The sequence below is a fragment of the Micromonospora sp. NPDC093243 genome (genome assembly GCF_044753725.1).
GTDB lineage: Bacteria > Actinomycetota > Actinomycetes > Mycobacteriales > Micromonosporaceae > Micromonospora.
Genome location: NZ_JBIVNT010000008.1, coordinates 112,394 through 225,167, shown reverse-complemented (window position 1 = coordinate 225,167; position 112,774 = coordinate 112,394). Strand labels below are relative to the sequence as shown.

The following is a 112,774-nucleotide window of genomic DNA, read 5'->3' as shown; positions in this document are numbered from 1 at the left end:
GCTGGTCTTGCCGGTGCCGCCCTTGCCGGTGACCACGTGCAGTCGGGCCGGCCATCCGGTAGAGGCCGGGTCGGTCGGCCGCTCAGCTGCTCGCACCCGTCGAGCCTATCCAGCCGTGGCGGTCAGGCGACCTCGCAGACCCACCAACCCGTCTTCTGCACCACAGTGAAGCGCAGCTCCTGGTCGGCCACCTTCTCGTCGGCGGTGGTCATGGTGACCTTGGTGGAGACGGTGGCCCGGTCGCCGGTCTGGTTGTCCACCTTCGGGGTGGTCCAGCGGAAACGGGGGCTCTTGTACTCGGAGACGTACTTCTCCACCTCGGCCACCTTCGTGGCGATCTTGTCGTCGTCCCGGGACGACGAGCAGACCAGGGCGGTCGCCTTCGCGGCGTCCCGCTCCCGGTAGACGGCGGTGAGGAACCGCTCCACCGCGACCGCCGGCTCCTTCGCGCCCTCGCCGGTCTCGACGTTGCGCAGGGTCAGGAACGCGGTCACGCCCCCGCCCACGCAGAGCACCAGGACCACCACCAGCGCGATCGCGGCGATGAGCAGCCCACGCTTCTTCTTCGGCGGGGCGGGCGCCCCGTACGGCGGGTAGCCGGCGGGGGGTGCCGGGATCGCCGCCGGGTCGGTCACCGGCGGATGCCCGGACGGTGCCGTACCGCCCGCGGTCGGGTCGCCGGGCTGGCCGGGGAAGGCCGGCGACCCGGGCTGGCCGGGGAAGGCCGGCGACCCGGGCTGCCCGGCGAGGGTCGGCGCGCCCGGCTGCCCGGGGGCCGGCTGCGCGGGGACGCCGGAGATGGGCTGCGTCGGGGTGCTCGGGCCGGCCGGCTGGGCGGGAATGCCCGGGGCGTCGGACTGTCCGGCGGCGCCGGGGTGGGCCGGCGGGACGGCCGGCGATCCGGTCGGGTCGCCGCTGGGTGGCTGGGTCATCTCTTCCCCCGGGGGTGCGGCGCTCGCCGCCAGCCGGCGACGAGCGTGAAGTCGAGCTCGCGGCGACGCCGTCGCGTGCCGTCCGACCGAGAGGGTAGCGGTCGATGACCCCGTCGGTGTCGCCCGTGGCGCCGAGCGGGGGTGGGAGCGCGACCAGTCGGCGGAGCGTACCCGGCATCTGTCACATATGCGACTGGCCGCCGGTCGGGCGCGCGCGTCCTATTGGCGGGACTTCGCCCCCGGCCTACGGTCGTGCCGTCGCGGGGGAAACCGGGTCGGGCGGAGCTCCGGACCGGAACAGCGGGGACTTGACCAGGTACGACGCCCGGAGGCAGTGCATGCGCGACACGGACAACATCCCTCGAGCCCAGTTCCCGGCCAACGACCGGTCGCGTCGGCCCGGGTCTGGCTCGGCCGAGGGTGAGGGGCCGGTCGGGAGCCTGCCGATCAACGAGCGGTCCTACCGCCGGATCTCCGAACCGGTGGAGGTGGTGCGGACGGTGAGCCGACCCACCGAGCCCGGCCGGGAGGACGAGGAGCCCGGTTATGTGATCCATCTGCCGATCCGGGTGCCCGACCTGGCCGCGGCCACCGTGCTCGCCAGCCGGATCGCGGTCTCCCTGGGCTTCCTGCCCGAGTTGGACGCCGGCGAGACCACGGTCTCCAACGCCGACGACCAGAACAACCGGCACCGGGTCTTCTGCGACCTGCTGCTGGCTGACCGCTCCCGCTGTCCCCAGCGCTACGAGCACGGCGGGCCGTGCGGCGAACTGCCGGCCGCGCCGGAGCAGCGTCCCGCGCCCCGGCCGTCAGCCGGACCGTAGGCTGTGCCTCGAAGATTCCGCGCACTCGAGGGAGCCCTGCACCGATGCAGAAGTGGGAGTACGCCACGGTCCCGCTGCTGGTCCACGCGACCAAGCAGATCTTGGACAACTGGGGAGAGGACGGGTGGGAGCTCGTCGCCGTGGTGCCCGGCCCGAATCCGGACCAGTTGGTCGCCTACCTGAAGCGGCCCAAGGCATGAGTGGGCGCGACGCCCGCATCGCTGGCCCGGGCAAGGTGACGGCATGAGCAACGGTCCGCACGCGAAGCTGGCCGAGCTGGGGCACGAGCTGCCCGAGGTGGTGCCTCCGGTGGCCAGCTACGTGCCGGCGGTGCAGACCGGCCAGCACGTCTACGTCTCCGGGCAGCTGCCCATGGCCGAGGGGAAGCTGCTCGCCACCGGCAAGGTGGGCGCCGGCATCTCCGCCGAGCAGGCCAAGGATCTCGCCCAGCGCTGTGCGCTCAACGCGCTGGCCGCGGTCGACTCGCTGGTCGGCCTGGAGAACGTGGTCAAGATCGTCAAGCTGACCGGCTTCGTCGCGTCGGCCCCGGGCTTCACCGGCCAGCCGGCGGTGATCAACGGCGCCTCCGACCTGTTCGGCGCCGTCTTCGGGGAGGCCGGCCGGCACGCGCGCAGCGCCGTCGGCGTGGCCGAGCTGCCGCTCGACGCCCCGGTCGAGATCGAGGTCATCGTCGAGGTCGGCTGACCGTTCCCGCCCGACTCTCCGCGATCTCGCGGGTCACCGCCCGGCGAATGCCGTGAACAGGCACAAACCCGGGGCGGTACCCGCAAGATCGCGGGGAGCGGTGGGCGGGGTCGTACGATCGCAGCCATGACGGGGCACGTGACCGCGCCGGCGGCGGCGCTCGCCGACCAACTGCCGGGCTGGGTGACGCTGCTACGCGCCCCGAACCCGGGGCCGATGACGCTCGACGGCACGAACACCTGGCTGCTCCGTGCCCCTGGCCAGGAGTTGGGCGTCGTGGTCGACCCGGGGCCGGCCGACGAGGGCCACCTGGCCGCGATCGCGGCGCGCGGACCGATCGGGCTGGTGTTGATCACTCACGGCCACCCGGACCACACCGAGGGCGCCGCCCGGCTCAGCGAACTGCTCGGCGGGGTGCCGGTGCTCGCCGCCGACCCGGCGCACACCCTCGGCGGGTCACCACTCGCCGCCGGCGCGTCGCCGGACGTCCCGGGGCTGACCGTGCGGCTCGTGCCGGCCCCCGGGCACACCGCCGACTCGGTCTGCTTCCTGGTCGAGCACGCCGCCGAGCGGGTGGTGCTCACCGGCGACACCATCCTCGGGCGGGGCACCACCGTGGTCGCCCACCCGGACGGGCATCTCGGGGACTACCTGGCCAGCCTGGAACTGCTCTCGACGTACCGCGGGATCCCGGCACTGCCGGGCCACGGGCCGGCGCTGGCCGACTGCGGTGCGGCGGCCGACTTCTACCTCGCCCACCGGCGGGCCCGGCTCGACCAGGTGCGGGCGGCAGTCGCCGCCGGCGCCGGCACCGCGGCCGAGGTGGTCGCGGCGGTCTACGCCGACGTGGACCGGTCGCTCTGGTGGGCCGCCGAGTGGTCGGTGCGCGCACAGTTGGAATACCTCGCGGTGCCGACCCGGGAATCCGGGGACGGGGGTACGGAGTTGGAGCAGCCGTGACCTGCCCGGTGTGCGGAACCGTCGCCGTGCCCGGCGCGCGGTTCTGCCACAACTGCGGCGCCGCGCTGCCGGCCGCTGCGACGCTGCCGGCCGCCGAGCGCCGGGTGGTCACCGTGCTCTTCGGTGACCTCTCCGACTTCACCTCCTGGTCCGAGGACCTCGACCCGGAGCGGGTCGGCGCGGTCACCGACCGGGTGCTCGCCGCGCTCGCGGGCGCGGTCAAGACCTTCGGCGGCCACGTCGACAAGCTGACCGGTGACGGGATCATGGCGGTCTTCGGCGCTCCGGTGGCGCACGAGGACGACGCCGAGCGGGCCGTCCGCGCCGCGCTCTCCATGCAGCGGGCGGTGCGCCGGGTCCTCGACGACGAGCGTGGCGGCGGCGCTCCCCTCGGCCTGCGGGTGGGGTTGAACACCGGCGACGTGATCGCCGGCATCCAGGCGGCCATCGAATACACGGTCATCGGCGACACGGTGAACACCGCCGCGCGGCTCGCCGACGCCGGGGCGGTCGGCGCGGTCTACGCCGGTGCCCGGACCGCCGCCGCGACCCGGCACGTGGCCTCCTGGCGAGCCCTGCGGCCGTTGCGGCTGAAGGGCAAGCGTGAGCCCGTCGAGGCGTACGAGCTGCTCGGCCTCCTGGACGCGCCGGGCACCCGCTCCGGCCTCGGCGACGAGGCGCCGTTCGTCGGCCGGGAGACCGAGATCGGTCGGGTCGCCGGCCGGCTCGCCGAGGTGATCGACCGGGGCGAGCCGCGGGTGCTGCTGATGACCGCCGAGGCGGGCATTGGCAAGTCCCGGTTCGCGGCCGAGGTCGAGCGCCTCGCCGCCGGTTACGACGTGGGCGCGGGCCGGTACGCCGCGCACACGGGCGCCCGGGTGCTCTCGGTGCGCTGCGCCGCCTTCGGCGAGCGACGTCGGCTGGCGCCACTGGCCGACCTGGTCCGCGCCGCGGTCGGCCTGCCCGGCGACGCGGCCACCGCGCTGACCCGCCCGGCGGTCGAGGAGCGCCTGCGCCGGCTCGGCCAGCGGCTCGCCCGCGCCGGCACCGAGCCGACGCCGATCCCCACCGACCAACTCCTCGCCCTGCTCGGCTACGCCGAGCTGCCCGCGCACGGCGGCACCGACAACGGCGAGTGGACCGGCGCCGGTGCGCTGTCGGCCGACGCCGAGGCGGTGCCGAACGCGGTCGCCGACCTGCTCAGCGCGCTCGCCGTGGAGGCGCCGCTGGTGGTGATCGTGGACGACCTGCACGACGCGACCCCGGAGACCATCCGGGCGCTGGGGATGGCGTTGTCCCGGCTCGCCGGCCCGGTGCTGGTGCTGCTGCTCGGTCGCCCCGAGCTGGTCCGGACGGCCGGTGCGCTGACCCGGGTGGCCGACGCCGAGGTGCACGCGCTGCCGCCGCTGCGCGGCGCCGACGCGGCCCGGCTGCTGACCAGCTACCTCAGCGGCGGGAAGCTGCCCCAGGCCGACGCCGACCGGCTGCTCGCCACCGCGCAGGGCAACCCGTTCTACCTGGCCGAGCTGGTGACCCTGCTCCTGGAGCGCGGTGCGCTGACCGCCGGGCCGGGCCGGGGCGCCAGCGTCGGCTGGCGACTCGCTCCCGGCTCGCTGGGCAGCCGGCTGCTCTCCCGGGATCTCGCCGCCGTGCTCGCGGCCCGCATCGACGCGTTGCCGCCGGACGCCCGGTCAGCGCTGCGGGACGCCGCGGTGGTCGGCGACACCGTGCCGGCCGGCGCCCTGGAGGCGCTGCGCGAACAGCACGCCGGGCGGGACGGTCGCCCCGCCGCGGTGGTCGCGGTCGAGCTGGAGCGGGCCGTCGAAGAGCTGCTGCAACGTCGCATGTTGCACCGCACCCGCACCGGTTACGCCTTTGCCACCCCGTTGATGCGCGAAGCCGTGTACGCGGGGGTGAGCAAGGCCGAGCTGGCCGAGCGGCACGCCGCGCTGGCCCGCTGGGCGGCGCCGGGCGGCGCCGGGAACGAGCCGGCGGCACCGAACCCGGCGGCCGCCTTCACCGACGCCGACCGGGACGAGTTCGTCGCCGCCCACGTCGAGCGGGCCGCCGCGCTCGCCGACGCGGTGAAGCTGCGCCCGGACGCGCCGGCCCGCGCGGTGGTCCCGCTCGGGGTCGCCGCGCTCGGCCGGGCCGCCCGCCGGTCGCTCACCGCCGGCGAGCCGGCGCTGGCCGTCGAGTACGCCGAGCGCGCCGCCGAGCTGGCCCCCGACGGTGTGCCGGCGACGGATCGGGTGGTGCACGCCCGCGCGCTGCTCCAGGTCGGCCGGGCGGCCGACGCGCTGGCCTCGGCCGAGAAGATCGCCGCCAACGCGGGCGAGGAGACCGTGCGGGCCAGCGCACTGCTCCTCGCCGGGCAGGCACACCAGACGTTGGGCGACCAGACCCGCGCGGTGGCCGCGTGGCAGGAGGCGTTGCAGGTGGCCACCGCGGGCGGCCTGGCCACGCAGCGCGCCTCGGCGATGCGCCGGCTGGGCATGGCCGACTTCGTGGCCGGGCGACTCAGCCAGGCGAGCAGCCGGTTGGCCGGCGCTTACCAGGTCAGCCTGGGCGCGAAGGACCGGCACGGGCAGGCCTGGTCGTTGCAGAACCTGGCCTGGGTCGCCACCACCCGGGGCGACTTCGCCGGTACGGACGCGGTGCTGGGCCGGGCCGCCCGGCTCTTCGCCGAGCTGAAGGACCCGTACGGTCGGGCCTGGCTGCGCGGCACCACCGCCTACGCCCGCCTGCTCGCCGGGCGGCTGCGCGAGGCCGACCGGTTGGCGCGGGTCTTCCTGCCCTTCGGCGAGCGGGTCGGTGAGGCGTGGGCGGTGGGCACGCTGCGCGCGGTCGAGGCGTTCGCCAGCGCCGAGCTGGGCGAGCTGGCCGAGGCGGACCGGGAGGCCCGTCGGGCGTACCGCGAGTTCGCCGCGGCCTCGGACGACTGGGGGCGCGGGTTCGCGCTGGTGGTGCGGGGGGTGGTGGCACGCGGGCTGGGCGAGCCGGAGCACGCCGCCGATCTGTTCACCGACGCGCTGTCCTACGCCGCGCGTACGGCGCACCCGCTGCTGACCGGGATGGCCGGCACGCTGCGCGGCTTCGTGGCGCTCGACATGGGTGACGGACCGGCGGCCGAGCGGGACGCCCGCGCGGTGCTGACCGCCGTCGAGCCGCACAACCCCCAGGCGCCGGCCCAGGTGGCGCCCCGGGTGCTGCTGGCCACCGCCCGGCTGGCCGCCGGTGACTCGGCGACCGCGGTGGGGCTGCTCGCCCCGCTGGCCACCACCGCCGCCGCGAACACCCCCGCGCTGCTCTTCGCCCGCCGCCAGACGATGGCCCGGTACGCCTCGGCGCTGCTCGCCCACGGGCAGCGGGACCAGGCGCTGGACTGGGCCCGGCGGGCGGCCGCCGCTCCGGCCGAGGACGTCCGCAGTCAGGTGATCGCGGCCGGCGTGTTGGCCGAGGCGTTGGCCGCCTGCGGCCGCCCGGCCGAGGCGCTGGCCAGCGCCGAGGAGGCGGTCCGCCTGGCGTACGCGACCGAGCAGCGCAGCGAGCGACCCGCCGCCGACGCCCTACGCGCCCGCCTCCTAACCTGACCCCCCTTCGGGGTTGCTCGCGTTGATCAAGAGGTTCGCGTCAGAGTCGATCTCCAACTTGACGCGGATCTCTTGATCGACGCGGGTGGTTGCGGACGGTCGGGCAGTGGTGGGACGGTTCTGCCGGTTTCGCCGATGGTGCCCCGGTCCGGCGGCGGTTAGCGTGTCGGCGTTGATGCGGCGGTCCACAGTGGCGGCCGCACCGGTACCTGGGAGGACCGAGATGAAACTGCCGCGTACCGCCGCGGGCTGGACGATTGCGGTCTTCGGCGTGTTGGCGCTGGTCATGGGCGCGGTCGGGCTGCTCTGGCCGGAGGCGATGCTGCGGTCGCTCGGTTTCGAGGTGCCGGCCAGCCGGGCCTCGGGCGACCACACCGGCACCTTCCTGCTCGCCTCCTCGATGGCTTCGTTCAACATGGGGGTCTACTACCTGCTGGCCACCGCCACCGAGTGGCGCGCCTTCTACCGCTTCACCGTGGTGTTCCGGCTGGTCACCTTCACCGTCTTCAGCATCGCGGTGCTGTCCGACATCGCGCCCGATCGGTTCTTCGGCGTGGCCGCCTGGGAGGGCGTCGGCGCGGTGGCGACCGCGGTCGGCCTGTGGTGGGACGCCCGCCGAGCGGCCTCGGCCGGTGGTGTCGCGGCGGGCGGAGACGCAGCGCCGACGGCGGCCGATCCGAGCGGCGGGGACGGGTCCGGGGCCGGTGGCTCGGCACCCGCCGTCGACGCGGTGCGCTGAGACGTCTGCCCGGTTGGGTATTTTCGAAGCTGTGACCGACACTCCGTCCGGCGGCCTACCGGTACCGATCGTGCCCGGTCTAACCGATTTGCGGGTATTTGCCCGGGGTGGTTACGCCACTGTCTACCGGGCCACCCAGATCTCCGTCGGCCGCGAGGTCGCGGTCAAGGTGGAGAATCGCACCCTGGACAGCGAGCGAGACCAGGCCCGGTTCCTGCGTGAGGCACGCGCGGCCGGCCGGATGTCGTCGCATCCGCACGTGGTCGACCTCTTCGACGTCGGGGTCACCGTCGACCAGCACCCCTACCTGATCATGGAGCTCTGCGACGGCTCCTATGCGGAGCGGATGCGTACCTCCCCGCTGGACGCCGCGGAGACGCGCGACCTCGGCATCAAGATCGCCGATGCGCTGGCCCACTCGCACGCCGCCGGTGTGCTGCATCGGGACGTGAAGCCGGCCAACATCCTCTACTCGCACTTCAACCCGGCGGTGCTGGCCGACTTCGGGCTGGCCGTGCTGGCCGAGGTACGCGACGCGTCGGTCACCCTGGAGGTGCTCACCCCGGCCTACGCGCCGCCGGAGATGTTCAGCCACAGCCCGCCGTCGCCCGCCGTCGACGTCTACGCGCTCTGCGCCACGCTCTACGCGGTGATGCACGGCCGGCCGCCCCGCTGGCAGACCGAGCGCAATCCGAGCCTGGTCACCGTGCTGGAGATGTTCAACCAGCCGATCCCCGGGCTGCCCGGCGTGCCGGACGAGCTGATCGACGTACTGCGCGCCGGAATGGCGAACGACCCGGACCATCGACCCACGGCGGTCGAGTTGCGCGCGATGCTCTCCGCGCTGCCGCTCGACCCGACCTCGGCGCCGGTCGGCGGCGCGGCGGCAGCGGGACCGCCGACCGGTCAGCGTTCCGCCGCCGGTCCGTACGCGGCCGGCCGCGGCGGCCAGCCACTGCCCCGCCCCGCGGTCGAGGACGACCACCCCACGCTGCCCGCCCCGGCCGGTGCCCGGCGGTGGCGGCGGCGCTGGTTCCTCGGTGGCGCCGGGGCGCTGGCGCTGGCCGGGTCGGCGACCGCCGGGGCCTGGATGGCCGATCGTCCGCCCGCGCCGGGTCCGTCCCCGTCGGTGAGCAGGGTGGCCGCGGACGCGGCCGACCGGATGCCACCGGGCTGCACCACCGACTCCGGTGCGGCGGCCGTGCTGCCCGGCGGCGCCCGCTGCCTGCCCGAGCTGGAGTGCTTCGGCCCGGTGCGGGTGCGCGGCGATCGGGCCGAGGCGGCCCGGGTGGCCTGCGACGGCCCGCACACCTGGGAGGCCTACGCCGAGGGTCTGCTGCCGGTGGCTCTGGTCGGCGCCGCCTACCCCGACGTGCGGGCCGATCCGACCGTCCAGAAGGTGTGCAGCACCAGCACCTTCCGGCTGACCACCGGGATCAGCTCCGTCACCGGCTGGCACCTGGAGGTGCTCCCGCCGGTCGAGGGCAACGTCGACCGGGTGTTCCGCTGCCTGGCCGGGCGCGGCGTCGACGCGCTGACCGCGCCGACCCTCACCGGTCGCTGAACCGGCCGGCGGGGTCGTCGAGCCAGCCGGAGCCACGCCGCCGGTCGCGTACCGCGCGCAACGCGTCGCGGCTGTCCAGCGCGTCGAGGGTGTCCGCGTCCACCGCCAGCGGGTCCACCAGGTGCTGCCCGGGTGCCGGCGCGCGCTCCGCCGCCGGCTCGTCGGCCTGCCGGGCGGCGGCCACCGACACCCCGGCGATCGTCGCGAGCAGGACGAAGAGCAGGGCCAATCCCACGCCGAGCAGGTCCTGCCGCCGCCAGACGACGAGCGTCACCAGCAGGGCGAGCGCGGCCAGCGCCGCGACGGCTGCCACCGTACGCGCATCGGGCCTGGTCAACCTCTTCACCTGTCCAGCATGTCGCCGTCGCCCCGGCTGTCAACCACTGAGCGGTGAGGACGTGTAGCGTCGGGCATGACGGAAACGTTACATCGGCACGTGGATTGTCTTTCTTGTAAGCGTTTCTCGGGCCACATTCATCGCCCACGATCTCTAGACTGACGGGGCTGACCGTCCGCTGAGGACCCCGGGGTGCGGCGGGCGATCGGGCGCCTGCCGCACCCCGGCTTCGCCCCCGAGGACGCCGCGCCGTGGCGACCACGAGAATGGCCCCCAGCCGCTACTCTCGGTGTCCCGCAGGCTGGACACGTCAGCGAGGTCGCCGATGAACGCACGCCCCCGCACCGGACTCCGCTCGGTCACGACCACGCTGGCGGTCGCGTTGACGCTGACGCTCGCCGCGGCGGCCGGCTGCGACAGCCGGCAGGAGCCGGATCTCCCGTCGGTGCAGGAAAAGCTCCGTGAGACGCACATCTACGGCCAGACGAAACTGCGCATCGGGGTCGCGACCAACGAGCCGATGATGGGCGAGCTGCGCAACGGCGTACACGTCGGCTTCGACGTGGAGATCGCCCGCTACATCGCCGCCTCCCTCGGCTACGAGGGCGACCAGCGGTTGGAGTTCGTGTCGGTCTCCACCGAGGACCGCATTCCCGCGCTCCAGGGCGGCACCGTCGACCTGGTGGTCTCCAGCTTCTCGATCACCGAGGAGCGCAAGAAGCTGGTGAGCTTCGCCGGGCCGTACTTCGTCACCACGCAGGAGGCGATGGTGCCGACTCGGCTCAAGGACAAGATCCGCACCATCGAGGACCTGCGCGACCCCAAGTACAAGGTCTGCACCAGCGGTGGCTCGACCACCGAGGCCGAGCTGGAGAAGCACCAGGTCCGGGCGCTCGTGGTGAAGGACGTCGGTGACTGCGTCGAGGGCATCCGGGCCGGCCGCTACGACGCGGTCAGCTCCGACGAGGCGATCCTGGCCGGCTTCCTGGCCCGGTTCCCGACCGAGTTCGAGATCGTCGACATGCCCTTCGGCACCAGCGAACTGCTCGGCGTGGGCGTGCCGATCGGTGACCCGGCACTGCGCGACCTGGTCGCGTTCTTCCTCGACAAGAGCTACCGGCAGGGGCGTGACGGGCAGGCCAGCCCCTGGCAGACCGCGTACAACCGGACGCTCGGGCCCTGGCTGCCCGCTGAGAAGCGGCAGCCGCAGCCGCTGGAGGTGCCGAAACTGGTCGACTTCGACGACAAGGCGCCGACACGATGAGCGCGTCGGCGACCACCGCCCCCGGCGGCCCGGACGCCGGCGGCTCGGGATCGGCGCTGCGTGACGACGCCCCGCCCGTCGCCGCCCAGACCGCCGTCGGCGCCGCACCGTCGTCCGCCGCACCCGAAACCAACTCGGCGGTGCCCGCTGCCGGGCGTTCCGGCGGGTCCGAGGCCAGCGCGGCGCGGGCGGCGCCACCGGAGCCGGCGGCCTGGTACGACCGCGCTCGACCGCTCGCCGACGGACGGGATCCGGCCGAGCGCCGGGCCCGGGCCAGCCAGTCGTTCTGGACCGCGCTGGTCGGCGTGCCGGCGATCTTCTCGGTGCTCCGGCTCGGGGTGGAGGCCGGCGGCGAACTGCAGACCACCCTGCTGCTGGTGGCGAACGTCGGCCCGGTCAACCTGCTCGCCGGGTTCCTCACCACGGCGGCCCGGCTGCTCTCCACCGGTCTGGTCGCCGTCTTCGCGTTCGGCGCGGTGCTCGGCGCCAGCGTCGACCGGCTGCCGCCCGGCACCCGTCGCCGCCCGCTCTTCGCCCGCTGGGCGGACATCACCCCGGTCTGGCTGGTGCTGGCGAGTTTCCTGCTCGCCCTGGTCACCTGGCCGCTGCTCTACCTGCCGCTGCTCATCCCGGCGTTCGTGGCCGCGCTCCAGCTGACCCCGGCGCACCTGCACGAGCGGGTCGGGGCTCGGGTGTTCCTGGTGCTGGCCCTGCTCGGCGGGTACGCCTGGCTGCTGCTGCCCACCCTGCTCGACGCCGGACGGCAGGGCGAACTGCTGCCCCTGGCGCTGCTCGCCGTGCCGCCGCTGCTCGCGCTCGGCATCTCCGGCCCGCTGCCCGGCGCGGTCATCCGACCGCTCGCCTCGGTCACCGAGGTCGCCGTGCTGGCCATGCTGGTCTGGGCGGCGCTGCCGGTGATCAGCACGCCGGTGCTGCCGCTGACCGTGACCACCGTCGGGGCGGAGACCGGCCCGACCGAGGACGTCCGCGGGCACGTGGTCACCACCGACGACGTCAACATGGTGATCCTCCAGGAGCAGGGCGGCGTCCGGTACGTGCCGGTCGGGCTCGTACGCGGGCAGGTGCTCTGCCCGAGCGAGGAGGAGCTGCCGCGCCACCAGCTGCGGATCCACGACTTTCACGTGGAGGACTCCCTGCTGGAGGGGCTGGGCCGCCGGGTACGCCCGGTGCACCGCATCGACGCCGCCTGCCGCTGAGTCCCGCGATCAGTAGGACTTCTCCTGCCCCAGCACGTGCTGGGCGACGAAGTTCAGGATCATCTCCCGGCTGACCGGGGCGATCCGCCCGGCCCGTACCGCGCCGAGCAGGGTGGCCACCCCGTACTCGGTGGTCATGCCGGCCCCGCCGTGCGCCTGCACGGCGGTGTCCACGGCCAGCGCGGCCGCCTCGCCGGACGCGTACTTGGCCATGTTGCCGGCCACCCCGGCCTCCAGGTCCCGGCCGGCGTCGTAGAGCGCGGCCGCCTTGTAGATCATCAGGCGGGCCAGCTCCACCTGCACCGCCGCGTGCGCCAGCGGGTGGGAGACCCCCTGGTGCGAGCCGATGCTCCGGCCGCCCCAGACCTTTCGGCCGGCGGCGTAGCTGGACGCGCGCTCGATCGCGTACCGGCCGGTGCCGGCGCCCATAGCGGCCACCGTGATCCGCTCCGGGTTGAGCCCGGCGAAGAGCGCCGGCAGCCCGGCTTCCACCGACTCCCCGACCAGCGCGTCGGCCGGCAGCCGGACGTCGTCGAGGTAGAGCAGGAACTGGTTCTCCGGGGAGAGGATCTCCATGTCCAGCTTGGACCGGGTGAGCCCGGGCGCGTCGGTCGGCACCACGAAGAGCGCCGGCTTGAGCCGCTGCCGTCCGCCCGGGCCGTCGTCGTCCACGGCGACCCGGGCCACCACCAGCACGTGGTCCGCCTCGTCGACGCCGGAGATGTAGCACTTGCGACCGGAGAGCAGCCAGCCGTCGCCGTCGCGGCGGGCCACCGTGCCGAGCCGGTGGAAGTTCGACCCGGCCTCCGGCTCGGTGATCGCGAAGACAACCTTCAGCGAGCCGTCGGCGAGGCCGGGCAGGAACCGCTTGCGCTGCGCCTCGGTGCCGTGCCGGTTTATCACGGTGGCGGCGATGGCGGCGGAGACCACGAGCAGCAGCAGCGGGCAACCGGCGGCGGCCAGCTCCTCGCAGACGATGGCCAGCTCGGTGATACCGCCACCGCCGCCGCCGTACTCGGTGGGGATGTTGACCCCGAGGTAGCCGAGCCCGCCGGCCTCCGCCCACAGCTCGGTGGTGTGCTCGCCGGCCTTCGCCTTGGCCACGAAGTACTCGTGACCGTAGCGCCGGCCCAGCGCCCGTACGGCGTCGCGAAGCTGCTCCTGCTCGTCGGTCAGGTCGACGTTCATCGCGGATCCTCCTCGGGATTGACCACGGCCAGCACGGCGCCGGTGTCGACCTGGCCGCCGGCCGGAACCGGCAGTTCGCCGACCACGCCGTCGATCGGAGCGAGCACCGGGTGCTCGAGCTTCATCGCCTCCAGGGTGAGCAGCAGGTCACCGGCGGCGACCCGCTGGCCGGGTTCGACGTGCAGCCGGGTGACCGTGCCGGGCAGCGGCGCCACCAGCGAGCCGGCGGCCAGCTCGGCGGTCGGCTCCGGGAAGCGCGGCAGCTCGGCGAGGCTCACCGACCCGTCCGGGCCGTCGACGAAGACCGCCGGCCCCACCTGGTGCACCCGGAACGGGTGCCGCACCCCGTCGACCGCCAGCACCACGCGGTCGGCAGCGGCCGACACCAGCGTCACCTCGGGCGGCCCGTCGGCTACGGCATGGGCCGGACCAGCGTCGGCGATCGCCGAACCGGCCGGGGCCGCGACAGACTCGCCGTCGGCCGGGTGCGTCGACCACTCGGTCAGGTTGCCCGCGCGGTCCAGGCGGTACCGGACCTCGACCTCGCCGGTCGGGCCGACGAAGCGTACGACCTGCGGAAACGCCGGTACGTTCCGCCAGCCGGACGGCAGCCCGGCGAGCACCGGGGCGGTCGCGCGGCGCCCGGCGGCCGAGGCCAGCGCGGCGGCGAGCGCGAACACCGGTACCCGCCCGGCCGGCACCAGCGGGGCGAACACCTCCGGGTGCCGCGCCAGGAAGCCGGTGTCGATCTCACCGGCGGCGAACTTGGGGCTGCGCAGCACCCGGACCAGCAGGTCCCGGTTGGTGGCCACCCCGTGCAGCTCGGCCCGGGCCAGCGCGCCGGCGAGGGTGCGGGCCGCCTCGGCGCGGCTGGGCGCCCAGGCGATCAGTTTGGCCAGCATCGAGTCGTAGTGGACGCCGACCACCGAGCCGTCCACCACGCCGGAGTCCAGCCGTAGCCCGGCTCGCGGAAGGTGCCCGAACTCGCGCTCCACGCCGGGGATGGCGAAGCGGTGCAGGACACCGGTCGCCGGGCGGAAGCCCTCGGCCGGCTCCTCCGCGCAGAGCCGCGCCTCGATCGCGTACCCACGGACGGACGGATACCGCCAGTGTTCCGGCAGCGGAGCGCCCTCGGCGACCAGCAGTTGCAGCCGGACCAGGTCCAGCCCGCCGACGGCGACGGTCAGCTCCGTCACCGGGTGCTCGACCTGGAGCCGGGTGTTCATCTCCAGGAAGTAGATCTCCCCGTCGGGCGCGAGCATGAACTCGACCGTGCCCGCGCCCACGTAGTCGACCGCCCGGCCGGCCGCCACCGCCGCCTCGCCCAGCCGCTCGCGCACCTCCGACGGGATCTCGCCGGGTGCCTCTTCGATGATCTTCTGGTGCCGGCGCTGGATCGAGCACTCCCGGACGCCGAGCGCGACCACCGTCCCGTGGGTGTCGCCGAAGATCTGCACCTCGACGTGCCGTCCGCGCTCGACGTACCGCTCGATGAAGACCGTGCCGTCGCCGAACGCCGCCGCCGCCTCGCGGCGCGCGGAGGCGACCGCGTCGGCGAGGCCAGCAGCGTCGCGGACCACCCGCATGCCCCGGCCGCCGCCGCCCGCGGACGCCTTGACCAGCACCGGGAAGTCGCTGATCTGCTCCGGCTCGGTCCAGGTCGGGAGCATCGGCACGCCCGCCTCGGCGAGCAGCGCCTTCGCCGTCATCTTGTCGCCCATCGCGGCGATCGCCTTGGCCGGCGGCCCGATCCAGGTCAGCCCGGCATCGGTCACCGCAGCGGCGAACTCGGCGTTCTCGGCCAGGAAGCCGTAGCCGGGATGGACGGCGTCCGCGCCGGAGCGGCGGGCGGCGTCCAGCATCAGCTCCGGCCGCAGGTACGTCTCGGCCGGCGCGTTGCCGGGCAGCCGGACCGCCTGGTCGGCCTCGGCTACGTACGGCGCGTCGGCGTCCGCGTCGGAGTGCACCGCCACCGTCTCGACGCCGAGCGCGCGGCAGGTGGCGAAGATCCGCCGGGCGATCTCGCCCCGGTTGGCCACGAGCAGTCGAGTGATCACGAGGACAACCCCCTACATCCGGAAGACGCCGAAGCCGTCGGCGCCCTTCACCGGTCCGTTGTGGATCGCCGACAGGCAGAGGCCGAGGACGGTACGGGTGTCCCGGGGATCGATCACCCCGTCGTCGTAGAGCCGGCCCGAGAGGAAGAGCGCGCCGGACTGGGACTCGATCTGCTGCTCGACCATCATCCGCATCGCGGCGTCGGACTCCTCGTCGTAGTCCCGGCCCCGGGCGGCGGCGGCCTGCCGGGCGACGATCGACAGCACCCCGGCCAGCTGCGCGGGCCCCATCACCGCCGACTTCGCGTTCGGCCAGGTGAAGAGGAAGCGCGGCTCGTACGCCCGCCCGCACATGCCGTAGTTGCCGGCGCCGTAGGAGGCGCCCAGGTTGACCGTCAGGTGCGGCACGGTCGAGTTCGACACCGCGTTGATCATCAGGGCGCCGTGCTTGATGATGCCGCGCTGTTCGTACTCGGTGCCGACCATGTAGCCGGTGGTGTTCTGCAGGAAGAGCAGCGGGGTGTCGGCGGCGTTGGCGAGCTGGATGAACTGCGCCGCCTTCTGCGCCTCCTCGCTGAACAGCACGCCCCGGGCGTTGGCCAGCACGCCGACCGGGTAGCCGTGCAGCTCGCCCCAGCCGGTCACCAGGGCGCTGCCGTAGCCGGGCTTGAACTCGTCGAACTCGCTGCCGTCGAGGATCCGGGCCAGCACCTCGCGCGGGTCGAACGGCACCTTCAGGTCGGCGCTGGCGATGCCGAGCAGCTCCTCCGGGTCGTACTTCGGCGGCTGCGGCACCGGATTGCGTGGCGACGGGCCCTGCTTGCGCCAGTTCAGCCGCCGTACGCACTGCCGGGCCAGCCGGATGCCGTCCCGCTCGTCGGAGGCGAGGAAGTCGGCGAGCCCGGACGTCGACGCGTGCATCGCGGCCCCGCCGAGCGACTCGTCGTCGGTGACCTCGCCGGTGGCCATCTTCACCAGCGGCGGGCCGGCCAGATAGACCTGCGACCGGTCCCGAATCATGATCACGTGGTCGGACATGCCCGGCACGTACGCGCCGCCCGCGGTCGCGTTGCCGAAGACCACGCTGACCGTGGGGATCTTCGCCGCGGAGAGCCGGGTCAGGTCGCGGAAGACCCGCCCGCCCGGGATGAAGATCTCCGCCTGGGTGGGCAGGTCGGCGCCGGCCGACTCGACCAGGTTGACCATGGGCAGCCGGTTCGCGAGGGCTATCTCGCCGGCCCGCCGGGTCTTCGCCAGCGACCACGGGTTCACCGCGCCGCCGCGTACCGTCGGGTCGTTCGCGACAATCAGGCACTCCACACCCTCGACCACGCCGATCCCGGTCACCACGCTCGCCCCGACCGGGAAGTCGGTGCCGTACCCGGCGACCGGCGACAGCTCCAGGAACGGGCTGTCCGCGTCGAGCAGCAGCTCGATCCGTTCCCGGGGAAGCAGCTTGCCCCGGGCGTGGTGGCGGCTCACGTACTTCTCGCCACCCCCGGCCCGGGCCTGGTCCAGCGCCGCGTCCAGCTCGGCCAACCGGTCCAGCAGCGCCGCCTGGTTCTGCGCGTGACCCGGCGCGGACACCTCGATCGCGCTGCTCAACGTGGTCACAGCCCGATTCCCTTCGCGATGATCTCGTTCATGATCTCCGTGGTGCCGCCGCCGATGCCGAGGATGCGGGCGTCCCGGTAGTGCCGCTCCACCTCCGCGTCGCGCAGGTAGCCGTAGCCGCCGTGCAACTGGAGCGCCTGGTCGACCACCTCGGCGCAGGCGGCCACCGCGACGTTCTTCGCCATCGCCACCTCGGCGACCACCGGCTCACCGGCGGCCACCCGAGCCGCCACCTCGTGCACGTACGCCCGGGCGGCCTCGGCGCGGGTGTGCATCTCGGCCAGCCGGTGGCGAATCAGCTGCCGGCTGGCCAGCGGACGACCGAACGTCGACCGGTCCCGGCACCAGCGCACCGCCAGCTCGACGCAGCGTTGCGCGGTCGCGTAGGCCTGCGTGGCCAGGGAGAGCCGCTCGGTGGCGAAGTGCTGCATGATCGCCAGGAAGCCGGTGTCCTCCGCGCCGATCCGGTTCGTCACCGGCACCCGCACGTCCACGAAGGACAGCTCGGCGGTGTCCGAGCAGTGCCAGCCGAGCTTCTCCAGCCGACGCCCCACGGTGAATCCGGGCGTGCCCTTGTCGATGACCAGCAGGGTGAGTTCCCCGCTGCCGGGAAAGTCGGTGCAGACGGCGGTGGTCACGAAGTCGGCCCGGACTCCGCTGGTGATGTAGGTCTTCGACCCGTTCACCACGTAGTGGTCGCCGTCCCGGCGGGCGGTCGTGCGGATCCCGGCGACGTCCGAGCCGCCGTCCGGTTCGGTGACCGCCAGCGCGCCGATCATCGTGCCGGCGAGCGTCGGGCGGACGTACCGGTCGACCAGGTCGTCATCGGTGCTCCGCTGCCCTCCGAGCCGGCCGCCGAGCGAGCCCCCGAGCCGGCCGCCGGCGGCGGCGACCATGTGCGGCAGCGCGATGCCGTGGGTGAAGAGCGCGGCCACCAGACCGGACGAACCACCTGAGCGGATGATCTCCTCGGTGACGATGATCGAGTCGAGCAGGTCACCGCCGCTGCCGCCGACCGACTCGGGGAAGCCGATGCCGAGCAGGCCGAGCTTCGCGGCGGTCGCGTGCAGCTCCCGGGGCACCTCGCCGGCGCGCTCCCAGTCGTCCAGGTGCGGCAGCACCTCGCGGGTGACGAAGGCCCGGGTCAGCTCGCGCAGCTGCCGCCGCTCCGGGGTGTCCACGATGGTCATCGCGCCACCTCGCTACGTGTCGACCGCTCGGGGGTGCCCGGCCCCGGCGTGAGGTCGGCGGGCAGGTCGACCATGCGGGACCGGAGCAGCTCGCCGAGAGCCTTCGCCTGTGGGTCGAACCTCGTCGAGCCGGCCACTCCCGGACCGAGCAGCCCTTCGATCACGAAGTTCACCGCCCGCAGGTTCGCCAGCTCGTACCGGCGCACGGTCAGCGACGCGGTCTCCGGCAGCAGTTCGGCCAGGCGCGGCACGGTCAGCCAGTCGCGCAGCCAGGCGTATCCGGCGTCGGTGCGGGCCCAGACCCCCAGGTTGGCGTCGCCGCCCTTGTCGCCGGAGCGGGCACCGACCAGCTCGCCGAGCGGCCCGCGCCGGCTCGGCCGGTCGGCCTCCCCGCTCGGCGGCGCCGGTTCGACGCGCTCGTCGGCGACCGGTGCCGTGACGGCCGGCGGCGCGATCTCCACGCGCTCGCCGGAGGGCAGCACCGCGACGTGCGGCACCGCGTCCTGCGGCACGGTGTCGACGGTGAACACCCCGTACGGGGTGGCATCGCCGGGCGGCGTGGTCAGCGTGCAGCCGGGGTACGAGGCCAGCGCCAGCTCCACCGCGGCCGCCGAGAACGCCCGCCCGGCCCGCGCCCGGTCACCGTCGCGCAGGTGTACGTGCAGCAGCGCGCTCGCCGTCTCGGTGTGGTCCGCGTCGGGATGGTCGGTGCGGGCCAAGGTGAACTCCAGCCCCTCCTTGCCGATCGCCTGCTCGAGCTGCCTCCGGACCAGCGCTGCCTTCGCCGGAATCTCCAGCCCGCAGAGGACGAAGGTCATCGAGTTGCGGAAGCCGCCGAGGTTGGTGAGCCCGACCTTGAGCGTCGCCGGCGGCGGGGTGCCCCGGACGCCGGAGACCCGGACCCGGTCCGGCCCGTCCTGGTGCAGCGTCGCCGTGTCCAGCCGGCTCACCACGTCCGGTCCCAGATATCCCGGCCCGCCGACCTCGTAGAGCAGCTGCGCGGTGAGCGTCTCCACGGTCACCGCGCCGCCGGTGCCGGGATGCTTGGTGATCGCGGCGGAGCCGTCGGGGTGCACCTCGGCGATCGGGAAGCCGGGCCGGTGACCGCCGTCGGGCAGCTCGGTGAAGAAGCTGTAGTTGCCGCCGGTCACCTGCGTGCCGCACTCGATCAGGTGGCCGGCGACTGTCGCGCCGGCGAGCGCGTCGAGGTGGTCGCGCTGCCAGCCGTACCGGGCGATCGCCGGGCCGACCACGAGAGAGGCGTCGGTGACCCGGCCGGTGACCACCACGTCCGCCCCGCCGTCCAGGCAGGCGGCGATCCCGAACGCGCCCAGGTAGGCGTTGGCGGTGAGCGCGTCCGGGCGGCCCAACGCGTCCCCCTCGACGTACCCGATCCGGGCGTCGAGGCCGAGCCGGTCGGCGAGCGTGCCGATCGCGGTGGCCAGCCCGGCCGGGTTCAACCCGCCGGCGTTGGTCACGATCCGTACGCCGCGGCCCAGGGCGGTGCCGAGAGTCTCCTCCAGTTGGCGGAGGAAGGTCTTCGCGTAGCCGAGGCCGGGGTCGCGCAGCCGGTCCCGACCGAGGATCAGCATGGTCAGCTCGGCCAGGTAGTCGCCGGTCAGCACGTCCAGTTCGCCGCCGTCGAGCATCTCCCGCCAGGCCGTGAAGCGGTCGCCGTAGAAGCCGGAGGCGTTGCCGATGCGGATCACGCCGGCACCCCGCTCGCCGGCCGGCCGGCGCCGGGCGGGCCGGCGAAGGCCTGCGCGACGTCGAGCCACTCGTCGGCCACCGGTCCGGCGGTGCTCAGCGCCAGGTCGGCGCGGTGCCGGCGCTGGGTGACCAGCAGGCAGAAGTCCCGCGCCGGGCCGGTCACCCGGTCCGCGGCGTCGGCCGGGCCCCAGCTCCAGGTGTCGCCGTCGGGCCCGGACAGCTCGACCCGCACCGGCGCCGCGGGCACGGCCCGGCCGTGGGCGGCGAAACCGTGCCCGAGGGTACGCACGCCGAGGTGCGCGACGTGCCGGAGCCGGTTGGTGGCCGCCCGGTGTACGCCGAGCGTGTCGGCCACGTCCTCGCCGTGCGCCCAGGTCTCCATGATCCGGGCGGTGGCCATCGAGGTGGCCGACATCCGGGTCCCGTACCAGGGCAGCTTCTCGCCGGCCGGGACGGCGGCGAGGGCGGCGGTGAGCGCCGCCCTACCGGCGCGCCAACGGGCGAGCAGCTGGTCCGGCGGGGAGAGGAAGTCCTCCGCGCCTTGGTCGACCAGCCGGGTCGGGTCCGGGGCGGAGCTGACCGAGGCGAAGAAGGCGTCGGCGTCGGTGGCGGCGAGCAGGGCCACGTGGTCGGTCCAGGCGAGGTGGGCGATCTGATGCCCGATGCTCCAGCCCGCCGCCGGGGTGGCGCGGGCCCACTCGGCTGGCGGCAGCGGGTGCACCAGTGAGTCCAGCTCAGCGGACTCCTCGGCCAGGTCCGCGAGCAGATCCGTCAGGTCGACCATGGTGCCTCCGGTCTCGGCGTGCCCCACCTGGGCGGGGCCGGTCAGGGCGTGAGGAGCGTGGAGAGCTGGCGCTTCCAGGTGGTGAGCAGGGCGCTGCGGCGGGACGAGTCGTCGGTGAGCAGGTTGGCCACGCCCAGCCCGCGGAGCAGGTCCAATGTGGCCTGCACCGCCTCCCGGACGCCGGGCCGCCGCTCGTCGACGCCGAGCAGCGAGACGGTGAGCCGGTGCATCTCCCGGCCCACCCGCGCCTCGAGCGGCACCAGGGCGGCGCGCAGCTCCGGGTCGGTGCGGGCGGCGACCCAGAGTTCGATCGCGGCGACGAAGAGCGGCCCGGTGAAGGCCGCGCCGAGCAGGTCGACGACCCGGTCGAGGCGCTGCGGACCGGCCGGCAGGGCCTCCGCCTCGGTGCGCAGCTCGGCGGCCCGGCGCTCGGCGAGGTGGTCGACGGCGGCGGTGACCAGCGCGGCCTTCGTCGGGTAGTGGTGCAGCTGGGCGCCGCGCGAGACGCCGGCCCGGGCGGCGACCAGCGTGGTCGTGGTGCCGGACCAGCCGTGCTCGATCAGGCAGTCGACGGTCGCCTCCAGCAGCCGGGCCTGGGTAGCCCGACTGCGCTCCTGTTGAGGGACGCGGATCGATGCGGCGGACACGGGGACAGCGTGCCGCCCTCGAAACAAACAGTCAAGCCTGACTTTTTTGGGTGAGGCCGGCCCGGTCGCGCGCCAAGTCGGGGGCCGACATCGCCTCACGGACGCTGTCGAACTGCTCCAGATATGGACCGGCCTGGCAGCAGTGCGCTGCCCCTGGGCCGGCCTCGGGGCGCTCATGTTGGCCGGCGGCCGGCGAAGAGCGACCGCGCCCTCCCCACGGCGGATCCGGCCAGGCGTCTCAAGCCTGGCCCACCGTCCGGGCTGCCTGCTCCTCGGGGCAGCACGACGCGGGTCCGCTCCCGCATGCCCTGGCCCGTCCGTTGGTCGTGCCCGGGCGCGCTCCCGTCACGGGGACCGGCGAGGCCGGCTCACCCCCTGGCCCGTCCGTTGGTCGTGCCCGGGCGCGCTCCCGTCACGGGGACCGGCGAGGCCGGCTCACCCCCTGGCCCGTCCCGTCGGGGCGGCCTGCTCCTCGGGCAGCACGGCTAAGGGCGCGCCCCGGCATGAGCCCGGCCTGCCCGGCCCGCACGCTGTTCATGATGTTCATATATGGAGCAGTTCGACAGCGTGTGAGGCAGCCGGGCCGGGTGGGCGGGGGGCCGGCCACGACCGCGGCGAACGATGGTCAGCGGCCGTCGCGGGGGGCGAAGACGGCCAGCGCGTCGGCGTCGCTGTGTCGGGAGCGCAGGTATTCGTCGGCGAAGCCGGCGGCGTCGGGGTAGGTCGACTCGGCGGCCACCCGGGCGCAGGCGGCGTCCACGTCGAAGTCGGTGCGCCGCAGCTGCACGCCCGGCCCGAGCAGGGCCCAGTAGGCGCCCGGACCGCCGTACGGCATGCCGATGCTGCCCGGGTTGACCACCAGCCGCCGGTCGACCAGCCGGGTGAACGGCATGTGGGTGTGCCCGCAGACCACCGTGCGCACCTCGGCCGGCAGGTCGGCGAAGACCTCCGTCCACCGGGCCATCCGGGTGTCGACCAGCACGACCTCCTCGTCGTCGCGGGGGGTGGCATGGCAGAAGAGCACCGGGCCGAGTCCGTCGATCTCCAGGGTGACCGTCAGCGGCAGCGCGGCCAGCCGCTCGAGCTGGTCGTCGCGGAGCTGGCCGGCCGCCCAGTTCGACACCTCGATCGGGGACGGGCGCCCGGCGCGGGCCTCGACCAGCTCGCGGTCGGCGTTGCCGCGCACCCAGCAGACCCGGTCGCCCAAGCCGGCGAGGAGGTCCAGCACCTGCACCGGCTGCGGGCCGGCCGCGATGTCGCCGGTGAGCACGATCAGGTCGGCGGCGGCCACGTCCGGCTCGGCCAGCACCGCCTCCAGGGCGGGCAGCACGCCGTGGATGTCCGAGAGAACGGCGACCCGGTTCAGCATCGCTCCACCCTCCCGCCGGCCCGCCGGTGAGTCCAGCACCTTCTGCCAGCAGCAGACGGCGGGCGGACACGGATCGGCCCGGACCGCCAGCGGCGGCCCGGGCCGGGGATGCTCCGGTGTCGGGACAGGCCCGACGGGGCGACTCAGACCCGCGCGCGGCGGGCCAGGCGCTCCGGGTCGAGAATGATGATGCTCTTGCCGTCGAGCCGCAGCCAGCCCCGCGAGGCGAAGTCGGCCAGCGCCTTGTTGACGGTCTCCCGGGAGGCGCCGACGAGCTGGGCGATCTCCTCCTGGGTCAGGTCGTGCGTCACCCGCAGCACGCCGCCGTCCCGGGTGCCGAACCGGCCGGCCATCTGGAGCAGGTTCTTCGCCACCCGGCCGGGCACGTCGGTGAAGATCAGGTCGGCCAGCGAGTCGTTCGTCCGGCGCAGCCGGCGGGCCAGCACCCGGAGCAGCTGCTCGGCGATCTCCGGCCGGTTGTTCAGCCACGGTCGCAGCGCCTGCTTGCGCAGCCGGACCAGGCGGGTGTCGGTCACCGCGGTGGCGGTCGCCGTACGCGGGCCGGGGTCGAAGAGCGACAACTCGCCGACCATGTCCGACGGGCCCATCACCGCGATCAGGTTCTGCCGGCCGTCCGCCGCCCGGCGACCGACCTTGATCTTGCCGGACAGCAGGATATAGAGACTGTCGCCGGGCTCGCCCTCGTTGAAGACGATCTCGCCCTTGCGGACCTCGATCGTCTCCATCTCCTTGGCGAGCGCCTCGGCAGCCTCCGGGTCGACACCCTGGAAGATCCCGCTGCGGGCCAGTACCTCGTCCATCGCGCACCTCCGGTTGCGCGCTGCCGTCCCTCGGCCGGGTCCGCCGTCCGCTGGTCCCTCGCGCGCCGCCAAGTCTAGGCGCACGTGAGCTGGAATCAGAGCTGCACCCCTGGAAACTTGATCGTTGGGCGTAACCCACGCGCTCCGATCCGCCAGTAAGATCGCCGGCCGCCCGCCCGTACCGCCGGCGCAGGTCGGGGGGCCGTAGGGTCAGCGGCGTGCTGACGGAGCCGCTGCTGACCACCCGCCGGGAGGGCGGGCTCGACGTGCCGATGCTGCTGTGGCGCTCCGCGACGCCACTGCGCGCGGTCAGCTCGGCGCCGCTCGGCGGCGGGATCGGCGTACGCCGGTGGGTGCTGAACGCGACCGTGCCGATGTCGTACGACCGGGACGACCCCGCGGAGCACCTGGCCGGACTGGCCCGCGGCCTCGGCCTCGGCGGGCCCGGGGTGGGCCTGCTGACCGGGGTCGACGTGGCGGAGGTGGTGGCCCGCACCGACACCGGCGTGCGGGCCTGGGCGACGGTCGGCCTCGGCACCCCGATCCCGGCCGCCGCGCCCGAGCCGGCCGCGCCCGGCCAGCGGGTCGGCACGGTCAACATCGTGGTGCACGTGCCGGCGCGGCTCGGCGACGCCGCTCTGGTCAACGCGGTGGCCACCGCCACCGAGGCGAAGGCGCAGGCGATCATGGAACTGGGGCTGGCGGCCACCGGCACCCCGACGGACGCGGTCACCGTGCTCTGCCCTGCCGACGGCCCGGAGTTCGCGTACGGCGGGCCGCGGTCGACCTGGGGCGCACCGCTGGCCCGGGCGGTGCACGCCGCCGTCCTCGCCGGCGGCGCCAGCGCCGTGGTGCCCTGGTCGGACCGGTTCACCGGCTGAATTTCCAGCCGATCGGCCCTCGTCGCGGCGTTTCCGCCCCGGTAGGGTCGCTCAACGATGTACGCTCCCGCCTTTGCCGCGTCGCGCCCGCGCCGCCGAGCCGCCCTCGCGCTCGGCGCGCTGCTCGCCGTGCTGCTGGCCGGCTGCGCCGAAAGCAGCGAGGCCCCGGTCTGGCAGCCGGGGGTCGGTGGCGGCGGCACCGGCGCGCCGATCGGCACGGCCGCTCCGTCGGCGAGCGGCAGCCCCGACGCGGGCGGCGAGGCGATCTCGCTCTCCGCGACCGGCGACATCATCATGGGCAACGCGCCGAACCGGCTGCCCGCCAACGGCGGCAAGGGCTTCTTCGACTCCGTCGAGCAGGCGCTCAAGGCCGACCTGGTGATGGGCAATCTGGAGGAGCCGCTGACGGTGGACACCGGCACCGGCAAGTGCGGGGCCAACTCCACCCGCTGCTTCCAGTTCCGGGCCCCGCCCGACTACGCCGCGCACCTGCGCGACGCCGGCTTCGACCTGCTCAACCAGGCCAACAACCACGGCTACGACTACGGCCCGAAGGGCTACCAGAACACCCAGAAGGCCCTGGAGAAGTACGACCTGGCGCACACCGGCGCTCCCGACCAGATCACGGTGGTCGAGGTGCAGGGCGTCAAGGTCGCGGTCGCCGGCTTCTCCTCGTACGTCTGGTCCAACAGCCTGGTCGACATCGCCGCGGCCAAGCAGGTGATCGCGAAGGCGGCCACCATGGCCGATCTGGTCGTGGTGCAGGTGCACATGGGCGGCGAGGGGTCCGACAAGACCCGGGTCCGGCCGGGCACCGAGATGTTCCTCGGCGAGAACCGGGGCGACCCGGTCAAGTTCTCGAAGGCGATGATCGACGCCGGGGCCGACCTGATCGTCGGGCACGGCCCGCACGTGCTGCGCGGAATGGAGTTCTACAAGGGCCGGCTCATCGCCTACAGCCTCGGGAACTTCGCCGGCGGGGGCAATTCGCTCAGCAACGCCGGCCGGCTGGGCTGGGGCGGGGTGCTCAAGGTGTCGCTGCGGCCGGACGGCAGTTGGGCCGGGGGCTCCTTCACCTCGACCTACATGAACGGCGCCGGCAAGCCGACGATGGATCAGGGCGACCGGGGTCTGGGGCTGGTCAAGCAGCTCAGCGGCACCGACTTCCCCAAGACCGCGGCCCGGTTCGACGGCGCCGGCAAGATCAGCCCGCCCGCGGCCGGTTGATCCGTCGCTCCGCCGACTCGGGAGCGAGACCCGAGGTGCGCGCAACGGTGAAGGCGTGGGCCGCCCAAGGGAGTCGGTCGGGCGACGTAGGCTGGCCGGCGTGACCAGTAGCTCTCCCGGCGCCACCGAGACCGACCTCGGACGCAAGCGCCGTGCCCGGCGGATCGGCCGGGCGCTGGCCGAGACCCACCCGGACGCGCACTGTGAACTGGACCACTCCAACGCCCTGGAGCTGGCCGTGGCGACGATCCTCTCCGCCCAGTGCACCGACAAGAAGGTCAACGAGGTCACCCCGAAGCTCTTCGTCCGCTACCCGAGCGCTGCCGACTACGCCGGCGCAGACCGGGGCGAGATGGAGGAGCTGATCCGGCCGACCGGCTTCTACCGGAACAAGACCGACTCGCTGATCAAGCTGGGCCGGGCGTTGGTCGAGCGCTACGACGGGCGGGTGCCCGGCAAGCTGGTCGACCTGGTGACGCTGCCCGGGATCGGTCGCAAGACAGCCAACGTGATTCTCGGCAACGCCTTCGACGTCCCCGGCATCACCGTCGACACCCACTTCCAGCGGCTGATGCACCGCTGGCGGCTGACCACCGAGACCGACCCGGTCAAGATCGAGCACGCGGTCGGGGCGCTCTACGAGAAGCGCGACTGGACGATGCTCTCGCACCGGGTGATCTTCCACGGCCGGCGGGTCTGCCACGCCCGCAAGCCGGCCTGCGGCGCCTGCACGCTGGCCAAGCTCTGCCCGTCGTACGGCACCGGGCCGACCGACCCGACCGTCGCGGTCAAGCTGCTCAAGGGGCCCCGCGCCCGCGACCTGGCGGTGGCCGCCGGGATCGACCCGGAGCTGGTGCCGGCCCAGGCGGTCGCCGCGGAGGTGCCGTGAACCGCAGGGCCGCCACGCTGCTCCTGCCGCTGCTGCTGGCGGTCGCCGGCTGCAACGCCACCACGCCGGAGGCGGCGGCACCGGGGCGTCCGACGCCCAGCCGGCCGTCGCCGTTCGCCGACTGCGCCACGCTGACCACCGCGCCGACGGCCGCAACGGCCACCCCGGCGTCCGCCCCGGGTGACCCGCTGCCGGAGCTGAGCCTCTCCTGCTTCACCGGCGGCGCGCCGGTGGCCCTGCGCGAGATCCCCGGCCCGGCGGTGGTCAACATCTGGGCCTCCTGGTGCGGCCCCTGCCGCAAGGAGCTGCCCGCCTTCCAGCGGCTCAGCCAGTCGACCGCCGGCCAGCTCCAGGTGATCGGGGTGAACAGCCGGGACAGCCGCGCCGCGGCCCAGTCCATCGGCGAGGACTTCGGCGTCCGCTTCCCGATGCTGGTCGACCAGGGCGAGGCGCTGCAACGGGCGCTGAACCGCAACGCCTTCCCGCTCACCCTCTTCGTCGACGGGCAGGGGCGGATCCGGCACACCGACACCTCCGGCGCGCTGGACGACGCCCGCCTCGCCGCGCTGGTGCGCGAACATCTCGGGGTGGCGGTGCCGGCGTGACCCCGAGACCGCCGGAGTGGATCGAGCCGTTGCTGGCTCGGCTCGGCACCGCCCGTGCCGAGGACTTCACCCGGCTGACCACTCCGGCGAGCGGTGGCCGGGAGAGCGCCGTGCTGGTGCTGCTCGGCGAGCAGCCCGACACCGGCCCGGACGTGCTGGTCCTGCAGCGGGCGGCGACCCTGCGCAACCACGCCGGCCAGCCGGCCTTCCCGGGCGGGGCGGCCGACCCGGAGGACGCCGACGCCCGGGCGACCGCGCTGCGCGAGGCGAACGAGGAGGTCGACCTCGACCCGCGCAGCGTCACCGTCCTGGCCGAGCTGCCGAAGCTCTGGATTCCGGTGAGCGACTTCGTGGTGACCCCGGTGCTCGCCTGGTGGCACGCGCCGCACCCGGTGCACCCGCGGGAGCCGGCCGAGGTGGCGCACGTGGCGCGGCTGCCGATCGCGGAGCTGGTCGACCCGGAGAACCGGATGCGGGTACGCCATCCCAGCGGCTGGATCGGTCCGGCGTTCTCCGCGCGCGGGATGGTGGTCTGGGGGTTCACCGCCGGGGTGCTCGCCACGCTGCTCGAGATGGGCGGCTGGGCCCGCCCGTGGTCGCCCGACCGGGTGGTGGAGCTGCCCCCCACCGGTGCGTCGCCGGCCCCCTCCGCGGGGACCGACGAGGTCGACGAGGCAGCCGTACGCTGACCGCGCGGTCACCCTTCCGCAAGCGATGGTCATCCGGCGAGCCCGCTGCCCGTACGCTTGACCCGTGTCCGCCGTGGATCTCGTCCTGCTGCTGCTCATGCTCGTGTTCGCGATCAGCGGATACCGTCAGGGCTTCGTCATCGGAATCCTGTCGTTCACCGGGTTCTTCCTGGGGGCCCTGATCGGCCTCCAGATCGGGCCGCTGCTCGCCCGACAGTTCGTGGACAGCGGCACCCGGGTGCTGATCTCGTTGGTGGCGGTCTTCGGGCTCGCGGTCGCCGGGCAGGCGCTCGCCGGCTGGCTCGGCTCCAGCCTGCGGGCCGCGATCACCGGCCCGGGCCTGCGCAAGGTCGACGACGTCGGCGGGGCGTTCGTCTCGCTGTTCGCCGTGCTCCTGGTGGCCTGGCTGGTCGCGGTGCCGCTCGGCTCGTCCTCGCTGCCCTGGCTGGCCGCGTCGGTCCGGAACAGCGCGCTGCTCACCGTGGTCGACCGGGTCCTGCCCGATCAGGCCCAGCAGCTCTCCACCGCGCTGCGGGACACCGTCGACACCAACGGTTTCCCGGACGTGTTCGGCGATCTCGCGCCCACCCGGGCCCGGCAGGTCTCACCGCCCGATCCGGCGCTCGCCGGCTCCCAGGTGGTGGTCAACGGCCAGCGCTCGGTGGTCAAGGTGCTCGGTTCGGCCCCCAGCTGCTCGCGCCGGATCGAGGGTTCCGGCTTCGTGTACGCCGACGACCGGGTGATGACCAACGCCCACGTGGTCGCCGGCACCCGTACCGTGGCGGTGGAGTTGGGCGGGGACCGCTACGACGGCGACGTGGTCGTCTACGACCCCGACCGCGATCTGGCCGTGCTACACGTGCCGGGGCTGCCCGGGCCGTCGATGCGGTTCGCCGCCGGCAACGCGGGCAGCGGCGCGGACGCGATCGTGCTCGGCTTCCCGCTCGACGGGCCGTACGACGCCCAGTCCGCCCGGGTCCGCGACGTGGACCGGATCACCGGGCCGGACATCTACTCGTCGGGCGACGTGACCCGGGAGATCTACACGATCCGGGCGTTGGTCCGCAGCGGCAACTCCGGCGGCCCGTTGGTCTCGTCCAACGGGCTGGTGCTGGGCGTGATCTTCGCGGCGGCGGCGGACGACCCGAACACCGGGTTCGCGGTCACCGCCGCGGAGGCCCGTCCGGTGGCCCTGGCCGGTGCCGAGCGCACCCGCGGCGTCGGCACCGGCGAGTGCACCTGACCACCGCGCGGCCGGAGTCCGCCACCTGACGGAACAGGCGGCGGTGGGCGGGGAACGGCACGCGCGGCTACGGGCGGGGTGTCGCGCCGTCGGCCTGGGCGCGGGCTCGGGCGACGCTCGGCAGCGCCGCCCGCCCCCAGCGAACGCCGCGGTCCAGAATCGACCGGGCCATGATGGCCACGCAGGCGCCGCCGTTGAGGAAGGACGCGACCACGTCGCTCGGGTGGTGCATGCCCCGGTACATCCGGGTCAGCGCCACACCGACCGGCACCAGCACGAGCAGTCCCCACCAGCTGACCTTGGCGGCGGTGCTGTGCGACCGCAGCGCGAGCAGCACCGCGATGCCCACGTAGAGCGCCACCGAGGCGGACGTGTGCCCGGACGGGAAGCTGGACGTGGGCGGGGAGACGTCCATGTGTTCGACGGCCGGCCGCTGCCGGTCGATGACCATCGTGGTCAGCAGGAACACCAGCGCCTGGGCGCTGACCGCGGCGCAGAGGAAGAGTGGCTCCCGCCAGCGGCGCAGCCACAGCCGCAGCGCCAGCGCGACCAGCGCGGTGACCAGCACGATCATCTGGGTGCTGGCGAGCGTGCTGAAGACCAGCGAGACGTCGTTCCAACCGGCGGTGCGATCGCCGGCGAGCTCCCGGTTGACCGCGTCCTCGACGGTGAACGGCCAGGACCGGGCGAGTACCCGGGTGACCAGCCCACCCAGCAGCAGCATGACGGCGAGCAGGAGAGCCACCGGCAGCACCACGCGGCGGGCGATCTGGAGCACGGTGTCGGGCATGGCCCGGCCAGTACCCGTCGGGTCTGCCCGCTACGCCTCGCCGCCGGGCCGGCCGCCGAGCGGTCCGTGACGCCGCCCGGCCGCCCCGCCGCCGGTCAGTCCTGTTCGGACCGCGACCTGGTCTCCGGCGCGACGCCCTCCCGGGCGACGTGGACCGGGCGTAGCCCCACCCGATGCCGCCAGGTGGTGAAGGCGGCGGCGGTGGCGGCCACCACGGCCGTACCGAGCAGCCAGCCGCCGACGATGTCGCTGGTGAAGTGCACCCCCAGGGCCACCCGGCTGACGCCGGTCAGCACGGCGAGCAGCAGCGCGGCGGCCCAGAGCGCCCAGCGCCCCGCCCGACCCCGCGCGTAGGGGAGGAAGACCACCAGCAGCACCCCGGCGGCCAGGGTCGCGTTGAGCGCGTGCCCGGACGGGAACGAGAAGCCCGCGGCCCGGGCCACCGGGTCCAGCAGGTCCGGCCGCTCCCGACCGACGAGCAGCTTGAGCAGCGGACCGAGCAGCCCGCCGGCCAGCATGGTGACCGCCACCCAGAGCGCCAGCCGGCGGGCGCCCCGGCTGACCAGCCAGATCACCACCACCAACGCGGCGACGCGCAGTGGCATCGGCGCGAACACGTCGGTCCACACGCTCATCAGCCGGACCCAGCCCGGGTGGGTCACCGCGTAGTCGTGCAGCGCGTCGGTGACCGTCGTGTCCAGCCGGTGCAGGGGCGCCCAGCTGCCGAGCACCAGCAGGGCGAGCAGCGCGAACGGCACGAGCACCAGGAAGGCGCCCACCGCGGCCAGGGTCAGTCGCAGGCCCAGCGAGTGCTCCCGGTCGAGCCGGCGACGTCGCCAGGACGATGGGGTGGCGGAATCCAGGGCGGGCGGACCGGACGTACTCATGGCGTCAGTTCTACCCAGCGCGACGGGCGGCGAGACGCGGGCCCGGCCGTCAGCGACCGTGCTGCCGGAACCGGCGGACCATCAGCGCCGCGCCGGTGACCAGCGCGACGAAGAGGGCCGCCCCGGTCCAGAGCCGTTCCGGCGCCGATTCCTCCTGGCTGCCGCCCGCCCGAGGGCTCCACCGGGTGTGCTGCCGGGGCGCGGTCAGGCTGAGCGGGTCGCTGCCCGCGCCGGCCACCGGCTCCTCCGGCCCGACGCCCGGCGCCGGCCCGAAGCCGACCACGCCCGGGGAGTCGTTGTCGTCGAGCGGGTTGCCGGTCACCGATGGCACGTCGGAGGTCAACGCGGCCACCGGATCCACCAGGCCGAAGCCGAAGCGGTCGTCCCGGCCGGTCGGGCCGATGTCCCGGGCGGTGGTGAGCAACCGGTTGACCACCTCGCCGGCCGACATCTGCGGGTAGCGCGAGCGGACCAGCGCCGCGGTGGCCGACACCAGCGGTGCCGCGAAGCTGGTGCCCTGCACCCGCCAGTACCCGTCGGGTGGGCGGGCGCCCACCAGGCCGGTGGCCGGCGCGCTGAGCACGGTGGCCCGCCCGGTGATCGAGCCGGACCAGAGGTTGTCGCTGCTGCGTTCGAGGCCGGCGACCGCGATCACGCCCGGCTCCCGGGCCGGGTACCAGACCCGGGTGCTGGTCGAGGTGGCCAGGTTGCCGGTGCAGGCGATCACCACCACGTCCCGGGCGAACGCGTAGTCGAGCGCGGCGGCCAGGGCCGGGCTGTCGCCGCTGCCGCCGAGCGACAGGTTGATCACCCGGGCGCCGTGGTCGACGGCCCAGCGCACCCCGCGCGCCACGATCATCGCGTCGTCGTAGCGGTTCTCGGCGTCCAGGACGCGTACCGGCAGGATCTTCGCGTCGGGCGCGAGGCCGGCCACTCCCCGTTTGTCGTCGTTGCGGCCGGCGATCAGGCCGGCCACCGTGGTGCCGTGGCCCACCGGGTCGGGTGGGCCGCCGGTGGGACTGACCAGATCCGTCCCGGGCAGCACCTGCCCGGCCAGGTCGGGATGGCTACCGTCCACTCCGGAGTCGATGACGGCGACGGTGACCCCGCGCCCGGTCGAGGTGCGCCAGGCCGTCTCGGCCTGCAACTCGTCGAGCTGCCACTGCTCGTCGCGGACCTGGTCCGGTCGGCTCGGCTCGGCGGGCGCGAACGCCACCGGCGAGCTGGCGACGCGGTGCGGGGCGGCCGTCGCGGCGCCGGCGGGCAGCACGGGACCGGCGACCACGACGACGGTCGCCGCGACGCCGAGCAGTGCCCGGCCGGCGGTCCGTCGCGCCGCTGCCGGACAGCTGTGCGGAACCCCAGTCACATCCTCAGCCATTCATCGGGACAGAACCACGACGATCGGAGATTACCGGTTCCCACCCCGATCCCGGGACGTTCCACGGACACCGGTCATGGTGGCGGCAGGTGAGCCAGCTGAACCAGGCGTACGCCCTCGCGCCTGGTGACCAGCCGACCACGCCCCGGTGGCAGCGGCCCGGGGCGGACCGGGCCGACCAACGCCCCCTCCTCGGGGCTGCCGGTCATCACCAGCCCGGCGGTCGAGAGCTCCCGTAGCCGCTGCACGATCGGCTCGTACTGGGCCCGGCCCGCGCCACCGGAGCGGCGGGCCAGCACCAGGTGCAGGCCGACGTCCCGGGCCTGGGGCAGGTACTCCTCCAGGGCGCGCAGCGGGTTGGCCGGCCCGGTGGCCACCAGGTCGTAGTCGTCGACCAGCACGAACAGCTCGGGGCCCGACCACCAGGAGCGATCGCGCAGCTGCCGCGGGGTGACCTCGGGACCGGCGAGCCGACCGGCGAGGTAGCCGGCGGCCGACTCGACCAGGTCGGCGGTGTGCGCGGCGGCGGTGCCGTAGCCGATCAGGTGCGCCGTCTCGATGGCGCCGAGCAGGCTGCGCCGGTAGTCGACCAGGATCACCCGGGCCTGCTCCGGGGTGAACCGGGTGGTGATGGTGGTGGCCAGTGCCCGCAGGAAGGAGGATTTGCCGCACTCGCCGTCGCCGAAGACCACGAAGTGCGGCTCGCTGGCGAAGTCCAGCACCACCGGGCGCAGGTCGGCCTCCGCGATCCCCACCGGCAACCGCAGCCCGGTCGTCGCGGTGAGGTCCAGCTCGGCGTAGGGGAGCACCGGCGGGAGCAGCCGTACCCGGGGCGCCGGTGGGCCGGCCCAGGCCTCGGCGACCCGCTTGACCAGGTCAGCGGTGTCCGCCGTGGCGCCGGCGAGCCCGGGCAGGGCGGTGAGGAAGTGCAGGCTCTCCGCCGTGACGCCCCGGCCGGGGGTCTTCTCCGGCACGTTCGCCGCCGCTCGGCGGGCCACCAGCGAGTCGGCCGGATCGCCCAGGCGCAGCTCCAGCCGGGAGCCGAACAGGTCCCGGATCGCCGGGCGGAAGTCCAGCCAGCGCAGCGCGGTCGTCACCACGTGCACCCCGTATGAGAGCCCGCGGGTGGCCAGGTCGGTGATCAGCGGTTCCAGGTCGTCGTACTCGGTGCGCAGGGTGGTCCAGCCGTCGACCACGAGGAACACGTCACCGAACGGGTCGACGCCGGGCTGGTTGGTGGTGGCCAGGGCGGCCCGCCGGCGGCGGTACGCCGCCATCGACTCCACGCCCAGCTCGGCGAAGCGGCGTTCCCGGTCGGCGAGCAGAGTGGCGACCTCTCCGACGGTGCGCCGGACCGCGGTCGGGTCGGCCCGACCGGTCACCCCGCCCACGTGCGGCAGCTCGCGTAGCGCGGCCAACCCGCCGCCGCCGAAGTCGAGGCAGTAGACCTGCACCTCCGCCGGCGTGTGGCTGAGCGCCAGCGCGCAGATCAGCGTCCGCAGCACCGTCGACTTTCCACTCTGCGGTGCGCCGACCACCGCGACGTGCCCGGCCGCTCCGTCCAGCGCCAGCCAGAGCAGGTCGCGGCGCTGCTCGAACGGCTTGTCCACCACGGCGACCGGCACGCCGAGCGCGCCGTGCAGCTCCGGGTTGCCGGTGCTGAGCCCGCGCGTCGGGTCGACCGTGACCGGGCCGAGCAGGTCGTCCAGCGCCGGCGGCTGGTCGAGCGGCGGCAGCCAGACCTGGTGCGCCGGCGGCCCCTGCCCGGCCAGCCGGTCCACCAGCAGGTCCAGCAGGCTTCCCCGGCTCTCCTCCTCCGCCGTCGCGGGCAGCGCCGGGGTGGCCGGCTCGCGCGCCGGCACGAGGTGGCTGGTGAAGGTGAGCAGGCGCGGTGCGCCGGTGCCGGGGCCGGCGGTCGGGCCGCGGCGGGGCAGTGCGCCGGAGACGTACGCGGCCCGGAACCGGACCAGTGGCTCGGTGCCGAAGCGCAGGTAGCCGTGGCCGGGGGTGCGGGGCAGCTCGTGGGCGTCCGGGACGCCGAGCACCGTGCGCGACTCCAGCGCCGAAAAGGTGCGCAGCCCGATCCGGTACGACAGGTGGGTGTCCAGCCCGCGCAGCCGCCCCTCGTCGAGTCGCTGGCTGGCGAGCAGCAGGTGCACGCCGAGCGACCGACCCAGCCGACCGATCTGCACGAAGAGGTCGATGAAGTCGGGCTTGGCGGAGAGCAGTTCGGAGAACTCGTCGCAGATCAGCAGCAGCGACGGCAGCGGGGCGAGGGGGCTGCCGGCCGCGCGGGCCCGTTCGTAGTCCCGCAGGCTGGCGAAGTTGCCGGCCCGCCGGAGCAGCTCCTGCCGGCGTACCAGCTCACCGTTGATCGCGTCGACCATCCGGTCGACCAGCGGCAGCGCGTCCGCCAGGTTGGTGATCACGGCGGCGGTGTGCGGCAGCCGGTCGAAGGACGCGAAGGTCGCGCCGCCCTTGAAGTCGATCAGGACGAAGTTGAGCTGCTCCGAGCTGTGCGTGGCGGCGAGCCCGAGCACCAGGGTTCGCAGCAGCTCGGACTTGCCCGAGCCGGTCGCCCCGATCAGCAGGCCGTGCGGGCCCATGCCGTCCTGCGCGGACTCCTTGAGGTCCAGCTCGATGGCGCCGCCGTCGGCGCCAACCCCGATCGGCACCCGCAGTCGCTCCCGGGTCGAGCGGGGCAGCCAGCCCTGCTCGACCGTGAAGCTCTGCGGATCGCCGAGGCCGAGCAGCTCCGGCAGGCCGAGTTCGGCGTGCAGGAGGGCGTCCGGGCCACGGGCGGTGCCGGCCAGCCGCAGCGGGGCCAGCCGCCGGGCGACCGCCTCGGCGTCGGCCGGATCGAGCCGGTCCGCGACGCCCACCTCGGCGTGACCGTCGGCCGCGTACGAGTGCAGCCGCCCGTCGCGCAGCTCGAGCCGGAGGGCGTACCGGTCGAGCAGCCGGGGCGGCGGGGTGTCCAGGTCGAGCACGGTCACCGCGTCGATGCCGCCGTCGCCGGTCAGGTCGGTGGCCCCGGTCAGGTCGCCGGAGTCGAGCACCACCACCACGTGTGGCCCGTCGGTCGCCGGCCCGGCCGGGCTGAACCGGGCGCGGTTGCCGAGCACCTCGTCGAGCAGCCGTTCCAACTCGACCGCGGAGCTGGTGAGCAGCCGCACCGGGCCGAGGGCGTCGGTGCGGGTGGGGTGGTGGGCGTGCGGCAGCCACTTGACCCACTCCCAGGCGGCCCGCCGTTCCGGGCCGGCGCAGACCGCGATCAGCAGCTCGTCGGGGGCGTGGAAGACCGCCAGCTGGGTGAGCATCGCCCGGACCAGCGCCCGGCCGGCCGCTCCGCGGGTCGGGCCGCCGTCGTCGGCCGGCCCGGTGTCGCCGCCCGGCTGCGCGAGTGTTCCGGCGGCACGGTCGCCGGCGTCGGCGACGAAGACCCGGGCGAAGCTGCGCAGCGAGAGCGCCACCGGCAGATCGGGCACCACCGAGTACGCGTCCAGGAACCGGCGCAGCGAGCCGGCGGTCATCGGCTCCAGCTCCTCCAGCGGCCGGGTGACCGGCGGGACCAGCGGGGTGGCCAGGGTCTGCGGCCCGACGGCGACCCGGACGACGGCGAAGTCGGGGTCGCCGGGGCGGCGTTCCCAGACGCGGTGGCTCGCCACCGTGGACCAGAGCCGGCCCGGATCGGGGTGCCGGTAGTAGAGCCCGGCCCGCTGCTGCCCGGCGGTCTGCCGGACCCGGCGGCGCAGGGCGGTCAGGTGCCGCAGGTACTCCCGCCGGGCGGCCATCATCTCCGACTTTCGGGGCGTGCCCCCGGCGCTGCCCCAGGAGGTCACCAGCATCGCCAGCGACGAGAGCCCGAACATCCCGCCCACCACGTACGCGTAGGCGCCGCCACCCCGGCCGAACATCATCGCCATCGCCACCGTGCCGCCCAGCATCGGCAACACCATCAGCAGCTGCTGCCAGCGCCCGCCGGTCACGGCGGGGATCTCCGGCGGCGGCTCGACCGGCAGCTCGCCGACCGGGATCTCCGGCGCCGGCCGGCGCGGCGGGCGCTTGATGACGACAGTGGACACTGACCCTCCCGGAACGCTCGGTAACCCGAAGCTGGCTCATCGTAGGTAAAGTCCTGTCGTCCGCGCAGCCGCCGAACCTGTTCGATATGGAGATGCTTCGATGACCACCGGGCTGGCCCGCGTCACGATCAGCGCCCCGCAGCGGCGGGTGGACGTCGCCCTGCCCGAGCAGGTGCCCCTGGCCGAGCTGCTGCCCGACGTGCTCCGGCACGCCGGCGAGGGGCTGGCCGACGACGGTGAGCGGCACGGCGGGTGGCTGCTGCGCCGCACCGACGGCGCGGTGCTGTCGACCGCCCAGGCGCTGCTGCCACAGGGGGTCCGCGACGGCGAGGTGCTGCACCTGGTCCCGGCCCGCGCGCACTGGCCGGAGCTGGAGTACGACGACGTGGTGGAGGCGATCGCCGACGGCGCCCGGCGTCGGGGCGGCGCCTGGTCGCCGGTGGCGACCCGGGTCGCCGTCCTGGCCGGCGTGAGCGTGCCCCTCGCCGTCGGGCTGCTCGCCCTGCTCGACGGCGGACCACGGCACGCGGCCGGCTGGGTGGCCGCCGCCGCGGTGGCGCTGCTGCTCACCCTCGCCGCCACCGTCGCCTCCCGGGCCCACGGCGACGCCGCGACCGCCGCGACCCTCGGCGGCTACGCGCTGCCGTACGCCGCAGCGGCCGGCGCCCTGGCGGTCGGCTCGGGCGACCCGGTCGGGCTGTTCGGGCCGCTGCGTTGGGTGGGCGCTCCCGAGCTGCTGGCCGGCGCGGCGGCCCTGCTGCTGATCTCGGTGCTCGGGCTGCTCGGCGTCGCCACCCGGCTGCGGGTGTTCGTGGCCGGCGCCACGGTCGGGCTGGTCGGCGTGCCGGCCGCCCTCGGCGGACTGCTGCTCGCCCCGGCGGGTGCCGCGGCGGTGCTGCTCTGCGCGCTGGTCTTCGCGGTCGGGGCGATCCCGCTGCTGGCCATCCGGCTCGGCAAGCTGCCGCTGCCGCCGATCACCCTGCCGACCCCGTCCGACGGCGGGGCGCCGGTGCGCGACCTGCCGGACCGCGGCCGGGTCTACGCGGCGGTGGCGCGTACCGAGGAGATGCTCACCGGGATGCTGCTCGGGCACGCGGTGCTGGCGACCGCCGCGATGGCGGTGCTCGCGGCGGCCGGCGGGGTCGCCGGGCTGGTGCTGGTGGCGGTCACCGCCGCGGTATTGCTGCTGCGGTCCCGGCTCTTCGTGGCGGTCCGGCACCGGGTGCCCCCGGTTGCCGCCGGGCTGGCCGGTTACGCCGTGTTCGGCGCCGTGCTCGCCGAGCGCGCGGGCGGCACCGGTCGGCTCCTGCTGGTCGCCGCGGGGGTGGCGCTGGCCCTGCTCGCCGTGACGGCGGGCACCACGTACGCCCGCCGGCCGGTCTCCCCGTACCTCGGCCGGGTCGCCGACCTGGCCGACACGGCGCTGGTGGTGGCCGTGGTGCCGGTCGCCTGCGCGGTCCTCGACCTCTACGAACGAGCCCGGGGGCTGCTCGGCTGAGCGGCCCCCGGGCCCGGTACGAATCGTGGCGGGTCAGTGCGTGGCTTCGCCGCGCTCCTCCGCCTCCTTGGCCCGCCGGTACGAGGCGTGGATCTCGGCCTCGGCCTCGGTCCGCCCCACCCAGGTCGCGCCCTCGACCGACTTGCCCGGTTCGAGGTCCTTGTAGACCTCGAAGAAGTGCTGGATCTCCAGCCGGTCGAACTCACCGAGGTGGTGGATGTCGCGCAGGTGCTCCTGGCGCGGGTCCTCGTAGGGGACGCAGAGGACCTTGTCGTCGCCACCCTTCTCGTCCGTCATCCGGAACATGCCGATGGTGCGGCACCGGATCAGGCAGCCCGGGAAGGTCGGTTCGGGGACCAGCACCAGCGCGTCCAGCGGATCGCCGTCCTCGCCCAGGGTCCCCTCGATGAACCCGTAGTCCGCCGGGTACTGCGTGGAGGTGAAGAGGGTCCGGTCGAGCCGGATCCGGCCGGTCGCGTGGTCGACCTCGTACTTGTTGCGGTGACCCTTGGGGATCTCAACCGTGACGTCGAAATCCATCTGCACGCTCCCTCGTTTGCCCACGCTGGCTAACGGAACCAGCGGCTGCCGCCCGGACAGGTGAAAGCCACCCACCGGTTCTGGCCGCCGCATAGTGTTCGGACCAAAGTAGTGTCACCCAAGCCGGATGTCGCAGGAGAGGAGGGGGTCGTGGGGAGGGAAGATTCACACTACCGCCCGGAGGCAGGCTCTGGACGCGAAACCGGACGACCTGCTTCTGGCGGTGCCACCGGGCGCGTACCGGTGCCCGACGCGCACCCCCGCCAACCCGCCGGAGCGGCCCCCGACGGCACCCCGCCGCCGGCCTGGCGGCCGCCGGCGGACCCCCGCGCCACCGGCCCGGGCCAGGGCCGCTTCCCCGTCCTGGGCGCCGAGCGCCCGATGACCCCGCCGACCTTTCCGACGGCGCACCCCTCCGGTTCCGCCCCGACCTCCGGGATCCCCACCAGCCCCGCGCCCGCCGGGCCGCGCCGCGACCACCACCCCGCGGATCCGGGGTACGCCCCGGCGGGTGCCGCCCCGCCGTCGGCGGCCGGCCGGGCGACGGTCGGCGGGGCCGGGCCGATCCCGCCCGCGGGGCCCGCCGGCACCGGCCCGGTGAACGCGCCGCCCGGCGCCTCGGGCCCGACGACCCCGGCGCCCCGGCGTCGACGCCGGCTGCCGGTGGTGCTCGCCGTCTTGCTCCTGCTCGTGCTGGTCGGGGCCGGCGTGGCGGTGGTACGCCCCGGCCCGGTCGCCGGCTGGCTCGGCAGCGAGGCCGACGACCCGCAGGCCGCCGCCGCGGCGCCCGAGCCGGCGCCGTCGGCCGTGCTCGCGGGCGCCGACCCGAACGCCCCGCTGCCCACCCCCGACGGGGTGCGCGCCGCACTCGACCCGTTGGTCGGGGTGGGCGCCCTCGGCGACCGGGTGAACGTGTCGGTGGCGGATGTGGCGACCGGGCAGTCGCTCTTCGCCCGCGGCGCCGACGACGGCACCGTGCCCGCCTCGGTGACCAAGCTGGTGACCGCGGTGACCGTGCTCTCCGCGCGCGGGCCGGCCTACCGGATCCCCACCCGGGCGGTCGCCGGGGCGAACCCCGGCGAGGTGGTCATCGTCGGCGGTGGCGATCCCACCCTGGCGGTCGACAAGAAGGGCTTCTACCCGGGCGCGGCCCGACTGGACGACCTGGCCGCGCAGGTCAAGCAGGCGCTCGGGGGCGTCGCGCCGACGAAGGTGATCGTCGACTCGTCGCTCTACTCCGGGCCGGTCTACGAGCCCGGCTGGGACGACGACATCCCCACCGGCGGCTACGGCGGGGCGATCACCGCCCTGATGACCGACGCCGGTCGCAGCGACGTACCGCAGGCGAAGAAGGACCACGACGCCGGCAACCACGGCGCCGAGCGGGTGTCCGAGCCCGACCTCGCCGCCGGCCGCTCGTTCGCCCGGCTGCTCGGCCTGCCGACGAGTGCGGTCAGCCGGGGCAAGGCTCCCGGCGAGGGCGCCACGGCAGGGGCGCCGGGCGGTGAGCTCGGCAAGGTGGAGTCCCTGCCGATGGTCCGGCTGGTCGACATCATGATCACCGACAGCGACAACATCATCGCCGAGGCGCTGGCCCGTCAGGTCGCGCTCGCGCGGGACAAGCCCGCGTCGTTCAGCGGGGCCGCCGCGGCGATGGACACCGTCGCCGGCGAGTTGGGTCTGCCCGCCGACGAGCTGGCCCTCGCCGACGGCAGCGGCCTGTCCCGCTCCGACCGGATCAGCCCCTCCCTGCTCACCGACCTGATCACGCTCGCCGGCAACGGCAAGCATCCGGAGCTGGCCGCGATCTTCGGTGGCCTGCCGGTCGGCGGCTGGTCCGGCACCCTGGGCGAGCGCTACGAGACGACCGGGACGAAGGCCGGCGCCGGGGTGGTGCGGGCCAAGACCGGGACGCTGACCGGCGTGCACGCCATCGCCGGGCTGGTCACCACCGCGGACGGGCGGCTGCTCACCTTCGCCGTGCTCACCGACCGGGCGCCGGCCGACGGAATGACGGCGGCCCGGGTGGCGCTGGACCGGATCGCCGCCACCCTGGCCGGCTGCGGCTGCCGCTGACCGGCGGGGCGAGACCAGCTTCGACCGCCACCGCGAGCCCGGGTCGGGGTGTTCCGGCGCGGGTACGGTGGGGTGCATGGCGCAGTTCGTGGACTGGGATCTGGCCGCCGCGACCGCGGGGGCCCTGGGCAAGTCGGGCCCCCGGGTGTCGTACGCCGAGGCCACCGAGGTGGTCGGCGAGCTGCGGCGGTTGACCGAGGAGGCGGCCGGGCACGTGGCCGACTACACCGGTCTGCGGGCGCAGGTGACCCACCCGCCGGTGCGGGTGGTCGACCGGCGGGACTGGGCCGCCACCAACATCGCCGGCCTGCGCGAGGTGATCAGCCCGCTGGTCGGCCGGCTCACCGGCGACAAGCAGCCCGGGGCGCTGACCGAGGCGATCGGCTCGCGGCTGACCGGCGTGCAGGCCGGCACCGTGCTCGCCTACCTCTCCGGCCGGGTGCTCGGCCAGTACGAGGTCTTCTCCGCCGACCCCGGGCAGCTGCTGCTGGTCGCGCCCAACATCGTCGAGGTGGAGCGGAAGCTCGGCGCCGACCCGCGTGACTTCCGGCTCTGGGTCTGCCTGCACGAGGTGACCCACCGGACCCAGTTCACCGCGGTGCCGTGGATGCGGGCCTACTTCCTCGGTGAGGTCCAGGCCTTCGTGGACGCCTCGTCCGGCAGCGAGCACGTGGTGGAGCGGCTACGCCGCGGGGTGGCCACCCTCTCCGACGTGATCCGCGACCCGGAGAGCCGGACCAGCGTGCTCGACCTCGTCCAGACGCCCGCCCAGCGAGCCGTGCTGGACCGGCTCACCGCGCTGATGACCTTGCTCGAAGGGCACGCCGAGTTCGTGATGGACGGCGTCGGCCCGCAGGTCATCCCGAGCGTCGACCGGATCCGGGCGGCGTTCAACCGCCGGCGCGCCGCCGGCAACCCGGTGGAGAAGGCGATCCGCCGGCTGCTCGGCGTGGACGTCAAGATGCGCCAGTACGCCGAGGGCCGCACGTTCGTGCACGGGGTGGTGGAGCGGGTCGGCATGGACGGCTTCAACAAGATCTTCGGCTCGCCACTGACCCTGCCCCGCCTTGACGAGATCAGCGACCCGGGTGCCTGGGTGGCCCGGGTGCACGGGCCGGCCGGCTCGGTGCCGGCCGCCGGCTGACCGCACGCCGGTGGCCGTACTCGCCCCGCCGGTGGCCGCGATCCGGCTGGCGGTCCGTCACGCGCTGACCGGTCTGGCCGGTGACGGGCCGGTGCTGGTCGCCTGCTCCGGTGGGGCCGACTCGCTCGCGCTGGCCGCCGCGACCGCCTTCGTCGCCCCACGGCTCGGCCGGCCCGCCGGCCTGGTGACGGTCGACCACGGCCTCCAGGAGGGCTCCGCAGACCGGGCCGCCGAGGTGGTGGCCTGGGCCGCCGACGTCGGCCTGACCCCCGTCGAGTCGGTCCGGGTCGAACCGGCCGGGCGGCCGGGCGGGCCTGAGGCGGCGGCCCGCGAGGCGCGCTACGAGGCGCTGGTGGCGGCGGCCGGGCGGCACCGGGCGGCGGCGGTGCTGACCGGGCACACCCGCGACGACCAGGCGGAGACGGTGCTGCTCGCGCTGGCCCGGGGCGCCGGCCCCCGGGGGTTGGCCGGGATGCCGGACCGGCGGGAACTGGCCGGGGTGCCGCTGCTGCGGCCGCTGCTGGCGGTGACCCGCGAGCAGACCCGGGCGGCGTGCGCGGCGCTCGGCCTCAAGCCCTGGCAGGACCCGCACAACGTCGATCCGTCGTACGCCCGGGCCCGGGTCCGGGCCGAGGTGCTGCCCGCGCTGGTCCGCGCGCTGGGGCCGGGGGTGCTCGACGGGCTGGCCCGCACCGCCCGGCTGGTCGCCGCGGACACCGCCGCCCTCGACGACCTGGCCGACGCGGCGCTCGCGACGGCCCGGCACCCCGACGGCGGGCTCGCCGTGCCGGAGCTGGCCGCCCTCGCCCCCGCGGTACGCGGCCGGGTGCTGCACGCCTGGGCGCGCGAGCTGGGCGCCCCGCCGGGCGCTCTGTCCCACCGGCACGTGGCCGCGCTGGAGGCGCTGGTCGTCGAGTGGCACGGCCAGGGCGCCGCGCACCTGCCCGGCGGTTTCCAGGTGCTCCGTCGCGCCGGTCGGCTGCTCGCCGCCGACCCGGGCTGATCCCGGTCCGGGGGCGGCGGGGGTCCCGAGCGGCTCGGTGATCGGCGCGGCGGCGCTCAGGCCGGTGTCTGGCTGCGGTCGCGGAAGGTCGTCCGGTAGCTGTGCGGGGTGGCGCCGACCCGACGGGTGAAGTGGTGGCGCAGGGCCGCCGCGTCGCCGAAGCCGGCCTGGTCGGCGACCGCCTCCACGCTCAGCCGGGTCTCCTCCAGCAGCCGCCGGGCCAGCAGCACCCGCTGGTTGGTCATCCAGTCGTGCGGGGTGGTGCCGGTCTCGGCACGGAACCGGCGGGCGAAGGTACGCGGCGCCATGCCGGCCCGGGCGGCCAGCTCGTCCACCGTCACCGTGCGGTCCAGATGCCCCATCAGCCACTCCAGCACCGGCTCCAGGGTCGGCGCCTCCGGCGCCCTCGGGATGGGCGCCTCGATGTACTGCGACTGGCCACCGTCGCGGTGCGGCGGAACCACCATCCGGCGGGCCAGCCGGGTGGCCGTCGCCGAGCCGTGCTCCTGGCGGATCAGGTGCAGGCAGGCGTCGATGCCGGCGGCCGTGCCGGCGCTGGTGAGCAGCCGCCCGTCGGCGACGTAGAGCGAGTTGCAGCGGACCCGCGCCTTCGGGTGCAGACGTTGCAGCTCGTCGACGTAGCGCCAGTGGGTGGTGCACTCCCGGTCGTCGAGCAGGCCGGCCGCGCCGAGCAGGAAGGCCCCGGAGCAGACGCTGAGCAGGTGTGCCCCGCGGGCGTCGGCCCGTCGCAGCGCCTCCAGCACCGATGCGGGGACGGTAGTGCCCTGGGAGTGCGCGGGCACCGCGACCAGGTCGGCGTCCTCCAGCGGAGCGAGGTCGGCGTGCGGGACCAGTTGGAAGCCGGACGCGGTGCGCACCGGGGCGCCGTCCGGACTGCACACGTGGAAGCGGTAGCCGGGAAACCCGTCGGCCGTGCGGTCGGTGCCGAAGACCTCGGCGAGCACGCCGAGCTCGAAGGCGGCGACCTGGTCGAGGGCGAGGACGGCGACGGTGCGGAGCATGTGACGAGGGTAACCCCGCCGGTGGCAGGAAATCGAGGGCCATTGGCATTCCTGCCACTGTCGACCCAGAACGGGGCGGCGCAGACTGGGGTCAAGTCCGGTGCGCACCGGCGGCGAAACCGATAGCAATCGTGCGAAAGTGAGCGCCGCCATGGAGTTCCTGTTGTTCCTGCTGTTCCTCGTCCTGCTCGCCGTCGCCTCGGCGGCCGGCCTGACCGCCGACACCCGCGACTCCGCCGACTGGAAGCCGACCGACGAAGGTCACCGCTGGCAGTCCCGTACCTGCTGATGCCCTTGGTCCAGTTTTGCCGAGAAAATCCCGGGCGGGACCGCGCCAAAAGGGGCGGCCCCGCCGACGGAGGCCGGTGGGCGTACGGCAGGCTAGGAGTCATGGCTGACGGCTCCTGGTACGACGCCGACATCGACCACGTGATCATCTCGGAAGCGCAGATCCGCGAGAAGACGGCGGAGCTGGCCAAGCAGGTCTCGGCGGACTACGCCCACGTGAACGACGGGCTCCTGCTGGTCTGCGTGCTCAAGGGCGCGGTGATGTTCATGGCCGACTTCGCCCGGGCGCTCGGCCGGCAAGGGCCTCCCGCCGAGCTGGAGTTCATGGCCGTCTCCTCCTACGGCCAGGGCACCACCTCCTCGGGCGTGGTCCGCATCCTCAAGGACCTGGACCGGGACATCGCCGGCCGGCACGTGGTGGTCGTCGAGGACATCGTCGACTCCGGTCTCACCCTCTCCTGGCTGCTGCGCTACCTGGAGTCCCGGTCCGCGGCGAGCGTCGAGGTGGTCGCGCTGTTCCGCAAGCCCGACGCGGTCAAGGTCCAGGTGCCGGTGAAGTACGTCGGCTTCGACATCCCGACCGAGTTCGTCGTCGGGTACGGGCTCGACTTCTCCGAGCGCTACCGCGAGCTGCCCTACGTCGGCGTGCTCAAGCCCGAGGTCTACGCCCGCTCCTGAGCGCCACTCGCATCGGCAGCTGTCAAGCCGACGTTCAGCGGACTCTCAGCTCTTCCGGCTACCGTGGAGCCCGGTGGCGCGGAGGCACCTTCGCGCTCGGCCCCTCGAACGCTTGACCGGGTGTTCGCTGGTGGCCGGGTCGGACTCCCCGCCACGCTGGTCCCGCCCGGTCCCGCCGTACGTCTCGGCGCGTGGCTGGCGGGCCCCGCCCACGGGGCGCTGCGTCGATGTCGACGAGTGTGCCGAGTGCGGGGCTCGCAAGCTCACTCCGTGCGCACACGGTGTACCGTCGAATGACCGCGGCGCGGCAGTTGTCGCGCTTCGGGGTCGAGGCCGGCCCGCACGGCGGCTCCGGCCGCCGCTAAAGGCGGCAACACCATCAGACGGTCAGGACGTCGATCAGGAGGATGCGGGCGCTCCGGCGCTCGACAACAGTATGGAACGTACGCGTTTCTTCCGCCGACCGGTGGTCTGGATCATCCTGGTCATCCTCGGCGCCGTTGTGCTCAGTCAGTTGTTCACCTCTGGTCCCAGTTACCACCGGGTGGACACTTCCGTTGCGCTTGACCAGCTCCACACCGCCAAGATCAATAAGGTCGTCTTCCAGGACAAGGAGCAGACGCTCCAGCTCGACCTGGCGCAGAAGACCAAGTTCGGCGACACCAACACCGACCGGATCGAGGCCCAGTTCCCCGCCGAGGTGGGTGACGAGGTCTGGAACGAGGTCCTCGCGGCCAAGGCGGCCAACCGGGTCACCGGCCCCGCCGACGCCAAGGTGTCGTCCGACAGCATCTGGGTGAGCCTGCTGGTCAACCTGCTCCCCATCGTGCTGCTCGTGCTCCTGCTGCTGTTCTTCATGTCGCAGATGCAGGGCGGCGGCTCGCGGGTGCTCAACTTCGGCAAGTCCAAGGCGAAGATGATCACCAAGGACACGCCGAAGACCACCTTCGCGGACGTCGCGGGCGCCGAGGAGGCGGTGGAGGAGCTCCACGAGATCAAGGACTTCCTCCAGAACCCGGCCAAGTACCAGGCACTGGGCGCGAAGATCCCGAAGGGCGTGCTGCTCTTCGGTCCGCCCGGTACCGGTAAGACGCTGTTGGCCCGCGCGGTCGCCGGCGAGGCCGGGGTGCCCTTCTACTCCATCTCCGGTTCCGACTTCGTCGAGATGTTCGTCGGTGTCGGCGCCAGCCGGGTCCGGGACCTGTTCGAGCAGGCCAAGGCGAACGCTCCGGCGATCGTCTTCGTCGACGAGATCGACGCCGTCGGCCGCCACCGTGGCGCCGGCATGGGCGGCGGTCACGACGAGCGCGAGCAGACCCTCAACCAGCTGCTCGTCGAGATGGACGGCTTCGACACCAAGGGCGGGGTCATCCTGATCGCCGCCACCAACCGGCCGGACATCCTCGACCCGGCGCTGCTGCGCCCGGGCCGGTTCGACCGGCAGATCCCGGTCGACGCCCCCGACATGGAGGGCCGCAAGGCCATCCTGCGGGTGCACGCCAAGGGCAAGCCGTTCACCCCCGACGTCGACCTCGACTCGGTGGCACGGCGTACCCCGGGGTTCAGCGGCGCCGACCTGGCCAACGTGATCAACGAGTCGGCCCTGCTCACCGCGCGTAAGGACCAGCGGGCGATCAGCAACGACTCCCTCGAGGAGTCGATCGACCGGGTCATCGCCGGTCCGCAGCGCCGGACCCGGGTGATGAGCGACCAGGAAAAGAAGATCACCGCGTACCACGAGGGTGGGCACGCGTTGGTCGCCTGGGCGCTGCCGCACGCCGCGCCGGTGCACAAGGTGACGATCCTGTCCCGTGGCCGCTCGCTGGGCCACACCCTGGTGCTGCCCACGGAGGACAAGTACACCCAGACCCGGGCCGAGATGATCGACACCCTGGCGTACGCGCTGGGCGGCCGGGCCGCTGAGGAACTGGTCTTCCACGAGCCCACCACCGGTGCCGGCAACGACATCGAGAAGGCCACCCAGTTGGCCCGCGCGATGATCACCCAGTACGGCATGAGCTCCAAGCTCGGTGCGATCAAGTACGGCACCAGCGGGGACGAACCGTTCCTCGGCCGCAACATGGGCCACGAGCGGGACTACTCCGACTCGGTGGCCGCCGAGATCGACGGCGAGATGCGGGCGCTGGTCGAGCTGGCGCACGACGAGGCCTGGGAGATCCTGGTGGAATACCGGGACGTCCTGGACAACATCGTGCTCGAGCTGATGGAGAAGGAGACTCTCTCCACCGCCGACATGGCGCGGATCTGCGCCCGGGTGGTCAAGCGTCCGCCGCTCGCGCCCTACAACGGGTTCGGCAAGCGTCAGCCCTCCACCGAGCCCCCCGTGCTCACCCCGGCGGAGAAGGACAAGCTCAAGGCGCAGGCCGAGGCCGACGGCGCGCAGGCGTCGGTCGGTGGCGGTACCTCGTCCAACAACTCGGACGGCACGCACTGAGTACGGACCCAGCGGCCAGCTCCCGGAACCGGGGGCTGGCCGCTTCCGCTACCGAGCCCGGCGACGACGGGCTGGACTACATCGCCGCCCGCCTGATCAACGGCAAGCTCGCGGGCGGGCCGGTCGAGGAGACCGTCGACCTGGCCCGGATCGAGAAGGCCGTACGCGAGATCCTGATCGCGGTCGGCGAGGATCCCGACCGCGACGGGCTCCAGGCGACCCCGGCCCGGGTGGCCCGGGCGTACGCCGAGCTCTTCGCCGGCCTGCGGGTCGACCCCGCCCAGGTGCTCAGCACCACCTTCGAGGCCAACCACCAGGAGCTGGTGCTCGTCCGGGACATCGACGTGATGAGCCTTTGCGAGCACCACCTGCTCCCGTTCCGGGGCAGCGCCCACATCGGCTACATCCCCGGCCCGGACGGCCGGATCACCGGGCTCTCCAAGCTGGCCCGGCTGGTCGAGGTCTTCGCCCGCCGCCCGCAGGTGCAGGAACGGCTCACCTCGCAGGTCGCCGACCTGCTCATGAGCAAGCTCGCGCCGAGCGGCGTGGTGGTCGTGCTGGAGTGCGAGCACATGTGCATGGCCATGCGCGGCATCCAGAAGTCCGGCGCGAAGACGATCACGTCGGCGGTGCGCGGCAGCCTGCAGACCGACGCGAAGTCGCGGGCCGAGGCGATGGCCCTGATCATGCCCCGCTGACCGACCTGAACGAGCTTGCGGCCGGCCGCCCGGGGAAACCGGGCGGTCGGCCGTTTTCTCAGCTCCGGAAGCGGTGGCAGCCGGGTCAGCCGGCGAGCATGGCAAGGAGCAGGCCGGCGGTGACCAGCACCGCCGGGACCAGGCAGACCAGGGCGCCGAACCGCGAGGTCCGGTCCAGCCGCTCGTTCGGACCGGGCCGGAACAGCCGCCCGCAACCGACCCAGCCGGCCACGAAGGCCACCGCCGGCATCGGCAGCCCGAAGATCAACGCGGCGACGCTCGCCGGGCCGGCACCGGTCGCCACGTACACCACCACCTGGATCAGCGGCACCAGCAGCGCCAAGGGCCCGTACACCAGCAGGTTCCGCGGTCGCGCGGACCAGCTCGCCGGCCGGAGCGGATGCCGCGCGACCAGCGCGGCGTCCGCGGCGTCGGCCCGGCCCCGCGCGGTACGCAGCGCGGCCAGCACGGTCGCCGGCCCGCCGGCCATCGACCGGGCGGACTCGGTCAGCTCCGGCGGGGAGGGCACCAGCGAGATCGGCGGTACGCCCCGCTCGTGCAGCCGGGTCTGCTGGGTGGCCAGCCGGGCCCGGACCTCGGTCAGCTCCTCCCGGGCCGCCTGCACCGACCGGGCCTGCTCACCGGCGGCGGCCGCCGCGCCCCGGCGCACGCCGTCCAGCTGACGGGCGGCCGCGAGGTAGTCGTGCCAGGCGTCGAGGGCGGCGTCCGGGCTCGGGGACTGCGGAATGGCCTCCCGCGTCCCGGCGGTGCGCTGCCGGCCCGGCCCGACCGGATCCCGTGGTTCCTGCCGGACGGTCCCGCCCGCCTTCCGGCCCGAGGCCCGGCTCCCGTTCCCGATCATCGCGGCGCCTCCTCCTCGGCGAACGGCACCAGGACCAACCCCTGCTCGTCCGGGCCGTCCCAGAGCACCGCCCGACCCGGGCGGGGTCGCCACTCCACCGGGCGGTGAAAGACCGCGGCGAGTTGGGCACCGGGCACGTCGACCGCGGCGACGGCGGCCAGCTTGTCCACCGCGCCCTCCGGTTCGAGCAGCGCGGCGAACGGCGGCACCACCCGCCACCAGCCGAGCAGGTGACGCCCGGCCGGCGGCCCGTCCCGCAGCAGCGCCCGCAGCCGCTCGACGGGCAGCTCTTCCGCGCCGGCCCGGTCCAGGCCGAAGACCACCAGGTAGGTCGGCTCGCCGTCGCCGGTCACGTCGAGCACGTCGGCGACGTCGACCATCCTCGCGGTCTGCCGGGCGGCCAACTCGGTGGTCAACGCCTCGGCCAACACCCGGCAGTTGGGGTCGGGGACGGCGACCACGAAGCGAGCGCTGCCGGGCGGATGGTGCGCGGCGGTGCTCCGGGCCGCCGTGACCAGCAGGCGGGCCGCCTCCGGGCCGGGACCCAGGACAGCCAGGTTGCGGCCGGCCGCCGGACCGAGCGGCACGGCCGACGTCGACCGGCCGACGTCGACCGTCCGGCCCAGCAGCGCGGCCGGCGCGTGTACCTGACCGGCGACCGCCGCCCGGTAGCGCGGGTCGTTGCGCAGCAGTGGGCGGGCGTAGCCGGCGAACACCACCGGCGGGGCGGAACCCTCCGGCCGGGCCGACCAGAGCTCGTGCCGCAGCCGCTCCACCACCTCCGGCGCGTCCTGCGGATCCGGATACCGGATCAGCCGCTCGTGCCCGCGGACCGCGCCACGCGGGCCGCCGAGACCACCGGCGGTGTTCACCACCGCGCTGCCCACGGGCAGGCCGGCGGCCGAGTCGTTGGTCGGTTCCAGCACGGCGCTGCCGCCCGGTAGCGCCACCCGGACCGGGAACTGGCCGAGCAGGGAATCCCGGTGCCCGCCGTCCGAGCGGCCGGCCAGCCCCAGCTCGCCGGCGCCCGCCAGCACCAGGTGGACGCCGTACGCCCGGCCGGCCCGGGCCAGCGCCTCCAGCCGCGCGGCGAGGTCGGCGGCGAGCCGGTCCCGCTCGGCGAAGAGCATCGGCACGTTGTCGACCACGCAGACGATCCGGGGAAGGGACCGGTGCTCGCGAAGCTCCGCGTAGCGCTGCCCGCCCGCCCGGCGGCCGGCCTCCTCGCGCTGGCGGACCTCCGTCGCCAGCCGGTCGAAGAGGTCCCGTACGTACTCCCGGTCGGCGGCCATCGCGGCGGCCCGGACCTGCGGGATCCACGACCGGTCCCGCTCGGTCTGCAGGAACTCCACGAAGGACTCGCCCTCGCCCAGGTCCACCAGGTAGAGCTCCAGCTCCGCCGGCCCGTACCGGGCGGCCAGACCGAGCAGGGCGGTGGTGAGGAACGCCGAGCGTCCGCCGTCGGCACGTCCGCTGACCAGCCAGTGCGGGGTCAGCTCGGTGAAGCCGAGCGGCACCGGCCGTCCGCCGGCGTCACCTACCGTGCTGCTCAGGCCGTCGACCGAGCTGGCCGTCCAGCGCTCCTCGTCGGTCGCAGGAAGCACGTCGGCCAGCGCCAGCCGAGAGCCCGCCTCCACCTGCCGGGCGAGCCGGCGACAGACCGCGCCGACCAGCTCCACCGGTGGATCGACCTCGACGAAGACCGGGGAGTTCAACCCACCCGGCGGATCCGCGCCCGGGCTGGTGAACGAGGCCTCCGGCGGGTCGCCGAGCAGCGCGTACGCGTTGCGCATGGCGAGCGTGGTGGCCCGGGGCAGCGGCGAACGGTTGGCGTACGGGCCGGGGGCCGCCCAGCCGGCGACGACCAGGTGCAGCCCCGCCGCGGGGCCCTGCTCGGCCAGCGCCTCGATCCGGGACAGGTCGGTCGGGCCGGTCAGCTCGGGCAGCGCGGCGACGACCAGCAGCAGCGTCCGGTCGTGTCGCCGCCGGCCACTGGACCCCGGGGCCACCCACTGTTCGGCCTCGGTCAGCACCGACCGCAGGCCGGCCACGTCGGCGGCCGGCGGCGGGAGCAGCCCGGCGTCGGCCAGCGCAGCGAACGGAGTGAGCGTCGTGCCCTCCGCGTCCACCGCGCGGACCAGCAGTGCGCCGGCCGGCGTCGCACCGAGCGAGCGCAGCAGGACGGCCCGGAGCAGACCGGCGACCCGCGGATCCCGAGCGTCGGTGTCGATGCTGAGGTGGCCGGTGCCGATCAGCGGCACCAGGGCAGGGAAACGGGCGTCGTCCAGCGGGGCTGCGGTGCCGACCCGGACGAACGGCGGCGGACCCTCACCGGGCGGCGCGTCGGCAGCGAGTGTCTCCAGGGGAGCGCCGGACCAGCCGGGCGCCACCAGTGCCGCCACCGTACGCAGCCGGTCGGCCAGCTCGTACTGGCGACGCTGGTCAGCGGGGACCGGCCGGGTCTCGTCGAGGATGTTGGCGGCGGCCGCCGCGGTGGCCGCCGCTTGGCGGTGCAGAGCAGCGGCGCGGTTCGTACGGGTCTTCGGACCGGCCACCGTGTCCACCCCCTCTGCCCGAGGTTGGCAACCTCCCCGAGCAGAGACGGTATCCCAGCTGAGGCCGCTTACCCGGGAGGTGCGGCGGCGGTGCGCGGTTGTTGTCGTGGATCTCACCGCATGGGAGCGGTCCGTCACGATCCGCGGCAACTGAGGCATTGGGTACGCGGCGTCCAGCCGATAGCCTCAGGAGGTGGAATCAGTGCAGCCCCCCGCCGGTTCCCAGGTCTCCCGCGTACCGGCGCAACGGCCCCCCGGCGAGCAGCTGCCACCGGCCCCGGTCGCCCCGGCGCCGGAGCGGCCACGCCGCCGCGTACGCACCGTGCTCACGGTCGTGGCCGGGGTCCTCGCGCTGCTCTGCCTCGGCGGCGCCATCGCCGGCTACGTCCTGTACGACCGCGCCACCACACCGGATCGCAGCGCCCCCGACGTTGTTGTGGCCAGCTACATCCAGGCATTCCTCAACGAACGCAACGACACGAAGGCGAAGCAGTTCACTTGCCAGGACGGCGATGATCTTGGCGCCCTACGCAGCCTTCGGAGCGAGTTGGAGCAGCGTGAGGCTGAGTTCGACGTCGTGGTCCGAGTGCGCTGGGGACCTTTGACGCAGATGAAGGACGCGAACGGCGAGTCAGTGACGACGACTTTGACCATCTCCAGCTCGGCGAACGGTCAGCCGCGGAGCAGTCGCCGCGAGGATTGGCGTTTCCAAGTCGTGGACAAGGATGGCTGGCGCGTCTGCGGCGGCCACAAGCTCTAATGACCAGCTATTCGAGCCATAGCAGGTGGACCGGTACCTCCAGGGTCGTGGGCGCCTGACCTCGCCATGCCCACCGATACCACTCGTCCTCCGGGGTGACCCGGACGCAGATGTCGCCCTCCGCACCTGAGTAGGTCTCGGTGACGGCGCGGAGGTCGCGCCGCTCCGTCGAGTCGATGACGTGCACGACGCGGCGCCCGACGACGGAGTCCGCGTCGATCACCGCTGTCGGGGCTCGGTGGCTCGGGAAGTCGAGGGACACCAGTCGGATCGGCCCCTCCTGGGACGGGGGGCCGGAACCGCGGCGGGCGCCGACGGTCTCGACCCACACCCGTTCCACCGGAATCAGTGGGGCGAAGACCTCGACCTGCTCGGCCTCAGCGCGGTACCACTCGTGCTCCGGGATCACCGGGACGTAGGTGCGGCTGTTCTGGACGACGCGGTCGTCCGCCCGGAGGTCGCCGCGCCAGCCCAGACCGGGAAGTCCCACCTGTACTCGCCGCCCGCGCAACTCGACCCAACCGGTGGCCGGCACTATGTCGATCGGTCGCGGTGGCCGGGGCGCCCAGTCGGGATGGTCCGCGAACGGATCGGGCAGTGGCTCGTTCATGGCAGTCGCTGTCTCATCCCGCGTTCTTGAGCAGCGCGCCTCGCGAGCGCATGAACGGCACGGGATCGATTGCTCCGCGGCTGCTGCGGTCCCCGTCCTGGTGCACCTCGAAGTGCAGGTGCGGGCCGGAGGAGTTGCCGCTGCTGCCGACCTCGCCGATGACGTCACCGGCCTGGACCCTTTGCCCTACTTCGACGGACGGCTTGGTCACCATGTGGCAGTAACGGGTGACCATGCCACCGGCGTGCAGGATGTCGACGAACCAGCCGCAGCCGCCCTTGCCCGGGTATCCATCGACGTTGCAACTCAGTCGGCCACCGTTGTCAGGATCGCACCTTGACACCAACACCCGGCCGGCGGCGGCGGCGTGGATCGGCGTGCCCTTCTTGGCGCCGATGTCCACCCCGTTGTGCCCCGGCCGGCTGGCGGTCCGGAACCCGGAGCCGACGCCGCCGACGATCGGGGCCGTCCAACCGGACGCCGCGATCTCCTTGCCCGAGGCCGCGTCGCAGACGTCTCGGCCGCCGACCAACGCCGTTCGAGCTGCTCCGCCAGCCAGCACGTCGACGATCTGTGCGGCCAGGGCCTCGTGCTTGGCGTACGCGTCCGGAAAGGCGCTGATCTGCACCTTCTGCGCGGCGAGCGTCAGCGGCAACCTTTCCCATCCGGGCACCTTGAGCAGCTTCTCGTAGAACTTCTGGGCGGCATAACCCGGGGTCATCCGCTGCCGGACGGTGCCCCACGAGGCGCGCTGCTGGAAGAGGCCGACCGAGTCGTGATCTGCCCCCATACCCTCGTTGGGCAGGTTGTCGGATTCCTTGACCGTCCGATTCGCCAGGTTGAGCAACCTGGACTCCTGCATCGCGGTCGCCACGGCGACGACCCACCCGCGCGCGGGAACCTTCATCTCCTGTCCGACCTTGATGATCTTCGCCGCGTTGCGGAGCTGCTTGTCGCCGTAGTCGGCGAACCGGGGCATATCGCCGGTCACGTCTACCCGGAAGTCACCGGTGCACTCGGCGCTCATCGGCGTCATCTCCTCGGCCGAGTCACCACCCAGTTCGGTCAGGAAGAACGCAGCGCTGCCCCCGGTGCAACAGAGCAACGCCATCGTGATCGTGAGCGCGCCGGCGAGGGCGCCGACGCGCAACTTCCGACGGGGACGACCTTGGTCACTCATCCCTGCTCCCAGTCCACCGCGTCGACGAACCACTGCCCGTCCGGTGCCACCAGTTCCAGGCGGAGCCGCCCGGTGTCGAGCGGCACCAGTGCCTCGACGAAGCTCTCGGTGCGCGGTAGCAGCGTGGCCTTCTCGGTCACCTGGCCGGCCGGAACTCCGGTCGGGTCCGCCCCGGCCAGCTTCTCGACGAGATTAGGCGTGGACAGCGGACGCATGCCCTCGTGCCACTGCTCGGCGGTCATGCCCGGCCTGCCCAACCAGGCGGCGACGAACCGGTCGGCCGTCTGCTCTGGAGTGCGGGCACCGGGCCGGGTGGTCGGGCTGGCCGGTGTGTCGGAGCCGATCACCCCGTCGTCACCGGCGTCCGGCTCGACCGTGGTGATCGGCTGGCTCGGGCGATTGCTCAGGCCGAGCGCCGGATCACCGGAGCCGGCGACGAGCCGCGCCGCACCGATGATGCCGAACACGACGACCGCAAGGGCGATCGCGATTCCGAGCCGGGACCGCAGCACCCGGGTGAACAGGAACTCCAGGGCGCGTCGCACCGCCATCACCGCGCCTCGGAACGGATCCGTGGTGTCGGCCGGTCCGGTGTGCTCTCCACCGAGCCGGGGCGATAGACGACGAACGACGGCTTCTCGTCCGGTACGTCCGGCTCGGTCCAAGTGGCCGGCTGACGGCGACGGGGCCGGGGTGCCGCCGGCCGGGAAGCGGCGGAACGTTCCTCGGTCTTCGGCGTCTCGTTCACGCGTTCACGGCCGTCGGGTCGCTGGCGCTCGGTGCCACCGGGTGCGGTGTGTACGGGATCCTCGTGCCGCGCCTCCGGGCGAAGTCTGGTCTGTTCCGCCACCACCGCCCTGCGGCGGCCAATGGCCGGCTCCGCCGTTCCACCCGGTTCCACGACGTCCAGTCGAGCAGCGGCACGCATGTCGCGGAAGAACCGGCGGTGCCACGAGCCGGCCGAGCTGACCGCCTCGCTGTTGTCCTTGCCGCCGAGTTGGGTGATCCGTCGGTAGGGACGAAGTAGCAGCCAGCCGACGACCCCACAGAGCCAGACCAGCACCACCTGGAGCCAGCCCGGCAACGTGGCGGTGCTCATGATCAGGTCGACCGCGAACAGGTAGATCGCGGCGCCGGTCCCGAAGATGGCGATGTTGAAGACCGCGGCGACGACCGCGTTGGCCAGCCGGCGCAGCCCCGCACTGGCGGGGCGCATCAGGCCCACCGTGCCGAGGATCGGTGCCGCGATCACCGCCCACCGGAAGATCAGGAAGCCGAGCAGCACCAGCAGCGAGGCGGTCAGGTCGAACATCGCGAAGAGCAGCGACGCGAGCACGGCGATGAAACCGGCGCCGATGCGATCCATGTCCCGGATCCCTTGGAGGTACTCGTAGGCCTCCGGATCCTCCCGCTCGACCTGCGCGGCGACGGTCATCCATTGCTGCTGCTTAGCTTTGATGATCACAGGGCGAGTGGCGGGATTACTGCGGATGGACTCCGCTTCATCCCAGTTCAAGGATTTAGCGTCGTAAAGCGCCGGTCCATACTTCTTCGCCGTCTCGCTGTCCGCCGAGCCGAGGGCACCCCGGACCCAGTTCCGGTAGAGCATCGATTCGGTGGCCGTGTCGCTGGCTCGTACCGCCGGTGGTCGGTGGTCCTTGCATGCCTCGGGATTCGGATCGTCACATTGGTCCGGGGGAGTGTCTCGTGTTGCCGGCCCGACCGCATCGTGTACGACGCCCAGGGTGGTGATCAGTGTGCTGTCGGCGAGGTTGGCTGACTTGACCGGCCACGCGGCCAGGGCCGTCACCGCCACCATCACCAGCAGGGCCCAGCCAGCCGTGGTCATGGCGTTGCTCATGTCGGACTGGCGCGATCGCCAGAGCAGGTAGAGGCCGACCACGCAGAGCGTGATGATCCCGAAGACGCTGAACACCTTCTGGTAGACGGCCTTGGTCGCCTGGTCCACCAGCGGGTCGGCCCAGCTCCACATCGAGCGCGGGTCCCAGGCGCGCTCACGCAGCGCATTCGAAGCCCCGACGATCGCTGTGGCGACCATGAACTCGCCGTTGGCGACGGTATTGCTGAACTTGTAGTCGGGGTGCAGCACCGAGGACGCACAGCCGCCCTCGACCCGGTAGGTCGTGTAGCCGTAGCCGGCGTACCCGTAGTCGCTGTAGTAACCCTTCGGGCCGAGTTGCTTCGAGGACTCCGGTCGCGAGGCGAACCATCCGGCGAGCCCGGAATCCGGTGCGGTGGGAGTCGGCGGTTTCCAGCAGTTCGCCTCGGACTCGGCAACCTGCTGGAGTTTCTTGACGCAGGCGCGGAAGTCGGCTTGCCACTCCTGGGTCGTGCAGAGGTCGGCGGCCGCCTGGGTGGCGACCGGGGCGGCGGCCGCCGGGCTGGCTCCGATCAGCGGCCAGCCGATGGTGGCCCCGGCCAGTACGCCGAGCGCGAGCAGGAGCGCCGTGATCCTTGCCCGGGCCCTCGCCATGTCACGCCTCCAGATCCGGCAGGGGGAGGTTCGGCAGTACTCCGGCCGCCGAGGCGATCGCGGCGGGCGTGGTGTCGAGGTGGTCCAGCAGCCCGTCGACGTACGAGACGTCCACCCGGACCTTCTGCACGCGCCCGTCGACGTCGCGCATGACGAACTCGCGGAAGCCGAGGCGGGCGGACGACGAGGCGTCGGCGGCGGAGAGCGAGGCCAGGGTGGCCTCGTAGCCGTCGTTGACCGGTACCCGGAGCAGTCGGAGCGCCTCGGAGGCGATCTCGCTGTCCTCGGCGATCCGGCCGACGAAGACGGTGGAGACGAGGTTCTGCACGTCGAGGCCGAGGATGTCGCGTGGGTTCTGGGAGGCGACCAGCGCGGCGAGGTTCCACTTGCGAGAGTCGCGGGCGAGCCGGACCAGGAAGGAGCGCCCGGAGCGCCAGCCTTCCATGAAGTGCGCCTCGTCCAGGCCGACCAGTTTGCGGGACGACATCGACCCGCCGTAGCAGCGGCGGACCGCGAGCCGGTGCGCGGTGTGCAGCATCGGCAGGGCGAGCGCCTCCTCGGCCGACCAGTACTCGCGCTCGATCTTCAGGTCGGGCAGCCGTAGCCCGGCCATGGTGATCACGGTGAGCGCCGCGTCCGGGCCGAGCAGGCCCTCCGGTGGCCGGCCGAAGAAGAGCATCGCCAGGGGCATCTCGGCGGTGTCGAGCAGCAGGTTCGCCAGTTCCTTGCCGGCGTCGTCGTCGAGCTGGCCCAGGCAGGTCACCACGTCGTCCAGCGTGGACGTCTCCTCGGCCGGCACCTGGCGTACGGCGTGCCGGAACAGGGTCGCGGTGGACGCCTCCCGGGCGACCTGCGGTGGCACGAGCATCATGCAGATGTCCTGTACCAGCATCCGTCGCTCGGCCCGGGCGTTGGAGACCGCGATCTCGAACTCCCGGTCGCCGGCGGCGCCGACCGTGAACTCGCTGCGCAGTGGCGTCGGGATCAGCGCGTACGGTGCGAGAGTGCCGTGCTCGGAGCCGGTCAGGTTGAGCACCCGGGAGTAGGGCCGCAGCTCGGGCATGGCGCAGAGCCGGGCCAGCGGGCCGGACGGGTCGAGCAGGGTGACCTGGACGCCCCGCCGGGCGGCCAGGTAGCCGAGCGCGCCGAGCAGGGTCGACTTGCCGCCGCCGGGCTCGGCCACGAAGACCGCGAGCCCGGAGCGTTCGCGTACCTCCATCGGGTAGTGCAGGTCGAGGAAGACCGGCCGACGGCAGGTGCCGGCGGTCCGGCCGATCAGGTCGCCGCGCCGGTCGCCGACGGTGGAGGCGGCCTGCGGTAGCGCCGCGGCCAGCAGCGGGACCGGCATCCGCCGCACGTAGCCGGTGTTGGCGATCGGCTCGCCGGGGATGAACTCCCGCGCGAGCCAGTCCTGGTTCTTCGGGTGTTGCAGCGAGATGCGCAGCTCGCGGGAGTAGAGCTGGATCAGCCGCCGGGCCCGCTCCATGCACTCCTCGCGGGTCCGGCCGCCGACCGCGATCCGGTGCCAGCCGTGCGCCCGCGCCGAGTCGACCGGCAGGCCGGTGGTCATCTCGTCGCCGATCACCAGTGCCCGCTTGGCCAGCCGCTCCAGTTCCGGCGGGGCGTCGATGCCGTGCTCGGCGTAGTCGAGCTGCTGGGACCGGATCATGCGGAGCCGGTGCTCGAGGTTCCGGAAGGAGTCGCCGGAGCCGAGGATGTCGACCCGGGTGGAGATCTCCATCGGCCAGGGCAGTCGCTCGTGGAAGTGCAGCCAGGGCTCGTGCCGCTCGGGGATTTCCAGCGGCTCCATCCGGCCCACGGCCAGCACGGCCACGTGCCGTTCCTCGCCGGTCATCCGGTTGACCAGCTTCACGGTGGAGCCGTAGGGGGTCCGGTAGCGCTCGACCTGCTCGGTGAGGGCGAGCAGGTCGCCCCGCTCCCAGCGCCCGTCGGTGACCGGTGACAGCGCGCCGGGCGGCGCCATGCAGAGCGCCACCGAGCGGTAGAGCAGCCACTCCAGTTCCTGGGCGGTGACCCGCCGCCCGCGCATGCCGAACGCGCCGAGCACCTCGTCGAACTGCTCGACCGTCCGGCCCAGTCGGCGGCGTTCACCCTCGGCGACCCCGCGGCCGAAGGCGCGCAGCACCCGCTCGCTGAGTGTGTCGCCGAGCGACCGGCGGGCGAAGGTGACCCCGAGGTAGGTCTGTCCCTCGGCGTGGTTGACCGACATCAGGTGGCGCTGCGCGGCGACCAGGTGGTCGGCCCAGCTCGTCGTGCCGGGCACGTCGGGCAGTGGGGCGGCGGTGTGCGCGTCGATGGTGCGGGCCCACTCGTCGGCCGGGAACGGGCGGGTGGTGCGGCGCAGGTGCAGCCGGAAGCCGGCGAGGCCGGCGTACTGCTCGGAGATCGCCGAGAGCAGTGCCTCGCGTTCGGCGTCCGGTCGGAAGGCCCACCGCACCTCGGGGAGCCAGTACCAGGCGGTGACCGTGTTGGGGGTGAAGGTGAGGTGGCCGGCGATCTCGGTGATCGCCAGCTCGACCGACGGGTCGCGATCCCCGAACTTGATTTTCGGGGCGCGGACCCGGGCCGGCTTGATCGGCTGGTTCCGCGCCGCCGAGCGCTGTCGGGGCGTGGCGACCTCACGTCCGTTCGCCGGCTTGGCCGGTCGACCGCGCTCCGGTCGGATCTCCGTCGACCGCCGGGACGCCGGCTCGGGCTCGGCGGGCGGAACCGGCGCGGCGGGAGCGAGCGGCGTGGGCCGGTTGGGCAGCGGTTCGGCGTCGACCGGCGGGCGTACCGCCGGTAGTCGGTCGCCCGCCTGGTGCGGCACTCGGGAGCGGGCCGGCGGCTCCGGCTCGGCGACCGGCGCGGCCGGGGCCCGGTAGGGCTGCCCGGTCGCCAACCGATCCGGCGGGGCGGCGGGCAGCCGTGGCGGCGGCGGTGGGACCGGGCCGGCGGCGGGTGCCGACTCGATCGCGGCCTGCTGCTGCGGTATCGGCGAGTGCTGGTGGCCGGTGCCGCCGTGCGGGGCGGCCGGGCGGCCCGGGCCGGGACGTGGCCCGCCGAAGAGGTCGAGGAACGGGGAGTCGATGTCCGGGCTCTCCCCGGTCGGCCCCGGCTCGGCGGCCGGAGCCCGGCGCGGGACCGGCCGGGGTGCCTGGAAGACACCGACCCCGTGCCCGGGCGAGGTGGCCAGCGCGGGATCGAGGGCAGCCTCGTCCAGCTCGGCGTCTGGGTAATCGAGCGAACGCGCACGGTGACTGTCCGGCACGGCCGGACGGCCGGCCGGGGAACCCGGCGTGGTAGAGCGACTCATGCGACCGCCTCACCCGCGTCGTGCGACCGTCCGAACGGTGTACGCCCGGTCATGCCAGTTCCTCCCGGATCCTGATCCCGCTGCCGACCAGGCGCGGATCGCGCTGCTCGGCGGCCGGCTCCCGGGTGCGTCGCCAGTCCGTCAGCGCGGTGCGGATGACCATCCGCGCCGGCCGGTCCGGGTCGACGTACCGGAAGATGAACGACGTGCTCACGATGGCGAGCGCGATCTCCCACGCGGGGAAGAGCTCCACCTGCAGCGTGAACAGCCAGTGGATGAACATGTAGAGGGGGACGAGCAGCATGAAGAGTCCGTACTGGGCGTACGGCAGGTGGACGGGAAGGGTGTAGCCGGGCGGCCCGAGGTAGACCAGGCGTGCCCGGTAGATGTCGTCGTCGGTGCGCAGCCGCATATCTGCCCGCGTCTACTCGAAGATCAGATCGATCAGGTAGTCACCGACGAAGAAGAGCGTGGCCGCGCCGGCGATGAAGGCCAACCCGACGATCGCGATGGCGGAGCTGGTCAGCACCTTGGAGATCTCGCCGCGGCTGGCTCGACCGATGAAGATGACGCCGAGGACGGCGAGCAGGATCGGCGCTACCTTGCTGGCGAAGAAGGTGACGACACCCTCGGTGTCGATGCCTTTCGGCGCCGGCTCGGCGAGTGGAGTCGACGCCAGGGTGGAGAGCGCGTGGGCGACGCCGGAGGACGCCGTCTCCATGAGCTCGATGGCGATCACTGAAACCTCCCCAAATCGCGGCCGGCGCAGCCGCGGCGGTGCAATAGGCAAGCCTGGCGGGAAATGTGCTCACTGGGCGCAGCGTGACTGACCCTGTGTTCGTTACTCACCACGGAGAGTGGCGAGGTTTGGCCGGATTCTTCCCGCTTCGGCCCTCCCTCCAAGCTTCGCCATCTCGATGCTGGGCAATTCCAAAGCGTACGGCCCGCCCCGGAATGCGACAAGCCGCGAAGAGGCTGCCCGATCCGACCCGGACGACCGATCGTACACCTGTTCCAATGCGCATGTCAGGGTCGGTGTGAGAGGTCGCCACCCGGCCCCCTGGGAACCCTGCGGCCGACCGGTACGGTCTAGTCGTGACCGATCTGGTACGGGCCCCGGCCCCGGTGGTGATGGGCGTCCTCAACGTCACGCCCGACTCCTTCTCCGACGGCGGACGGTACGCCGACCTCGACGCCGCCATCGGACACGGCGTCCGACTCCGCGACGACGGGGCGCAGCTGGTGGACGTGGGCGGAGAGTCCACCCGGCCGGGCGCCGACCGGATCGACGCCGAGACCGAGGCCGCCCGGGTGCTGCCGGTCATCCGCGAGCTCGCCGGTGCCGGGGTGGCGGTCAGCATCGACACCAGCCGGGCCCGGGTCGCCGAGGCGGCGCTCGCCGCCGGCGCGGTGGTGGTCAACGACGTCTCCGGTGGTCTGGCCGACCCGGACATGGCCCGGGTGGTGCGCGACGCGGGCTGCCCGTGGGTGCTGATGCACTGGCGCGGCCACTCGCGCGGCATGCGCGACCTGGCCACCTACGCCGACGTGGTCGCCGACGTCCGGACGGAGCTGGCGCAGCGGGTCGACGTGGCGCTGCGCGCCGGCGTCGCCGCCGAGAAGATCGTCCTCGATCCGGGGCTCGGGTTCGCCAAGACCGCCACGCACAACTGGCAGCTCACCGCCCGCCTGCCCGAGCTGCTCGACCTCGGCTATCCACTGCTCTTCGGGGCGAGCCGCAAGTCCTACCTGGGCGCGCTGCTGGCCGGCCCGGACGGCCGCCCACGGCCCACCGGCGAGCGGGAGGCGGCCACCGTGGCGACCAGCCTGCTCGCCGTGGCGGCCGGCGCCTGGGGGGTACGGGTGCACGACGTCCGCGCGACCGCGGACGCGCTCGCCGTCTGGCGGGCCAGCGGCAGTCCCCGTCTGCGGGTGACCGCCGGTGTCGGGTCCGCTGCGGCCGGTGCCCACGAGCAGGGGGAGCGATGACCGACCGGATCCAGCTCACCGGCCTGCGGGCGCGCGGCCGGCACGGGGTGTACGACTTCGAACGCGCCCAGGGGCAGGACTTCGTCGTCGACGCGGTGCTCGACCTCGATCTCGGCCCGGCCGCCCGCTCCGACGACGTGACGGACACCGTCCACTACGGCGAGCTGGCGGAGCGCCTGGTCGCCGTGGTGACCGGCGAGCCGGTCAACCTGATCGAGACGCTCGCCGACCGGCTGCTCACGGTCTGCCTGGCCGACCCGCGGGTGGCGAGCGCGACGATCACCGTGCACAAACCGGAGGCGCCGGTGCCGCACACCTTCACCGACGTGGCCGTCACGATGACCCGGGCGCGTGCCCGGTGAGCCGCGTGGTGCTCTCCCTCGGCAGCAACCTGGGTGATCGGCTGGCCCACCTGCGCGCCGCGGTCGCCGCGCTCGGCGACACCGTGCTGGTGGTCTCGGGGGTGTACGAGACTCCACCGTGGGGGGACCCGGACCAGCCCGCGTACCTCAACGCGGCGCTGCTCGCGCAGGACTCCACCGCGACCGCGCGCGACTGGCTGGAGCGGGCCCGGGCCGCGGAGCGCGCGGCCGGCCGGACCCGCGACCCGGAACGACCCTTCGGGCCGCGCACCCTCGACGTGGACGTCATCGCGGTGTGGGGCGACGACGACGAGCCGGTGCTCAGCGACGACCCCGAGCTGACCCTGCCGCACCCCCGGGCCCACCTGCGGGCGTTCGTGCTGCGGCCGTGGATCGACATCCAGCCGTACGGCCGGCTGCCCGGCCACGGTTGGCTCACCGACCTGCTCACCAACGGCCCGGCCGCCGCCGACGCGCCGGAACTGCGCCCTCGCCCGGATCTGGCGATAGAGTCGACGGCATGACCCAGCGGAGGCGGCCGGCATGACGCAGTCGCGGTCCCCGAGGCCCGGTGGGGGCGGCCCGGATCAGTTCCGGTTGGGCCCGACCCGGATCTCCACGCTGGTGGTGGCCGGTCTGGCCGCCGCCGCGGCGGCCTGGTTGCTGATCAGCAGCCTCTACTACAACGGGATCCCCCGGCTGCCCTGGTTGCCGGTGGTCACGCTCGCCGCGCTCGCCGTGCTCGAGGGGTACGCCGCGATCAACACCCGGGGCCGGATCGAGCAGCGGCCGGGCCGCGAGCCGGTCAACCCGCTGCTGGTCGCCCGGTTCGTGGTGCTGGCCAAGGCGTCCTCGCTGGTCGGTGCGATCTTCGCCGGCTTCTACGCCGGGCTGACCGGATGGCTCTTCGTCGAGTCGACCCGAGCCGCCATGGAGGACCGGGCGCCCGCCGGCGGTGGGCTGCTCGCCTCGCTGGCCCTGGTGGCGGCCGCGCTGTGGTTGGAGCGGTCCTGCCGGGTGCCGGAGCGCCCCGACGACGACCGCGAGCCCGACGACCGCGAGAGCCGCCCCGGCCAGCGCTGACCGGCCCGCGCGGGATCGGTGCTGGTCGAGGGGTTACGTCCGGCTCGCGGCGCGGGTAGCGTGCCTGCGACCGGAGAGCAACGGCCGCGCCGGTCCGCCCGCGCGTCGGACCAGGACGACCGGCCAAGGGAGGCGGCGTCAATGGGGTACGACGAACCGGGCCGCGACGGGTCGATCGAGCCCTCATCGGGGGTGCCCGCCGCGGTCCTGGAGAACGTCTTCGACGATCCCAGCCACGGCGAGCCCGGCCGGGACCGGGTGGGCGTCCACATCGGCTGGGAGATCGTGCTGCTGGTCGGGTTGGCCGTCGTCGCCTGGCTGCTCTGGCGGGAGGATCCGGACGTCCTGCGCGGCTCCGGGCTGCGCACCCTCCTGGTCGACGTGGTCGCCCTCGGCCTGCTGACCCTCGCCGCCGGGTTGAGCCTGCGGACCGCCGCCCCGAATCTGGCGGTCGGGCCGGTCGCGGTCGCGGCCGCATTGCACTTCGCCGAGCAGGGCGACCGGGGCGTGGCGGACGCGGTCGCGCCGGCCGCCGCGGTCGCCGCGGTGGCCGGGCTGCTGCTGGGGCTGGCGGTGGTGGTGCTGCACGTGCCGGGCTGGGCGGCGAGCCTCGCCGGCGCGGCGGGCGTCGTGGTCTACATCGAGCGCCGCTCCGCCCCGGTGCTGGTGCAGGGCGAGTACGACCCGCGCCGGCACGCGGTCTACCTCTTCGCCGGCTTCGCCGCGCTGGCCGTCCTCGGCGGGCTGTTCGGCGCGATCAGGGCGATCCGCCGGCTGGTCGGCCGGTCCCGTCCGGTCGCCGACCCGTCCCGGCGTCGGGGCGTGGTGGCCGCGGTGGTCACCACCGGCGCGCTGGTCTGTTCGACGGTGCTCGCGATGCTGGCCGGGGTGCTGATCGCGGCGAACGGCACCGCGCCGGTGGCCCCCACCGCCGGCCTGGACTGGACGGTGCTCGCGATCGGGGTGGCGCTGCTCGCCGGGACCAGCGCGTACGGCCGGCGCGGCGGGATCTTCGGCACCCTGTTCGCGGTCGGCCTGGTGTCGGCCTTCGTCGCGTACGCGCAGGCGCGGGGCTGGACGGTGAGCCGGTGGGCGCTCGGCGGTGCGGCGCTGGGCGTCGGGCTGCTGGTCACCCGCCTGGTCGAGCGGTTCGGGCGCCCCGGGCCGGTGATCGCGGACGCGCCTGAGCCGGTCAGCGACGGCGCGATCAGCTCGGGCTGGGCCATGCCCCGACCGCGAGCGGTCGACAACTGGCCGCCCGCCCTGCCCACCCCATCGGCGGAGAGCCCGGTGGACCCGTGGCGATCGCCCCGCTGGGAGGACGAGCCGCGCCGCTGGGACGACGACGAACGGTGAGCCCCGGTCCAACGGGCCGCAGGTGATCTCGGCGGTTAGGCTCGGCGACATGACCGAGACACCAGCGACCCCCACCGGCGGCCGTTCGTTCGCGGAGCTGGACGCGCTCCCCACCGAGGAGCTGCGGGAGCGGGCGTTCGCGCTCGCCCGGGAGCACCGTGACTTCGGATTCTTCTGGTCGGTGCTGCGGCGCCTGCCCAACGCGGACGAGGCCGCCGCGCTCGACGGCGCGCCCAACTCGGTCGGGCCGATCGTGGACGAGGCCAACGCGCTCTGGCGGGAGCTGACCGGGCACGGCTACGAGGAGCACGAGCCGTTGCTGCGGGCCGCCTTCATCGACTATCTGATGAAGCACTGACGGGCCGGCAGCTACGCATCTGCCCGCCTCGGCGGGCCGGAAAGTGACGGGATCATGGCGCTCACCAACCGGACCGGCGCGGTCAGCCGCTACGGCACGGCGGCCGGCACCGGCACACTCGCCGCGATCGTGCTCGTCGCCGTCACCGGCAGCCCGGCGTACGTCGGCTGGGCGCAGGGCCACACCGACCCGAACGCGGCCGGCGGGTGGTACCTGCGGCTGCTCGCCTGGCCGGCCTGGCTGGTCGACGGCAGTGACCAGGCCGGCGGCGTGCTCGCCGCCGACCTGCGGGCCATCCTGCTGGTGATCCTCACGGCGGCCCTGCTCTACCTGCTGCCGGCCACGCAGGTCGCCCGGGTGCCCGGGCCGCTGAGCCAGTTCTTCTCCGGCTGGGCGGCGTACGCGCTGGCCGGCGGGATCGCCGGCCTGCTCGGGGTGCTCCTCGGGCCCGGCGCCTCGATGCTCGGCGCGTTGCAGACCGCCGGCGCCGGCGCGAGCTACGGCTTCCTCACCGGCTGGATCATCGCCACCGCCAGCCTGGGAGGCCGGGCCTGACCACCCGGCCAGGCCCAGCTCGCATCACTCCGGTCGGCCCAGGTCGAGCACGCGCTGGCGGCCGAGCACGCCCACCGGCCGCCCCTCGTCGGTGACCACCACCCGGTCCGCCGCCGAGGTGAGCATCACCGCCAGCGCGTCGTACGCCGAACCGCGCAGCGGGACCGTCGGCGCGTCCGGCGGGCCGCCGGCGGGCAGCGGCTCCAGCGTCTCCCCGTCGAGTGGGGTGACCACCAGCCGGCGGATCCCCCGGTCGGCGCCCACGAACTCGTGGACGAACGGGGTGGCGGGGGCGCCGAGCAGGGCCGCCGGGGTGTCGTACTGCTCCAGGTGCCCGCCCTGGGAGAGCACCGCGATCCGGTCGCCGAGCCGTACCGCCTCGTCGAGGTCGTGGGTCACCAGCACGATCGTCTTGCGGACCTCGGCCTGCAACCGGAGGAACTCCTCCTGCAACCTGGTCCGGACGATCGGGTCGACGGCGGAGAACGGCTCGTCCATCAGCAGCACCACCGGGTCGGCGGCGAGCGCCCGGGCCACCCCGACCCGCTGCCGCTGGCCGCCGGAGAGTTCGTGCGGGTAGCGGCGGCCGAACTGGCTCGGGTCGAGGCCGACCAGGTCGAGCAGTTCGTCGACCCGACGTCGGCTGCGCTCCCGGGGCCAGCCGAGCAGCCGCGGGACGGTCGCCACGTTGGCCCGTACGGTCTGGTGGGGAAAGAGGCCGACGTTCTGGATGACGTAGCCGATCCGGCGGCGCAGCCGCACCGGGTCGACCCGGGTGACGTCCTCGTCGCCGAGCATGATCCGGCCGCCGGTGGGCTCGATCAACCGGTTGATCATCCGCAGCACGGTCGACTTGCCGCAGCCCGACGGGCCGATGAGCACCACCAGCTCGCCGGCCTTGACCTCGAGGCTCAGCTCGCGTACGGCCTCGGTCCCGTCCGGGTAGCGCTTGTGGATTCCCTCGAGGGTGATCGACGCCGCGCGTGCGGCGTCGGCCGTCGCGCGCCCGCCGGCGCCGGAGGTCTCCGGGGTAACGTCCACGTATGTCCTTCCGCCTGAGCTACCGGGCCGACCCGGGTAACCCGTGGTTCTCCTGGCAGTACGTGCGGGACAACTCTGACACGATCCTCGCCGCGCTGCGTGAGCACGCCTCGCTCACCGCCCGCGCGGTGTTGATCGCCGCGCTGATCGCCGTACCGCTGGCCGTGGCGGCGTACTGGTTCCGCGCACTGGCCGGCCCGATCCTGGCATTCACCGGGGTGCTCTACACCATCCCGTCGCTGGCCCTGTTCGCGTTCGTCGCGCCCTACCTGGGCATCGGCGTGGTGACCGTGCTGAGCGTGGTGGTGCTCTACGCGCTGCTGGTGATCGTCCGCAACACCGTCGCCGGGCTGAGCCAGGTACCACCCGAGGTCCGTGAGGCGGCCGAGGGCATGGGCTACGGCCGTTGGGGCAGGTTGTTCCGGGTCGACCTTCCGCTCGCCCTGCCCGGCATCCTCACCGGCCTGCGGCTGGCGACCGTCTCGACCGTGGCGTTGGTCACTGTCGGCGTGGTGGTGGGTCGGGGCGGGCTCGGGCAGCTGATCTTCGCCGGCTTCCAGAACAACTTCTTCAAGGCCCAGATCATGACCGGGACGCTGCTCTGCGTCCTGCTCGCCCTGGTGCTGGACCTGATCCTGGCCACCGTCGGCCGGTTCCTCACTCCGTGGCTGGCCCGGAGGTCTTCGTGAGCGTGATCGAGCAGGCGGTCGTCTGGCTGAACGACCCGTTGAACTGGACCAACCCCGGTGGTGTGCTGGACCGCCTCGGCGAGCATCTGTTCCTCTCCGCCGCCGCGGTGGCGCTCGGCTGCCTGGTGGCCTGGCCGATCGGGCTCTGGCTCGGGCACGCCGGGCGGGGTGGCGGCCTGGTGGTGCTGGTGTCCAACGTCAGCCTGGCCATCCCGACGCTCGCCCTGCTGACCATCCTCCCGCTGACCTTCCTCGGCTTCGGCCGCCCGTCGGTGATCGTCGCGCTGGCCGTCTTCGCGGTGCCGCCGCTGCTGGCCAACGCGTACACCGGGGTGCGTCAGGCCGACCCGGAGGCCCGGGACGCGGCGCGGGGGATGGGGCTCTCCGGCTGGCAGGTACTGCGGCGGGTGGAGCTGCCGCTGGCGGTGCCCTATCTGGCGGCCGGGTTCCGGACGGCCGCGGTGCAGGTGGTGGCTACCGCCGCGCTGGCCTCGTTCGTCAACGGCGGCGGGCTGGGCCAGATCATCCGGGCCGGATTCGGGCTGGACATCGCCGCGGGTGGCGGGCAGATCCTGGCTGGCGGGGTGCTGGTCGCCGGGCTCGCCGTGCTGGTGGAGCTGATCCTGGCGCTGGTCGAGCGGGTCGTCACGCCCCGCCCGCTGCGCGCCACCCGCCGGCGTGCCAACCGCCGGGCGGCGGACGCGGTCGCCGGCGGCTGAGTCGACCCGCGTCGCACCCGACCTGAGCCACCGGGCAGTCGAAACCGGCGCCGTGAGACCCGTGCCGGCGGTGGGATGCGCATTCCGGCCGACGGCCAGGTCACGGGTGTGACGATACGGTGACAAAGGTCGCCTCCGGTTGTCGTACCCGGGTGGAAGATGTTGGGTGATAGATCGCGGGTGACCCGACAGCAGGATCGCCCGTCGGACACGCGGCCGGCCCGGACGGGTCGCGCCGGGACACGGAAGGCGGGCATCATGCGCGCACGCACACGACTGGCCATCGGCGGGGCCGCGGCCCTGACCGTCGCCGGGCTGCTGACCGGCTGCGGTGGCGCCGGCTCCTCCGGCACCGACGCTCCCCAGCAGGAGGCGAGTGGGGCCGGTTGTGCCCCGGTGGCCGGCGACCAGCTGGTGGTCCTCGACGACGACAAGAAGCTCCAGAACAGTGACAACATCATCCCGGCGGTCAACGCCGACGCGGCGAACCCGCAGCTGATCGCCGCGCTGGACAAGGTCTCCGCCGCGCTGGACACGCCGAAGCTGATCCAGCTCAACAAGGCGGTCGACGTCGACCGGAAGACCCCGAAGGCGGCGGCCGAGGAGTTCGCCACGGCCAACAACCTGACCAACGGGATCGCCAAGGGACCGGGCGGCCAGATCGTGGTCGGCGCCGGCAACTTCAGCGAGAGCGAGACGCTCGGCGAGCTCTACCGGATCGTGCTCACCGCCGCCGGCTACCAGGTGCGGGTGCAGCAGATCGGTAACCGGGAGCTCTACGAGCCGGCCCTGGAGAAGGGCGAGATCCAGGTCGTCCCGGAGTACGCGGCGTCCATGGCCGAGTTCCTCAACACCAAGGCCAACGGGGCGAACGCCCAGCCGGTCTCGTCCCCCGATCTGGACAAGACCGTCACCGCGCTGAAGGCCAGCGGTGACAAGGTGGGCATCGTCTTCGGTGCGCCGTCGCAGGCGCAGGACCAGAACGCCTTCGCGGTCACCAAGGCGTTCGCCGACAAGTACGGCGTCAAGAACCTCTCCGAGCTGGCCAGCAAGTGCTCCGGCCAGGCGACGGTGCTCGCCGGTCCGCCGGAGTGCCCGCAGCGGCCGAAGTGCCAGGCCGGTCTGGTGCAGGTCTACAACTTCAACGCCGGTTCGTTCAGCTCGCTGGACGCCGGTGGGCCGCAGACCAAGAACGCGCTGAAGACCGGCGCCGCCAGCGTTGGCCTCGTCCTCTCCTCGGACGGGGCGCTGGCCGCCAGCTGACCCGTCCGGGCGCGGCAGCGCCCGACATCCCGACGCCGGCCGGTCGCCGGTGGCCCTGGTGGCCACCGACGGCCGGCCGCGTCCGTTGCGCCCCGAACGCCGAGTGAGGGCACGGGTGAACGGCGGGTGCACCCGGTCCGCACGGGCGGTTGCCGGCGTACGCCGCCGGTCGTGGGCCCGTTCCCACGGGCGGCAACTCTCGGTAGGCTGCACAGCCATGCCCGCCTCGGTCACCTCCGACGCCAAGCGCAGTCCGGCGCTGCTGACCGTCCTCTTCTGGATCGGCGTGGCGCTGGCCCCGGTGGCGGCGCTGATCCTGCTGGTCGCGGACGGCAACGGCCCGCTGCGCTTCGCCGCCGTGCTCGCCATCCTGGCCGTGGTGCTGATCGGCCTGTCGATCGCGCTGCGCGCCGACGGCGACGGCGGTCAGGCCCGCTCCGAGGAGCTGCTGGACGAGATGGAGCAGCTCCGCCGGGAGTTGCGTGGCGAGATCGTGGCCGCCGCCCAGCGCGGCAACCAGGCGCTCGACCAGGCTCAGCGGGCCCAGGAGGCGGTCGCCGCGGTGCACCGGCGGATGGAGGCCACCAGCGCCGCCCTCGCCGGGGGTGCGGAGCCGGCCGGCGCCGGTCGGGCCCGAGTGTCCGTCGCCGCCGAGCCGGCCGAGGAGGCCCCGTCCGGCCGAGGCCGGGCGGCCCAGGAGGACGCCGCACCCCGGTGGGGGCGGTCCGACTGGGAGGACGACGAGGAACCCCGGCGAGCGCAGCCCACCCGGCACGGCGCCGACCGGCCCGCCCCGGGTCAACACGGGGCTGAGCGCCCGCCCGCAGCCGTGTACGGCGAGCGTCCGGAGCCGGCCGGGGTCTACGGCGAGCGCCCGGAGTCCGCCGGGGCCTATGGCGAGCGCCCGGAGTCAGCCCGCGGATACGGCGAGCGCCCCGGCCCAGCCGGCGTCCACGGCGAGCGGCCCGGTTCCGCCGGGGTGTACGGCGGGGACCGTCCGGCCGCTGCCCAGCCCGGCGTCTACGGTGCCGCCGCGCGTCCCGCCGAGCACGACGGGCGGGCCGCCGCGGAGCCGCACCGCCCGGTCGGCATGGTCCGGCACACGGAGACGGTGCACGTCACCACCCGGCACACGATCGTGGACGGGGGATCGGCCGAGCCGGCGGGTGGCCGCTACGGCGGCGGATACGCCGGTGCCTGGTCGCCCCCGGCGGAGGAGCGGTCGTGGGGCGGGTCCCGCCCCGACGAGCATTCCTGGGCGGGCACCGGCCCCGAGGAGCGGTCCCGGCCCGGGTACGCCGCTCCCGACGAGCGTTCCCGCCCCGGCGACGATCGGCGATGGGCTGGGCAGCCCGACCTGCGCGACGAGTCGGGCTGGGAGGGGCACCGCGAGCGGGGCCGGGCCGACCGGTCCCGGTCGGCCCCGGAAGACCAGCGGGGCTGGTCCGAGCAGCCCGTGGCGGGCGAGCCGGGCTGGGGCGTCCCCGCCGAGCGGCCCGGCCCGGAGCGACCGGAGCAGCCCGACGACACCGGGCAGTACTGGGCGCAGTTGCGGGCCGGGGACCGGTGGGCGGCGGTGCGGGACGACGATCGTGGCCGGGAGTTGCGGGTCGGCGAGCGGCACGCCGAGGTGCACGCCGACGCCACCGGCACCGAGTACCGGGTGGCCGACCGGTGGGCCTCGGTCCGCCGCGAGGAGCCGCGTCGGGACGAGCCGCGCCGGGACGAGCCGCGCCGGGATTACGACCGGGGTGGTGACGAGGGCTGGCGGGGTGGCTGGGCCGAGCCGGAGGAGCGCCCGGGGCTACCCGCCGGCGGGGTGCCGGTGCCGGACGAGTGGCGTCCGCCGCGGCAGCGGGGCTACCAGCCGACCGACGTCGAGCCGGAGCGGGTGGGCCGACGTGCGCGGGGCGAGGAGGAGTACTACGGCTATCCGCCGCAGGACGACGTGCCCCGCGCCGGTGGGGCCCGCGCCGACCGCTGGCGCTGACCCGCCCGCCGGAGCAGCCCGAGCCCGCTACTTGTCGATGTCGCCGACCACGAAGAACATCGAGCCGAGGATGGCGATCAGGTCCGGCACCAGGCAGCCGGGGAGCAGGGTCGCCAACGCCTGCACGTTGGCGTACGACGCGGTGCGCAGCTTCAACCGCCACGGCGTCTTCTCCCCGCGCGACACCAGGTAGTAGCCGTTGATCCCGAGCGGGTTCTCGGTCCACGCGTAGGTGTGCCCCTCCGGCGCCTTGACCACCTTGGGCAGCCGGGTGTTCACCGGCCCGGTGAGCCGGTCGACCCGGTCGAGGCACTGCTCGGCGAGGTCGAGCGAGGCGTAGACCTGGTCGAGCAGCACCTCGAACCGGGCGTGACAGTCACCGGCGGTCTTGGTCACCACCGGCACGTCCAGCTCGTCGTACGCCAGGTAGGGGTCGTCGCGGCGCAGGTCCAGGTCGAGCCCGGAGGCGCGGGCGACCGGGCCGGACGCGCCGAACGCGGCGGCGTCGGCGGCGGAGAGCACGCCCACCCCGACGGTGCGGGCCATGAAGATCTCGTTGCGGCGGATGAGGTTGTCGAGGTCGGGCATCCGCCGGCGTACCTCGCCGATGGCGGCCCGGGCCCGGCCGGTCCAGCCCGCCGGCACCTCCTCCTTCAACCCGCCGACCCGGTTGAACATGTAGTGGATCCGGCCGCCGGAGACCTCCTCCATCACCGCCTGGAGGGTCTCCCGCTCGCGGAACGCGTAGAACACCGGGGTGATCGCGCCGATCTCCAGCGGGTACGAGCCGAGGAACATCAGGTGGTTGAGCACCCGGTTCAGCTCCGCGAGGGCCATCCGCAGCCAGGTCGCCCGCTCCGGCACCTCCAGGCCCATCAGCCGCTCGACGGCGAGCACGACGCCCAGCTCGTTGGCGAAGGCCGACAGCCAGTCGTGCCGGTTGGCCAGCACGATGATCTGCCGGTAGTCGCGTACCTCGAAGAGCTTCTCCGCCCCCCGGTGCATGTAACCGACGATCGGTTCGGCCGAGACCACCCGCTCGCCGTCGAGGACGAGCTTGAGCCGGAGCACGCCGTGCGTGGACGGGTGCTGCGGGCCGATGTTGAGCACCATGTCGGTGCCGAGCTGCTGCCCGCCGGTGCCCGCCACCAGGCCCGCTCCGGTACCGACGGTCAGCTCGCGGAGGTCCCCGGTCTCGGTGCTCATGCCCGTCATCGTGCCACGAGCGGGTCGAGCTCGACGCCGACCGGCTGCCGCAGCCACCAGTGCCCGCCGAGGCCGGCCGGGTCGGTCAGTTCGGCCACCGTGGACGCGGCGGCGAGCGCCCGCAGGTAGCCGGCCGGGTCGGTGCCGGCCAGCGCCAGCGGCGGTCGGCCACCGTCGGCCCCGAGCGCCCGCAGCGCCTCCCGCTGCGACCCCAGGGTGTACGCGCACCGGGCGACCCGCTCACCGCAGGAGGCGACCGAGTCCATGGCGACGTGCGCGGTGACGTCGCACGACCCGTCGGGCACCGGTGGCACCTGACGCCCGCCCCGGTACCCGGTCAGGCTGCCGTCGATCGGGCGGTCGCCACGCAGGTGTCCGTAGTCGACGGCCAGCGCCAGCCCCCGGTCGACGTGGCCCACGGCCCCGGCCCAGGCCTCGTCCCGGCTCCGCCCGATCTCGGCCCGCGCCCCGACTGCCGTGTCGGGCACCGGCCACCAGGTCGCCAGCCACTCGGCGTCCTCGGCGCCGACCGGGTCACCGACCGTCTCCGCGCCCGTTGCCGGATCGACCAGCAGATAGCGCCAGCCATCCGAGGCGTGCACGGCACGATCGAGCGGCATGTTGTCCAACCACTCGGTGGCCAGCAGCAGCCCCGTGATCCCGGAGGGGATCTCGGCCACCCAGTCGATGCCGTCCGGCAGGTCGTCAGGGCGCGGCGCGTGTTCGACGGCGGTGAGCCGCAGCCGCCCCGCGAGCGGCGGCCCCACGGCCTGGACCAACGCGCGCAGGAGTTCGCCACGACCAGCCCCGACGTCGACGACGTGCAGCCGCGCAGGGTGATCGAGCGCCGCGTCGACCTGATCGAGGAGGCGGAGCAGGGCAGCCGCGAAGGCTGGGGAGGCGTGCGCGCTGGTGCGGAAGTGCCCGGCCGGCCCGGGCCCGGAGACGAAGAAGCCACCCGGGCCGTAGAGCGCCCGGTCCATCGCGTCCCGCCAGCGGATCGGCATCAGTTCATCCCTCGTCCAGGGTCCGTGACCGTGCCGACCCTACGGGCCAGCCGGTGTGGGACGACTCCTCCTCCCCCGGCGCGTTGTCGTACCGCTGCTGCTGACCGGTTCGTCGACGCCGGCTTCCTGGCCGACCGCCGCTGACCTGCGGTAAGGGCCCCTGCCGGGCGGTGCTTCACCGGCGGGGTCCGACCCGCCGCCGGGGCCGCTCCCGGGCGGTGAAGGTTTTCACACACCCTTGTTCCCCCTGCGTGACTTCGGCGCATACTTGCCATCGACCGGTACCCCTTCTCGAGGACTGGATCGTCGACATGAGCGCACCGCTGCGCCCGCGTCCGGCCGCCCCCCGGCGGGCCGCCGCGACCGTGGGCAGCGCCCGACCGGGCGCCCCGGCTGCTGTCACCTTCCCCCGTACCCTCACCGTCGGCGTCGTCGGCGCCGGGCGGGTCGGCGCCGTGCTGGGCGCCGCGCTCGCCGCCGCCGGGCACCGGGTGGTGGCCGTCACCGGTGGGTCCGGTGCGAGCCGAGCCCGCACGGCGCTGCTGCTGCCCGCCGTCCCGCGTCGCGCCGCGACCGTGGTGGCCCGGGCCGCCACCGATCTGCTGCTGATCGCCGTGCCGGACGACTCGCTGGCCGGCGTCGTCGCCGCCCTGGCCGACAGCGGCGCGCTGCGCCCCGGCCAGCTGGTCGCGCACACCTCCGGCGCGCACGGTCTCGACGTGCTCGCCCCGGCGGTGGCGGTCGGCGCCCGCCCGCTGGCTCTGCACCCGGCGATGACCTTCACCGGTACGCCCGACGACCTCGGCCGGCTCGCCGGCATCTCGTACGGGGTGACCGCGCCGGCGGAGCTGCGCCCGCTGGCGGCCCGACTGGTCGCCGACCTCGGCGGTGTGCCGGAGTGGATCGGTGAGGCCGACCGGCCGCTCTACCACGCGGCCCTGGCGCACGGCGCCAACCACCTGGTGACCCTGGTCAACGAGGCGGCCGACCGGCTGCGCGACGCCGGCGTGGGTCAGCCGGAGAAGGTGCTCGCCCCGCTGCTGCGGGCCGCGCTGGAGAACGCGCTGCGCCTCGGCGACGACGCGCTCACCGGCCCGGTCTCCCGGGGCGACGCGGGCACCGTCGGGCGGCACCTGGCCCGGCTCGCGGCCACCGCCCCCGAGTCGGTCGCCCCCTACCTGGCGCTGGCCCGGCGCACCGCGGACCGGGCGATCGCGGCCGGTCGGCTGCGCCCGGCCGACGCCGCGCCGCTGCTCGGTGTGCTCGCCGACACTCAGCGGCAGGTGGCCGCGTGACCGGGCCGGGAATGGCCGCAGGTCCGTCGGCGCTGTGCACGGGGCGGGAGGTGGGAGCGTGACCGAGCTGGTGACGACCCGCGAGGAGCTGGCCAAGGCGCGGGCCGCGCTGACCGGCACGGTCGGCGTCGTGATGACGATGGGCGCGCTGCACGCGGGGCACGAGACGCTGCTGCGGGCGGCCCGGGAGCAGGCCGACCACGTGCTGGTGACGATCTTCGTGAACCCGCTGCAGTTCGGGCCGAACGAGGACTTCGACCGCTATCCGCGTACCCTCGCCGCCGACCTGGAGATCTGCCGGCGGGCCGGCGCGGACGTGGTCTTCGCGCCGGGCCGCGACGAGATCTATCCCGGCGGCGAGCCGACGGTCCGGGTCAATCCGGGCGCGCTGGGCGAGGAGTTGGAGGGGCAGAGCCGGCCGGGCTTCTTCCACGGGGTGCTCACCGTGGTGCTGAAGCTGTTCCAGCTCACCCGCCCGGATCTCGCCTTCTTCGGTGAGAAGGACTACCAGCAGCTGACCCTGATCCGTCGGATGGCCCGCGACTTCGACGTGCCGGTCCGGGTGGTCGGCGTGCCGACCGTGCGGGAGCCGGACGGGCTCGCCCTGTCCAGCCGTAACCGCTACCTCTCCGGGCCCGAGCGGGCCGCGGCGCTGAGCCTGTCGGCGGCGCTGCGGGCCGGCGCCGAGGCGGCCGAGCAGGGGCGCGACGCCGGCGAGGTGCTGGCCGCGGCGCACCAGGCGTTCGGCGCCGGTACGCCGGGCGCCCGGCTGGACTACCTGGTGCTCACCGACCCGGACCTGGAGCCGGGACCGGTCAGCGGGCCCGCCCGGCTGCTCGTCGCGGCCTGGGTCGGCGGCACCCGTCTGATCGACAACGCGGCGATCCCGCTCGCCCCCCGATCCTGAAACCCGGCCCGTTCCGCGAAAGGCGCACCCCGATGTTGCGAACCATGCTCAAGTCGAAGATCCACCGCGCCACGGTGACCCAGGCCGACCTGCACTACGTCGGCTCGGTGACGGTCGACGAGGAGCTGCTCGAAGCCGCCGACCTGCTCCCCGGCGAGCAGGTGGCGATCGTGGACATCACCAACGGCGCCCGGCTGGAGACGTACGTCATCCCGGGCGAGCGGGGCAGCGGGGTGATCGGCATCAACGGCGCCGCCGCGCACCTGGTGCACCCCGGCGACCTGGTCATCCTGATCTCGTACGGGCAGATGGACGACGCCGAGGCCCGCACCTACCGGCCTCGGGTGGTGCACGTCGACGGGGACAACCGGGTCGTCGAGCTGAACGCGGACCCGGCCACCGCCGCCGCCGGCACGGCCGGTGATCCGGTGCCCAATCCGTTCGCCGCGGTCTGACCGTACCCGCGTGGCCGATCGTCCCCTTTGTGTGGGATGACGGCGCCCGTGCGCGCTGACCCGCCCCGGGTGGCCTGCGCGGTCTGTCACCGGTAGGTCATTCCTGGTTACCCTTGTCACACCCGTCGCGGGGCGGGCGGTGGCTGGGGGAGGCCGCGATGCGCCGTTCGTTGACCGTCCTGCTCGCGCTCGCCAGCACGGCCGCCCTGCTGGTCGGCTGCGCCGGCGAGGGCGACGGCGATCTGACCGACGACTGGCCGGCCCTGCCGGTCGCGGCGGCGTTCACCCCGGCCGCCGGGGTGTGCCAGGCGGCTGACTTCACCGACGTGGTGACCCTCGCCGCCTACCAGCCGGTCGACTGCGCCGCGCCGCACCGGGTGGAGACCGTGCACGTGGGCGCCTTCCCGGTGGAGTGGGCGACGCCGCCGGCCGGCGGTTCGGCCCAACTGCGCGGCGCGTTCGCCGAATGCGACGCCCGGACCAGCGGCTACGTCGGCGCCGACTGGCGGGCGGGCCGGTTGCGCCTCTCCGTCGCGCTGCCCTCCGGCGCGGGCTGGTCGGCGGGCTCCCGTTGGTACCGCTGCGACGTGTCCGAGCTGACCACGGTCGAGGCCGCGGCGACCGTGGTCACCCGTACCGGCAGTCTGCGGGACGTGTTGAAGGGCCCCTCCCCGCTGCGGCTGGGCTGTCAGGAGGCCCGCACCGGTCGGGGCGGAGGCGGCGTGCAGACGCTGCTGCCGGTCGACTGCGCGTCCCGGCACGACGCCGAGTTCGTCGGGGTGTGGCCGGCGCCCGAGGGCGCCTACCCCACCCGGGACGCCGACTGGGCCCCGCTCTACGCCGGCTGCCGCACCGTGCTCGGCCGGTACGTCGGCGTGCCGGACGACAGCGACCTGCGCTACCGCAGCGGCGTGGTCGTCCGGCCGCCCGGCGCCGGCCGGTGGCGGGTCGGCGACCGGGGGGTGCGCTGCTACCTGTGGCTCAGCGACCGGACGGTGACCGGCTCGCTCAAGGGCGCCGGCCCGGCCGGCCTGCCGGTGCGCACCAGCTGACCGGGCCCGGGACGAGGTAGCCGAAACCACTCGTCCCGCCCCCGCCGCCTCTCGCGAGCGCGGTTCGCGGTTGACTGTCTGCATGGACCTTCCGACCGTCGACCTGCCGGCCCTGCCGAGTCTGCTGGCCGCGCCCGCGCCGGGTTGGGTGGAGACCACCGACGTGATCGTGGTCGGTTCGGGCGTGGCCGGGCTGACCGCCGCGCTGCACCTGCGCGAGGCGGGTCTGCACGTCACCGTCGTCACCAAGGTCAACATTGACGACGGGTCGACCCGCTGGGCGCAGGGCGGCATCGCCGCGGTGCTCGACCCGCGGGACACCCCGGCCGCGCACGCGTCGGACACCGAGGTCGCCGGGGTCGGGCTCTGCGACCCGGCGGCGGTCCGCGTCCTGGTGGAGGAGGGGCCGACCCGGCTTCGCGAGCTGATGCGGATCGGTGCCGAGTTCGACCGGAACCCGGACGGGTCTTTGATGCTCACCCGGGAGGGCGGGCACCGGGCGGACCGGATCGTGCATGCCGGTGGCGACGCCACCGGCGCCGAGGTGCAGCGTGCTCTGCACGACGCGGTTCGCCGCGACCCGTGGATCCGGCTGGTCGAGCATGCCCTGGTGCTGGACCTGATCCGGGCACCCGGCGACGGCCCTGGCGGGCTCGGCCCAGCCTGCGGTATCACCCTGCACGTGCTCGGCGAGGGCAGCGAGGACGGCGTCGGCGCGCTGCTGGCCCGGGCCGTGGTGCTGGCCACCGGCGGGATGGGGCAGATCTTCGCGGCCACCACCAACCCGGCCGTCTCGACCGGCGACGGGGTGGCGCTGGCGATCCGGGCCGGCGCCGCGGTGACCGACGTGGAGTTCGTCCAGTTCCACCCGACCGCGCTGATCGTGCCGGAGCACGCCCGGACGCCCGGTGCCCTGCGCGCCCAGCAGCCGCTGGTCTCCGAGGCGCTGCGCGGCGAGGGCGCCCACCTGGTGGACGCCGACGGCAAGCGGTTCATGGTCGGCCAGCACGAGCTGGCCGAACTGGCCCCGCGGGACGTGGTGGCCAAGGGCATCCACCGGGTGCTGCTCGCCACCGGCAGCGACCATGTCTTCCTCGACGCCCGGCACCTGGGCGGGGAGTTCCTGGCCGGGCGTTTCCCGACCATCGTGGCGTCCTGCCTGGCCATCGGGGTCGACCCGGCCACCGATCTGATCCCGGTGGCGCCGGCCGCCCACTACGCCTCCGGCGGTGTCCGCACGGACCTGCGTGGCCGCACCTCCATCCCCGGCCTGTACGCCTGCGGCGAGGTCGCCTGCACGGGGGTGCACGGCGCGAACCGGTTGGCCAGCAACTCGCTGCTGGAAGGGCTGGTCTTCTCCCGCCGGATCGCCGAGGACATCGCCGCCGGCCTGCCCGAGCAGGCCCGACCGGCGGAGACCGGGGCGTGGGTCGGCGGCACGGGCTGGGTCGTCCCGGCGGAGGGGACGCCGGCCCTGCAGCGGGCGATGACCCGGGGCGCCGGGGTGCTCCGCTCGGCGGCGACCCTCGCCGGAACCGCCGGGGTGCTCGCCGAGCTCGGTGCCGGGCGGGGCCGACCGCGGCTGGCCGACTGGGAGGCGACGAATCTGATCACCGTGGCGTCGACGCTGGTCGCCGCCGCGTACGCCCGGCAGGAGACCCGTGGGTGTCACTGGCGGGAGGACTTCCCGACGGCCGACGACCGGTGGCTGGGCCACCTGATCGAGGTGGTCGGTGCGCAGGGTCGGTTGACGCAGCAGTGGGAGGGAACGTCATGAGGAAGTCGACGGAGCAGGCGCTGCGGGCCGGCGGCCTGGATCCGGCCGAGGTGCGCCGCGTGATCGAGAATGCCCTCGCCGAGGACCTGGGTCCGGACTTCCTCGACGTCACCAGCGTCGCCACCATCCCGGCCGAGCAGGCCGACACCGCCGACCTGGTGGCTCGCGCCGACGGGGTGGTGGCCGGACTGGCGGTCGCCGTCGGGGTCTTCGAGCTGGTCGGCGAGGTGACCGCCGCCGAGGGCGCGGTATCGGTCTCCCTGGTCGCGGCCGACGGCGAGCGGGTGGCCCGCGGGGACGTGCTGGCGACGGTCACCGGCCCGACCCGGCTGCTGCTCAGCGCCGAGCGGACGGCGCTCAACCTGCTCTGCCGGATGTCCGGCGTGGCCACCCACACCCGTGCCTGGACCGACGCGCTGGCCGGTACGAAGGCGATGGTGCTGGACACCCGGAAGACCACCCCCGGCCTGCGCGCCCTGGAGAAGTACGCGGTGCGGGCCGGCGGCGGCACCAACAAGCGGCTCGGCCTCTACGACGTCGCGATGATCAAGGACAACCACAAGCTCGCCGCGGGCGGCATCACGGCGGCGTACCGCCGGGTCCGGCAGGCGTTCCCGGAGGTCCCGGTGCAGGTGGAGGTGACCACCGTCGCCGAGGCGGTGGAGGCGGTCGAGGCCGGCGCGAACTTCCTGCTCTGCGACAACATGACCCCGGAGGAGCTGGTCGAGGTGGTGGCCGCGGTCGGTGACCGGGCCGAGCTGGAGGCGACCGGTGGGCTGACCCTGGCGGTGGCCGCCGAGTACGCGGCGACCGGGGTGGACTTCCTCTCGGTGGGGGCGCTGACCCACTCCTCGCCGATCCTCGACATCGCCATGGACCTGCGTACCGAATGACCGGCTCGGGCCCGGTCGACCGACCGGGCCCGTACCGGGCGGGTCAGACCGTGGTGAGCGAGGTGCTGGCCAGGTTGAAGATGACCCGGTTCTCGGTGTCCTGCCGACTGTCGAGGCCGTACTTTGCCCGGAACAGTTCGAGCACCCGGTTGTAGACCTCCGGGGCCAGCTCGTCGGCCTCGCCGATGGCGAAGACCTCACCGTCCGCCTCCGGCCGGTCGAGCACCACGGTCAGCCCGGTCATGCCGTGCCGGGCCACGTTGCGGACCAGGTCGGCGCCGGCGATGTACCAGTCGCCGTCCGAGCGTACGTAGAGCGCCTCGCAGGTCTCCAGGTCGCGGCCGCCCTGACGCAGGCAGAGCCGCAGGCTGAGGCAGGCGGCCAGGTCCTGCGTCGGCGCGGTGTCCCAGAGTTCGGCGAAGCGGTCGTCGACGAACTCCCCGAGCGGCGTCGAGACGTACGCCTCGATCTGCTGGGTGTCGAAGGTGCTGCCCCGCACCGGGAAGAACGAGATGAACGCCTTGCTGTCCCAGCGGTACATCTGCACCGAGGGTGCCGCGCTGTAGATCCGCACCTGGAGCCGGGCCCGGGCCGACTCGGGCAGCTCCTCGTGCAGCCGGGCCAGGTGCCAGAGGTTGTTGAGGATCGCCACCGAGGCGTCGCGGCGGCGCAGCTCCTCGCCGCGCAGCCGGACCGCGGGGGAGTCCGGGTCGAGCAGCAGCATCCGTACCGTCGCGCCGTTGGCCAGCGAGGAGCGCAGCGCGGAGACGAATCGGCGGGCGTACGGGCCCTCCAGCATGCTGGTCCAGGTCTCCAGGATCGCGACCAGCTCGCGGCATCGGGCCACCCGCTCGATCAGCGCGTCCCGATCCAGCCGGGGATGCTCGATGATGCTCGCGGTCTGGAGCTCTCGGAAGAGCGGGTTGAGCACCACGTAGGTCAGCAACGTCATGATCAGCGCGGCGCCGATGTTGAGGTAGAGCTCGCCGGCGAAACTCCCGGTCTCCCGTCGGGACGCGTGCCAGGCCTGCACGACCATCCAGACGGCCCCACCCGCGAGGGCGATGAGCACGAGCACGTGGCGCCGGCGCCGGCGCAGGGTGTTGCGCCCGCGCGCCCACCACTTTCCCGACATGTCCGCTCCCCGTCCGGCCGCGCCGTGGATCGACCCATGTTCATGCCGCGATGGAACAAGGATACGGGGCGTCGGCCGGTCCGCGCCCGCCCGTACGGTCGTTGTCTAGGCTGCGGTCGTGCTGCTCTGCATCGACATCGGAAACACCAACACCGTGCTGGCGACCTTCGACGGCGACAAGCTGGTGCACTCCTGGCGGATCAAGACCGACGCCCGGTCCACCGCGGACGAGCTGGGCCTGATGTTCCGCGGCCTGCTCGCCGGGGACGCGGTCGAGATCACCGGGGTGGCCGCCTGCTCCACGGTGCCGGCGGCGCTGCGCTCGCTGCGCACCATGCTCGCCCGCTACTACGCCGACCTGCCGAGCGTGATCGTCGAGCCCGGCGTGCGGACCGGGGTGCAACTGGCGATCGACAACCCGAAGGAGGTCGGCGCCGACCGGGTGGTGAACACCCTCGCCGCGTACACCCTCTACGGCGGCCCGTCGATCGTGGTCGACTTCGGTACCACCACCAACTTCGACGTGATCAGCGACCGGGGCGAGTTCCTCGGCGGCGCCTTCGCCCCGGGCATCGAGATCTCCTTCGACGCGCTCGCCGCCCGCGCGGCCCAGCTGCGCAAGGTCGAGGCGACCCGGCCGCGGTCGGTGATCGGCAAGAACACCGTCGAGTGCCTCCAGTCCGGCCTGTACTTCGGCTTCGCCGGCCAGGTGGACCGGATCGTCGAGCGGATGACCGACGAGCTGGGCGAGGTGCGGGCGGTGATCGCCACCGGCGGACTCGCCTCGCTGGTGCTCAACGAGTGTCGGACTATCACCCACCACGAGCCGATGATCACGCTGATCGGCCTGCGGATGGTCTACGAGCGCAACGTCTGACCCCGGCCGCCGCCGGGGCCGGACGCCGCGCGGGGGTCACCGCCGCCGGGCCCGCAGCACGATCGTCCGGTACGGCAGCTCGACCGTCTCCCGCCCGGCCAGCTCCGGGTGGGTGGCGAGAAGCTCCCGTAGCTCCCGCTCCACCAGCTGCCGGGCCTCGGCCGGCGCGGTGAGCCAGTAGGAGCGGGTCCGGATCAGGGCGACCAGGTCGTCCAGCGTGAGCGTCGTGGCGTGGGCGAAGTGACCCACCTCGATCGGCTCGAACTCGGGGCCGAAGTCGGCGTACTTCTCGGTCACGTCCCCGGCGTTGTCGCCCAGGTGGGCGATCCGGCCCAGCTCCGCCACCCACTCGACCCGCTCGTCCCGGGTGTTCCAGATCGGCGCGAACGTGCCGCCGGGGCGGAGGACCCGCGCGATCTCGGCGTGCGCGCGCTCGCGGTCGAACCAGTGGTAGGCCTGGCCGACCAGCACCGCGTCCGCCGCGCCGTCGGCCAGCGGCACCGCCTCGGCGCTGCCTGCCAACGCCGTCGTGCCCGGGGTGGCGGTCGCCAGCTGCGCCCGCATCCCCGGATCGGGCTCCACGGGTACGACCCGGTGGCCCAGGGCCAGCACGGCGCGGCTGAGGATGCCGGTGCCGGCGGCGAGATCGACGACCCGGGCCGGCGCGTCCCCGCCGGTCATGTCGTCGAGCGCCCACCGTACGGCGGCTTCCGGATATCGGGGCCGAAAGCGGTCGTAATCGGCCGCGGCGGCACCGAACGAGAGAGCCTGAGTGTGATCGACCATGGCGGGCAGGTTATCCGGTAACAGCCCTCTGTGGGCTTGAGTACGCTCGGGCCTGACCCCCTGAATCTCCGTGACGAGGAAGCGTGCCGTGACCGAGCAGAACGCCCTGCCAGTGGACCCCGCCGACGACCTTCCCGAGCAGATGAAGGTCCGCCGGGAGAAGCGGGACCGGATGCTCGCCGACGGCGTCGAGCCGTACCCGGTCGGCTTTCCCCGTACCGCCACCCTCGCCGAGGTCCGCGCGCGTTACGGCGATCTGCCGACCGACACCGCCACCGGGGACCGGGTCTCCGTCACCGGACGGGTGATCTTCATCCGGAACACCGGCAAGCTCTGCTTCGCCACCCTGCGCGACGGCGACGGGACCGAACTTCAGGCGATGCTCTCGCTCGACCGGGTCGGCCCGGAGCGGCTGGAGGACTGGAAGCGCCTGGTGGACCTCGGTGACCACGTCGGGGTCACCGGCGAGGTGATCACCAGCCGTCGGGGTGAGTTGTCGGTGCTGGCCGAGGAGTGGGCGGTGACCGCGAAGGCGCTGCGGCCGCTGCCGGTGGCGCACAAGCCGCTCTCCGAGGAGGCCCGGGTCCGGCAGCGCTACGTCGACCTGATCGTCCGCCCGCAGGCCCGCCAGATGGTCCGCACCCGGGCGGCGACCGTCCGCAGTCTGCGCGACTCCCTGCACGGGCAGGGTTTCATCGAGGTCGAGACCCCGATGCTGCAGTTGCTGCACGGTGGTGCCGCCGCCCGCCCATTCGTGACCCACAGCAATGCGTTGAGTACCGATCTGTATCTGCGAATCGCGCCGGAACTGTTTCTGAAGCGGGCCGTGGTCGGTGGTGTCGACCGGGTCTTCGAGATCAACCGCAACTTCCGGAATGAGGGCGTCGACTCTTCGCACTCGCCGGAGTTCGCCATGCTGGAGACCTACCAGGCGTACGGCGACTACGACACGATGGCCGAGCTGACCCGGAATCTCGTGCAACAGGCGGCGATCGCGGTGAGTGGCTCGACGGTGGTCACCCACGCCGACGGGCAGGAGTTCGACCTGGGCGGCGAGTGGCGATCGGTGACCCTGTTCGGGGTGCTTTCCGAGGCGCTCGGCGAGGAGGTCACGGTCCGCACCGAACGCGCCCGCCTGGTGGAGTACGCCGACAAGGTGGGATTGGCCGTCGACCCGAAGTGGGGGCCGGGCAAGCTCGCCGAGGAACTGTTCGAGGAGTTGGTCGTCCCGGGCCTGCAGGCGCCGACCTTCGTCCGGGACTACCCGGAGGAGACCAGCCCGCTGACCCGGGCGCACCGCAGCGAGCCCGGGCTGGCCGAGAAGTGGGACCTCTACGTGCTCGGCTTCGAGCTCGGCACCGCCTACTCCGAGCTGGTCGATCCGGTGGTGCAGCGGGAACGGCTGGTGGCCCAGGCGCAGCTGGCCGCCCGCGGCGACGACGAGGCGATGCGGCTCGACGAGGACTTTCTCCGGGCGATGGAGTATGGAATGCCGCCCGCCGGCGGTATGGGAATGGGAATCGACCGGCTCTTGATGGCGCTGACCGGCCTGGGAATTCGGGAAACGATCCTGTTCCCGTTGGTCCGCCCCGAGTAGTCGCCGGCCCGGCCACCGGTGGTTATACCGCATCCTATTGACGCAACGAGCGCCGAACGGGTTATTGTGCTCTGAGTTAGCAGGAGCACCCTGCTCGAAAGGAATGTGGGACGTGGCCAAGCAGATCATTCACAAGCTGGTCGATGACCTGGACGGCGGGGACGCTGACGAGACGGTCAAGTTCGCGCTGGACGGAGTTCAGTACGAGATCGACCTGTCGAGTGCGAACGCCGAGAAATTGCGTGACGTATTCGCGCAGTACGTGGCGGCCGGCACCAAGGTCGGTCGCGGCGGCGTCGTGGTCGGCGGCCGGGCGGCGCGGGGCCGGGGCGGTGCCACCGCCGACCGGGAGCAGAACCGGGCGATCCGGGAGTGGGCCAAGAAGGCCGGGAAGGACATCTCCGACCGGGGCCGGATCCCGCAGGAGATCGTCGACGAGTTCCACGCCCGGCGCTGACCGAGCGGACAGTACGGGCGACCCGACGCCGGGCCGGAGCACCGCTTCGGGCCGGCGTCGCCGTATTCCCGCCCGCAGGCCCGATCGGTGCCGGACCACCCCCGCGGCCCGGGGCGGCCGGGTCGGTGCCGTACCACTCCCGAGGCCCGCGGCGGCCGGGAAGAAAGCCCCGCGAGCCGACGTTGTCCACAGGCGGTGGAGATTCTGTCCACAGCCTGTGGATGACTCCCGGGCGGCCCCCAACGGGCCGCGCCGACGCGGATTCGGCCCCTTCGGGGCCCGAACGGCCCGTCCACGGGCGGGGGCGAATTTCGCTCTGCGCGTAGCGCCGGAGGTGCCGGAACACCTTCTGAGCGCGCACGGTTGTGCAAAACGACGCGAACCCGGCTCCCCCCGGAGACACACGACCTCAGCTGAGTCGGTCCGCGGCGATAGAGTAATGAGGCACGGACGCCCGTCCCGGACGTTCGCGCACCGGCCCCGCCAAGATCTTGACCATCAAGGCGCACGGCACGTGAGGAGCACGAGGGCATGTTCGAGCGGTTCACCGACCGAGCGCGACGGGTTGTCGTCCTGGCCCAAGAAGAGGCCCGGATGCTCAACCACAACTACATCGGTACGGAACACATCCTGCTGGGCCTGATCCACGAAGGTGAAGGCGTCGCGGCTAAGGCCCTGGAGAGCCTCGGCATCTCCCTGGAGGGCGTCCGCCAGCAGGTCGAGGAGATCATCGGCCAGGGCCAGCAGGCGCCGAGCGGGCACATCCCGTTCACGCCGCGGGCCAAGAAGGTGCTGGAGCTGTCGCTGCGCGAGGCGCTGCAGCTCGGCCACAACTACATCGGCACGGAGCACATCCTGCTCGGTCTGATCCGGGAGGGTGAGGGCGTCGCCGCCCAGGTGCTGGTCAAGCTCGGCGCCGACCTCAACCGGGTCCGCCAGCAGGTGATCCAGCTGCTCTCCGGCTACCAGGGCAAGGAGCCGGCCGCGGCTGGCGCCGCGCCGGGCGAGGCCGCGCCGTCCACCAGCCTCGTGCTGGACCAGTTCGGCCGTAACCTGACCCAGGCCGCCCGCGAGGGCAAGCTCGACCCGGTCATCGGGCGCGAGAAGGAAATCGAGCGGGTCATGCAGGTGCTCTCCCGCCGTACCAAGAACAACCCGGTCCTGATCGGTGAGCCCGGCGTCGGCAAGACCGCCGTGGTCGAGGGGCTGTCCCAGAAGATCATCAAGGGCGAGGTGCCCGAGACGCTGAAGGACAAGCAGCTCTACACGCTCGACCTCGGTGCGCTGGTAGCCGGTTCCCGCTACCGCGGTGACTTCGAGGAGCGCCTCAAGAAGGTGCTCAAGGAGATCCGCACCCGGGGCGACATCATCCTCTTCATCGACGAGATCCACACCCTGGTGGGTGCGGGTGCCGCCGAGGGCGCGATCGACGCGGCGAGCATCCTCAAGCCGATGCTGGCCCGAGGTGAGCTGCAGACCATCGGCGCCACCACCCTCGACGAATACCGCAAGCACCTGGAGAAGGACGCCGCGCTCGAGCGCCGGTTCCAGCCGATCCAGGTGGGTGAGCCCTCGCTGGCCCACACCATCGAGATCCTCAAGGGGCTGCGCGACCGCTACGAGGCGCACCACCGGGTGAGCATCACCGACGCCGCCCTGGTGGCGGCGGCGACCCTGGCCGACCGCTACATCTCGGACCGCTTCCTGCCGGACAAGGCGATCGACCTGATCGACGAGGCCGGCGCCCGGATGCGCATCCGCCGGATGACCGCGCCGCCAGACCTGCGCGACTTCGACGAGCGGATCGCCCAGGTCCGCCGCGACAAGGAGTCCGCGATCGACGCGCAGGACTTCGAGCGCGCCGCCCAGCTGCGCGACAAGGAGAAGCAGCTCCTTGGCCAGAAGGCACAGCGGGAGAAGGAGTGGAAGGCCGGTGACCTGGACGTCGTCAGCGAGGTTGACGACGAGCAGATCGCCGAGGTGCTCGGCAACTGGACCGGCATCCCGGTCTACAAGCTGACCGAGGAGGAGACCTCGCGCCTGCTGCGCATGGAGGACGAGCTGCACAAGCGCGTCATCGGCCAGGAGGACGCGGTCAAGGCGGTCTCGAAGGCGATCCGGCGTACCCGGGCCGGCCTGAAGGACCCGAAGCGTCCGTCGGGCTCGTTCATCTTCGCCGGTCCGTCCGGCGTCGGTAAGACCGAGCTCTCCAAGGCGCTCGCCGAGTTCCTCTTCGGCAGCGAGGACGCCCTCATCCAGCTGGACATGTCCGAGTTCCACGACCGCTACACGGTCTCCCGGCTCGTGGGTGCCCCTCCCGGCTACGTCGGCTACGACGAGGGCGGTCAGCTGACCGAGAAGGTGCGGCGTCGGCCGTTCTCGGTGGTCCTCTTCGACGAGATCGAGAAGGCCCACCCGGACGTCTTCAACACGCTGCTCCAGATCCTGGAGGACGGTCGGCTCACCGACGGTCAGGGTCGGATCGTGGACTTCAAGAACACGGTCATCATCCTGACCACCAACCTTGGCACGCGCGACGTGGCCAAGGCGGTGTCGCTGGGCTTCCAGGCGTCGGAGGACTCCGAGTCCAACTACGACCGGATGAAGCAGAAGGTCAACGACGAGCTCAAGCAGCACTTCCGGCCTGAGTTCCTCAACCGGATCGACGACACGATCGTCTTCCACCAGCTGCGCGAGTCCGAGATCCTCTCGATCGTCGACATCATGATCCAGCGGATCGAGACGCAGCTGCGCAACAAGGACATGGGCCTGGAGCTGACCGACAACGCCAAGAAGTACCTGGCGAAGAAGGGCTTCGACCCGGTTCTCGGTGCGCGTCCGCTGCGTCGCACGATCCAGCGCGACATCGAGGACAACCTCTCCGAGCGGATCCTCTTCAACGAGCTGACCCCGGGTCAGATCGTGGTGGTGGACTGCGAGGGTGACCCGGCCGACATCGACAAGTCCAAGCTCGTCTTCCGGGGCGCGGACAAGCCGGTGGAGGTGCCGGACGCCGTGCCGGCGGACCTCGGTGGCGCGGCCACCGCGGGTGCGGACGACTCGGCGGCGTAAAGGCTAGGCGAATGTGACGGGGCCCCGGTGGCGTAAGCCACCGGGGCCCCGCCCTTTTGTCCTCACCCCGCCGGGCCGGCCCCGCCACTCTCGTCCTTGAGCGCTCGGCCCGCCTGACCCGCGCGCCTGGCCGCTGGTATCCGCCCTGCGGATGCCCGCCAGCTGATCGACTCGGGTTCACGGAAACCGGGCCCACCAGGTGACCGGACAACCCGACATCCCGGAACCCGAGTTGACCAACCCAGATCAACTGCATGTCGGCGACATTGCGCTTTCGGCGCCGGCCGGACACCCCCATGTCGGCGACGTGGAGTGGATCACCCGCCGCGCTGGCAGCGTCCGCGCCGGTGGGAGGCCGGTGGTCAGTGGGTGAGGTCGGCGACGGGCCGGGGCGGGCCGTCGCCGACGAGGCGGAACGTGTCCGCGCCGGCCGGCTCCACCAGGCCGTCCTGCACCAGGCCGGCCAGGGCCCGGGCCCGCTGGACGTCGTCCGTCCACACCTGGTCCAGCCGCTGCTGCGGCACCGGGCCGGTCGCCTCCCGCAGCATTGCGAGCAGCAGGCCGCGCACCTGCCGATCGGTGCCGGCGTACCGCTGTGGCCGGCGGGTGGGCCCAGCCGGCGCCTCCTGCCCGGACGCCCGCCACGCGCAGCTCGACTCCACCGGGCAGCGGGCGCAGTGTGGTGTCCGAGCGGTGCAGATAACCGCGCCCAACTCCATGAAGGCCGCGCTGGCCAGCGCCGCCGCGGCCGGCTCCAGGGGTAGCAGCTCCTCGGTGGCGACCAGGTCGGCGGGACGGGTGGCCGGCCCGGCGTCCGGCTGGCCGGCGACGGCCCGGCAGACGACCCGACGGACGTTCGTGTCGACCACCGGGTGCCGCTGCCCGTACGCGAACGCGGCGACCGCCCGGGCGGTGTACGTGCCGACGCCCGGCAGCGCCAACAGCTGGTCCAGCCGGTCCGGGACCTCCCCGCCGTGCCGCTCCACGATCGCCACCGCGCACTCGTACAGCCGTACCGCCCGGCGTGGGTAGCCGAGCCGCCCCCACATCCGGATCGCCTCTGCCGGGCTCTCCTGCGCCAGCGCGGCCGGCACCGGCCACCGGGCGAGCCACGCGTCGAAGGCGGGCAGCACCCGGACCACCGGCGTCTGCTGGAGCATCACCTCGCTGACCAGGATCGCCCAGGGGCCGACGTCCGGCTTGCGCCACGGCAGGTCGCGGGCGTTCTCCTCGTACCAGCGGCTGACCAGGGTGGCGAAGTTCGGTTCAGTCATCGTGCCGCCGATGATGTCACGCGGGCCGGTCCCGGAGGTTGGGCGGGCTGGGCGGGGCGGCGCGGGTACCGGTGGCGGATCGGGCAGAATGCCCGGATGAACGAGCTCGCGATCACCGTCATCGGCCGGGACCGGCCGGGCATCGTCGCCGACGTCGCCGAGGTGCTCGCCCGGCTGGGCGCGAACCTCACCGACAGCACCATGACCCGGCTGCGCGGACACTTCGCGATGACCCTGATCTGCGTCGGGCCGGCCGCCGCGGATGTCGAGGCCGCCCTGGCGCCGCTCGCCGCCGACGGCCAGCTGCTGGCGACCGTACGGGCGGTGACCCCGGACGGCGAGGTCGCGCCGGGCGGCGAGCCGTACGTGGTGGCGGTGCACGGGGCGGACCGGATGGGCATCGTCGCGGCGATGACCCGGGTGCTCACCGACGCCGGCGGCAACGTCACCGATCTGAGCACCCGGCTGGTCGGCTCGCTCTACGTGGTGCTCGCCGAGGTGGACCTGCCGCCCGGCACTGTCGACACCCTCAGCGGCCAGCTGGACCGCACCGCCGCCGAGTTGGGCGTCGAGGTCACCATCCGGCCGGCGGATCCGGACCTGCTGTGACGGGGGACGTACGGGAGCCGGAGGCCGACCGCACCGGCACGGAGTACGCCGGGCTCGGCGACTGGACACCGGAGACGCTGACTGTGCCCGGTGAGGTCCGTGCCGTGGTCGCCGCGCCGCACCAGGCGCTCAGCCGGGCGGGCGGCGAGGTGGACCCGACCTCGGCGGAGACGGTACGGCTGGCCGCCGATCTGATCGCCACCATGCGGGTCTCGCCCGGCTGTGTGGGTCTCGCCGCCCCGCAGATCGGCGTGGGCGCCCGGGTCTTCGCGGTGGACGTGACCGGGCATCCCAAGGCGGTCACCGTGCACGGCACCTTCGCGCTCTGCAACGCGCGGGTGGTCGAGGCGACCCGTTGGAAGCCGGGCCGGGAGGGCTGCATGTCGGTGCCGGACCTGACCGGGGACGTCAAGCGGGCCAGTCGGCTGGTGGTCGAGGGGGAGTTGCCGGGCAGCGGCGCCACGGTCCGGCTCGTCAGCGACGGTTTCGAGGCGCGCGCGCTGCAACACGAGATCGACCACTGCGCCGGCCTGCTCTTCCTGGACCGGGTGGCCGGGGCGCACGCCATCTACCAGCGCAAGGTCTATCTCTGAACTGCCGGACGACGCCGCCGGGCCGATCGTGGACCGGGCGGGGGCACCACCGGTGGCCGTCGCCGGGGAGGGACATGTCGGCTCAGCACCCCGCCCCGGTGAGCGGATCCGAGGTCTACAGTGGACCGCCGGGCGGACCCGCGGGTGAACCTGCCGGCGCGTCGCGCAGGTGTGCCGGCCGGCGCGCGGCTACGGTGGGGGCATCATGCGTCTGACGGTCGGCCCCCTGCCACCCGCCGTGTACTGGCGGCGTCGCGCCGTCGTACTCGGAGCGGGGCTTCTCTTCCTGATTGTCCTGCTCTACTCGTGCACCGGCTCGGGCAACAGCGGCGACACCCCTCGGGCCGGGTCGTCCCCGAGCTCGACGGCCACCCCGGGGCCGACGGGTTCGGTGCTCACCCCGCAGACCGGGGCGCCGCCGCCGGAGGCATCGGACGACCCTGACGTCGCCGACCCGTCCACCGGGGCACCCGCATCCCCGACCGAGGACCCGCCGGTGGCGCCGGCCGCCGGGACGAACGACGGGAGCTGCACCGACACCGAGATCAGCGTGACCGCGGTCGCGCTGCCCTCTTCGGTCCGGCGCGGCGCCGTGGTCGACCTGCACTTGAAGATCAAGAACCGGTCGGACCGGACGTGCAGCCGGAACGTGGGCGCCGATCTGCAGGAGCTGTTCATCAAGTCCGGCGCCGAGAAGATCTGGTCCTCCGACACCTGCGGCACCGGCAAGGGCTCCGACGTGCAGTCGTTCACCCCCGGCTTCGAGCGCTCCTACCAGGTGGGCTGGAACGGCCGGGACACCAGCCGGTGTGCGAACGGGCTGGCCGCCGGCCCCTATCCGCCGGCTGGGACCTACCAGGTCTTCGCCCGGGTGGGCACCAAGCTCAGCGATCCGGTGAAGCTGACCATCTCGGGCTGAGCCCGGTCAGACGTAACGCTCCAGGATGGACGCCTCGGCAAGCCGGGAGAGCCCCTCCCGGACGCCGCGCGCCCGGGCGTCGCCGACGCCCTCGACCGCCTGGAGATCCTCCACGGTCGCGCCGAGCAGCCGCTGCAGGCTGCCGAAGTGCACGACCAGCCGGTCGACCACCGCCACCGGCAGCCGCGGCACCTTCGCCAGCAGTCGGAAGCCGCGCGGGCTGACCGCCGCGTCCAGCGCGTCGGAGGCGGCCGGATAGCCGATCGCCTTGGCGACCGAGACCAGGTCGATCAGCTCGGTGGCGCCGAGCAGGTCCAGCTCGACCAGTGCCTCGTCGAGGGTGCGCGACTTGCGGCCGGCCGGGAGGTAGTCCCGGATGACCAGCGTGCGGTCGGCGTCGACCCCCGCCATCAGCTCGTCGAGCTGGAGCGCGAGCAGGCGGCCGTCGGTGCCCAGCTCGACCACGTAGCCGGCGATCTCGTCGGCGATCCGCCGGACCATCTCGAGTCGCTGCACGACCGCGACCGCGTCGCGCACGGTGACCAGATCCTCGATCTCCAGCGCGGAGAGCGTGCCCGAGACCTCGTCCAGCCGGAGCTTGTAGCGCTCCAGGGTGGCCAGGGCCTGGTTGGCCCGGGAGAGGATCGCTGCCGAGTCGTCCAGCACGTGCCGCTGGCCGTTGACGTAGAGGCTGATGATCCGCATGGACTGGCTGACCGAGATGACCGGGTAGCCGGTCTGCCGGGCCACCCGCTCGGCCGTGCGGTGCCGGGTGCCGGACTCCTCGGTGGGGATGGACGGGTCGGGCATCAGGTGCACGGCCGCCCGGACGATGCGGGTGCCGTCGCTGGAGAGCACCACCGCGCCGTCCATCTTGCACAGCTCGCGGACCCGGGTGGCGGAGAATTCCACGTCGAGCGGGAAGCCCCCGGTGCAGAGCCCTTCGACCACCTTGTCGTAGCCGAGGACGATCAGGGCGCCGGTGCGGCCCCGCAGGATCCGTTCGAGGCCGTCGCGCAGGGCGGTGCCGGGCGCCATCAACGCGAGGTTGGCGCGCAGCGGGTCACCGCCGGGGGCTCCGGCGGCCCCGGTCACGTTCACGCTGATGGGACGGGCCGGCGAGCCCACGGCAGCGGTGCGGGCGTGAGGCGTCGCGCCGGCAGGCTTGGTGGTGTCGCGGTCGATCGGCACGGGCACAGTCTACGGACTGGCGTGCGGTGGGTGCTGTCGCGGTTACTGTGATGTGTCACGATGCCCCGCCCGGCCCTCGACATGCTGTCCGGTATCGCCCGTGCGGTCCCGCCGCGCCGGCCACCCTCGGTCACCCCGCCGACGCGCGAGCCGCACACTGCAGCGCCGCCCGGACGTCGGTGACCTCCGTCACCTGGAGCTGCTCCGACGCTACCCCGGTCGACTCTGGGCCGCACCCGGGCGGGACGAGCGCGACGCGGAAACCCAGCCGAGCGGCCTCCGCCAGCCGGCGCGGCACCGCCCCGACCCGGCGGACCTCGCCGGTCAGCCCGACCTCGCCGATCGCCACCAGGTGCGGCGCGATCGCCAGGTTGAGCCCGCCGGACGCGACGGCCAGGGCGACTGCGAGGTCGGCGGCCGGCTCGACCACCCGGATGCCGCCCACGGTGGCCGCGAAGACCTCCCGGTCGTGCAGGGTGAGCCGCTCGGTGCGCCGTTGCAGCACCGCCAGCACCATCGCCAGCCGGGCCGAGTCGAGCCCGGAGACCGTGCGCCGGGGCGAGCCGGCCACCGTCGCGCCGATCAACGCCTGCACCTCGGTGACCAGCGCCCGTCGCCCCTCCATCGCCACCGTGACGCAGGTGCCGGGCACCGGCTCGGAGTAGCGGGTCAGGAAGAGCCCGGACGGGTCGGCCAGGCTGGTGATGCCGCCCTCGTGCATCTCGAAGCAGCCGACCTCGTCGGCGGCGCCGAACCGGTTCTTGACGCCGCGCACCAGTCGCAGTGAGGAGTGCTTGTCGCCCTCGAAGTGCAGCACCACGTCGACCAGGTGCTCGAGCACCCGCGGGCCGGCGACCTGGCCGTCCTTGGTGACGTGGCCCACCAGCACGGTGGCGATGCCGCGCTCCTTGGCCACCGAGACCAGCGCGGCGGTGACCGCCCGGACCTGGGTCACCCCGCCGGGCACCCCTTCGGTGCCGGTGGTCGAGATGGTCTGCACCGAGTCGAGCACCAGCAGCCCCGGCTTGACCGCGTCGAGGTGGCCGAGCACCGCGGCGAGGTCACTCTCGGCGGCCAGGTAGAGCTGGTCGTGCAGGGTGCCCATCCGCTCGGCGCGCAGCCGGACCTGGCTGACCGACTCTTCGCCGCTGACCACCAGCGAGGGGCTGCCCGCCCCGGCGGCCCACTGCTGGGCCACGTCGAGCAGCAGGGTCGACTTGCCCACCCCCGGCTCGCCGGCGAGCAGCACCACCGCGCCCGGCACCAGGCCGCCGCCGAGCACCCGGTCGAGCTCGCTCACCCCGGTCGGCCGGGCCCGGGCGGGCGCGGCGCTGATGGTGGCGATCGGCCGGGCCGGCTCGGCCGGCATCCGCGAGCTGACCACCCGGCCGGAGACCGTCGGGCCGGTCACCGTGGACTCCACCACCGAGCCCCACTCGCCGCACTCCGGGCAGCGCCCCACCCACTTGGGCGGCTGGTGGCCGCAGGCGTCGCACTCGTAGGCGGGCCGGGGGTCGCGGCCGGTGGCGCGGCCCCGACCGGTCGCCGCGCCGCCACGGGGGGAGGTGGATCGGGGCGTGGTCACAACAGGACGCTAGTCCTGTCGTACGACGAAAACACCGCCGGCGTGGTGGTCGCCACGCCGGCGGTGTCAGTCGCAGTTCTGCGGGTCAGCCGCCGTGGCCGGCGCCGCCCTCCTCGGAGGTGTCCCCGTGGCCGCCCTCACGCTCGACGATGGGCGACGGCCGGGCGCCCGGGGTGAGCGGCACCGCGACCGGGGCGGGGCCGGTGACCGCGTTGCCGTTGCCGAAGTCGAAGGTCACGGTGACGTTCTGCCCGGAGAGCAGCGCCTCGTCGAGGCCGATCAGCTGGAGCAGGTGCTCGCCCTGCTCGTTCAGCTGGACGTAGCTGAGCGGCGCGATCTCGATCCGGGCCGGCTGGCCGGCCGGAGCCGACGGGCTGGCCGACTCGGACGGGCTGGCAGAGCCGGACGGGCTGGCGGAGTCGGACGGGCTGGCCGAGGCGGAACCGCTCGGCGTGGCCGACCCGGACGGGCTCGCCGACGCCGACTCCGACGGGCTGGCCGAGGCGGACGCGGAAGCGCTCGCCGACGCGCCGGTACCGCTGATCACGACCTCGCGGGCGTCCTCGCTGCTGACGGTGACCGTGACCGGGTTCGGCGAGTCGTTGTAGATCACCGCGTTGAGCAGCGCGTTCTCGCCCGCCTTGTAGCCCTCGGTGCCGGGGAACGCCACCAGCAGGCCGCGGACCGACAGCTGACCGTTGCCCGTGGTGAGGTTGACGCCCTGGACCGACGGCTCCTTGTTGGCGGTCTCGGCGATCTGGCCGGCGCCGCACCCGGACAGCAGCAGGCTGGTCGCCGCTGCCGCGCCTGACAGCAGCAGGGCCGCCCGCCGGGAACCCCTGATCGAGCGCGTCACGTCGGTCCTCCTCGTCACGATCACACCCGGTGCGTACGCCGGGCACGGCTGGCCATGCCCGCGCAGACCGCGCTCCAGGGTAGTTGGAGCTGATCGAGGCGCGCACGCCGACCCGGGGATGCCACCTCGGGGTGTGACGCTCAGACCACCCGACCGCTGGTGACCAGCAGAACCACGTCGATGAGCGCCACCAGCATCACCGCCCGGAAGGCCGCGACCGGCCGCCGCCCGGCCCGGGCCGCCGCGCGCCCGCCGTACCAGCCGAGCGGTGGCACCACGACGGCGACCAGCACCGCGACGAGCCCGACCCCCGACGGCGGCCCGGGCGGGCCGAAGACCAGGATGCCGGTCGCGGCGAGCAGCAGCCCCGCCGCGGCGGCCCGGCTGCCGGCCGGGCCGATCCGGTGCGGCAGCCCGCGCACTCCCGTGCGGGCGTCGTCGTCGAGGTCCGGCAGGACGTTGGCGAAGTGCGCGCCGGCGCCGAGGCAGGCTCCGGCGGCGACCAACCAGACCGGCGGCGCCGGCGCCCCGGGCAGCGCCAGCACGATGAAGGCGGGCAGCGCCCCGAAGGAGACCGCGTAGGGCAGCACCGACACCGGGGTGGACTTCAGCGGCCAGTCGTAGAGCAGCGCGGAGACCAGCGCGACGGTGATCCACACGGCGGCGGCGGGGGTGGTGGTCAGCGCCAGCAGCGGGGTGGCGAGCGCGGCGACCGCCGCGGCCCGGGCCACCGTGCGCCGGCCGACCACGCCGGCGGGGATCGGCTTGTCGGTACGCCCCACCGCGATGTCCCGGTCGGCGTCCAGCGCGTCGTTGGCCCAGCCGGTGGCGAGCTGGCTGGCCAGCACCGTGGCGACCACGGCGGCGATCCCGGCCGATCGGTGCCCGACGCCGGCGGCGAGCAGGCCGGTCACCACGGTCACCGCCGCGGCCGGCTCCGGATGGCTCGCCTTGACCAGCCCTAACACCCTTGTCGACATAAGGGAAGTCTGGTCGTTACCGGGGAGTCGTGCCACGCTCGTTGCCATGCGAGACGCGGCTGCGGCGCCCACCCCTGGTCGGGTGCTGCCGCCCAACGATCCGCGGCAGTACGACGACCTGGCCGGTGAGTGGTGGCGACCCGACGGCGTGTTCGCGATGCTGCACTGGCTCGCCGAGGCGCGGGCGGCCCTGGTGCCGCCGGCCGACCGGCCCGGCGCGTTGCTGGTCGACCTCGGCTGCGGTGCCGGGTTGCTCGCGCCACACCTGGCCGGCAAGGGCTACCGGCACGTGGGCGTCGACCTGACCCGGTCGGCGCTGCTCCAGGCCGCCGCGCACGGGGTGACCGCGGTCAATGGCGATGCCACCGCGGTGCCCCTGATGGACGGTTGCGCGGACGTGGTGGCCGCCGGAGAGCTGCTGGAACATGTGCCTGACTGGCGGCGCGCGGTGGCCGAGGCTTGCCGGCTGCTCCGCCCGGGCGGTCTGCTGGTGCTGGACACCCTGAACGACACCGCGGTGAGTCGGGTGGTGGCGGTCCACCTCGGCGAGCGACTGCCGACCGTGCCGCGGGGCATCCACGATCCACGGTTGTTCGTGGACGCCCGGGCGCTGGTCGCCGAGTGCGCCCGGCACGGCGTCGAGCTGCGGCTGCGTGGTGTCCGGCCGGAGGTGCGCGGGCTGCTCGGTTGGCTGGTCCGCCGGATGCGTAACGCCGAGGCGCCGGCCGGCCGCGCGCCGCGGATCGTGCCGACGCGCTCGACCGCGGTGCTGTACCAGGGCTGGGGGGTCCGGAAAGGATAGTCGGAGACCGGCGGGGGTATTGGCACGCCGAGAAGGGGGCGGACATGACCGTGCACGCGCTGGAGGCGGCTCGCCGGTTGGCGCCGCGACTCGCCGCCCGGGCGGCGGAGCACGACCGGGACGGGGTCTTCCCGGTCGACGACTTCCAGGACCTGCGGGAGGCCGGCCTCTTCGGCCTGATGGTCCCGCGGGAGCTGGGCGGGCAGGGCGCGACCTTCGCCGAGTACGCGGCGGTCGCCACCGAGCTGGCCCGCGGCAACGGGGCCACCGCGCTGGTGTTCAACATGCACGCCTCGGTCACCGGCGCGCTCGGCGCCGTCACCGAGGAGCTGGCCGAGGCGCTCGGGGTCCCGGACGAGGCCCTCGCCGCCCGGGACCGGTTGCTCGCCGCGGCGGCCCAGGGGGCCTGGTACGCGGTGGCGATGAGCGAGCGCGGCGCCGGTGCCCGGCTCTCCCAGCTCAGCACGGTCTACGAGCCGGTCGAGGGCGGCTGGCACCTCAAGGGGAGCAAGACCTTCTGCTCCGGCGCGGGGCACGCCGACGGCTACCTGGTGGCCGCCCGCAGCGCCGCCGACCAGTCGGTGGTCTCCCAGTTCCTGGTTCCCGCCGCCGGCGCGGCCGGGATCACCGTCGAGCCGACCTGGGACTCGCTCGGCATGCGCGCCACCGCCTCGCACGACCTGCACCTGGACGTGACGGTGCCGGCCGACCGGCTGCTCGGCGGGGTGGAGGGGCTCGCCCTGGTGGTCGCCCAGCTCATGCCGCACTGGCTGGTGGCCAGCTACGCCGCGGTCTACGTCGGGGTGGCCCGGGCGGCGATCGACGCGGCCGCCGAGCATCTCAACGCCCGCAACCTCGCCGGCCTGCCGGCGGTCCGGGCCCGGCTCGGCCGGGCCGACGCGGCGGTGGCCGCGGCGCAGCTGGTGGTCACCGAGGCGGCGCGTCGGGTGGACGAGGCGCCGGGCGACGACGAGACCAATCGCTGGGTGTGGCGGGCCAAGCTGCTCGCCGGCACCACCGCCGCCGACGTCGCGGCGTCCATGTTGGAGGCGGCGGGCACCTCGGCCACCCGACGGGGCCACCCGCTGGAGCGGCTCTACCGGGACGCCCGCTGCGGCTCGCTGCATCCGGCCACCTCGGATGTCTGTGCCGACTGGCTCGGCATCGCGGCGCTGGGCGGCGACCCGGACCGTGACGCATCGGCGCCTCGTTGGTGAGCGTGGAGCCACCCGGGGTCGTCCCGGGTCGGGGGAGGGGCTCCGGAAGGGCAGCGTCGGACGAGAGGTGGGCATCGTGTCCGTACCGGTGATCGCGGGACTGGGGACGGCGCAGCCGCCCTCCGCCCGGCAGGACGAGTTGTGGGAGGGCTTCTTCTCCCGGCACTTCTCCGGCACCACCCGGGCGTTGGCTCAGCGGATCTTCGCCAACTCCGGCGTCACCCGCCGGCAGGCCGCGGTGAACCCGCTGCTGGAGGACGTCTCCGACTGGCCGACCGAGCGGCGGATGCGGCGCTACCAGGTGGAGGCCCTGCCGCTGGGGAAGGAGGCGGTCGGCCGGGCGTTGACGGCGGCCGGCCTGGACGCGGGCGACATCGGCCTCTTCGTGGTCTGCTCGTGCACCGGCTACGCGACCCCGGGGCTGGACATCCTGCTCGCTCGCGACCTCGGCATGGCCCCGCACACCCAGCGGATGTTCGTCGGGCACATGGGCTGTTACGCGGCCCTGCCCGGGCTCGGGGCGGCCAGCGACTTCGTCACCGCCCGGGGCCGCCCCGCGCTGCTGCTCTGCGCGGAGCTGACCAGCCTGCACATCCAGCCCTCCACCGCCCGGGTGGACACCCAGCAGATCGTCTCGCACGCGCTCTTCTCGGACGCGGCGGTCGCCGCCGTGGTGCTGCCCGGCGGTCCCGGATACGCGCTGCGCGAGGTCACCTCGGTCACCGACACCTCGACCGCCGACCACATGACCTGGGACGTCACCGACGCCGGTTTCCGGATGGGGCTCTCGCCGAAGGTGCCGCAGGTGCTCTCCTCGCACGTGCGGGGCCTGGTCGACGACCTGCTGGCCCGGCACGGCACGACGATCGCCGAGGTGGACGGCTGGGCGGTGCACCCGGGCGGTCCCCGGATCCTCAACGTGGTCGAGCGGGAACTCGCGCTGCCGCCCGAGGCGCTGGCGGCGTCCCGGGCGACGCTGGACGAGCACGGCAACTGCTCGTCGCCGACGGTGCTGCTGATCCTGGACCGGCTGCGCCGGGCCGCCGCGCCGCCGGAGCGGATCGTCATGCTCGCCTTCGGCCCCGGGCTGACCCTCTACGCCGTCCTGCTGGATCGACAGAGCTGAGCGCCGGGCCGTACGCTCGCCGGGTGAGGGTCGTGGCGGGAGACCGGCTGAGCGCCGGCGTGCTGACCGGTGCGACCGTGCTCGCCCTGGTCGTCGGGGCCTGGTGGTGGCGGGCCAACGCCCCGGTCACCGGCCCGGCGTCCGACGGGGCCAGCCTCCCGTCGGCGGACGCCGAGCGCTTCGTGTCCTCGGACTCCGACACCGGCGCGGTCTTCCACGTGGACCCGTCCACCGGCGCCGCCTTCCGGGTCGACAGGGCTCCCGACGGCGGCGACCCGGGCGAACCGCAGTCGCGTGGCGACGACGCCGACGCCGATCTGCCCTGGTCGCCGAACACCTACTGGCGGGAGCGGACGACGCTGAGCCCGGAGCGGGGCGTGACCCGGCAGTCCGCCGGTGAGGACGGCGTCCGCTACCTGCTGCAGGGTCGCTGCTCGGGGCCGGGCGAGCTGCTGCTCGTGATCACCGGTTCGCGCTCCGACGAACGTTCCCAACCGACCTGCGACGGCTCGTTGCAGGTGCAGGTGGTGACCGGGGCGGGCAAGCCCATCCGGATCTCCCTGACGACCGTGGACAGCGAACCGGTCCGGATCGAGGCGCAGCTCGTCGGGCTCGACTGACCGAAGGGCAGACGAGGGCGGCGAGCGCGGCCGGGTCGAGGGTCCGGCCGCCGGCTCAGGCGGCCAGCCGGGCCAGGTCGGCGCGGTAGGACCCGACCGGGCCGAGGTCGGGGTGCACCGAGACCACCAGGCCGGCGCGGTCCACCAGCACCGCGCCGAGGGCGCCTGGCCGGGGTGGCAGGTGCAGGAACGAGCGCAGGCCATCCGTGGGGTCGGCGAGCGCCCGTACCGCGGCTGCGCCCGCTGTCGGCGTGGCCGGTGCGGCCCCGAGGTGCGTGACGGTGACCACGGTGACCCCCGGCGGCGCGGCGGCGATCGCTTCGGCGACCCGCTCCGGGCAGGTGCAGGAGTCCACCAGGATGATCACCGCGGGCACCAACCCGCGCAGCGGCACCGGTGACTGCCCGGCGTCGACCAGGTCCAGGGCGGGCAGCGGCCGGCCGATCAGCGCCGCCGGTGGGGCGTAGGGGCCCGGGCTCGGGCGGTCGGTGGTCCGCGTCGAGCGGGGCCAGTTGACGGCGACCAGCCCGGCGAGCGTGGTGAGGACCGCGACCAGCAGGACCAGCAGCGGCAGCCCGAGCGGTGGTCGCCCGGCCGCCCGGCGGGCGGCCCGGCGTAGTTCCCGGCGCACCTGCGCGGCCTCGGGGGCGAGCGCGGTGGCGTCGTCGGGGACGACCACGCGTCCCCACTCCGGTGGTAGGTCGGGCAACCCTTCGGGCGGCCCGTGGCCTTCAGCGTCCGGCATGCCCATCGGACCCCCTGAAACCGTCTCGGAGAGCGGACAGCGGCTCACCTTCCAGCCTCCCGCACCGGGGCCGGGTCCCGCTACACCTGGGCGCGAGAGCGGCCAGCGGGATACCATGGGAGGAGCGCGTAGCCCTTGATCTCGGCGTTCCGTTCACCCGTACCGGGATGTCATCCCTACGTTACGGAGCGTGTCCGAACCATTGGTTTGACTGCCTGTCAAGCCGAAGAAATACCTCTCACAGGGCCCCTGAGCTGCGCCAACGGTCAGGACAGCGGTGAGACATCGGTGCCTGAGCGTGTTACCCTAGACACAGCGAAAGGGGTTTCGAACCTATGGTTTTCAGTGTCGGCGAGACCGTTGTTTACCCCCACCACGGGGCCGCACTCATCGAGGCAATCGAGACTCGGGTCATCAAGGGCGAGCCTAAGCAATACCTCGTCCTGAGGGTCGCGCAGGGTGACCTGACGGTCCGGGTGCCGGCCGAGAACGCCGAGATCGTGGGTGTGCGCGAGGTGGTTGGCGAAGAGGGCCTGGGCAAGGTCTTCGACGTTCTCCGGGCTCCGCACACCGAGGAGCCGACCAACTGGTCGCGGCGTTACAAGGCGAATCTGGAGAAGCTGGCCTCCGGCAACCCGCTGAAGGTGGCCGAGGTCGTGCGTGACCTGTGGCGCCGGGAGCGGGAGCGGGGTCTTTCCGCGGGCGAGAAGCGCATGCTCGCCAAGGCCCGCGACATTCTCGTCGGCGAGGTCGCGCTGGCCGAGAAGAGCACCAAGGACGAGGCGGAGACGCTGCTCGACAAGGTTCTGACCGAGGCCTAGTCCGCACAGCATCGACGTACCCACTTCGTGGCGAACAAACCACCGAGGACCGCGACGTGACCGCGCAGCTCAATCCGCGCGGTGACGTCGCGGTCCTCGTTCCTGCGGCGGGTGCCGGCGTACGGCTCGGCCCGGGCGGGCCCAAGGCGCTGCGCCTGCTCGCCGGAGAGTCCCTGCTGGTGCACGCGGTGCGCCGGCTCGCCGCGGCTGGATCCGTGCGCACCATCGTGGTGGCGGCCCCGGCCGCCGAGGTCGACGCCGTCCGGGCAATGCTCGCTCCGGTGGCGCCGGTGACCGTGGTGCCCGGCGGAGCGGAGCGGCAGGCGTCGGTGGCCGCCGCGCTGGCCGCCGTGCCGTCCGGTCCGGAGATCATCCTGGTGCACGACGCGGCCCGGGCGCTCACCCCGCCCGAGCTGGTCGAGGCGGTGGCCGCCGCCGTTCGCGAAGGCCGGCACGCGGTGATCCCGGTGCTCCCGGTGGTCGACACGATCAAGGAGGTCGGCGCCGAGGAGGTCGTGCTCGGCACCGTGGACCGCTCCGCGCTGCGGGCGGTGCAGACCCCACAGGGCTTTCGCCGGTCGGTGCTGACCGCCGCGCACGCCGCAGCGGGCGACCCGCTCACCGACGACGCCGGCCTGGTGGAGAAGCAGGGCGTTCCGGTCTTCTGCGTTCCGGGCTCCGAGTACGCCCTCAAGATCACCCGACCGTTCGACCTGGCGCTGGCCGAGCATCTGCTGGCCACGGCCCGCTGACGCCGTACTCTCTGATCATGATCGTTCCCCGGGTCGCCATCGGCACCGACGTGCACGCCTTCTCCGCCGGCCGGCCGTGCTGGGTGGCCGGCCTGCTCTGGCCGGACCAGGACGGGCTGGCCGGGCACTCGGATGCCGACGTCGCCGCCCACGCGGCCTGCAACGCGCTGCTCTCCGCGGCCGGCCTCGGCGACCTGGGCGCCAACTTCGGCGTCGACCAGCCCGAGTGGGCCGGCGCGTCCGGGGTCGTGCTGCTCACCGAGACCGCCCGCCGGGTCCGCGCCGCCGGCCTGACGATCGGCAACGTCTCGGTGCAGGTGGTCGGCAACCGGCCGAAGATCGGGCCGCGCCGTGAGGAGGCCCAGCGGGTGCTCTCCGCGGCCGTGGGCGCGCCGGTCACCGTCTCCGCCGCCACCACCGACGGGCTCGGCTTCACCGGGCGCGGCGAGGGGCTCGCCGGCATCGCGGTCGCTCTGGTCTACGACGCTCCGGCCGCCTAGGCTCGCCGCGATGTCCAGCGACGCCGCCCCCGACCAGTCCGCCGCCGACGGCTACCTCCAGCGCGCCCAACTCCTCGCCGAACTCGGGCGCTACGACGAGGCCGCCGCCGAGGTCGCGTACGCGGTCGCCCTCGAACCGGAGAACGCCGCCGCGCTCACCCTGCTGTCCCGGGTGCACCTGGCCGCCGACCGGCCGACCGAGGCGCTCACCGCCGCCGACGCCGCGCTGGCCGCCGCGCCGGGCACCGTGCCGCCCCTGGTCGTGCGGGGAATGGCCCTGGCCGACCTGGAGCGCTACGCGGAGTCCGCCCGGGCGGCCGACGAGATCCTGGCTCTCGGCCCTGACGACGCGTACGCCCAGTTGAGCGCGGCGGCCATCCTGGCCGGCTCGCGCAACGGCCAGCTGGCGCTCAACGCGGCCTGGCGCGGAGTCGAGCTGGCCCCGGAGGAGCCGCGGGCGCATCTGGTGCTCGGCATGGTCGCGGCCCGGCTGGAGCTGTTCGACCTCGCCGAGCGCGCCTACCGGGAGGCGCTGCGGCTCGACCCGCAGCTCGCCAAGGCCCGGCATGACATCGGCGTGATCCGGCTGGAGCAGCGGCGCTGGAGCGAGGCGCTGGAGCACCTGGCAGAGGCCGCCGCGATGAACCCGGGCCGGGTCGACTCGGGCCGGACCATCTCGGCCGGCCTGCGCCAGCTCATTGTCTACGGCGCCGGCTGGTCGATGATCACCGCCGTGTTGATCGCCTGCCTCGCCCCCGGCAGCGCCGGCCTGTCCCGCGTCGCCGCCGCGCTCGCGGCGCTCGGCGGGGCCGCAGTGGTGTGGCGCTTCGCCGCCCGGATGCCGGGGCTGTCCCGGACCATCCTGCCCGGCCTGCTCCGCTCCGACCGCGCCCTGGCCCTGGCCGTCTACGCGGCGGCCGCCGCACCGGTGCTGATCCTCGTCTACGCCCTGGTCGGCACCCCGTGGCCGCTGGTGCTCGCCATCGCCACCGCCGCCACCGCGGAACTCGTCGTCTGGCTGCGTACGCCGGTGTGAGCACGGCCGGCGGCGGTCCGCCGGCCCAGGGCGACGATGCTCAGGGGCGGCGCGCCCAGGTCCAGGCGTAGCCCGGGTCCTCGCAGGTGGCGGCGGCTTCGCAGAGGTCGAGCGGGCGGAAGGTGTCGACCATGACGGCCAACTCGTCGAAGAAGTCCGCCCCGATGGAGCGTTCGGCGGCACCCGGCTGCGGGCCGTGGGTGAAGCCGGACGGGTGCAGCGAGATCGAGCCCTGCTCGATGCCGGAGCCGCGCCGGGCCTCGTAGTTGCCGCCGGTGTAGAAGAGCATCTCGTCGGAGTCGACGTTGTGGTGGTTGTAGGGCACCGGGATCGCGTCGGGGTGGTAGTCGACCTTGCGCGGCACGAACGAGCAGATCACGAAGTTCGGACCCTGGAAGGTCTGGTGCACCGGCGGCGGCTGGTGGATCCGGCCGGTGATCGGCTCGAAGTCGTGGATGGAGAACGCCCACGGGTAGAGGTGCCCGTCCCAGCCGACCACGTCGAAGGGGTGGTGGGCGTAGACGTGCCGGGTCCACCCGCGTCGGTGCCGGACCAGCACCTCCACCTCCTCGCCGTCGACCAGCAGCGGCGTGTCCGGCCCGCGGACGTCGCGCTCGCAGTACGGCGAGTGCTCGAGGAACTGCCCCCGCACCGAGAGGTAGCGCTTGGGCGGGCCGATGTGGCCGGCCGCCTCGATGGTCAACAGCCGGACCGGCTGGTCGCCGGTGGGCACCAGCCGGTGGATGGTCGAGGTCGGGATGATGACGTAGTCGCCGGCCACCGCGTCGAGGACGCCGAACGTCGACTCGACCCGCAGCGTGCCCGACTCGACGTAGAGGCACTGGTCGCCGGTGGCGTCGCGGAAGAGCGGTGACGGCCGGTCGGCCAGCACGTACGCGATCCGGACGTCGTCGTTGGCCAGCAGGTACTGGCGGCCGAGCACCGGATCGGCGCCGGCCGAGTCGAGCTTGTGGGTGCGCAGGTGCCGGGGCTTCAGCGGCAGGTTCGGCGCCCGGGTCCAGGCCGGCGGCGCGAACTCCTCGGCCGCCAGGATCGCGGTCGGGGCGTACCGGTGGTAGAGCAGGGACGAGTCGGAGGAGAAGCCCTCCTGGCCCATCAGCTCCTCGGCGTAGAGGCTGCCATCGGGCTGGCGGAACTGGGTGTGGCGCTTGCGCGGCAGCTCGCCGACGCTGCGGTAGTACGGCATCTCGCCTCCCGATGGGTCCCGTGCCCGGCCGGCCCGTCCGCCGCCCGGCCGCTCCCGAGGGCGTCCGATAATCGGACGCGGTTGTCCGTTCCTTGCCAGCGTCGCGTACATTCTTGTTCCGTGTCAACGCAGGTGCCCGCGCTCCTCGACGGCCTCGTGGACGACGCCGCCGTCTTCCCACCCGGCAGCGCCGCGCTGCCCGACGCCGTCGCCGCCCACCGGCGGCACCGCACGGCCTGGTACGCCGACCTGGTCGGCCCGCTCCTGGTCCCCGCCTCGGCTGTCACCGCCGGCGAGCTGAACGGTCTCGTCGACCCGGCTGAGGGCTTCGTGGTCGGGGTCGTCGGTGACACCGGCATCGAGAGCCTGCCCCTCGCGCTGTCGTTCCTTGCGCCGGACGGCGTGACGGCCCGTCAGGTGGAGGTGGCGGTCGCGAGGCGGGGCGAGGACCCGCTCCCCGGGATCACCAGCCTGCTGCGTCTGCGCGACGAGCTGGCGGGCGTCGACGCCGTCTACGCCGAGGTGCCGCTCGCCTTCGGGCTGATGCGGGCGCTGGACGCGCTCGCCGCGGCCCGCGCCGACGGGCAGCCGGTCGCGGCGAAGTTCCGCACCGGTGGGCTGGCCGCGGAGCTCTTCCCGACCCCGAGCGAGCTGGCCGCGGTGATCTGCGCCTGCCGCGACCGCGACCTGCCGTTCAAGCTGACCGCCGGGCTGCACCACGCGGTCCGGCACCTCGACCCGGAGACCGGGTTCACCCACCACGGGTTCGCCAACGTGCTGGCCGCCACGCTCGCCGCCGCCGAGGGCGCGGGCGTGCCGGCCGTCGCCGAGCTGCTCACCGCGGCCGACCCGCGCCCGCTGATCCAGCGCGTGGAGGGCCGGCTGGAGGCCCCGCGCCCGCTGTGGATCGGCTTCGGCTCGTGCAGCATTGAGGAACCACTGACCGATCTGACCCGGCTGCGGCTGGTGAACGGGGGCGAGGGCGCATGACCTGGGTGACGGGTGCTGAGGGCTCGCCGTACGGGGTGGCCAACCTGCCGTACGGGGTCTTCGCGCAGGACGGGCGCGAGCCGCGGATCGGCGTACGGATCGGGGACTTCGTGCTCGACCTGGCCGGCGCCGAGGCGGCCGACCTGGTGCTGGCCGGCGGCGCCCTGTGCTCGCCCACCCTGAACGACTTCCTGGCGCTCGGGCGTCCGCAGTGGACCGCCGTCCGGCAGCGGGTGACCGAACTGCTCACCGACCCGGCGCACCGGGCGGCGGTCGAGCCGCTGCTGGTGCCGCTGGCCGAGGTGCGGATGCAGCTGCCCTTCGCGGTGGCCGACTACGTCGACTTCTACTCCTCCGAGCACCACGCGGGCAACGTCGGGCAGATCTTCCGGCCGGGTCAGCCGCCGTTGCTGCCGAACTGGAAGCACCTGCCGATCGGCTACCACGGTCGGGCCGGCACGGTGGTGGTCTCGGGCACCCCGGTGATCCGCCCGAGCGGCCAGCGGGCCGCCACGACCGGTCCCGTCTACGGCCCGTCGGTCCGGCTGGACGTCGAGGCCGAGGTCGGCTTCGTGGTCGGCGTACCCAGCCCGCTCGGCACCCGGGTCGGCGCCGAGGACTTCGCCGACCACGTCTTCGGCGTGGTGCTGGTCAACGACTGGTCCGCCCGGGACATCCAGGCGTGGGAGTACCAGCCGCTCGGCCCGTTCCTCGGCAAGTCCTTCGCCACCTCGGTCTCCGCGTGGGTGACCCCGCTGGACGCCCTCGCCGACGCGTTCGTGCCGGCGCCGGAGCAGGACCCGCCGGTCGCCGACTACCTGCGCGACGTGCCGCACCTCGGGCTGGACCTCCGCCTGGCGGTCGAGTGGAACGGGGAGCGGGTCAGCGAGCCGCCGTTCGGCACCATGTACTGGACGCCCGCCCAGCAGTTGGCCCACCTGACCGTCAACGGCGCGTCGCTGCGCACCGGTGACCTCTACGCCTCCGGGACCGTCTCCGGGCCCGAGCGCGGGCAGGTCGGCTCGTTCCTGGAGCTGACCTGGGGTGGCGCCGAACCGGTGAAGCTGGGTACGGGGGAGACCCGGACCTTCCTCGAGGACGGCGACACGGTCACCATCACCGCGACCGCACCGGGCCCGGACGGCACCACCATCGCCCTCGGCGAGGTCACCGGCACCATCCTTCCGGCCCGCTGAACCCGGGAGCCGACCAGGCCACAGAGTCGGGAGCCCGACACTGTCGGGGTGCCCCGGCCTGCGGCCAGCCGGGCGGCTCCGGATGTCCGATCGTGATCATCTGTTGATCGCACCAACTGTGCGATCAAGGCCGTACCCTCCCGCGTTGATCGCTCCGGATTCCGTCGCCCCGTCGCGCCGGTCCGGGCCGGCCCGCCGGTCGCGACCGGTCGGGACGGGGCGTGTCACCGCACAGGGAGGTAGTCACGATGCACGATCTGGCCGGCGCCGTCTGGCGCACCAGCAGCCGCTCCAACGACCAGGGACTCTGCGTGGAGGTGGCGGACAATCTGGTCGACGTCCTCGGCGTCGTCGGGGTACGCGACTCCAAGGACCAGGCCGGCCCCACACTCGCGGTGAGCCCGCCGGGGTGGACAGCCTTCGTCGACGCGATCCGGGGCGGTCAGTTCGACCGCTGACCGCTCGGACCCGCCGAGGCCGCCGGGCGTACCGACCGGGATCTCCCACCGGTGGATATTCCGCCCGGCGGTCCCCGAACCACGCTCACCCGGCGTACCGTCGAGGCCACGGGAGGTGGCATGTCGACGGTGGCGGTTACCCGGCTGATCGAGGCGCACGCCATCGATGTCTGGCGCCTCCTGACCGACCTGCCCGACCGGGCCGGGCGAAACCTCGCCGGCCCGGTCGAGCTGCTCACTCCCGGCGCGTTCGGGCCGGGCACGGTCTGGCGCGAGCCCCGGTCCCAGCCTGACGGCAGCATCCTGGTCGAGGAGTTCTGCGTGGTCGAGGCGGTGCCGCCCCGGCTGCTGGTGCTCATCTCCTCCGGGGCCGGTGTCGACTACCGGATCACCTGGACGATGCGTGCCGCACGGCGGCGGCGCAAGGGCTGCACCTCGGTGACCGTCACCCACGAGGCCGTGCCGACCGCGCCGTACGGCCGGGTGGTCGCGCTGCTCCTCGGCGGGCTCGCCGCCCGGGCGGTGGAGCACGCACTCCGGCGCGACCTCGCCGATCTCGCGGTCGCCGCCGAGCGGCCGGCCGGGGCCGTCGAGGCCGCCTGAGCGTCCGCCTGCGGAAGCCGCCCGCCCCATCGGCCGCGCGTCGCCGAGGGCTCGACACCTGACCGGGCTCGGTCAGCTTCCGCTGGGTAGGGTGCCGGGCGGAGGTGCGCATGGGGTTCCCGAACGGCCGGCGACGCGTCGTACTGGCGGTCGCGGTGCTGCTCGTCACCGCCGCGATCGCGGCGACGGTCTACCGGGTGCTCGCCCCAGCCGAGGTCAGCACCGTCGCCCGGGCCGGATACCCGGCGGCGGCCCAGCCGGCCGTCGGCGTGGTCGGCCGGCTGCCCGCGGCCCCGCTGATCGTGGACGGGCGGCTGCGGGTGTACGCCGCGCACCGCCAGGTCTACGCCGACCGGCCGGTCGACGGGCGGTACCGGACCAGCCCGTACTGGTCGTACCGGCGCTGGCCGGCCGAGCTGGTCGGGGTGGTGGCCAGTGGCACCACCGTGGTGAGCCATTGGTCGGACGGGCGGCTGGTGGCGTTGGACGCGCGGACCGGCGAGGTGGCCTGGCGGGCCGACGGCCCGGCGCCCGAGCGGAAGCCGCAGACCCGGCGTACCAGGGCGGCCATCGTGTGGGATCCGCCCGGGCTCTACCTCACCCGCGCCGCCGACGGCCGGGAGGTGCTGGTGGCGACCGGTGCCGGGAATGCACGTGGCGTCGAGCTGGCGAGCGGGCGCGAACTCTGGCGGACCGGGGTCGCGACGGGCTGCCGTAGCGACGTCGGCACCACGCCGACCGGGCAGGTGGTGAGCGTTGACGGCTGTGCCGGAGCGGCCGTCGTCGAATTCCGCGACGCGGCCACCGGCACGGTGGCCAGCCGGTGGCGGCCGCCGGGCGCGGGCGACGAGCTGGTGGTCGCTCCGGTGGGCTGTCGGGCCGGGCGCTCCGGCTGCGCCGCGCTGCGTACGGCCGCTCCGGGGGACGCGGCGGGCCGGGGTTGGCTGGTCGGCAGTGGACCGCCGGTGGCCGCGCCCGCGCTCGACGGGCTCGACACCCAGCTCGTCGGCGAGCAGGCGGTCGGGATCGTCGAGGGGGTGCTGGTCGGCCGGTCCGCCCGGACCGGAGCCGAGCTGTGGCGCCGCCCCGACCTCGGGCCGGGCCGGGTGATCGCGGTCCAGCCGGGCCGGGTGCACCTGCTCACCGATGCCCGGGACCTGGTCACGCTCGACCCCGCGACCGGGGCCGAGCGGTCCCGGTTCACGCTGACGGTCGGACAGGACGGCACCGGCTACACGCCGGGGGCGGCGTACGCCGCGGACGGCTACGTGGCCGTCGAGCGGCTACGGGAGCCGGTCGACCCGGAGGCGGACGACCAGGCCTTCTTCCTCACGTCCGAGCCGCTGGTACTGGCGGCGACCTGAACCGCGGAACACGCCCTCAGCTTGCTCGACAAATCGGACATTAGTTACTATAGTCACACGTGTGCGACTCCTGGCAGCCCTGGTGGGCGTGATCGTCATTCTGATAAGCCCCGCGCCGGCCGAGGCCGCGCCGGTGCTCCGGACGTTCCAGGTGGCCCTCACGCCGGGGGTCGACATCACCGTGCCGGCGTCGGTCAACCTCGGTGCCGGCGCCGTGGGCGGCACGCTCACCGGCCAGCTCGGCCCGGTCGAGGTGACCGACTTCCGCGGCCCGATCAACCCGAACGCCTGGGTGGCCACCGTCTCCGCCACCGTCTTCACCACCGGGCCCGGTGGTGCTCAGCGCACCATAGCCAGGGACCGGATCTCGTACTGGTCCGGCCCGGCGACCCGGAGCACCGGCGGCGGGACCCTCGTCCCCGGCCAGGCCACCGCCGCGCAGGCCGTCACGCTGGCGGTGACCCGCGAAGCGTTCCGCAAGACGACCGGCAACGGCAACAACACCGTCCGGTGGGCCCCCGCGATCCGGGTGGCCATCCCCACCGGCATCGTCGCCGGGACCTACCGGGGGACAATCACCCACTCTGTAGCCTGAAGAGTGATTTGTCTGAATAGTCCCTGTTAATGACCTTCTGCCCTCTTACCGTCATCGTCATGAAGAAGCCACTTCTTGCCCTGACCGCCGCCGCGGCCGCCGTGGTGGCCCTGGCGACGCCGGCCGCTGCCGCGCCGACCGGCGACACCATCGTCACCTTCACCGTGGCCACCGCCGACCTGAACATCTCCGTCCCCGCCGCGGTGAACCTCGGTTCCGTCTTCTCCGGCGGCAACCTCACCGGCGAACTGGGCACCGTCACGGTCACCGACCAGCGGGCCGCCCTGAGCGCCACCTGGGTCACCACCGTGTCGGCCGGCTCGTTCAGCACCGGCGGCGGCACGCCGGCGGAGACGATCACTCCCAACCTGGTGGAGTACTGGTCGGGCGGCTTGGTCAGCAGCACGGGCACCGGCTTCGTACCCGGCCAACCCACCGAGGCCGACCGGGTGAACCTGGGCGTGCCGAGGGTCGCCTTCTCGAAGACGTCGGGTACCGGCAACAACACCGCCAGCTGGGCTCCGGACATCCAGATCAGCGTCCCGGACACCGCCGTCGGTGGCACCTACTCGGGGGTGATCACCCATTCGGTGGCATGACCACACCCGCGCGCTCGCCCTGGCCGTGACCCTCCTGGTCACGACCGGGGCGTCGGCGTCGGCCGCGGTAACCGGGCCGGCGCCCCGATCACCCGTGCTCGTCGAACCGGCCGTCCCCGAGGCCGACGTGCCGGCGGAGGAGACGACGGGAACGGGCACCGACCGAGGAACGCCGACACCGCAGCCGAGCGGACCGGAGGTGTCCGTCGGGATCCGGCTGCTCGACGCCCCGGTCGATCGGCGCGACGACACCCGGGCGCACAAGTACGTCGTCGACCACCTCAAGCCCGGCACCACCATCAAGCGCCGGGTCCTGGTCGAGAACGACTCCGAACTCCATCGGAAGGTGTCCCTCTACGCCGCCGCGGCCCGGGTCGGCGACAGCGGCTTCGAGTTCGCCCCGGACCGCACCGAGAACGAGCTGAGCAGCTGGATAACCGTCGAACCGGCCGAGGAGGCGCTGGCACCGGGCGAAGAGGTCGAGGCTCTGGTGACCCTCGAGGTGCCACGCAAGGCCGAGGCCGGCGAGCGCTACGCGGTCATCTGGGCCGAGGTGCCCGGCACGGACGACAAGAACGTGCAGAACATCGGCCGGGCCGGCATCCGGGTCTACCTTTCCGTGGGCCCCGGCGGCGAGCCGCCCTCGGGCTTCGAGATCGGTCCGCTCACCGGCGGCCGTGAGAAGGACGGGACGCCGTTCGTCAGCGCCGAGGTCCGCAACACCGGCAAGCGCGCACTCGACCTGGCCGGTGAACTCTGGCTCAGCGACGGGCCGAGCGCGCTGGCCGCCGGGCCGGTGAAGGCCGAGGCGAAGACCCTACCGCTCGACGGCAGCACCACAATCCGGGTGCTGCTCGACCGTCGGCTGCCGGACGGGCCATGGGCGGCCAAGCTCGCCTTGGCGAGCGGCTGGACGAAGCGGACCGCCACCGGCACGGTCACCTTCGGCGAGGTCTCCGCCGCGGCGGCGGCCAGCAGCGAGGACCGCTCCGACGAGGTCCTGACCGGCGGCCTGGTCACCTCGGTGCTGGTGCTGGCGCTGTTCGCGGTCTACGCGCACCGGCGGCGAACCCGGATCCGGCAACCCGCGCCGGCCGCCTGATCGTCCGGTCCGGTCCGCGCCTCGGGGAAGGCGGACCGGACCGGATCCGGCGTCAGGTCAGCGCGGCCTCGGCTGCGGCGAGGAAGGCGTCGTTCTCGGCCGGGGTGCCGATGGTGACCCGGACCCCGTCACCGGCGAACGGCCGAACGATCACGCCGCGCGCCTCGCACGCCTTCGCGAACGGCACCGCGCGGTCGCCGAGCGGCAGCCACACGAAATTGGCCTGGCTGGTCGGCACGTCCGGGACGAACTTGCGAAGCGCCTCGGTGACCCGGTCCCGCTCGGCCACGATCAGGGCGCACCGGCGCTGCACCTCGGCGGCCTGGGTGAGCGCGGCGAGCGCCCCGGCCTGGGCGGCCAGGCTCGCCGAGAACGGGGTGACCACCTTGCGGACCGCCGCCGCCACCTCGGGCTGGGCCACCAGGAAACCGATCCGCAGCCCGGCCAGGCCCCAGGCCTTGGAGAGGGTACGCAGCACCGCCACGTTCGGGCGGTCGAGGTAGGTCAGCCCGTCCGGCACGTCCGGGTCGGTGACGAACTCCCGGTACGCCTCGTCGATCACCACGAGCACGTCGTCGGGGACGGCGTCCAGGAAGCGGTCCAGCTCCGCCCGGCGGACGGCGGTGCCGGTCGGGTTGTTCGGGTTGCAGACCAGGACCATCCGGGTCCGGTCGGTCACCGCCGCCGCCATGGCCGCGAGATCGTGACCGTGGCCGGCGTCGTTGGGCACCCGCACGCTGGTCGCACCGCTGGTCGCCGCGATGATCGGGTACGCCTCGAACGAGCGCCACGCGTAGACCACCTCGTCGCCGGGGAGGCAGGTGGCCCGCACCAGGTGCTCGGCGAGCGCCACCGATCCGCAGCCGGTGGCGATCCGGTCGGCGTCCACCCCGTACTTCTCGGCGAGCGCGTCGCGGAGGGCGACCACACCCATGTCCGGGTAGCGGTGCGCCCCGGCGGCGGCTTCGGCGACCGCCTCCACCACACCGGGCAGCGGGCCGTACGGGACCTCGTTGCTGGCCAGCTTGATCGCTTCCGGCAGGCCCAGCTCGCGGGCCAGATCGGCCGGGCTGCGACCGGGCACGTAACTGGGCAGCGCGTCCAGGTCGGCGCGGGTCAGTCGCGGCCCCGGCTGGTGACGTCCGGTGTCGGTCATGGGGTGTCTCCCGAGGGGTCGGTGCGGTCGTCCGGGGTGGTGGTACCGGTGCTGCGGGGAACCTGCACGACCACGGTCCGCGCCCGCTTGTCGTGCAGCGCCTGGCGCAGCGGGTGGTCGAAGAGCGGGGAGAGCGCGTCGATCAGCTGGAGCAGCAGGCCGAGGCCGCAGCAGTACCAGAGCAGGGTGGGCACGCCGCCCAGGGTGTTCCAGCGGCGCAGCGCCGGGCCGAAGCCGAGCGGCTGGTCGGCGGCGAGCGGCACCGCCTTGATCCGCATCACCCGTTTGCCGAAGGTCTGGCCGGACGAGGCCATGGCGGGCACCTCGTAGGCCAGCCAGAGCCCGGCGGCGATCACCAGGATCACCACCTGGAGGAGGCCGGCCTGCTCGCCGGGCTGCGGCAGCCCGTCGGTGGAGGAGTTGCCGGCCAGCGCGCGGCGGAAGATCTCCCGCCAGTACGGCGCCAGCTCCTGGTAGAGCCGCCAGACGAACCAGCCGTTCACCACGACGTTCAGCGCGAGGAGGATGGCGAAGTCGATCAGGCGGGCGACCAGCCGGCTGCCGTACCCGGCCAGCGGCAGCCCGT

At 73.9% G+C, this 112,774-nt stretch carries 104 protein-coding genes and 1 pseudogene (2 of these 105 cut by a window edge); 64 read left to right on the top strand and 41 right to left on the bottom strand.

What is annotated here, in order from left to right; all coding sequences use genetic code 11:
- Positions 1-96 carry the 5' portion of an ArsA-related P-loop ATPase gene (locus ACIP9D_RS26465; protein ID WP_350873583.1) on the bottom strand. 882 nt of this gene lie to the left of the window's left edge, so 96 of the gene's 978 nt are visible here — the first part of the coding sequence; its start codon is at positions 94-96; the stop codon falls past the left edge of the window.
- A 26-nt stretch (positions 97-122) separates the two neighbouring features.
- A complete protein-coding gene (locus ACIP9D_RS26460; protein WP_400451151.1) occupies positions 123-800 on the bottom strand; it encodes a collagen-like protein in 678 nt (225 codons plus the stop codon).
- Positions 801-1,270: 470 nt separating this feature from the next.
- Between ACIP9D_RS26460 and ACIP9D_RS26455 the strand changes: the two genes are divergently transcribed.
- The 7 genes from ACIP9D_RS26455 (at position 1,271) to ACIP9D_RS26425 (ending at position 9,317) form a co-directional block, all read left to right on the top strand.
- Positions 1,271-1,756: a hypothetical protein gene (locus ACIP9D_RS26455; RefSeq protein WP_350873582.1), complete on the top strand. Its 486-nt coding sequence runs from the start codon at positions 1,271-1,273 to the stop codon at positions 1,754-1,756.
- 44 nt (positions 1,757-1,800) lie between these two features.
- The gene (locus tag ACIP9D_RS26450) at positions 1,801-1,956 is read left to right on the top strand and encodes a hypothetical protein (protein ID WP_174242689.1); all 156 of its coding nucleotides are present in this window, start codon (positions 1,801-1,803) and stop codon (positions 1,954-1,956) included.
- A gap of 43 nt (positions 1,957-1,999) precedes the next feature.
- Complete coding sequence (locus tag ACIP9D_RS26445) at positions 2,000-2,461, top strand: RidA family protein (RefSeq protein ID WP_350873581.1); 462 nt, start codon at positions 2,000-2,002, stop codon at positions 2,459-2,461.
- A 126-nt stretch (positions 2,462-2,587) separates the two neighbouring features.
- Complete coding sequence (locus ACIP9D_RS26440; protein ID WP_350873580.1) at positions 2,588-3,421, top strand: MBL fold metallo-hydrolase; 834 nt, start codon at positions 2,588-2,590, stop codon at positions 3,419-3,421.
- Positions 3,418-7,014 (top strand): adenylate/guanylate cyclase domain-containing protein, encoded by a 3,597-nt coding sequence (locus tag ACIP9D_RS26435; protein WP_350873579.1) that lies wholly within the window; start codon positions 3,418-3,420, stop codon positions 7,012-7,014. Before ACIP9D_RS26440 ends, ACIP9D_RS26435 begins: the two co-directional genes overlap by 4 nt.
- Positions 7,015-7,237: 223 nt before the next feature.
- Complete coding sequence (locus ACIP9D_RS26430; protein WP_350873578.1) at positions 7,238-7,753, top strand: hypothetical protein; 516 nt, start codon at positions 7,238-7,240, stop codon at positions 7,751-7,753.
- A 31-nt stretch (positions 7,754-7,784) separates the two neighbouring features.
- A complete protein-coding gene (locus ACIP9D_RS26425) occupies positions 7,785-9,317 on the top strand; it encodes a serine/threonine-protein kinase (RefSeq protein ID WP_350873577.1) in 1,533 nt (510 codons plus the stop codon).
- Here the strand turns inward: ACIP9D_RS26425 and ACIP9D_RS26420 are convergent.
- Positions 9,304-9,654, bottom strand: coding sequence for a hypothetical protein (locus ACIP9D_RS26420; protein ID WP_350873576.1), 351 nt, complete (start codon positions 9,652-9,654; stop codon positions 9,304-9,306). The two genes, ACIP9D_RS26425 and ACIP9D_RS26420, sit on opposite strands and share 14 nt — an antisense overlap.
- A gap of 325 nt (positions 9,655-9,979) precedes the next feature.
- On the opposite strand from ACIP9D_RS26420, the gene ACIP9D_RS26415 reads away from it, so the two are divergent.
- Together ACIP9D_RS26415 and ACIP9D_RS26410 are read left to right on the top strand one after the other, a co-directional pair.
- Entirely contained in the window at positions 9,980-10,918 is a 939-nt protein-coding gene (locus ACIP9D_RS26415; RefSeq protein ID WP_350873575.1) for a transporter substrate-binding domain-containing protein, read from the top strand.
- Positions 10,915-12,135: a hypothetical protein gene (locus ACIP9D_RS26410; protein ID WP_350873574.1), complete on the top strand. Its 1,221-nt coding sequence runs from the start codon at positions 10,915-10,917 to the stop codon at positions 12,133-12,135. Before ACIP9D_RS26415 ends, ACIP9D_RS26410 begins: the two co-directional genes overlap by 4 nt.
- A 9-nt stretch (positions 12,136-12,144) precedes the next feature.
- On the opposite strand, the gene ACIP9D_RS26405 is transcribed toward ACIP9D_RS26410, so the two are convergent.
- The 9 genes from ACIP9D_RS26405 to ACIP9D_RS26365 form a co-directional block, all read right to left on the bottom strand.
- Positions 12,145-13,323, bottom strand: a complete 1,179-nt coding sequence (locus tag ACIP9D_RS26405) for an acyl-CoA dehydrogenase (protein WP_350873573.1) — start codon at positions 13,321-13,323, stop codon at positions 12,145-12,147.
- A complete protein-coding gene (locus ACIP9D_RS26400; protein ID WP_350873572.1) occupies positions 13,320-15,380 on the bottom strand; it encodes a biotin carboxylase N-terminal domain-containing protein in 2,061 nt (686 codons plus the stop codon). Before ACIP9D_RS26400 ends, ACIP9D_RS26405 begins: the two co-directional genes overlap by 4 nt.
- 12 nt (positions 15,381-15,392) lie before the next feature.
- Entirely contained in the window at positions 15,393-16,994 is a 1,602-nt protein-coding gene (locus tag ACIP9D_RS26395; protein WP_350873571.1) for a carboxyl transferase domain-containing protein, read from the bottom strand.
- Positions 16,991-18,184, bottom strand: coding sequence for an acyl-CoA dehydrogenase family protein (locus ACIP9D_RS26390; RefSeq protein WP_350873570.1), 1,194 nt, complete (start codon positions 18,182-18,184; stop codon positions 16,991-16,993). Before ACIP9D_RS26390 ends, ACIP9D_RS26395 begins: the two co-directional genes overlap by 4 nt.
- A complete protein-coding gene (locus ACIP9D_RS26385; protein WP_350873569.1) occupies positions 18,181-19,893 on the bottom strand; it encodes an acyclic terpene utilization AtuA family protein in 1,713 nt (570 codons plus the stop codon). Before ACIP9D_RS26385 ends, ACIP9D_RS26390 begins: the two co-directional genes overlap by 4 nt.
- Entirely contained in the window at positions 19,890-20,678 is a 789-nt protein-coding gene (locus tag ACIP9D_RS26380) for a TIGR03084 family metal-binding protein (protein ID WP_350873568.1), read from the bottom strand. Before ACIP9D_RS26380 ends, ACIP9D_RS26385 begins: the two co-directional genes overlap by 4 nt.
- 41 nt (positions 20,679-20,719) lie before the next feature.
- Positions 20,720-21,325 (bottom strand): TetR/AcrR family transcriptional regulator, encoded by a 606-nt coding sequence (locus ACIP9D_RS26375; protein ID WP_350873567.1) that lies wholly within the window; start codon positions 21,323-21,325, stop codon positions 20,720-20,722.
- Between the two features lie 625 nt (positions 21,326-21,950).
- The gene (locus ACIP9D_RS26370; RefSeq protein WP_350873566.1) at positions 21,951-22,694 is read right to left on the bottom strand and encodes a metallophosphoesterase family protein; all 744 of its coding nucleotides are present in this window, start codon (positions 22,692-22,694) and stop codon (positions 21,951-21,953) included.
- A 143-nt stretch (positions 22,695-22,837) separates the two neighbouring features.
- On the bottom strand, positions 22,838-23,515 hold the full coding sequence (locus ACIP9D_RS26365; protein ID WP_007466162.1) for a Crp/Fnr family transcriptional regulator: 678 nt from the start codon (positions 23,513-23,515) through the stop codon (positions 22,838-22,840).
- A 218-nt stretch (positions 23,516-23,733) separates the two neighbouring features.
- Between ACIP9D_RS26365 and ACIP9D_RS26360 the strand changes: the two genes are divergently transcribed.
- The 6 genes from ACIP9D_RS26360 to ACIP9D_RS26335 all read left to right on the top strand — a co-directional run bounded on the left by ACIP9D_RS26360 (position 23,734) and on the right by ACIP9D_RS26335 (position 29,049).
- Complete coding sequence (locus tag ACIP9D_RS26360) at positions 23,734-24,396, top strand: adenosylcobinamide amidohydrolase (protein WP_350873565.1); 663 nt, start codon at positions 23,734-23,736, stop codon at positions 24,394-24,396.
- 57 nt (positions 24,397-24,453) lie between these two features.
- Complete coding sequence (locus ACIP9D_RS26355) at positions 24,454-25,623, top strand: CapA family protein (RefSeq protein WP_350873564.1); 1,170 nt, start codon at positions 24,454-24,456, stop codon at positions 25,621-25,623.
- Between the two features lie 100 nt (positions 25,624-25,723).
- A complete protein-coding gene (nth, locus tag ACIP9D_RS26350) occupies positions 25,724-26,512 on the top strand; it encodes an endonuclease III (RefSeq protein WP_350873563.1) in 789 nt (262 codons plus the stop codon).
- Positions 26,509-27,117 (top strand): TlpA disulfide reductase family protein, encoded by a 609-nt coding sequence (locus tag ACIP9D_RS26345; protein WP_350873562.1) that lies wholly within the window; start codon positions 26,509-26,511, stop codon positions 27,115-27,117. Before nth ends, ACIP9D_RS26345 begins: the two co-directional genes overlap by 4 nt.
- Positions 27,114-27,806, top strand: a complete 693-nt coding sequence (locus tag ACIP9D_RS26340) for a CoA pyrophosphatase (protein ID WP_350873561.1) — start codon at positions 27,114-27,116, stop codon at positions 27,804-27,806. Before ACIP9D_RS26345 ends, ACIP9D_RS26340 begins: the two co-directional genes overlap by 4 nt.
- A 64-nt stretch (positions 27,807-27,870) precedes the next feature.
- On the top strand, positions 27,871-29,049 hold the full coding sequence (locus ACIP9D_RS26335) for a MarP family serine protease (RefSeq protein ID WP_350873560.1): 1,179 nt from the start codon (positions 27,871-27,873) through the stop codon (positions 29,047-29,049).
- A 67-nt stretch (positions 29,050-29,116) separates the two neighbouring features.
- Here ACIP9D_RS26335 and ACIP9D_RS26330 read toward each other — a convergent pair whose 3' ends face one another.
- From ACIP9D_RS26330 to eccCa, 4 genes are all read right to left on the bottom strand, one after another.
- Positions 29,117-29,839: a phosphatase PAP2 family protein gene (locus ACIP9D_RS26330; RefSeq protein WP_350873559.1), complete on the bottom strand. Its 723-nt coding sequence runs from the start codon at positions 29,837-29,839 to the stop codon at positions 29,117-29,119.
- Positions 29,840-29,934: 95 nt separating this feature from the next.
- A complete protein-coding gene (locus ACIP9D_RS26325; RefSeq protein WP_350873558.1) occupies positions 29,935-30,726 on the bottom strand; it encodes a phosphatase PAP2 family protein in 792 nt (263 codons plus the stop codon).
- A 49-nt stretch (positions 30,727-30,775) separates the two neighbouring features.
- Positions 30,776-32,107 carry a type VII secretion-associated serine protease mycosin gene (mycP, locus tag ACIP9D_RS26320; protein ID WP_350873557.1) on the bottom strand — a complete coding sequence of 444 codons (1,332 nt, stop codon included), beginning with the start codon at positions 32,105-32,107 and terminating at the stop codon, positions 30,776-30,778.
- A gap of 74 nt (positions 32,108-32,181) precedes the next feature.
- A complete protein-coding gene (gene eccCa / locus ACIP9D_RS26315; protein ID WP_350873556.1) occupies positions 32,182-36,192 on the bottom strand; it encodes a type VII secretion protein EccCa in 4,011 nt (1,336 codons plus the stop codon).
- 100 nt (positions 36,193-36,292) lie between these two features.
- On the opposite strand from eccCa, the gene eccD reads away from it, so the two are divergent.
- Positions 36,293-37,690: a type VII secretion integral membrane protein EccD gene (gene eccD / locus ACIP9D_RS26310; protein WP_350873555.1), complete on the top strand. Its 1,398-nt coding sequence runs from the start codon at positions 36,293-36,295 to the stop codon at positions 37,688-37,690.
- A gap of 33 nt (positions 37,691-37,723) precedes the next feature.
- On the opposite strand, the gene ACIP9D_RS26305 is transcribed toward eccD, so the two are convergent.
- The gene (locus ACIP9D_RS26305) at positions 37,724-38,230 is read right to left on the bottom strand and encodes an inorganic diphosphatase (protein WP_350873554.1); all 507 of its coding nucleotides are present in this window, start codon (positions 38,228-38,230) and stop codon (positions 37,724-37,726) included.
- Between the two features lie 381 nt (positions 38,231-38,611).
- Here ACIP9D_RS26305 and dacB point away from each other — a divergent pair, with 381 nt between their 5' ends.
- From dacB to tilS, 3 genes are all read left to right on the top strand, one after another.
- Positions 38,612-40,306 (top strand): D-alanyl-D-alanine carboxypeptidase/D-alanyl-D-alanine-endopeptidase, encoded by a 1,695-nt coding sequence (dacB, locus tag ACIP9D_RS26300; protein ID WP_400451149.1) that lies wholly within the window; start codon positions 38,612-38,614, stop codon positions 40,304-40,306.
- Positions 40,307-40,382: 76 nt separating this feature from the next.
- The gene (locus tag ACIP9D_RS26295; RefSeq protein ID WP_350873553.1) at positions 40,383-41,450 is read left to right on the top strand and encodes a zinc-dependent metalloprotease; all 1,068 of its coding nucleotides are present in this window, start codon (positions 40,383-40,385) and stop codon (positions 41,448-41,450) included.
- A 10-nt stretch (positions 41,451-41,460) separates the two neighbouring features.
- Positions 41,461-42,453 carry a tRNA lysidine(34) synthetase TilS gene (tilS, locus tag ACIP9D_RS26290; protein ID WP_350873552.1) on the top strand — a complete coding sequence of 331 codons (993 nt, stop codon included), beginning with the start codon at positions 41,461-41,463 and terminating at the stop codon, positions 42,451-42,453.
- A gap of 56 nt (positions 42,454-42,509) precedes the next feature.
- Here the strand turns inward: tilS and ACIP9D_RS26285 are convergent, their stop codons facing one another.
- Positions 42,510-43,475 (bottom strand): helix-turn-helix domain-containing protein, encoded by a 966-nt coding sequence (locus ACIP9D_RS26285; protein WP_350873551.1) that lies wholly within the window; start codon positions 43,473-43,475, stop codon positions 42,510-42,512.
- A 139-nt stretch (positions 43,476-43,614) separates the two neighbouring features.
- On the opposite strand from ACIP9D_RS26285, the gene ACIP9D_RS26280 reads away from it, so the two are divergent.
- The 4 genes from ACIP9D_RS26280 to folE all read left to right on the top strand — a co-directional run bounded on the left by ACIP9D_RS26280 (position 43,615) and on the right by folE (position 47,594).
- Positions 43,615-43,764, top strand: a complete 150-nt coding sequence (locus ACIP9D_RS26280; RefSeq protein ID WP_350873677.1) for a hypothetical protein — start codon at positions 43,615-43,617, stop codon at positions 43,762-43,764.
- Between the two features lie 101 nt (positions 43,765-43,865).
- Positions 43,866-44,441, top strand: coding sequence for a hypoxanthine phosphoribosyltransferase (gene hpt / locus ACIP9D_RS26275; RefSeq protein ID WP_350873550.1), 576 nt, complete (start codon positions 43,866-43,868; stop codon positions 44,439-44,441).
- 436 nt (positions 44,442-44,877) lie between these two features.
- Positions 44,878-46,896: an ATP-dependent zinc metalloprotease FtsH gene (ftsH, locus tag ACIP9D_RS26270; RefSeq protein ID WP_350873549.1), complete on the top strand. Its 2,019-nt coding sequence runs from the start codon at positions 44,878-44,880 to the stop codon at positions 46,894-46,896.
- Between the two features lie 35 nt (positions 46,897-46,931).
- Positions 46,932-47,594, top strand: coding sequence for a GTP cyclohydrolase I FolE (gene folE, locus ACIP9D_RS26265; protein ID WP_350873669.1), 663 nt, complete (start codon positions 46,932-46,934; stop codon positions 47,592-47,594).
- An 85-nt stretch (positions 47,595-47,679) separates the two neighbouring features.
- On the opposite strand, the gene ACIP9D_RS26260 is transcribed toward folE, so the two are convergent.
- Together ACIP9D_RS26260 and ACIP9D_RS26255 are read right to left on the bottom strand one after the other, a co-directional pair.
- Positions 47,680-48,456 carry a hypothetical protein gene (locus ACIP9D_RS26260; protein WP_350873548.1) on the bottom strand — a complete coding sequence of 259 codons (777 nt, stop codon included), beginning with the start codon at positions 48,454-48,456 and terminating at the stop codon, positions 47,680-47,682.
- Positions 48,453-51,020 (bottom strand): FtsK/SpoIIIE domain-containing protein, encoded by a 2,568-nt coding sequence (locus ACIP9D_RS26255; RefSeq protein ID WP_350873547.1) that lies wholly within the window; start codon positions 51,018-51,020, stop codon positions 48,453-48,455. The genes ACIP9D_RS26260 and ACIP9D_RS26255 overlap by 4 nt, the downstream gene beginning before the upstream one ends.
- 193 nt (positions 51,021-51,213) lie before the next feature.
- Between ACIP9D_RS26255 and ACIP9D_RS26250 the strand changes: the two genes are divergently transcribed.
- Complete coding sequence (locus ACIP9D_RS26250) at positions 51,214-51,771, top strand: hypothetical protein (protein ID WP_350873668.1); 558 nt, start codon at positions 51,214-51,216, stop codon at positions 51,769-51,771.
- 7 nt (positions 51,772-51,778) lie between these two features.
- On the opposite strand, the gene ACIP9D_RS26245 is transcribed toward ACIP9D_RS26250, so the two are convergent.
- Genes ACIP9D_RS26245 through ACIP9D_RS26215 form a run of 7 tightly spaced genes read right to left on the bottom strand, consistent with a single transcriptional unit; the run spans position 51,779 to position 60,110 of the window.
- Positions 51,779-52,381, bottom strand: coding sequence for a hypothetical protein (locus tag ACIP9D_RS26245; protein WP_350873546.1), 603 nt, complete (start codon positions 52,379-52,381; stop codon positions 51,779-51,781).
- Positions 52,382-52,394: 13 nt separating this feature from the next.
- Positions 52,395-53,561, bottom strand: a complete 1,167-nt coding sequence (locus tag ACIP9D_RS26240; RefSeq protein WP_350873545.1) for a M23 family metallopeptidase — start codon at positions 53,559-53,561, stop codon at positions 52,395-52,397.
- Positions 53,558-54,115, bottom strand: a complete 558-nt coding sequence (locus tag ACIP9D_RS26235) for a hypothetical protein (protein ID WP_350873544.1) — start codon at positions 54,113-54,115, stop codon at positions 53,558-53,560. The genes ACIP9D_RS26240 and ACIP9D_RS26235 overlap by 4 nt, the downstream gene beginning before the upstream one ends.
- Complete coding sequence (locus ACIP9D_RS26230) at positions 54,112-56,055, bottom strand: MFS transporter (RefSeq protein ID WP_350873543.1); 1,944 nt, start codon at positions 56,053-56,055, stop codon at positions 54,112-54,114. Before ACIP9D_RS26230 ends, ACIP9D_RS26235 begins: the two co-directional genes overlap by 4 nt.
- A gap of 1 nt (position 56,056) precedes the next feature.
- A complete protein-coding gene (locus ACIP9D_RS26225; RefSeq protein WP_350873542.1) occupies positions 56,057-59,371 on the bottom strand; it encodes an ATP-binding protein in 3,315 nt (1,104 codons plus the stop codon).
- 49 nt (positions 59,372-59,420) lie between these two features.
- On the bottom strand, positions 59,421-59,783 hold the full coding sequence (locus ACIP9D_RS26220) for a hypothetical protein (protein ID WP_350873541.1): 363 nt from the start codon (positions 59,781-59,783) through the stop codon (positions 59,421-59,423).
- A gap of 12 nt (positions 59,784-59,795) precedes the next feature.
- The gene (locus ACIP9D_RS26215) at positions 59,796-60,110 is read right to left on the bottom strand and encodes a hypothetical protein (RefSeq protein ID WP_350873540.1); all 315 of its coding nucleotides are present in this window, start codon (positions 60,108-60,110) and stop codon (positions 59,796-59,798) included.
- A 356-nt stretch (positions 60,111-60,466) separates the two neighbouring features.
- Here ACIP9D_RS26215 and folP point away from each other — a divergent pair, with 356 nt between their 5' ends.
- From folP to ACIP9D_RS26180, 7 genes are all read left to right on the top strand, one after another.
- Entirely contained in the window at positions 60,467-61,360 is an 894-nt protein-coding gene (gene folP / locus ACIP9D_RS26210) for a dihydropteroate synthase (RefSeq protein WP_350873539.1), read from the top strand.
- Positions 61,357-61,722 carry a dihydroneopterin aldolase gene (gene folB, locus ACIP9D_RS26205; protein ID WP_350873538.1) on the top strand — a complete coding sequence of 122 codons (366 nt, stop codon included), beginning with the start codon at positions 61,357-61,359 and terminating at the stop codon, positions 61,720-61,722. Before folP ends, folB begins: the two co-directional genes overlap by 4 nt.
- Complete coding sequence (folK, locus tag ACIP9D_RS26200) at positions 61,719-62,246, top strand: 2-amino-4-hydroxy-6-hydroxymethyldihydropteridine diphosphokinase (RefSeq protein ID WP_350873537.1); 528 nt, start codon at positions 61,719-61,721, stop codon at positions 62,244-62,246. Before folB ends, folK begins: the two co-directional genes overlap by 4 nt.
- Before the next feature lie 19 nt (positions 62,247-62,265).
- Positions 62,266-62,805, top strand: a complete 540-nt coding sequence (locus tag ACIP9D_RS26195) for a DUF3180 domain-containing protein (protein ID WP_350873536.1) — start codon at positions 62,266-62,268, stop codon at positions 62,803-62,805.
- 141 nt (positions 62,806-62,946) lie between these two features.
- The gene (locus ACIP9D_RS26190; protein ID WP_350873535.1) at positions 62,947-64,161 is read left to right on the top strand and encodes an ABC transporter permease; all 1,215 of its coding nucleotides are present in this window, start codon (positions 62,947-62,949) and stop codon (positions 64,159-64,161) included.
- Positions 64,162-64,210: 49 nt separating this feature from the next.
- Positions 64,211-64,519 (top strand): hypothetical protein, encoded by a 309-nt coding sequence (locus ACIP9D_RS26185; protein ID WP_350873534.1) that lies wholly within the window; start codon positions 64,211-64,213, stop codon positions 64,517-64,519.
- A gap of 54 nt (positions 64,520-64,573) precedes the next feature.
- On the top strand, positions 64,574-65,074 hold the full coding sequence (locus ACIP9D_RS26180; protein ID WP_350873533.1) for a hypothetical protein: 501 nt from the start codon (positions 64,574-64,576) through the stop codon (positions 65,072-65,074).
- Positions 65,075-65,098: 24 nt separating this feature from the next.
- Here the strand turns inward: ACIP9D_RS26180 and ACIP9D_RS26175 are convergent, their stop codons facing one another.
- A complete protein-coding gene (locus ACIP9D_RS26175) occupies positions 65,099-66,115 on the bottom strand; it encodes an ATP-binding cassette domain-containing protein (protein ID WP_350873532.1) in 1,017 nt (338 codons plus the stop codon).
- A gap of 2 nt (positions 66,116-66,117) precedes the next feature.
- On the opposite strand from ACIP9D_RS26175, the gene ACIP9D_RS26170 reads away from it, so the two are divergent.
- The 4 genes and pseudogenes from ACIP9D_RS26170 to ACIP9D_RS26155 all read left to right on the top strand — a co-directional run bounded on the left by ACIP9D_RS26170 (position 66,118) and on the right by ACIP9D_RS26155 (position 70,776).
- The gene (locus ACIP9D_RS26170) at positions 66,118-66,804 is read left to right on the top strand and encodes an ABC transporter permease (protein ID WP_350873531.1); all 687 of its coding nucleotides are present in this window, start codon (positions 66,118-66,120) and stop codon (positions 66,802-66,804) included.
- On the top strand, positions 66,801-67,523 hold the full coding sequence (locus ACIP9D_RS26165; RefSeq protein WP_350873530.1) for an ABC transporter permease: 723 nt from the start codon (positions 66,801-66,803) through the stop codon (positions 67,521-67,523). The genes ACIP9D_RS26170 and ACIP9D_RS26165 overlap by 4 nt, the downstream gene beginning before the upstream one ends.
- 139 nt (positions 67,524-67,662) lie before the next feature.
- Positions 67,663-68,786 (top strand): annotated as a pseudogene (locus ACIP9D_RS26160) (glycine betaine ABC transporter substrate-binding protein).
- A gap of 217 nt (positions 68,787-69,003) precedes the next feature.
- A complete protein-coding gene (locus ACIP9D_RS26155; RefSeq protein WP_350873529.1) occupies positions 69,004-70,776 on the top strand; it encodes a hypothetical protein in 1,773 nt (590 codons plus the stop codon).
- A 27-nt stretch (positions 70,777-70,803) separates the two neighbouring features.
- Here ACIP9D_RS26155 and ACIP9D_RS26150 read toward each other — a convergent pair whose 3' ends face one another.
- Together ACIP9D_RS26150 and ACIP9D_RS26145 are read right to left on the bottom strand one after the other, a co-directional pair.
- Positions 70,804-71,991: an NADH-quinone oxidoreductase subunit D gene (locus ACIP9D_RS26150; RefSeq protein WP_350873528.1), complete on the bottom strand. Its 1,188-nt coding sequence runs from the start codon at positions 71,989-71,991 to the stop codon at positions 70,804-70,806.
- A complete protein-coding gene (locus tag ACIP9D_RS26145) occupies positions 71,988-72,989 on the bottom strand; it encodes an SAM-dependent methyltransferase (RefSeq protein WP_350873527.1) in 1,002 nt (333 codons plus the stop codon). The genes ACIP9D_RS26150 and ACIP9D_RS26145 overlap by 4 nt, the downstream gene beginning before the upstream one ends.
- 311 nt (positions 72,990-73,300) lie before the next feature.
- Between ACIP9D_RS26145 and ACIP9D_RS26140 the strand changes: the two genes are divergently transcribed.
- The 6 genes from ACIP9D_RS26140 (at position 73,301) to nadC (ending at position 79,368) form a co-directional block, all read left to right on the top strand.
- On the top strand, positions 73,301-74,284 hold the full coding sequence (locus tag ACIP9D_RS26140; RefSeq protein ID WP_350873526.1) for a Rossmann-like and DUF2520 domain-containing protein: 984 nt from the start codon (positions 73,301-73,303) through the stop codon (positions 74,282-74,284).
- Positions 74,285-74,342: 58 nt separating this feature from the next.
- The gene (panC, locus tag ACIP9D_RS26135; protein WP_350873525.1) at positions 74,343-75,191 is read left to right on the top strand and encodes a pantoate--beta-alanine ligase; all 849 of its coding nucleotides are present in this window, start codon (positions 74,343-74,345) and stop codon (positions 75,189-75,191) included.
- A gap of 32 nt (positions 75,192-75,223) precedes the next feature.
- Complete coding sequence (panD, locus tag ACIP9D_RS26130) at positions 75,224-75,646, top strand: aspartate 1-decarboxylase (RefSeq protein ID WP_350873524.1); 423 nt, start codon at positions 75,224-75,226, stop codon at positions 75,644-75,646.
- Positions 75,647-75,804: 158 nt separating this feature from the next.
- A complete protein-coding gene (locus ACIP9D_RS26125; protein ID WP_350873523.1) occupies positions 75,805-76,698 on the top strand; it encodes a septum formation family protein in 894 nt (297 codons plus the stop codon).
- Positions 76,699-76,780: 82 nt separating this feature from the next.
- On the top strand, positions 76,781-78,475 hold the full coding sequence (locus tag ACIP9D_RS26120; protein ID WP_350873522.1) for an L-aspartate oxidase: 1,695 nt from the start codon (positions 76,781-76,783) through the stop codon (positions 78,473-78,475).
- Positions 78,472-79,368, top strand: a complete 897-nt coding sequence (gene nadC / locus ACIP9D_RS26115; RefSeq protein WP_350873521.1) for a carboxylating nicotinate-nucleotide diphosphorylase — start codon at positions 78,472-78,474, stop codon at positions 79,366-79,368. The genes ACIP9D_RS26120 and nadC overlap by 4 nt, the downstream gene beginning before the upstream one ends.
- Before the next feature lie 43 nt (positions 79,369-79,411).
- On the opposite strand, the gene ACIP9D_RS26110 is transcribed toward nadC, so the two are convergent.
- Positions 79,412-80,503 carry a hypothetical protein gene (locus ACIP9D_RS26110; RefSeq protein WP_350873520.1) on the bottom strand — a complete coding sequence of 364 codons (1,092 nt, stop codon included), beginning with the start codon at positions 80,501-80,503 and terminating at the stop codon, positions 79,412-79,414.
- Between the two features lie 118 nt (positions 80,504-80,621).
- On the opposite strand from ACIP9D_RS26110, the gene ACIP9D_RS26105 reads away from it, so the two are divergent.
- Positions 80,622-81,380: a type III pantothenate kinase gene (locus ACIP9D_RS26105; RefSeq protein WP_350873519.1), complete on the top strand. Its 759-nt coding sequence runs from the start codon at positions 80,622-80,624 to the stop codon at positions 81,378-81,380.
- A gap of 36 nt (positions 81,381-81,416) precedes the next feature.
- Here the strand turns inward: ACIP9D_RS26105 and ACIP9D_RS26100 are convergent, their stop codons facing one another.
- Entirely contained in the window at positions 81,417-82,166 is a 750-nt protein-coding gene (locus ACIP9D_RS26100) for a class I SAM-dependent methyltransferase (RefSeq protein ID WP_350873518.1), read from the bottom strand.
- An 88-nt stretch (positions 82,167-82,254) separates the two neighbouring features.
- Between ACIP9D_RS26100 and lysS the strand changes: the two genes are divergently transcribed.
- From lysS to ACIP9D_RS26085, 3 genes are all read left to right on the top strand, one after another.
- Positions 82,255-83,763 (top strand): lysine--tRNA ligase, encoded by a 1,509-nt coding sequence (gene lysS, locus ACIP9D_RS26095; RefSeq protein WP_350873517.1) that lies wholly within the window; start codon positions 82,255-82,257, stop codon positions 83,761-83,763.
- A 112-nt stretch (positions 83,764-83,875) separates the two neighbouring features.
- Positions 83,876-84,220 (top strand): Lsr2 family protein, encoded by a 345-nt coding sequence (locus ACIP9D_RS26090; RefSeq protein WP_350873516.1) that lies wholly within the window; start codon positions 83,876-83,878, stop codon positions 84,218-84,220.
- A 531-nt stretch (positions 84,221-84,751) separates the two neighbouring features.
- A complete protein-coding gene (locus ACIP9D_RS26085) occupies positions 84,752-87,292 on the top strand; it encodes an ATP-dependent Clp protease ATP-binding subunit (RefSeq protein ID WP_350873515.1) in 2,541 nt (846 codons plus the stop codon).
- A gap of 362 nt (positions 87,293-87,654) precedes the next feature.
- Here the strand turns inward: ACIP9D_RS26085 and ACIP9D_RS26080 are convergent, their stop codons facing one another.
- On the bottom strand, positions 87,655-88,566 hold the full coding sequence (locus ACIP9D_RS26080) for an A/G-specific adenine glycosylase (RefSeq protein ID WP_350873514.1): 912 nt from the start codon (positions 88,564-88,566) through the stop codon (positions 87,655-87,657).
- A 96-nt stretch (positions 88,567-88,662) separates the two neighbouring features.
- Here ACIP9D_RS26080 and ACIP9D_RS26075 point away from each other — a divergent pair, with 96 nt between their 5' ends.
- The 3 genes from ACIP9D_RS26075 (at position 88,663) to ACIP9D_RS26065 (ending at position 90,687) form a co-directional block, all read left to right on the top strand.
- A complete protein-coding gene (locus ACIP9D_RS26075; RefSeq protein WP_350873513.1) occupies positions 88,663-89,175 on the top strand; it encodes an ACT domain-containing protein in 513 nt (170 codons plus the stop codon).
- Positions 89,172-89,768 (top strand): peptide deformylase, encoded by a 597-nt coding sequence (locus tag ACIP9D_RS26070; protein ID WP_350873512.1) that lies wholly within the window; start codon positions 89,172-89,174, stop codon positions 89,766-89,768. Before ACIP9D_RS26075 ends, ACIP9D_RS26070 begins: the two co-directional genes overlap by 4 nt.
- Positions 89,769-89,973: 205 nt before the next feature.
- Positions 89,974-90,687 (top strand): hypothetical protein, encoded by a 714-nt coding sequence (locus tag ACIP9D_RS26065; RefSeq protein ID WP_350873511.1) that lies wholly within the window; start codon positions 89,974-89,976, stop codon positions 90,685-90,687.
- Positions 90,688-90,693: 6 nt separating this feature from the next.
- On the opposite strand, the gene disA is transcribed toward ACIP9D_RS26065, so the two are convergent.
- From disA to ACIP9D_RS26045, 4 genes are all read right to left on the bottom strand, one after another.
- Positions 90,694-91,878: a DNA integrity scanning diadenylate cyclase DisA gene (gene disA / locus ACIP9D_RS26060; protein WP_350873510.1), complete on the bottom strand. Its 1,185-nt coding sequence runs from the start codon at positions 91,876-91,878 to the stop codon at positions 90,694-90,696.
- Positions 91,879-92,008: 130 nt separating this feature from the next.
- The gene (gene radA / locus ACIP9D_RS26055; protein WP_350873509.1) at positions 92,009-93,463 is read right to left on the bottom strand and encodes a DNA repair protein RadA; all 1,455 of its coding nucleotides are present in this window, start codon (positions 93,461-93,463) and stop codon (positions 92,009-92,011) included.
- A gap of 85 nt (positions 93,464-93,548) precedes the next feature.
- The gene (locus ACIP9D_RS26050) at positions 93,549-94,319 is read right to left on the bottom strand and encodes a hypothetical protein (RefSeq protein ID WP_350873508.1); all 771 of its coding nucleotides are present in this window, start codon (positions 94,317-94,319) and stop codon (positions 93,549-93,551) included.
- 140 nt (positions 94,320-94,459) lie between these two features.
- A complete protein-coding gene (locus ACIP9D_RS26045) occupies positions 94,460-95,299 on the bottom strand; it encodes a UbiA family prenyltransferase (RefSeq protein ID WP_350873507.1) in 840 nt (279 codons plus the stop codon).
- 46 nt (positions 95,300-95,345) lie between these two features.
- Here ACIP9D_RS26045 and ACIP9D_RS26040 point away from each other — a divergent pair, with 46 nt between their 5' ends.
- The 4 genes from ACIP9D_RS26040 to ACIP9D_RS26025 all read left to right on the top strand — a co-directional run bounded on the left by ACIP9D_RS26040 (position 95,346) and on the right by ACIP9D_RS26025 (position 99,064).
- Positions 95,346-96,101 carry a methyltransferase domain-containing protein gene (locus ACIP9D_RS26040; protein ID WP_350873506.1) on the top strand — a complete coding sequence of 252 codons (756 nt, stop codon included), beginning with the start codon at positions 95,346-95,348 and terminating at the stop codon, positions 96,099-96,101.
- A gap of 44 nt (positions 96,102-96,145) precedes the next feature.
- Positions 96,146-97,318: an acyl-CoA dehydrogenase family protein gene (locus ACIP9D_RS26035; protein WP_350873505.1), complete on the top strand. Its 1,173-nt coding sequence runs from the start codon at positions 96,146-96,148 to the stop codon at positions 97,316-97,318.
- A 67-nt stretch (positions 97,319-97,385) separates the two neighbouring features.
- The gene (locus ACIP9D_RS26030) at positions 97,386-98,444 is read left to right on the top strand and encodes a type III polyketide synthase (protein WP_350873504.1); all 1,059 of its coding nucleotides are present in this window, start codon (positions 97,386-97,388) and stop codon (positions 98,442-98,444) included.
- A 23-nt stretch (positions 98,445-98,467) separates the two neighbouring features.
- Positions 98,468-99,064 (top strand): hypothetical protein, encoded by a 597-nt coding sequence (locus ACIP9D_RS26025; RefSeq protein ID WP_350873503.1) that lies wholly within the window; start codon positions 98,468-98,470, stop codon positions 99,062-99,064.
- 55 nt (positions 99,065-99,119) lie between these two features.
- Here the strand turns inward: ACIP9D_RS26025 and ACIP9D_RS26020 are convergent, their stop codons facing one another.
- Positions 99,120-99,815: a hypothetical protein gene (locus ACIP9D_RS26020; RefSeq protein ID WP_350873502.1), complete on the bottom strand. Its 696-nt coding sequence runs from the start codon at positions 99,813-99,815 to the stop codon at positions 99,120-99,122.
- 329 nt (positions 99,816-100,144) lie between these two features.
- On the opposite strand from ACIP9D_RS26020, the gene ACIP9D_RS26015 reads away from it, so the two are divergent.
- From ACIP9D_RS26015 to ACIP9D_RS26000, 4 genes are read left to right on the top strand one after another with little or no spacing between them, the layout of a single operon-like run.
- Positions 100,145-100,630 (top strand): CarD family transcriptional regulator, encoded by a 486-nt coding sequence (locus tag ACIP9D_RS26015; protein WP_007073334.1) that lies wholly within the window; start codon positions 100,145-100,147, stop codon positions 100,628-100,630.
- Between the two features lie 56 nt (positions 100,631-100,686).
- Positions 100,687-101,382, top strand: coding sequence for a 2-C-methyl-D-erythritol 4-phosphate cytidylyltransferase (ispD, locus tag ACIP9D_RS26010; RefSeq protein ID WP_350873501.1), 696 nt, complete (start codon positions 100,687-100,689; stop codon positions 101,380-101,382).
- A 14-nt stretch (positions 101,383-101,396) separates the two neighbouring features.
- On the top strand, positions 101,397-101,882 hold the full coding sequence (ispF, locus tag ACIP9D_RS26005) for a 2-C-methyl-D-erythritol 2,4-cyclodiphosphate synthase (protein WP_350873667.1): 486 nt from the start codon (positions 101,397-101,399) through the stop codon (positions 101,880-101,882).
- Between the two features lie 10 nt (positions 101,883-101,892).
- Positions 101,893-102,918, top strand: coding sequence for a tetratricopeptide repeat protein (locus ACIP9D_RS26000; RefSeq protein ID WP_350873500.1), 1,026 nt, complete (start codon positions 101,893-101,895; stop codon positions 102,916-102,918).
- Positions 102,919-102,958: 40 nt separating this feature from the next.
- Here ACIP9D_RS26000 and ACIP9D_RS25995 read toward each other — a convergent pair whose 3' ends face one another.
- Positions 102,959-104,125 (bottom strand): cupin domain-containing protein, encoded by a 1,167-nt coding sequence (locus ACIP9D_RS25995; protein ID WP_350873499.1) that lies wholly within the window; start codon positions 104,123-104,125, stop codon positions 102,959-102,961.
- Between the two features lie 120 nt (positions 104,126-104,245).
- Here ACIP9D_RS25995 and ACIP9D_RS25990 point away from each other — a divergent pair, with 120 nt between their 5' ends.
- The 8 genes from ACIP9D_RS25990 (at position 104,246) to ACIP9D_RS25955 (ending at position 111,032) form a co-directional block, all read left to right on the top strand.
- Positions 104,246-105,115 (top strand): hypothetical protein, encoded by an 870-nt coding sequence (locus ACIP9D_RS25990; RefSeq protein ID WP_350873498.1) that lies wholly within the window; start codon positions 104,246-104,248, stop codon positions 105,113-105,115.
- Positions 105,112-106,311 carry a fumarylacetoacetase gene (gene fahA, locus ACIP9D_RS25985; RefSeq protein ID WP_350873497.1) on the top strand — a complete coding sequence of 400 codons (1,200 nt, stop codon included), beginning with the start codon at positions 105,112-105,114 and terminating at the stop codon, positions 106,309-106,311. Before ACIP9D_RS25990 ends, fahA begins: the two co-directional genes overlap by 4 nt.
- 248 nt (positions 106,312-106,559) lie before the next feature.
- Complete coding sequence (locus ACIP9D_RS25980) at positions 106,560-106,769, top strand: DUF397 domain-containing protein (protein ID WP_350873496.1); 210 nt, start codon at positions 106,560-106,562, stop codon at positions 106,767-106,769.
- A gap of 120 nt (positions 106,770-106,889) precedes the next feature.
- Positions 106,890-107,372, top strand: a complete 483-nt coding sequence (locus ACIP9D_RS25975; RefSeq protein ID WP_350873495.1) for an SRPBCC family protein — start codon at positions 106,890-106,892, stop codon at positions 107,370-107,372.
- A 110-nt stretch (positions 107,373-107,482) separates the two neighbouring features.
- Positions 107,483-108,736 (top strand): PQQ-binding-like beta-propeller repeat protein, encoded by a 1,254-nt coding sequence (locus ACIP9D_RS25970; protein WP_350873494.1) that lies wholly within the window; start codon positions 107,483-107,485, stop codon positions 108,734-108,736.
- Positions 108,737-108,797: 61 nt separating this feature from the next.
- Positions 108,798-109,331 carry a hypothetical protein gene (locus ACIP9D_RS25965; RefSeq protein WP_350873493.1) on the top strand — a complete coding sequence of 178 codons (534 nt, stop codon included), beginning with the start codon at positions 108,798-108,800 and terminating at the stop codon, positions 109,329-109,331.
- A gap of 59 nt (positions 109,332-109,390) precedes the next feature.
- Positions 109,391-109,930: a hypothetical protein gene (locus ACIP9D_RS25960; protein ID WP_350873492.1), complete on the top strand. Its 540-nt coding sequence runs from the start codon at positions 109,391-109,393 to the stop codon at positions 109,928-109,930.
- A 199-nt stretch (positions 109,931-110,129) separates the two neighbouring features.
- On the top strand, positions 110,130-111,032 hold the full coding sequence (locus ACIP9D_RS25955) for a hypothetical protein (protein WP_350873491.1): 903 nt from the start codon (positions 110,130-110,132) through the stop codon (positions 111,030-111,032).
- A 52-nt stretch (positions 111,033-111,084) separates the two neighbouring features.
- Here the strand turns inward: ACIP9D_RS25955 and hisC are convergent, their stop codons facing one another.
- Together hisC and ACIP9D_RS25945 are read right to left on the bottom strand one after the other, a co-directional pair.
- Entirely contained in the window at positions 111,085-112,188 is a 1,104-nt protein-coding gene (gene hisC, locus ACIP9D_RS25950; protein ID WP_350873490.1) for a histidinol-phosphate transaminase, read from the bottom strand.
- Positions 112,185-112,774: the 3' portion of an RDD family protein gene (locus ACIP9D_RS25945; protein ID WP_350873489.1), read on the bottom strand. The gene runs 484 nt beyond the window's last position; 590 of the gene's 1,074 nt are visible here — the last part of the coding sequence; the start codon falls outside the window, past its right edge — the gene reads right to left on this strand; its stop codon occupies positions 112,185-112,187. The genes hisC and ACIP9D_RS25945 overlap by 4 nt, the downstream gene beginning before the upstream one ends.

What these genes read in the sequence shown, in the direction of transcription:
- ACIP9D_RS26455 (WP_350873582.1), top strand. Translation starts at nt 1,271, where the DNA reads ATGCGCGACACGGACAACATCCCTCGAGCCCAGTTCCCGGCCAACGAC.
- ACIP9D_RS26450 (WP_174242689.1), top strand. Translation starts at nt 1,801, where the DNA reads ATGCAGAAGTGGGAGTACGCCACGGTCCCGCTGCTGGTCCACGCGACC.
- ACIP9D_RS26445 (WP_350873581.1), top strand. Translation starts at nt 2,000, where the DNA reads ATGAGCAACGGTCCGCACGCGAAGCTGGCCGAGCTGGGGCACGAGCTG.
- ACIP9D_RS26440 (WP_350873580.1), top strand. Translation starts at nt 2,588, where the DNA reads ATGACGGGGCACGTGACCGCGCCGGCGGCGGCGCTCGCCGACCAACTG.
- ACIP9D_RS26430 (WP_350873578.1), top strand. Translation starts at nt 7,238, where the DNA reads ATGAAACTGCCGCGTACCGCCGCGGGCTGGACGATTGCGGTCTTCGGC.
- ACIP9D_RS26415 (WP_350873575.1), top strand. Translation starts at nt 9,980, where the DNA reads ATGAACGCACGCCCCCGCACCGGACTCCGCTCGGTCACGACCACGCTG.
- ACIP9D_RS26410 (WP_350873574.1), top strand. Translation starts at nt 10,915, where the DNA reads ATGAGCGCGTCGGCGACCACCGCCCCCGGCGGCCCGGACGCCGGCGGC.
- ACIP9D_RS26405 (WP_350873573.1), bottom strand. Translation starts at nt 13,323, where the DNA reads ATGAACGTCGACCTGACCGACGAGCAGGAGCAGCTTCGCGACGCCGTA.
- ACIP9D_RS26390 (WP_350873570.1), bottom strand. Translation starts at nt 18,184, where the DNA reads ATGACCATCGTGGACACCCCGGAGCGGCGGCAGCTGCGCGAGCTGACC.
- ACIP9D_RS26380 (WP_350873568.1), bottom strand. Translation starts at nt 20,678, where the DNA reads ATGGTCGACCTGACGGATCTGCTCGCGGACCTGGCCGAGGAGTCCGCT.
- ACIP9D_RS26370 (WP_350873566.1), bottom strand. Translation starts at nt 22,694, where the DNA reads ATGCTGAACCGGGTCGCCGTTCTCTCGGACATCCACGGCGTGCTGCCC.
- ACIP9D_RS26365 (WP_007466162.1), bottom strand. Translation starts at nt 23,515, where the DNA reads ATGGACGAGGTACTGGCCCGCAGCGGGATCTTCCAGGGTGTCGACCCG.
- ACIP9D_RS26355 (WP_350873564.1), top strand. Translation starts at nt 24,454, where the DNA reads ATGTACGCTCCCGCCTTTGCCGCGTCGCGCCCGCGCCGCCGAGCCGCC.
- ACIP9D_RS26330 (WP_350873559.1), bottom strand. Translation starts at nt 29,839, where the DNA reads ATGCCCGACACCGTGCTCCAGATCGCCCGCCGCGTGGTGCTGCCGGTG.
- ACIP9D_RS26325 (WP_350873558.1), bottom strand. Translation starts at nt 30,726, where the DNA reads ATGAGTACGTCCGGTCCGCCCGCCCTGGATTCCGCCACCCCATCGTCC.
- mycP (WP_350873557.1), bottom strand. Translation starts at nt 32,107, where the DNA reads ATGGCTGAGGATGTGACTGGGGTTCCGCACAGCTGTCCGGCAGCGGCG.
- eccD (WP_350873555.1), top strand. Translation starts at nt 36,293, where the DNA reads ATGACCACCGGGCTGGCCCGCGTCACGATCAGCGCCCCGCAGCGGCGG.
- ACIP9D_RS26305 (WP_350873554.1), bottom strand. Translation starts at nt 38,230, where the DNA reads ATGGATTTCGACGTCACGGTTGAGATCCCCAAGGGTCACCGCAACAAG.
- dacB (WP_400451149.1), top strand. Translation starts at nt 38,612, where the DNA reads ATGACCCCGCCGACCTTTCCGACGGCGCACCCCTCCGGTTCCGCCCCG.
- ACIP9D_RS26295 (WP_350873553.1), top strand. Translation starts at nt 40,383, where the DNA reads ATGGCGCAGTTCGTGGACTGGGATCTGGCCGCCGCGACCGCGGGGGCC.
- ACIP9D_RS26285 (WP_350873551.1), bottom strand. Translation starts at nt 43,475, where the DNA reads ATGCTCCGCACCGTCGCCGTCCTCGCCCTCGACCAGGTCGCCGCCTTC.
- hpt (WP_350873550.1), top strand. Translation starts at nt 43,866, where the DNA reads ATGGCTGACGGCTCCTGGTACGACGCCGACATCGACCACGTGATCATC.
- ftsH (WP_350873549.1), top strand. Translation starts at nt 44,878, where the DNA reads ATGGAACGTACGCGTTTCTTCCGCCGACCGGTGGTCTGGATCATCCTG.
- ACIP9D_RS26260 (WP_350873548.1), bottom strand. Translation starts at nt 48,456, where the DNA reads ATGATCGGGAACGGGAGCCGGGCCTCGGGCCGGAAGGCGGGCGGGACC.
- ACIP9D_RS26245 (WP_350873546.1), bottom strand. Translation starts at nt 52,381, where the DNA reads ATGAACGAGCCACTGCCCGATCCGTTCGCGGACCATCCCGACTGGGCG.
- ACIP9D_RS26240 (WP_350873545.1), bottom strand. Translation starts at nt 53,561, where the DNA reads ATGAGTGACCAAGGTCGTCCCCGTCGGAAGTTGCGCGTCGGCGCCCTC.
- ACIP9D_RS26230 (WP_350873543.1), bottom strand. Translation starts at nt 56,055, where the DNA reads ATGGCGAGGGCCCGGGCAAGGATCACGGCGCTCCTGCTCGCGCTCGGC.
- ACIP9D_RS26225 (WP_350873542.1), bottom strand. Translation starts at nt 59,371, where the DNA reads ATGAGTCGCTCTACCACGCCGGGTTCCCCGGCCGGCCGTCCGGCCGTG.
- ACIP9D_RS26220 (WP_350873541.1), bottom strand. Translation starts at nt 59,783, where the DNA reads ATGCGGCTGCGCACCGACGACGACATCTACCGGGCACGCCTGGTCTAC.
- folB (WP_350873538.1), top strand. Translation starts at nt 61,357, where the DNA reads ATGACCGACCGGATCCAGCTCACCGGCCTGCGGGCGCGCGGCCGGCAC.
- ACIP9D_RS26195 (WP_350873536.1), top strand. Translation starts at nt 62,266, where the DNA reads ATGACGCAGTCGCGGTCCCCGAGGCCCGGTGGGGGCGGCCCGGATCAG.
- ACIP9D_RS26190 (WP_350873535.1), top strand. Translation starts at nt 62,947, where the DNA reads ATGGGGTACGACGAACCGGGCCGCGACGGGTCGATCGAGCCCTCATCG.
- ACIP9D_RS26185 (WP_350873534.1), top strand. Translation starts at nt 64,211, where the DNA reads ATGACCGAGACACCAGCGACCCCCACCGGCGGCCGTTCGTTCGCGGAG.
- ACIP9D_RS26180 (WP_350873533.1), top strand. Translation starts at nt 64,574, where the DNA reads ATGGCGCTCACCAACCGGACCGGCGCGGTCAGCCGCTACGGCACGGCG.
- ACIP9D_RS26170 (WP_350873531.1), top strand. Translation starts at nt 66,118, where the DNA reads ATGTCCTTCCGCCTGAGCTACCGGGCCGACCCGGGTAACCCGTGGTTC.
- ACIP9D_RS26155 (WP_350873529.1), top strand. Translation starts at nt 69,004, where the DNA reads ATGCCCGCCTCGGTCACCTCCGACGCCAAGCGCAGTCCGGCGCTGCTG.
- ACIP9D_RS26150 (WP_350873528.1), bottom strand. Translation starts at nt 71,991, where the DNA reads ATGACGGGCATGAGCACCGAGACCGGGGACCTCCGCGAGCTGACCGTC.
- ACIP9D_RS26145 (WP_350873527.1), bottom strand. Translation starts at nt 72,989, where the DNA reads ATGCCGATCCGCTGGCGGGACGCGATGGACCGGGCGCTCTACGGCCCG.
- ACIP9D_RS26140 (WP_350873526.1), top strand. Translation starts at nt 73,301, where the DNA reads ATGAGCGCACCGCTGCGCCCGCGTCCGGCCGCCCCCCGGCGGGCCGCC.
- panD (WP_350873524.1), top strand. Translation starts at nt 75,224, where the DNA reads ATGTTGCGAACCATGCTCAAGTCGAAGATCCACCGCGCCACGGTGACC.
- ACIP9D_RS26125 (WP_350873523.1), top strand. Translation starts at nt 75,805, where the DNA reads ATGCGCCGTTCGTTGACCGTCCTGCTCGCGCTCGCCAGCACGGCCGCC.
- ACIP9D_RS26120 (WP_350873522.1), top strand. Translation starts at nt 76,781, where the DNA reads ATGGACCTTCCGACCGTCGACCTGCCGGCCCTGCCGAGTCTGCTGGCC.
- nadC (WP_350873521.1), top strand. Translation starts at nt 78,472, where the DNA reads ATGAGGAAGTCGACGGAGCAGGCGCTGCGGGCCGGCGGCCTGGATCCG.
- ACIP9D_RS26110 (WP_350873520.1), bottom strand. Translation starts at nt 80,503, where the DNA reads ATGTCGGGAAAGTGGTGGGCGCGCGGGCGCAACACCCTGCGCCGGCGC.
- ACIP9D_RS26100 (WP_350873518.1), bottom strand. Translation starts at nt 82,166, where the DNA reads ATGGTCGATCACACTCAGGCTCTCTCGTTCGGTGCCGCCGCGGCCGAT.
- ACIP9D_RS26085 (WP_350873515.1), top strand. Translation starts at nt 84,752, where the DNA reads ATGTTCGAGCGGTTCACCGACCGAGCGCGACGGGTTGTCGTCCTGGCC.
- ACIP9D_RS26080 (WP_350873514.1), bottom strand. Translation starts at nt 88,566, where the DNA reads ATGACTGAACCGAACTTCGCCACCCTGGTCAGCCGCTGGTACGAGGAG.
- ACIP9D_RS26075 (WP_350873513.1), top strand. Translation starts at nt 88,663, where the DNA reads ATGAACGAGCTCGCGATCACCGTCATCGGCCGGGACCGGCCGGGCATC.
- ACIP9D_RS26065 (WP_350873511.1), top strand. Translation starts at nt 89,974, where the DNA reads ATGCGTCTGACGGTCGGCCCCCTGCCACCCGCCGTGTACTGGCGGCGT.
- ACIP9D_RS26045 (WP_350873507.1), bottom strand. Translation starts at nt 95,299, where the DNA reads ATGTCGACAAGGGTGTTAGGGCTGGTCAAGGCGAGCCATCCGGAGCCG.
- ACIP9D_RS26040 (WP_350873506.1), top strand. Translation starts at nt 95,346, where the DNA reads ATGCGAGACGCGGCTGCGGCGCCCACCCCTGGTCGGGTGCTGCCGCCC.
- ACIP9D_RS26035 (WP_350873505.1), top strand. Translation starts at nt 96,146, where the DNA reads ATGACCGTGCACGCGCTGGAGGCGGCTCGCCGGTTGGCGCCGCGACTC.
- ACIP9D_RS26020 (WP_350873502.1), bottom strand. Translation starts at nt 99,815, where the DNA reads ATGGGCATGCCGGACGCTGAAGGCCACGGGCCGCCCGAAGGGTTGCCC.
- ACIP9D_RS26015 (WP_007073334.1), top strand. Translation starts at nt 100,145, where the DNA reads ATGGTTTTCAGTGTCGGCGAGACCGTTGTTTACCCCCACCACGGGGCC.
- ACIP9D_RS26000 (WP_350873500.1), top strand. Translation starts at nt 101,893, where the DNA reads ATGTCCAGCGACGCCGCCCCCGACCAGTCCGCCGCCGACGGCTACCTC.
- ACIP9D_RS25995 (WP_350873499.1), bottom strand. Translation starts at nt 104,125, where the DNA reads ATGCCGTACTACCGCAGCGTCGGCGAGCTGCCGCGCAAGCGCCACACC.
- fahA (WP_350873497.1), top strand. Translation starts at nt 105,112, where the DNA reads ATGACCTGGGTGACGGGTGCTGAGGGCTCGCCGTACGGGGTGGCCAAC.
- ACIP9D_RS25980 (WP_350873496.1), top strand. Translation starts at nt 106,560, where the DNA reads ATGCACGATCTGGCCGGCGCCGTCTGGCGCACCAGCAGCCGCTCCAAC.
- ACIP9D_RS25975 (WP_350873495.1), top strand. Translation starts at nt 106,890, where the DNA reads ATGTCGACGGTGGCGGTTACCCGGCTGATCGAGGCGCACGCCATCGAT.
- ACIP9D_RS25970 (WP_350873494.1), top strand. Translation starts at nt 107,483, where the DNA reads ATGGGGTTCCCGAACGGCCGGCGACGCGTCGTACTGGCGGTCGCGGTG.
- ACIP9D_RS25960 (WP_350873492.1), top strand. Translation starts at nt 109,391, where the DNA reads ATGAAGAAGCCACTTCTTGCCCTGACCGCCGCCGCGGCCGCCGTGGTG.
- hisC (WP_350873490.1), bottom strand. Translation starts at nt 112,188, where the DNA reads ATGACCGACACCGGACGTCACCAGCCGGGGCCGCGACTGACCCGCGCC.